Origin of the sequence: Dolichospermum sp. FACHB-1250, from assembly GCF_014696335.1 — a bacterium.
Classification (GTDB): Bacteria; Cyanobacteriota; Cyanobacteriia; order Cyanobacteriales; family Nostocaceae; genus Dolichospermum; species Dolichospermum planctonicum.
In genome coordinates this window covers 1-90,118 of the sequence record NZ_JACJPZ010000011.1, presented here as the reverse complement: position 1 = coordinate 90,118, position 90,118 = coordinate 1, and the positions used below count along the sequence as shown (strand labels likewise).

The following is a 90,118-nucleotide window of genomic DNA, read 5'->3' as shown; positions in this document are numbered from 1 at the left end:
TTCCTCAATATGGGCTGCAACTATTTTTTCTCGGAGATCCACTGAATATGCTTTCATGACAGTATTATCTTTATTATTACTAACTGTACCTCATAACTTCGGAAACTGCTGTAAATTTTTTGTAGAGACGTTGCATAAAACGTCTCTATTTTCAATTGTATTAATCAATAATCATGAAAAACTTTAAATTCAAACCAGGATTTAAATGGTTAACCATCTTCGCAAGTTTAACAAGTGTTTCTCTTGCGGGTTGGTTGATTTTTGCCATATTTACCCAAAGTAAAATTCAAAATATCCCCGTTCGCATAGTAACAGCTACTCAAGACAAAGTAGAAGATAAAATTACTGGAGAAAGTGGCATATTAAAATTAGATAATCAAAGAAATATTAAATCTTCAATCACAGGAACAGTAGAACAAGTATTAGTCAAAATTGGCGACAAAGTTAAAAAAGATCAAATTTTAATCCGTCTGCGAGATACAGAAACACAAATTAAATTACAAGAATTTGCATCTGATTTGAAAGAGAAGAATTTACAACTTGTTGATAAACAATCATCTTTAAAAAGAGCAGAAAGTAAATTATTAGAAACTCAACAAGAATACAGAAATATTCAAAGTACCCATAGAAATGATATTAATAAGAAAAAAGATGAGAAAATCCGGGAAATCCAAAAGCGTAGATTAGAAGTCACCAGAAAAAAACAAGCTTTGACTGCTAAACAAACCGATTTAAAAGAATCAAAAGTTAAATTAGCGGAAAATAAACAACTTTTTGCTAAAGGGTTTATTTCGGAAACTGAATTAAAAGAGCAAGAAAAGAAAGTTATTCAAACTGAAACAGATTTAAGTAATGCTAAAGATGAATTATCTTTGAGTGATTTAGATTTACAACAACAGCGCTTAGAATTACAAAGTTTTTGGCAAGATGTGAGAAATAACAAATCTGAACCTCAACAAAAATTGAAAGAAGCTAAATCTAAAATTGACCAAGCTGTACAAGAATTAAACCAAGCTAAATTAGCACTAAATCAAGTTATGAGAGAAATAGATAAACTCAAAATACAACGTCAAAAGATTGCTGAGGAATTGAGAAAAACAGTAATTACTGCTCCTATTGATGGTGTAATTCTGAATTTACAAGCAAAATTAGGTGATGTAATTGAACCGAAAGGAGATGTTTTAGTTATTGGTGATCCTACTCAACAAATTGTGGAATTAAAGTTATCTCCTTTGGATGCAACTAAGGTTAAAATTAGACAACAAGCTGAAATTAGTATTGTTGGGTTTCAATCACAAAAATTAACTGGTAAGGTTCAACAAATATCTTTATTAGCTGGAGATACCCAAAATAATAATCAAGGTACAGATAATGTCAAAATTACAGCTATTGTGCGTTTAGATCAAGTTAATAAAAATATTGTTCCGGGAACTCCAGTGACAGTTGCTTTAATTATCGCTCAACGTGATAATGTGACAGTTATTCCTAGTGAAGCTATTCAAGAAAATGAATCAGGAACATTTGTTTGGATAAAAGATCAACAAGGTAAGGCTGTTAAAAGAATGATCAAAACTGGATTACAAGGACTAGATAATATTGAAGTTAAATCAGGTTTAAAAGCGGGAGATGAAGTATTAATTCCTTCTTTGGAAACTCCATTAAATGAGGGAGATCATGTTGTCATAAAAATGCAGTAATAATATAATGTTGTAGGGGTTTAGTATTGCTAAACCCTTACCGATAATCAAGAATAAATTTAACATATTTACCCCCATGAACATCAATGATTTATTATCTCTAACATCTAGCTCTTTACGCAGTAATCCCTTGCGCTCATTTTTGAGTAGTTTAGGTGTCTTTATGGGTGTATTTGCTGTGAGTGGAACATTACAAGTAAGTGATATTGGGAAAATATATTTAAAGACACAATTACAAAAAATGGAATCTCCGCAAATTTCTATTCAATCTCCCTATAACTCGGTTACGTCTCAAATAGAAAAATATCAAATCGAAGATTTAGTATGGTTGAAAACAAAATTATCTGGTTGGAAATATATCGCTCCTGTACAAAATGGTGGTAATGATGCTCTTTTTTTGGGAACTCAAAAAATCAATGTGGAAAGTCAAGCAGTAACACCAGATTTTTTACCTATTTCGGGAAGAAAATTAATTGCTGGTCAGTTTTTTACAGTGAATGATTTGCAGCAAACCCGTTCTGTTGTTGTTATAGATCAATTACTCGCACAAAAACTATTTAAAGGTAAAAATTCATTGGGAAAAATGATTTATTTTCAAAATAAGTCTTATTATATTCAAGGTATTATTCAAACTAGAAAAAGTAATACTTGGGGAGAAGAACAAGGATTGATATTAATTCCTTTATCTGTTTATCAATCTCTCAAATCAAGTCCTTTTTTTGATAAAATTACTATTACTCCTAAGAATCCAGAAAATATAGAACAACTCCAAAATCAAGCAACTAGCATTTTAAAGAAAAGATTCCCTAATGTAGATATTTACGCTTCTAGTAATGTTGAAGAGGTAAAAAGTTTAGAAAAAGTCTTAAATGGTGTGACTATTATTCTTTTACTTATTGGAAGTATTGCTTTATTTGTGGGGGGTGTAGGAATTGCTAATATTACTATAGCATCTGTGGTAGAACGTACTTCCGAAATTGGGTTAAGACGCGCTATTGGTGCTACACGAAAAAATATTTTAATTCAGTTTTTACTAGAAGCAACTTTTATTAGTATGACAGGAGGAATACTTGCAATAGTTACTGTACAAGGAATTACGATTATAACTGTGACTCTCTTGAATTTACCCTATCAATTTGGTTATCAAACTCCTTTAGTTTCTCTGAGTTCTGCTATTATGGTAGGGATTATTTCTAGCTTCTTACCTGCTTTAAGAGCTAGTAAATTAGATCCTGTTGAAGCTTTACGCTCTCAATAAGTAAGGTTAAAATAATGTTAGATTTCTTTGTATCAACCCAACCTACTTAATTTTTTTACTATGAATCGTTTTTTATTACCAATATCATCTTTGCTCTTAATTTTCCTATTTCCTAATTTCGGGAAATGTCAAGATATAGCTAATCAACAAAATTTACCAAAATCTAATTCGGATTTACAATTGCTATTAAATAACTCTAGTCAGGAATTACCTTTAAAATTAGCTGATGCTGTTTATTTAGCTTTACAGAATAATCGAGATTTAAAAATAGCTTATCTTCAACGTATTTTAGATCAAAAACAATTAGCTGAAACTGAATCTCAATTTAATCCAACTTTTACACCACAGCTATCTTTAAATTTGAATAATAATCAAACTGGTAGTAATAAAAATAACAATACAACGGCTCTTTTAGGTGCTAATTTTAATTTAAAAGTTCCTACAGGTGGTAATTTAAGTTTAGCATGGCAGGGACAAAATCTTTTATCTCGTACTAGCTCATTAGATACTTCCTCAGATACAAATACTCTAAGTCAAAGTGTCAATCTTAATTTTAGTCAACCTTTATTAAAGGGTTTTGGTACACAATTAAATACTCTGAGTATTCAAAGAGCGAAATTGACAGAAAATGCAAATATTTTAAATATAAAAAATACTACTTCTCAAACAATTACTAATACTATAGTTAGTTATAGAAGTTTATTGTTAGCTCAGGAAAGATTAAAAATTGAACAATTGTCTTTTGCTAATGCTAAAAAAGATTTAGACAGATTACAAGCATTATTTGAATTTGGGAGAATTCCTAAAAATGATCTGGTTGAGCGTCAAGCTGATATTGCTCAACAAGAAGTAAATTTACTGAATACACAATCAAGTTTAGAACAAGCAATTTCTGAATTAACTAAAACTATAGATTTACCCATAACAAAAAAACTAATTGCTATTGAAACTCCTGAACCTCCAAAAAGTTTAAATCTACCAGCTTTTACAGAAATGCTAGAATTAGCTAAAGCTAATAATACTGGTTATCTTGCTGCTGTTAATGCTGTGGAAAATGCTAAATTTGGGATCACAGAAGCTAAAAATCAACAACAATTAGATTTAAAATTAAATGTGAGTTATGGTTTTAATAGTGCTTCTAATACTCAAGATACAAATAATTTAAGTTCGTCTTTAATATTAAATCGTGAATTTGGTAATCTCAGTCAAGATAATGCTGTAGTTAAAAGTGAAATCAGTTTACAAAATGCTAATTATACTCTAGCAAAAACTCAGGATAATTTAAATGAAGAGTTAAAAAATAAAATTCGTAATGTTAAAGATACTTTTAAACAAATTGAATTAGCACAGCAAGCCCGAAAGTTAGCAGCATCAAAAGTGATAAATGCTAAGGAAAGAATGAGATTAAGTAGTAATATTTCGATGACGGATATTATTAACTTTGAAAAAAGTTTAGTTGATGCTCAAAATCAAGAACTTAATGCTATCATTAATCATCTTAATAGTATCACTCAACTAGAACAGTTTTTGGGAATTACTCTGAGTAAATGGGTTAAATAATGCGATTATAGCGTTTCCCAGTCTAATGAAGTACAAACCAATTTATTCCCTGTTCCCTAAAACGAAAAAACTTTGTACCTGACGAGCATGGGAACGGCTATAAACAATTCCTATTCATCATCTTCTATATCTTTTCTAATCTCTTCCAGATGATCATAATAATAAGCCAATGCTGCATGAACCTCCGCTAAAGTAATACGAACATCAATGCCAATAACAACCGTATAGTTAATATTTTCGTTTAAGTTGCTCAACAGAAATTACCTTACCTTCTTTAACATTTTCTTTCGCTTTAGCAAAATCTTCTTTAAATCCTTGAATTTTCAATAACTCTTCAGTAGCATCATTATCTTGTCTATCTGCCAAATACGCCAAAAAATCAACAGCCACTAATAATCTTTCTGGTGACAGTTTATCAACATATTCTTGAACTTGTTGACGAATTTTTACTGTATTCATAAATAATCTTTGCTATTTTCTGAAAATTATAACATACAAAAATGTAGAAATATCTGTCTGAATCAGGATATCCAGGATTTGAGGATTGTCAGGATTTTGTACCTAAATATTAAAAATAGCAACTAATTTCTTCAGAAACAGTCAAGCCGTATAAATAATCCTGTACATCCTTTAATCCTGAGCATCCTGATTCTGACAAATTCCGTGTTTCCTTCCATACTCAGCGAGCATTACCACCCGTCGTGATTGGAAATCTTCTTTAATGTCAGCCGATTTTCCCCCAGAAACACATAAACTAGCGATTGGGTTATTAGTAAACTGTAAAGGTTGAACCCTGACGACATACTCAAAATCAAGGACAAACCAGCCATGACGAAATTCCTAGATACTGCTATTGAAGCCATTGTCGCCCGCGAAATCCTCGACTCACGCGGAAGACCAACCATTGAAGCGGAGGTACATTTATCTAATGGCGCTATCGGACTGGCACAAGTTCCTAGCGGGGCTTCTACGGGGTCATTTGAGGCTCATGAATTGCGTGATGGTGACAAAAGCCGTTATGGGGGTAAAGGCGTACTCAAGGCGGTTCAGAATGCCAATGAGGTACTAGCTCCCAAGTTACTAGGTTTGGATGCTCTCAACCAAGAGGCCCTAGATAAATTGATGATTTCCCTAGATGGTTCACCCAATAAGGCCAATTTGGGAGCAAATGCAATTTTGGGCATTTCCTTGGCTGCTGCAAAGGCTGGTGCGGAGTCTTTAGGTATTCCTCTCTATCGCTATTTAGGTGGACCTTTGGCGAATTTATTACCTGTCCCTTTAATGAATGTGATCAATGGTGGAGCGCACGCAGCTAATAATGTAGACTTTCAAGAGTTTATGATTGTCCCCATTGGCGCTCCTTCTTTTAAGGAAGCTTTGCGTTGGGGAGCGGAAGTATTTGCTACTCTCAGCAAGGTGTTAGATGATCAAGGTTTGCTGACGGGTGTGGGTGATGAAGGTGGTTTTGCACCTAATCTAGAATCTAACCAAGTAGCTTTAGAATTGTTGGTAGCAGCGATTAAACAAGCTGGTTATAAGCCTGGGGAAGAAGTAGCCTTGGCTTTAGATGTGGCTGCAAGTGAATTTTACAAAAACGGCCAGTATGTTTATGATGGTAAACCCCATGCACCAACTGAGTTTATTGATTATTTAGCGGAATTAGTTGATCAATATCCTATTGTATCTATTGAAGATGGTTTACATGAGGAAGATTGGCAAAGTTGGCAATTACTGACTGAGAAATTAGGCTCAAAGGTGCAATTGGTGGGTGATGATTTATTTGTTACCAATGCAACCCGCTTACAAAAGGGTATTGAACAAAAAGCAGGTAATTCGATTTTGATTAAATTGAATCAAATCGGTTCACTCACTGAAACTTTGGAAACCATTGATTTAGCAACTCGCAACGGTTTCCGCTCAGTAATTAGCCATCGGTCTGGGGAAACAGAAGATACAACTATTGCTGATTTAGCTGTAGCTACTCGCGCTGGTCAAATTAAAACCGGTTCTCTGTGTCGCAGTGAACGGGTAGCTAAGTACAATCGCTTGCTCCGTATTGAGCATGAATTAGGCGATCGCGCCATCTATGCTGGTACTATTGGTTTAGGACCAAAATAGGTTACAGGTGACAGGTTACAGGTGACAGGTGACAGTAAAAAAAACGTAAGAGGTTTAATAAATATCTTTCTGTTCCCTGTTCCCTGTTCCCTTGTCAGTTGTCAATTGTCAGTTGTCAATTGTCAGTTGTCAATTGTCAGTTGTCAGTTGTCAGTTGTCAGTTGTAAAACGTGAATTACCAATTACCAATTACCCATTACCCATTACCCATTACCCATTACCCATTACCCATTACCCATTAAGGATAAAACCCAATTTTAGGTAGTCCCAAGGTTTCATCCCAGCCTAGCATCAGGTTCATACATTGAATTGCTTGTCCCGCTTGACCTTTAATCAAGTTATCAATCGCTGACATAACAATCACCCGGCCGGTGCGGCGATCAACTTCTATACCAATGTAGCAGGAATTACTTCCACACGCCCATTTGGTTTGGGGATAAGTACCACTGTTACAGATTTTTACCCAGGGAGAATTGCGATAAAAAGCGTTATAGATGGTAATTAAATCATCACGGACTAAACCGGGATCACGCATGGTAGCATAGACAGTGGCTAAAATCCCCCGCACCATGGGGATTAAATGGGGTGTAAATTGAATTTTAACTTCATGTCCGGCTAATTCGCTACAAATTTGCTCGATTTCTGGGGTGTGGCGGTGTCTAGCAACGTTATAAGCACCCAGGGAGTTATCAGCTTCCGCTAACAGCAGGTTAACTTTGGCTTGTCTTCCGCCCCCAGATGTGCCAGATTTAGCATCAATGATAGCTGTTTCGGGAACTATTAAACCTTGTTTTAACAGAGGAGACAATGCCAGTAAACTGGCTGTAGGATAGCAACCAGGACAGCCGACCAGATTCGCGTCAGCAATGCGCGAGCGGTATAATTCTGGTAGACCATAAACTGCTGTTGCTGCTGTAGTGCGATCGCTTCTTTCCGTACCATACCAAGTAGTATAAGTCTTCAAATCACTAAAGCGATAATCGGCACTCAGATCCAGTACCTTAGAACCTTTTTCTATAAGTTTAGGAGCGATTTGGCAAGCGAGTCCATTGGGTAAAGATAAAAATACCACTTGACAACGACTAGCAATGATGTCCGGTTCTACAGCTTCAATAGGTAATTCTACTATATTACCAAAATGTGGGTAAAGGTCAGCAAAGGATTTACCTGCACTGCTTTCACCACCTAAATAAACTAGTTCTACTTCAGGATGATCCATTAGTAGTCGCACTAGTTGTACTCCGCCATACCCTGACGCGCCAACAATTCCCACTGGTACGCGTCTTAAATTTACCATGATCTTAAATCCTTATCCACTTTTAGTTATCTATTATCAATCATTAGCAGTCAAGCTACTAGCTAATTACTGATGACTTGTTATTGAACTTTCGCTGCATTATATAGCAAAGAGTATCTTTTAGGGTACTTATAATCACAAATATCTTTGATCACTAATCACACTTATAGTGTGTAGATGATTGATAACGATAAATATTATATTTTTGACGTGACAGAAAATTCTCAACTGCAAAAGTTTGGCGAATATATTCGCACAATTAGAAAAACCCAAAATCTTTCCCAAGAACAGTTAGCAGAACTGTCAGGACTACATCGCAATTATATCGGTGGTGTTGAACGTGGTGAAAGAAATATTGCTTTGTTAAATATTATCCGTATTGCTCAGGCTCTGGGAATGTCACCCAGTGAATTATTAAAAGGCTTAGATTAAATGGTATCTCCTTATTTGGGTATTCCGGTTGAAAAATGGGCAGATAAAACTAAAGAACTGATAGAAGAACATCCTCTAGATGCTAATGAAATCTATGAGATTGTTATCAGCGTGTGGGAGGAAATATTTCAGTCTAGTATCACCAGTCGGGGATACAAAATAGGTAGAGATATATTTCCTAGCCCGCAAATTATCGGTTCACTATTGCATGAGTTGATACCATTAGAATTATCTGGTAAATATCCCCAACTATGGCGACGGGAAAAGGATACTACAGAAAAGGATTTAGTTTACATCCCCAATGATAATTTTTCTATTGAAATTAAAACATCTTCTAGTCCTCGCAATATTTTTGGTAATAGGAGTTATGCTCAAAAAAGCACTACTGGTAAAACAAAGAAAAGCAAATCAGGATACTATCTTGTGATTAACTTTGAAAAGATTGAGAATAAAAGACAACAAATAGATAATCTATCATTAGTAAATCCCAAAATCAAACTTGTACGTTTTGGGTGGATAGATCAAGAAGATTGGCAAGGACAGGAATCTGAAACTGGTCAACAAGCCAGCATAAGTCCTGATGTCAAAAAATTTAAATTAATTCAGTTACCTTTACCAAAGTAGTGATAATTGCTCAATTCTACTATTTTTATCTTGCAAAAAAGTTTCAATTCTATTAGCAGCAATATCACAATAATCTTGACGAATTTCAAAACCAATTACTAGACGATTTAAATCTAAAGCTACCATAGCAGTAGTACCTGAACCCAAAAATGGATCTAGGACAATTTCATTTTGATGGGAAGAGGCTGTAATTATTCTTTGAATAACAGCAGAGGGAAACTGTGCAGGGTGTGGTGTCCGTTCTTTTGATGATCTATTTTGTCCAGACGTAACTTTTGGAAATTCCCAAACATCAGTAGGATTTTTCCCTAAAGGATTAACTTTGATTTTTCCGTTCTTTTTTTGATTGGGATATTTGACATTAGGATCACGAATATCGTCAAGATTAAAAGTATAGGCTTCTGGATTTTTCACATACCATAAAAATTTCTCATTTCTAGGGGAAAAAAACTTACTTCCTGCGACACCAGCACCATAATTCCAAACAATTTCCTGGATTAAATAAAAAGGAATTTTATCCCAAAGCAAATAGGAAATAGGAATTGCTTTAGCACGATTTTTAATGGATAAATAACCTAAGTTTAGCCAAAAAGCTCCATCATATAAAGTCAGACGATAAACTTCTGTTATCCATTTTTCACACCAATTTATATAATCATCCAATGGTAATAAATTCTCATATTCTTTACCAATGTTATACGGTGGGCTGGTGACGGTTAGATTAATTGATTGATCTGGTAAAATTGCCATTGCCTCTAAACAATCTAAATTATAAATGAGACAATTACACGATTGAAAGTAGGGTTTACCTAGTAATTTACTGATATCCGTGAATTCCATAGCTTAATCCTCCATGTATATGGTACTCTAAACTGGCTATAGTATAGATGAACTATTTAATTGTCAAGTAACAGTTTGCTAATCCCACAAAAGCTCTAATTCTGAGAAATAAGCTACAATATAGAATCAGAAATTGTTAGAAAAATTTACCTTGGTAGCTGGAAATTTCCTGTGTCACAGCCTCAGACCACTCAAACCTTTAAATTCGATTCTATTGAGTCCGCTTTATCTGATTTTAAAGCGGGTCGTGTCGTCGTTGTCGTAGATGACGAAAATCGAGAAAATGAAGGAGATTTAATTTGCGCCGCCCAATTTGCTACGCCTGATATGATTAACTTTATGGCTGTAGAAGCCAGAGGGTTGATTTGTCTAGCAATGACAGGCGATCGCTTGGATGAATTAGACTTACCATTAATGGTTAGTAAATTAACGGATACTAACCAAACCGCTTTTACCGTTAGTATTGATGCTGCTCCCCATTTAGGCGTAACCACAGGTATTTCCGCCGAAGACCGGGCCCGGACTATCCAAGTTACCCTCAACCCAGCCACAAAACCGGAGGAGTTACGCCGTCCTGGTCATATTTTCCCCCTGCGGGCTAGACCAGGGGGGGTACTGAAACGAGCCGGACATACAGAAGCCGCTGTAGACCTAGCCAGACTAGCGGGACTGTACCCAGCGGGAGTCATTTGTGAAATTCAAAATCCTGATGGTTCGATGGCACGTTTAAACCAGTTAGTGCAATATGCCCAAAATCACCACCTGAAAATTATCAGTATTGCTGATTTAATTAGTTATCGTCTGCAAAATGATCGCCTCATATATCGAGAAATTGTTACCAAACTACCCAGCGAGTTCGGTCAATTTGATATTTACGGCTACCGTCATACAGTAGATAATACAGATCACGTCGCCATTGTCAAGGGAGATCCAGCAAATTTCCAAGATCAACCTGTCATGGTGCGAATGCACTCGGAATGTTTAACCGGTGATGCTTTGGGTTCTTTGCGCTGCGACTGTCGGATGCAGTTACAAGCAGCATTAAAAATGATTGAAAACGCTGGTCAAGGTGTCGTTGTTTACCTGCGTCAAGAGGGACGGGGAATAGGCTTAATTAACAAATTAAAAGCCTACTCTTTACAGGATATGGGATTGGATACAGTAGAAGCAAATGAGCGATTGGGATTCCCCGCTGATTTGCGTGATTATGGCATGGGGGCGCAAATTCTCATGGATTTGGGAATTAAAAAAATACGTCTTATTACCAACAACCCGCGAAAAATTGCTGGACTCAAGGGCTATGGTTTAGAAGTTGTAGACCGTCTTCCGTTGTTAATTGAGTCCAATGATTACAATACCTATTACTTAGCTACCAAAGCTGAGAAATTGGGTCATATGTTGTTGCAAACTTATCTTGTCACAGTAGCGATACATTGGCAAGATGAACCGGAATCAATCACTAAACGCTATGAACGTTTGGAAAAGTTACGGTATTTATCAACCCTTCAACATTTATTATTACAGGAAGAAGCCCGTCCGCTGGGAATCGCTTTGTTTGATCAACCTTCTTTAACAGTGCATTTGGGTTTCGATCAAGCTAATATTGCTGAAGCCAATTGGTATCAACAAAAGTGTCATCCTTACCTGCAAGCAATTTGCTTGATTTTAGATGAAATCGCTACTTTACCCTATATTCTCAAGATGGAATTTCTGATTTCTACTGGTAGTGATCCGCTGAGTAATTTACAAGTACAGTTAGACAGACAAACTTTCTCAGGTGGTGTATTACCGTCATCTTTGAAAGATCACTTGCAGACTCAACACATCTACAGTTTTATTAAGTAAAATATCCTCAAGTTCCAGAGTCGGAAAAACCTTTCCCTTCCTCACCCTCTCCTTTTGGGGAGGGACAAAGGAACTCTTGTCCATATTTTTAAAATAAAATAGTTCTTCCTTATCAATTTCAGTATATCATGTTTTAAATGAGATGTCAATAGTTTTATTACCTTTTTTTGGCAATGCTTTTAAGATGTTAGGAGTTAATGTTTTATTGCTTTGGTATATTGGTTTATAATTAGATCAAAATTAGTTTTGTGAGAGTTTCCTAAAAAATCGTACTAAAAATCGTACTATATTTATTTAACTCAAGCATGAGCTTATTCAGGATTTTAGTAATTTATCAAGTATTTTGACATATTAATCATAAAATACAGTAAGGAATACAGTAAATAAGTAAATAAAGCGGGTGGCGGGAATCGAACCCGCATTATTAGCTTGGAAGGCTAAAGTTTTACCACTAAACTACACCCGCAAATTTCTAACTTAATCACTATAACATGAATTTTCTAAAACTGCAAGCATTTATTGGGAATTTATTGGCTCAATTTTCAGTTGGAGACGAATATATAAATTGCTCAGGTCTGGTTTTGATCCATCTTGATTATAAGCAGCAAGAAACCTCTCTTGTGCAAATATCCGATTAATTGCTTGCTCGTAAATGCTTCTTTCCCCGGAAAGTACCTCCGGCTCAATGGTGATAATTTCTGCTTGTTGAAAGGATCCATTACTATCAATTATTAAACTAGCCAGTATATTTGCTGATTTAATGATTTCGTCGCCAGGAAGTGAAATAAGCTCTAATTCCTTTTCTGTACTTCCTTTGTATTCAGCAAGAACATCTGGTAAACCATCTGCTCGGATTTGTCCTTGTTGTATTAATTCATTCACTTCTTCTTTCTGTACAGGATTAATAGTAGCGATCGCTCCTCCCTGATTTACTGTTGGGGAGGGTTCTGAGTTAGGATTTAAAGGAGGTTCTACTGCGGGAGTTGGGGAATCAGCGGGAATGTCTGAGGGGAGAGCGGTTTCTTTACCTAGTATAACTTCTTGACGACGATTCCAAGGCAGTTCCCGTTCTGGAATTATTGGTGTTGTTTCTGGTGTTACATTGGTAGGATATGATTGTTGTCTAATTAGTGGTTTTAGCACTTCCGGTTTTAGCACTTCCGGTTTTAGCACTTCCGGTTTTAGCACTTCCGGTTTTAGCACTTCCGGTTTTAGCACTTCCGGTTTTAGCACTTCCGGTTTTAGCACTTCCGGTTTTAGCACTTCCGGTTTTAGCACTTCCGGTTTTAGCACTTCCGGTTTTAGCACTTCTGGTTTTAGCACTTCTGGTTTTAGCACTTCTGGTTTTAGCACTTCTGGTTTTAGGACTTCTGGTTTTAGGACTTCCGGTTTTAGGACTTCCGGTTTTAGCACTTCCGGTTTTAGGACTTCCGGTTTTAGGACTTCCGGTTTTTGATTTTTATGCTTTTGTGGTAAATTAATACTAGAACTTATCTCACTATGATCCTGATTGTTGTGTGTAATAGGTAATGATTGTGGTGAAAGTGAAAAAGAAGACTGTTGTTTAACCTTTGGAGTAGTTGATTTTGGTTTAATTATAGGTTTTTGTTCCGAAGAAATCTCCAGGAAGTCAATAGGAACAGAACTTTGATGAGACTGGGGAAACCAAGCTGGAAACTCATCAGTAGAACGTATTAACCAAAATACGAACAAGTGAAGAGACACAGAAGCAGTAGATACAACAATCCACAACCAAGCTGGATCAGTACGTCGTCTAAAATTTTCAGATTTATTTGAATAGTTATCTATAACCGTTGGTATCATTTTAATTTAAAAGTTAGATATAATTAAAATAGCATTTGAGTATAGCTGGCAACAGTTTAAAGTATAAATCAAATTAATCCTTAACTAGCCTTGAAATCCTGGTTTTTTCACCCTCCCCACCCCCAATTAAGCTCAAAAACTGGTAATCTATCTGTCGGACTACCTCAAGTTCGTGTAGCTACATCTGATGATTTGATGAGTATCGCCCAAATTGTTGCTGAAAGCTTTCACTCCCAAAAGGGTTTATGGGGTTGGGCTTTCCCTTTATTTCGTTTGGGCGTTTACGAGGATTTAAGGTATCGTCTCCAGTTTCCCACACACCATCATGTTTGTTTGGTTGCTGTTGATACTACCACTAAAGATCCTGAAATCATGGGAACTATAGAAATGGGTGTGAGAACCAGTAATTCTTGGGCTGGTATCAGCAAATGTTTTCCTTACTTATCTAATTTAGCAGTTCACCCCAATTACCGGAGATTGGGTGTGGCTTCTAGCTTACTAATTCACTGTGAGCAAATTTCCCAAGAATGGGGATTTCAAGACCTATATCTCCATGTCTTGGAAAATAATCATCAAGCTCGTCAGCTTTATTGTAAGTTAGCATATCGGGTGTATAAAGTCGAATCTCTTTGGAACGCGCTTTTACTTAATCGCTCACGGGAGATATTGCTACATAAACATATACATCTACGATAAAGCTGCTTGTATCCGTTCTATTGTGCGACTGTTCTCCGCTGGTGTACCAATGGTGATTCTTAACCCGTTGGGTAGAAGTCTGATTAATGTACCTTGACTTCTAAGCTTTTGGTTGAGATTCGTTAAAACGTGATTTTCTGCGTCCTGATAGCCAGGTTTAACACGCAAGTAAATAAAGTTAGCTCTGCTGGGTGTAATTTCTAAGATTGAGTGTACTGATAAAGCTGTAATTACTTTGGTTCTTTCATTCAGGGTTTGGGGAATTGATTGTAATAAAAGTTGCCGATTTTCCAAAGCCATGAGAGCGGAAGCAATGGAAAAACTCGGAAGATTGTAGGGAAGACGGACTTTTTCTAAAATAGCGATCGCTTGTGGATGTGCGATACAATACCCTACACGCATGGCTGCAAGACGGAACGCTTTAGAAAAAGTACGTAATATTATCCAGTGAGGATGTTGTAATAATTCTGCTGCTAGAGTAGTTTGGCTAAATTCAAAGTAAGCTTCGTCAATGACTACTAAAATCTCTTCTGGTAAACTTTTCAACCATGTTATTTCTGCTGCTGTTAAGCAATTAGCTGTAGGGGAATTGGGGTGGACAACAAAAACGACGCGAATGGGGGGATTTTGGGTTTGTATAATTGCAGATTTTGCGGCTTCTAAATCAGTTTCAAAATTGTGTTGATTTCTCCCAATTGTCACCACAGAAATTCCCAAAGTTTGGGCTAAAATTGCATACATTGAGAAAGTGGGATTAGCGACTAAGATAGAACCTTCTCCTCTTAAACAAGTCGCAATCAATAGGGATCTAATTAATTCATCAGAACCATTACCAACGGAGATATTAGCAGCAGTGAAAGTTGAATTTGCCAGATTTGCTGATTCATTAACATATTCAGATATAGCATTTTTCAGAGATTCATGACCACCATCAGGATAACGATTAGTTTCGATAATTTGTTGATAAATAAAACCTAATTTTTCTTTGATTTCTGGTGGTAGATCTAAAGGACTTTCATTAGTATCTAATCTATCTTGGATATTAACTGGTTCAGTGCTATCACTTCCGGGGTGAGGTTTGTAAGCGTTAAGTTGGGATAAATCAGAGCGAATAAATTTGAGATTTTGCATTGGTAATAGTAAAAAGGTCTTAATTAACTTTTATTGTTCATAATAGTTGACAAAATAGAGAAATTTCTTGCCAGATTTCTTGACTAACATTCCCTAAAGCGTGATCACTATTGAACTCTTTTAATTCTACCCAACTACGGGAATTAGAAAAAGAGCGACTAGCCTGGACAGGGATTACTTTATCATATTTACCATGTAAAATCAAGGTCGGGAGGGGACGTTTTAATAAATCTTCTGAATATTGGTGAGCATCCTTAACAAAGTTATAATGTAGAGGAACTAATTGTTGATAGCCATAATGGTAAATCATCATATATTTTGTTAATTCCCATAATTTTAATCCTGTTCCTAATTTTGGTAACCAATGGGATAAAAAACCGAAAGCTGGTGCTAATAAAATTAGTCGTTTTACTTGTAAATATTCTTGTGCTATGTAAGCAGATATCAAACCTCCTAAACTAGAACCAATGAGGGTGACAGGTTGAGAATCTGGAGGAAGATTAGCAGTAATTTGTTGAATTTGTCGAGTTATAGTTAAATCAGAAAATCCACCTATATTTAAGTCAGGAATAGACATTGATATTTGGAGTTTTGATAATCTTTGTTGAATATCTTGGGCTTTTTTGGATTTAGGACCAGAAGCGAAACCGTGAAGATAGAGATAATTCATAATCAAGGAGTTTTTATGGTATTAATTACAGAATCAATCACAGTATAAACACAGGGAATAGCGATCGCATCTACATCTATTTTTAGGATACCATAATATAGCAATAATATAGTAAGATTAATTAGGGCTTGGTCAATCACTCTAAAAAGAATACCAGATAAAGCCTTTATCCTTTTTTCGTTCCCAACTGACTGCTGTATAATCAAATCCACAGAGGAAACCGCAAAATAAAAGTAAATACACTAAAAATTGAGGTTTTCCGATGAATAAGATAGTAAGTGCTTAACCGTGCTGGTAATTTGGTGATACTATGGTGATACTATCCCTGTGCAGTTTTCTTTAATTTATCCAATTTACTTTTTTTTACAAAAAGTGCTTGACCGTGATGGTAATTTAGTGATACTCTCCGTATAGAGTTTTCTCCAATTTACTTTATATCATCATACATATCATGATGCCAAAAATCAAGCAATTAACAGCCTTACGCAACTCAGCCATTCTAGGCCTTTCCTCAATAGTCCTTTCTGCCGTTAGTCTTCCCGCACAAGCTATTAATCTAGTGCAGAATGGTGATCTAGTTCCCAATCAAACAATACAAAATACGTATTCAAATACACAGCATCGTGTTAACATTTCAAGTGGCACAAATAGTAGTGATATCCCAAACTGGACTTTTACTGCTCCTGGTAACACTACTGATAGCTGGCTGAATGCCTATGCAGTTATAACGCCAACTGGTAACGCCGCCAGTAAAGCCGGCGAAGCGTATGCATTAAACCTTGCAAATGGACAGACTGTTAATTCTCCTACTGGTGGTTCAGGGTGGTTCGTTCAAATGGACGGAGATACAGAACATGGAGCCAGATTGACTCAAACATTAACTGGTCTTACGGCAGGGAAGAACTATCAGGTCAGCTTTTATCAGGCAGCAGCAACTGTTATTGGAGGACCTACATTCAATCAACCCACTTATAACCGCATCGCAGTTTTTTTTGGTAGTGATTTTAACACTTATCAATGGGCGGATCAGATCAACATGGCTGTTAGCCAGAACGTTACACAGTGGCAGAAACAAACCATGACCTTCACCGCTTCCGCTCCCACCCAATATCTTGCTTTCCTCAATGTAGGTGGGCCAGTTGGTCAACCCCCCATGGCACTATTATCAAGTGTTTCACTCGAAGAAGTAACGCCGCCAACGCCTGTTCCTTTTGAAACTGATGCTCTGCCCATTGTTGGTAGTATGATCGCTTTTGGTTTTGGTCTGCGGGCTAAACAAAAACTTGCTCAAAAGAAATTAGTAAACTTTCAATAGTCTAGGACTTACGCGGTATTCCTCTGCTTCTATTTATCCAATTTACTTTTTTTTACAAAAATTGCTTGACCGTGCTGGTAATTTAGTGATACTATTCGTGTGGTGTTTTCTCCAATTTACTTTATATCATCATACATATCATGATGCCAAAAATCAAGCAATTAACAGCCTTAGGCAACTCAGCCATTATAGGCCTTTCCTCAATAGTCCTTTCTGCCGTTAGTCTTCCTGCCCAGGCGATTCAATTAAATAGCTTAACAGGTTTCTGGACAAGTGTTAATGGCGGAGCCAATGTTACCGGTTTGCAGACTAACCAAGTTCGTTGGGGGAATCCTGTGTCAGGAAGTGGACAAAGTGGGTTGGGTTTTGTGGGTTCCGCGCCTCCGTCTGTCTCATTCCCCGTTAATACGAATTTTGTTTTGGGGACATTAACTCATTATAATTTCGTAGTCGCCGGTGGCACTGCGGCAAGTGGGGCTAATTTGGGGATCTCCTTAAATCTTTCTAATGCGGGAGAAACGATTAATCCTCAGTTTAACTATGCTTTCAATATTGATGAAACAGTGAATCAGGGCAACGTTGATGCGTGCGATCCCACTAAACAAATTAGCAGTGTTCCTTGCGATGATGTCATTACCTTTGATAATTCCCAACAGCAGATTTTTATCCTGAATGGGAATCAGTATGAGTTGAAAATCTCAGGATTTAGTAGTAATCCAACCAATTTCTCGCCGATTGCACAATTTACGACGATCGAACGTCAAGAAAATAATGCCTATCTCTTGGGTAAAATTACACCACTAACGCCTGCAACCCCTGTTCCTTTTGAAACCGATGCTCTGCCCATTGTTGGTAGTATGATCGCTTTTGGTTTTGGTCTGCGGGCTAAACAAAAACTTGCTCAAAAGAAATTAGTAAAGTTTGAATAGTTTTGGATTTGCGCGGTATTCCTCTGCTTCTGTGGTAGAACCGCGCTTTTGATTTGGGTTTCATTGCTGATTTAGATATTAGACATCTTGGCAAAAGAATATAAAACCCTTGTACAGTCAAGGGCGATGCCTCTTTTCTGGAGATGTCTATTATTTAGATATAGATATCATTAAAGTCAAAAAAATCAAAAAAATTTGAGAAATGCAACAATGATCACGTTAAATATTTTCCGATTGTGTGTATGGTTGGTATTACTGTCCATCATTTTCATCCCACTGGAAAGACTTACCCCCCAAAACCGACAAAAGGTATTCCGTAAAGAATTTTTGATAGATGTAGGCCATTACTTCCTAAATAGTCTTCTCCCCCCGGCAATGCTTATCTTCCCTATGCAAATCGTTGCCTGGGTAGTTCATCATCTTGAACCGATTGGGCTGTATGGATGGGTGGGAAGTCTGCCCTTTTTATTGCGTTTTGTAATGGCAATAATCGTGGGAGAGTTCGCAGCTTACTGGATTCATCGTTGGTCTCATGAAATTCCCTTTCTGTGGCGTTTCCATTGTATTCATCATAGTGCCAAAGAGATGGACTGGCTTGTTAATACCCGCGCCCATCCCCTGGATATATTCTTTACCAGATTATTTAGTTTACTTCTAGTGTATGTTCTCGGTTTCGCACAGATAACTAGTAAGACAGCCGATTTGGTGCCGATGCTTTATGTCTTTGTTGGTACAATCTGGAGCTTTTTCATTCATGCTAATGTCTGCTGGCGTTTCGGTTTTCTAGAGAAGTGGGTATCAACTCCTGCTTTTCACCATTGGCATCACACTAATGATGATCCGAAATATATAGACAAAAACTACGCCGCCATTTTACCAGTAATGGATATAATTTTCGGTACATTTTACCTACCAAAGAATCGATTACCAAGTCAATATGGTATTGATATGCCCGTTGCACCCAGTTTTAAGGAACAAATTTTGCAACCTTTAACAATATTTAACAATAAGAACTAAGGCATCCTTCAAGTAGCTTAGGACTAGCTCAATTTATTTAATTTAATTTTGATAATATGTTGAAGTTAATAATCGCTTGTAAGCAAGCCTGAGGTTAATATGAAGCGATTGTATTACTTGATTGAACGGTGCGTTACGCTGTCGCTAACGCACCCTACAAAATAGACTACAAATACTATCTCATAGTGACAAATTCCTCTGCTGCGGAGGGGTGAATACCGACGGTAGCATCAAAATCAGCCTTAGTTGCACCCATTTTAACAGCTATAGCTACACCTTGAATAATCTCTGCTGCATTGTCTCCCACCATGTGAGCGCCTAAAATCTTATCAGTTTGATTGTCTACAATTAATTTCATCATGGTTTTTTCTTGCTTACCCGCTAAAGTGTAATACATTGGGCGGAAATTGGTACGATAGATTTTAATATCATCACCATACTTTACCCTAGCTTGAGACTCTGTTAAACCCACCGTAGCGGCTTCTGGAGTGGTAAATACCGCTGTGGCCACGGTTTCATGACTAAATTCCCGACGGTTATCACCAAATTCACTATCAGCAAAAGCGCGTCCTTCACCAATAGCAACCGGAGTTAAATTTAATCTATCCGTAACATCACCGACAGCGAAGATATGAGTTTGACAAGTTTGACTATACTCATTTACGGATATAGCATTGGAAATACTGTATCCTGGTTCTGCTTCTGAACTGGGAACACAGTCAAGTTGAGCATTTTCTAAACCTAGTCCTTCAATATTGGGACTACGACCGGTTGCTACTAAAAATACATCAGCAATAATTGGTTCTTGATTTTCTCCAGATAAGGTTAATTTTAACCCTTCTGTTACTTTTTCTATGGCTGTGACTTCGGTATTTTGAATAATGCGAATACCATGATTTGTCATTCCTTCTTGAATACTGGTGCGGATATCTTGGTCAAAACCATTTAAAATTTGTTCCTTACGAATAATTTGTGTAACTTCTGAACCTAAACCGCGCATAATACAAGCAAATTCACTCCCAATGTAACCAGCACCAATAATAGCGATATGTTTCGGTTGAGTTTTCAAGTGAAAAATCTCATTAGAGGTAATAGCGTGTTCTATACCTGGTATTTCTGGTTTTATAGGACGACCACCTACAGCAATTAGAATTTTATCTGCTGTATATTTTTTACCATTAACTTCAACTGTATGCGGATCTATAAAGGTAGCACGACCAGAAATTAATTTTACACCAGCTTTTTCTAAAAAACTGATGTGTAGTTTTGAAAGTCTGTTAACTTCATTATCTATAGATGTAATAAAATGTTCCCAATCAAATTTTACATCTCCTACTGTCCAACCATAACCTGCTGCTTCTTGAAATTGAGCAGGAAAATGAGAACCATACACCATAAGTTTTTTAGGTACACAACCGCGAATTACACAAGTACCACCAACTAAATCATATTCAGCAATTGCTACTTTTGCACCATAACTAGCTGCGCGTTTAGAAGCAGCTAAACCACCTGAACCAGCACCAATGACAAACAGATCATAATTAAAGCTCATAATTCTCTACCTCTTTTAGCCAAACAATTAACAATGTATCGTAAATTATTAATAATGTATCATAATTTATTAACAATGTATTGTTAGCAATTGACACTGTACTGCAAACAATTGACAATTGAATACTATTAATAATTACTGATTAATCATCATAAACTACTGACTACTAACTAATAACTAATCCAATCACTCCAACTACCAGCGTAAAGTTTAGCGGTAGAAATTCCAGCTATTGCTAAAGAAAGTAGATTTACACAAGCTGTAATACCAGAACCACAATAAACTAAAATTTCTTTAGTTGTATCTATATTTTCCCAGCGTTGAGATTGTTGTAGTTGAGGAAGTATAACACCAGAAGGGTCAGTTACTTCTTGCCAAGGATAATTAACAGCGCCAGGAATATGTCCAGCAATTTTATCAATTGGTTCTTTTTCTCCACGATAACGTTCTCCTTCTCTAGAATCTACCAAAATTACATTTGGACTATTTTGGCAATTTTTAACATAAGCAAAATCTACGACTTGATCTTTTTGTACTTTGGGAATAAATATTCCTTTTTTAGAAATAGGAATGACATTTGTCACTTCATAACCTGCATTTTTCCACCCTGAAAAACCACCATCTAAAACAGCTACTTGTTCATGTCCTAAATACTGTAATAACCACCATAAACGAGAAGCAAAAGCTAAACGAGAATCATCATAAGCTATTACTAAAGTTTTTTGAGAATTTATACCAATTGCTGCTAATTTTTCCGCTAGTTCTGTAGTATTGGGTAAAGGATGTCTTCCTCCATGTTCTTTTACAGGACTAGATAAATCTTGATTTAAATCTAAATAGTGAGCATTGGGGATATGATTAGTATGATACTGCTGTTTTCCTAATTGTGAATCAGTTAAAGAAAACCGACAATCAATAATTATAACATCAGGATTGTGAAGATGATCAAATAGCCATTGTGGAGAAACAGTGAATTGATTTATCATGATCATAGATAATCGGTAATGAGTAATTGACAACTGATTTTTTTGTTGATAAAATGTCAAATTTAGAAGATTTTACACCACAACAAACACAAGATGGTTCTTTTACCTTCTTTTCTAAAGAATTTAACGAAGCCTTTCACAGCCACTATGGAGCAAAACAGGAGAGTTTGCTCAAGTTTGTGATTCCCACTCAATTACCAATATTAGCAAAGACGGGATTTGTGCGATTGTTAGATATTTGTTATGGTTTAGGATATAACACAGCAGCGGCTTTACAGACAATTTGGGAAATAAATCCTCATTGTCATGTAGAAGTGATAGGCTTAGAAATAAATCCCGCAGTCCCCATAGCAGCAATTACCAATCAGTTATTTGATGGTTGGGACGAAAAATATATAAAACATATCAAAGTTTTCAGTCAAATAGCTTTTGAGCATGAAATCAAAATAGATCATCTTCAAGCTACCTTACTCATTGGTGATGCTAGAAGCTTGATTTCACAAGTATATGAATCTGGTTTTCAAGCGGACGCAATTTTTCTTGACCCTTTTTCACCCCCCCAATGTCCGCAATTATGGACTGTGGAATTTATTAAAAAAGTATCAGAGTGTTTAGATAAAAATGGATTAGTTGCTACTTATTCCTGTGCGGGGGCTGTACGGACTGCGTTCTTAACTGCTGGCTTGGTTGTAGGTTCGACTTCACCAGTAGGAAGACGCACCCCAGGGACTATAGCAGGATATCATGAACATGAGGAAAAATCAAGTAAATCATCTTTTTTAGCTCTTTCCCCAGCGGAAGAAGAATATTTACTAACTCGTGCTGCTATTCCTTACCGAGATCCTACTTTAAGGGATTCTGCGGAAGATATACTAAAAAGACGACAAGAAGAAGTACAAGCTTCTTCTCTAGAATCAGCCTCACAATGGCGCAAAAGATGGTTAAAATCGGGAAATCATAAATAATGATCACAGAAAATATTAGTATAAAAAATAGTTGCAGTAATGTGATAATAGTATTGGTAGAACCAGCAGGTCCGTTGAATGTAGGTTCAGTGGCCAGAGTGATGAAAAACTTTGGCTTATCTAAATTAATATTAGTCAATCCTCAATGCGATCGCTCATGTTTTGATGCTACAAAAATGGCAGTTCATGGTCAAGATATTTTAGCATCTGCGGTCATAGTAGACACATTACCACAAGCATTGCAGGGCTGTGTTCGTGCCATTGCTACCATTGGTCGGGACTACAGTGGAGAAATACCTGTAGAAAACCCGCGCACGGCTTTACCTTGGTTATTAGAAACACTAGAAAAGCCCGTAGCTTTGATTTTCGGGAGGGAAGATAGGGGGTTAACCAATGAAGAATTAAATTATGCCCATAAATTAGTGTTCATTCCCACTAGTCCAGAATATCCATCTTTGAATTTAGCGGCTGCGGTTGCCATTTGTTGTTACGAATTGTCACAATCTAGTAGTCTATTCATAGATGATAATAAAAGCACTGTAGAAATTGCTCCCCTAGATGCTATGGAGGCATATTATCAAGAATTGGAATCATTACTGCTGGCTATAGGTTATCTTTATCCCCATACCGCAGCTAGTCGCATGGAAAAATTCCGCCATTTATATAACCGCGCTTACTTACAAACTGGGGAAGTGGGGATGTTGCGGGGGATTTTACGACAGGTAGAATGGGCAATTAATAGGTCAAAATAATGAAAACCTTTATCCGCGACCTGGGTGATTATCAGCCCAGTAATTACCCAAAAAGTACCCAAAAAGATAAATATAGTGTAAAGTAGATACAAAAATGCTACTTAGTCCTAGACGGTAAACTAAGTATCACGGTGCATCAATTAATAATAATAATCTGGGTCGAAGGTGGCAAGGAGTACCTATGTCAGAATCAAGTAACAAACTGATACCTATATCACGGGGGCAGCCAGTACAGCGTCGCCGGCGTAAACGTGCAGTCCCAAAGACAGGACAGAAAAAAAGCGGTCAGCAGCCAGTTTCTAGCCCAAGAGAAGCGGGAAAAGTAACACGTCTAGATAATAATAATATCAGTCCGGCTCTGATTTCAGCTGGGGGGCGAAAACCAGCATCACAGGTGATGGTGTATCCAGGGGTTAAAACCGTAACTACAGTTAAGAAAAATACTCAATTTTCCCAAGGGGGGACTGTGAGGTTAAGGACTGTACCCATAGAAAAGTCAAAAATAGAAAGAAAAGGATCACGCAAGACTAGGTTAAAACCCATGGCCAAAGTCATGTTATATGCCTTGCGCTTTTTGATCGTCGGGGTAGGTATTGGTGCGATTGTTGGTACTTTGTTGTCAGTCCTAGACCCTGCTAGTCGCATTAATTCAGTGGCGGTATTATCTCAAGCTCCAGCAACTCAAAAAGCCCCTGAGTCTGCTAGGACGGGTTTATATATGTCCCAGGAAATTACCCCTTTAAAAAATACTCTGCAAAGCCTCGCTGCGGCTAATTCTGATTTAACACCGGGTGTATTTTTATTAGACTTAGATAATGGTGCTTATGTAGATATTAATGGTAATACGAGTTTTCCGGCCGCTAGTACGATTAAAATCCCGATTTTGATCGCTTTTTTCCAGGATGTAGATGCGGGTAAAATCCGTTTAGATGAAATGTTGACTCTGGAAAAGGAGATGATTGTCGGTGGTTCGGGAAATATGCAATATCAAGCTCCAGGTGGCAAGTACACGGCTCTTGATCTGGCGACAAAAATGATTACAATTAGCGATAACACCGCGACAAATATGCTAGTTGCTAAATTGGGGGGACAGGAGGCTTTAAATGGGCGTTTTCGCAGTTGGGGACTAACAACAACGATGATTCGTAGTCCGCTCCCAGATTTACAAGGGACTAATACCACCAGTGCGCGAGAATTGGGGAATTTAATCTCTATGGTCAATCAAGGTAATGTGGTGACTATGCGATCGCGTGATTCAATGCTTAATATTATGAGCCGTACGGAAAGAGATAATCTTTTACCTGCTGGTTTGGGAAAAGGCGCAAATGCGTACCACAAAACTGGTGATATTGGTACAATGTTAGCAGATGCGGGTTTGATTGATGTCCCGACGGGTAAGCGTTATATTGCGGCTATTATGGTACAACGTCCAAATAATGATCCTCGTGCTGAAAAATTAATTAGTTCTATTTCCAGTTCTGCTTACCAATACTTTAGCCAAGCTACAGTACAACCTAGTAATTTTACTAATAATCAACCTAATCAACCTATTCCTAATTATCAAGTACCGATTCAGCCTGTTCAGCCTGTTCAGCCTTTTATTCAAGCGCCGATGATCAATCCAAACGTACCAAATGGAATGGTTAATAATGTACCTATGGGTACTTATCAAGCCCCGATAATCACTCCCCAATATTATCCACAACAATAAGCAAAAGGAAGAAGATATAGCGATTAGAGGTATAGCGATCCAAAAAAGCTAACTAATGCTAACATTAGCTTTTGAGTTACTGTTAATTAGCCCTGTCTAATGAAGTACACAGTAATTTATTCCCTATTCCCTATTCCCTATTCCCTATTCCCTATTCCCTATTCCCTATTCCCTATTCCCTATTCCCTGTCACCGTGGCGTAGCACCTGTCACCGTGGCGTAGCACCTGTCACCGTGGCGTAGCACCTGTTCCCTGTAACCTGTTCCCTTACAGTTTTTGATATCGCATTCCCGGAAGTTGGGTAACTAAACCCATAAGTTCTAACTGTAATAAAGAACTGGATACTATTGCAGCATTCATTCCTGTTTTTTGAATGATAAAATCAAAAGATAAAGCATCAATGGCTAAAATATTTATTATCTGTTGTAATTCCGGTGCTAAGTTAGGTATAGGAGGAGATTTAACTAGAGGTGTTTCTATTTCTATATCTATTTGGGGAATTGCTCCCAACATGATTAATAACTCATTAAGTTCATGATTAATTAAACCCGCACCTTGACTAATTAATTTTAAACAACCCTGTGATGGTTGCTCATCAATTCTTCCCGGTAACGCATAAACATCTCGACTAAATTCATTAGCATAGGTAGCTGTAATTAAAGCACCAGATTTTAGCGGCGCTTCCATAACTAATACCGCACGACTCAAACCAGCAATAATTCGATTTCGACGGGGAAAATGGGTGCGGTTCGGTGGCGTTTTTGCGGGATATTCACTAATTACTATCCCAGATTTCAAAATCTGTTGATATAAATCTCGATTTTTATGGGGATAAATAACATCTACACCTGTTCCCATAACTGCTATTGTTCTTCCTCCCGCTTTCAATGCTGCTGAATGACTTTCGGTGTCTATTCCCTCGGCCATACCGGAAACAACGGTAAAACCATTTTTTGCTAATGCGGTACTAATTTGACGAGTCCATTTAATTCCGTATTCTGTGGGTTGACGAGTTCCCACAATTCCTACCAGGGGTTTTTGTCCTAAATTTTCCTGTAAATCAATTTCACCTCGATAATACAACAGCGGGGGTGGAGTAGGAATTTCTCGCAATAGTTGGGGATATTCTGGGTCTGCTGGTGTCCAAAACAGGGGGTTTATTTGTTGGTGTTGGGTAAGTAGTTGTTCGGGGTTTAAACGGAATCTTTGTTGAACAACTTTTTCTAAGGTCTGAATTCCAAAACCTTCGACTTTTCGCAATTCTCCAGGACTGGCTTTCCAAGCTGTTTCTAAATTACTAAAGTGCTGTTGTAATCTTTGTATTAGTATTGGACCAATACCAGGAATTTGTGACCAAGCTAACCAGTATTTACGTTCTTCTATACTTGACATTTTTGCATATTTAACCTTTGCTAAGTCCTACAAATTATCTAAAGCAGGAAAACGAACCACTCCAGGCACAGAGGACACGGAGGAATAAAAGTCTAAATTCATACTAATTAGGGTGATTCTAAATCGCGGCTACACAGATAAAACCTACCTGCGTGGGTTGGAAAGGCTTGATTTTCTGTTAGTCTGTGCAAGGTGGATCTGGTTTGTGTAGTAGTGTATTATATTCGCTAAAAAGTTTTCAAACATCCTCTAAGATATTTTTTGTGGGTGGTTGACTGTTTTTTTATTGGGAAGTCTTTAAATGTTGCTTTTTTAAATAATCAAATACTGATTTATCTCCAATGTCGGGAGGAATAGGTTGAATGATTTTCCGCACTGCAAAAATTAAAAAGCAAATTGTCCAAGTTGCTAATAAAATCTGTTCGGTTTGGGTGGATAAAATTCTTGTTAAATGTCCTAATAATAATATGGGAACTATGGGAGTTAAGATTTTAGTTTCTAAACGATTAAAGCAAAAACCTTCTTTAAAATAAATTCCTGTTAAAGCTGCAAAGGTGAAACCAATACCTAATATGGTCAATGGTTGATTATAAACGGTAATTGCAAAGGCTTGACTATCACTATGGGCGAAAATTAAGGCGGAAATGCTACCAATTATCCAGAAAATTTGCAAAATTTGGTGCAAAAATTTCATATAAATATGAATGGTTAATAAACTAATACCAAGTGCCAGACTAAAACAGGTGTAAATAGGTGTAATGGCTTGAATTACAGCGGGTTGGGGAGAAATTAAAACTAAACTACTACCCAGGGCAAAACACAATGCTGCTATCATTAATCCTGTACGATACATTATCACACTTTGGCGATCGCTCTGAGTAATTATAAATTCCCCAAATTGTCCTTGATATATTTCCGGTGATAATATTGTTTGTGTGGTCATATTCTTTAATTGTCTAGTCGTTTGGTTTTATATCCCCAACTTTTTTAATAAGTCGGGGTCCGATTTTGATTTGATTTGATTTGATTTAATGTCTCTTCCCAGCACCTAAATATAATTCTCCCACTTTTGGATCATGTAATAATTCTCTACCAGGTCCTGAGATAGCGTCTTTTCCTGATTCTAACACATAACCTCGGTCTGCCATTTCTAAGGCTTTACGGGCATTTTGCTCTACTAAAACTATAGCAGTTCCCGATCGGTTAATTTCCTTAATTTGCTCAAATACCTGATTTACCAAAATGGGAGATAATGCGGCTGAGGGTTCATCTAAGAGTAGTAAACTAGGTTCTAACATTAATGCTTTCCCCATGGCTAACATTTGTCTTTCTCCTCCAGAAAGAGTCCCCGCTCGTTGACGCAAGCGATCGCTCAATCTCGGAAACATATTGTATATTTTATCTTTAAGGGGTTTTAATGGCGTATTCCTGACAAAAGCCCCCATTTCTAAATTTTCATCTACGGTTAATGATGGAAAAACATTCGCAATTTGCGGAACATAGGACATACCTTTTTCTACAATTTGATTAGATTTTAAACCTACCAAATTCTGATTTTTAAAGGTAATTTTTCCGGTATGGGGTGTTAATAGTCCAAAAATAGTTTTTATTAATGTTGATTTACCCGCACCATTGGGACCAATTACTGTTACCAATTCCCCATTGGTAACGTGGAAGTTGATACCTTGTAAAATGTCTACATCTTTAATATATCCTGCGTGGACATTTTCTACTTTTAATAAATAATTATTCGTCATTTGTTAGTTGTTATTTGTCGGTTGTTATTTGTTAGTTGTCAGTTGTCGGTTATCAGTTGTTTTTCTTTTACCACTGACCACTGACCACTGACCCATGACTATTTTGGGGTTTTTTGCAATTCTGGTCTTTCTTCTGCCAAAATCGCATTTTCTACCGGACAAACTTGGAGACAGATGCCACAATCAATACAAGTAGCAAAATCAATCCAGTACCAATCTGTGCCTTTGACGTTTTTCCCTGGACCTTCATGAATACAAGCTACTGGACAAGCACTTACGCAGTCAGCAACACCTTCACAAACGTCTGTAACAATACTATGTGGCATTTTTCCGATTCCTCCTCTTTTTTGTCCGTTATTCTTGACTTAGGATCCTGCTTCGATGGTATGAGAACCATCAGCTTTAATCCAAGCAATTTTGGTAATGGAGCGATCGCTTGCATATTGACGAATCGCGCTTACATCTCTTCCGCCTAAGTCTATTTCTACTCTCAATAACTCAGTATTGTCACGCATTTTTTGCGCATAATCAAAAGCCGCAGCTTCAGCGCCAGGAGTTTCTGGAACTACCAACCAATGACTAGCGGGGATATTTTGGGGTAATTGCTGATTAAATGAGAGAATTTGGTATAAATCATCAATACTCAGTTCAAAGCCGATACCGGGAATACTTTCACCTTGGGGATGATATAAACCTAGTAATTGGTCATAACGACCACCTCTTCCTAAAACCTGTGCTTGAGATTTTGTATCACTCACTACTTCAAATACAATGCCTGTGTAGTAGTCAATGGTTTGAATTAGGCTCAAATCAAGGATTAATGGGAATTTACCCTCTAGTAATTCTACCAGAGACTTGAGATTATTTATTGCTTCGTCCTGGTCTGGTTCTAGATCTAGACTACTGACTTTTTCTAAAACCTCTTGACTATCACCCCGCAAATCTAACATGATTTTAGCCCGCTGGTGTAGTTCTTCGCTCAAAGGCAAGGTATCAAGAGTTACATAATCCAAATGAGCGATCGCAGTACGGACTTGATTTCTAATTTCCGGGGGAAAAGCATTAAACAGGGAGCGAGTAATTCCCGCTTCCCCCAGAATTAACCGCCACCCTTGTAAATCCAATGCTGTGAAACAATCTGCTACTAATAGCAATACTTCCGCATTAGCTAATAATCCTCCCGCTCCCAGTAACTCCACCCCAGCTTGATAATACTCTTGCTGACGATTATGGCGGCCTTCCCAATTACGACGAAACACATTAGCATTGTAATAGAGTCGCTGGGGGTAGGTCGCATTTGTCATGCGAGTTACCACTGTCCGGGCGATAGATGCCGTCAATTCTGGACGCAATCCCAATTCTTCATTTTGACCATTTTGGAGTTGAATCACCATCTGACGCTGAATTGCTTCACCGGCCATCAAGGTATCCATTCTTTCCAGGGTTGAGGTGATAATCCTGTGATATCCCCAACGCTGAAATACTTGTTCTAATCTATCTTCAATCCAGCGTTTTTGCGCTACATCTAAAGGTAATAGATCCCTGGCTCCCGCTGCTGGTTGATACACCATTATTTTTTCTTCCCACCAAACAAACCGCCAAACAAACCGCCATTTCCAGACTTATCTGGTTGCTTCTCTTCATTTTTGGAAGAGTAATTCACTGGAGAATCACTATTTATCTTTCCTAAAGCCTGATCTACTTTGGGTTTCCATTTCCAAGCGATATTATCCTTGGGATTGAACTTCAGAGCGTTATCACAGTGAATTTTTGCCATTTTCAGTTGATTTTGCTTTAAATATACCATTGCTATCAAGCCATGGCAATGACTATTTCGCTGCTCTAATTTTAAGGCATCCTGTAATTTTACTGCGGCTTGGGACAATTAGTTTGTTTCTAGTAAATTTTCAGCGCGACGCAGGTATTTTTCTGTTAAGGATTCTTCTGTTAATGGTCAAGTGGGAGTTGAGGATAATTTTTGACTAAGTATATATATTTAATCAACCCCACCCCTAACCCCTCCCCCCAAGCGAGGTGGGGGCTATGATTTACTTTGTTTAAGTGGATAACGCCATGTTGATAGGAAATCATAGCAGAAATTTTTTATTTAGTGAACATAATTGAGTCAAATTGGCGTGTATTTTTCGGCAATATTTAGTTCTAAATTTGGTAATTAAGTTTGCAGAAAATGAGAATGAATTATCTAATCACTCCTCGATATTCTATGAACAAGCGAGGGGGAAAACGGCAACCGAGCAGTAAACAACCCCCAGCGATAATTCAAATCAAGGAGAATTCAGTCATGTCTACTTTATTTACCGCAGTATCTGTTGAACAACAAGAAATCGTAGCTGGTGGTGGTAGTGCTTTACTTAATGAAACTTTCATAAGCGCTCTCAGAAATGTACAAACAGGATATAGTATTTCAAACTTGAATGGTAGCCAAACTGGAAGTCAACAAGCTGTTGAAAAAATCAATTCTGCTGGTCGTCAAATTGGACTAGCTGATTTTCCAACAGTTATCTTACCAGCACAATTGTTCAACCAAGTAATGTAAGTAAGTTAACGAAACAAATTAAGCAGGTAGTCAGAAATATACTTGAGTTCTGATCTTTTCTACCTGCTGCAAAGAAGTGGTAAAAGAGAATAAAAATCTAGGATCATTTAATAGTATTTAATGATCGTTGAGATTTTACTCATGGCACTTCTCGTAACAAATTGGAGAAAGATTTATGTATCACAAAAAATGATACATAAATCTTATTTTTTAGAAGCAAGAGGTTTTACCATGTCTGATCATATAGAAATAGAAAACTCCGACCTGTTCATAAATTTATCAGAAAAAGAACAAGAGTCTATATCCGGGGGTGGGTCATCATCTTCACCCTTGGAAAGGTTTGATATATTTTACCAAAATATAAATATATCTACTAGGGGAATGAGTGAAATGAATGTTTCTCAAGGAAACTCTAGCGGATATGTGAGAAATGAAACTGAATATCAATTTTCTCAAACAACCTTTATTTTATCTTCATTATTTGGTAGAGGTGGTGGCCGTCGTCGCAATAGAAGCAGAAAAGGTAATAGCTTTTTAGCGAGTATATTTAATCTTTTCTAGCACAAAAATAAAACCAGGATCAGATAATTTTATATTCTACTATTCGGATTATATTTACCAGTGTTTACTACCAATTCAATAGAAATAAAAATAATATATTTTGATTCTTTTCTATGGTTATTTATTTATGAAACTCCAATTTGTTAAACAACATAGTGAAGAAGATTGTGCAGCAGCTTGTTTAGCTACAATATCCAAATATTATGGTCGTAATTTTACCCTCAGCCGCATTCGGGAAGTTGTTGGAACTGGACAATTTGGAACTACTTTATTAGGGTTAAGACGAGGTGCAGAAAGCCTGGGTTTTAAAGTTAATCCAGTCAAAACATCATCGGAAATAATTAATCGAATGAATGAAGCTCCCTTACCAGCAATTATTCACTGGAAAGGAAATCATTGGGTTGTTTTATACGGTAAAAAAGGCAAAAATTTTGTCATTGCAGATCCCGGAGTTGGGGTTCGTTATCTTTCTAAAAAAGATTTAATTGATGGTTGGAAAGATTGGTTAATTCTCTTGCTAGAACCAGATCCTATTCGCTTTTTTGAACAAGAAAGTGATAAAACTGGTGGCTTTTGGCGTTTCTTTCGACGAGTTTGGATTTATCGGGCCATTTTAGTCCAAGTTATACCTTTAAATTTGATCTTGGGTTTGTTATCTTTAGCTTCTCCTTTTTTATTACAAATTCTTACTGATGATGTGTTAGTTAGAGGTGACACAAAATTACTAACTACTGTAGCGATTTCCGTAGTAGTTATGAATTTTGTTTCTAATAGCCTTTCCTTTGTCCAATCTAACTTAATTGCTAACTTTGCTCAACGCTTACAATTAGGGCTAGTTTTAGATTTTGGTAGACAAATTTTGCGTTTACCTTTAAGTTATTACGAAGCTCGACGCAGTGGTGAAATAGTTAGTAGATTGCAAGATATTGAACAAATTAATCAATTAGTGGCTCAATTGGTTGTTACCTTACCCAGCCGATTTTTTATTGCCTTGATTTCTCTAAGTATCATGATTTTTTATAGCTGGAAATTAACCGGAATAGCGTTATTAATCTCCGTATTAATGACATTATCAACTATTATTTTTCAGCCAACTTTACAACAAAAGACTCGTGAACTTTTAGTTCAAGAAGCGGAAACTCAAGGGGTTTTAGTCGAAACTTTTAAAGGAGCATTAACTCTCAAAACAACTACCTCAGCACCCCAATTTTTAGATGAATTAGAAAGCCGTTTTATTCGTCTAGCTAATCTCATGTTTCGCACTATCCAAATTGGCATCATTAATAATACTTTTTCTGGTTTTATCTCTGCTATTGGTGGTGTTATTTTACTTTGGTTCGGTGGCTATTTAGTAATTAATCCCGCTGAAAATCTCAGTATTGGTAAATTACTAGCATTTAACTCTATGAATGGGAATTTTTTGGGTTTAATTGGTACAGTTATCGGCTTTGTTGAAGAATTTACTCGTGCGAAAACTGCAACCCAACGTTTAACAGAAGTTATTGATGCTACTCCAGAAAATGAAGATTATGGCAAAAAACCTGTTGTAAAAATTCCCGAAAATGTTGATATTTATTGTAAAAATTTGAAGTTTCACTATGCAGGAAGAATTGACTTTTTAGAAGGTTTTTCTTTAACAATTCCTGGTGGTCAAGTTGTGGCTTTAATTGGTAAATCTGGATGCGGTAAAAGTACCTTAGCTAAATTAATAGCTGGATTATATCCTCTGCAATCTGGTAATATCCAAATTGGAATTTATAACCTTCAAGACCTTTCTTTAGAATGTCTGCGTCAACAAGTGGTTCTTGTTCCCCAGGATGCTCATTTTTGGAGTCGTTCTATTATTGATAATTTTCGATTAGGAGCGCCTCATGTTAGCTTTGAACAGATTGTTCAAGCCTGTAAAATTTCTGGTGCTGATGAATTTATCAATAAGTTACCGGAGACATATCAAACTATTTTAGGAGAATTTGGTGCTAATATTTCTGGTGGACAAAGACAAAGATTAGCCATAGCTAGAGCCATTGTTACAGACCCACCAATTTTGATTTTAGATGAATCTACTGGGGGACTTGATCCAGTTAGTGAAGCCCAAGTTTTAGACCAATTATTTAAACATCGTCGAGGGAAAACAACTATTTTAATTACTCACAGACCTAAAGTAATTAATCGGGCTGACTGGATTGTTTTGATAGATCAAGGTAGGTTGAAATTAGAAGGTTCTTTAGAGGATTTACGCAATAAACCAGGAGATCATTTAGATTTTCTAATTCCTTAATTTCCCTTGTATTTACCTCTTATAAAGGGGGGAAAACCATCTGGTACTTCTGATAGGAATCCTATATATCATTCATTATTTAGATAACTATGCTTTACACTGATAATCAAGAATTTAATTCTGTAATTGGAAATGATAATTCACTTCCACCTATAAGTAGTTGGACATCCCTAGCAGGTTTATTTCTGATTGGGACTGTTATTACTGGTATTTATTTATCTTCATGGGTGAAATATAATGTTACTGTCAAAGCTAATGCTATTGTTCGTCCCATAGGTGAAACTCGTGTAGTGCAATCAAAGGTAGAAGGGACTATTAAAACTATCTTAGTCAAAGAAAATCAAATTGTTAAACAAGGAGATGTAATCGCCATTTTAGATACTGAACAATTGCTAATTAAAAAAAGTCAATTAGAAGAAAATATCAACCAGAATAAATTACAAATTTTACAAATTTATGCTCAAAACCGGACTTTAAATAATCAAATCATGGCTGAAAAAAAAGTCATACAAAGGGTTATTATTGCTGCTCAGGAGGATTTATTAAAAAATCAAAGGGAATATGAAGAGCGAAAGGTTAATACTGAAGGTGAATTAATAACAGCCCAGCTAAATATTCAAAAACAATTAGTAGATTTACAAAAGGCTGAAGCTGACTTAGAATTTGCAAAGGTGGATCGTGATCGCTATCAACAGTTGGCAGAAATGGGGGTAATTGGTAACCGAGAATTTGAGCAAAAACAGCTAGTTGTTCAACAAACAACCTTAACACTGGAAACTGCAAAAAAAGCTGTTGATATCGCTAATATAAAAGTTAAATTAAATAAAGCTGCAATTAATCCAACTACGGCAATGATGAATATGGCACAAGAACGTATTGCTCAAGAAACTGCTAAAGGTGAAGCAAATATAGCTGCTCTAAATAAAGAAAGGGTAGGCTTAATTCAGCGTTTGGTTGAAATACAAACTCAAATAAAACAATTACAAAAAGAACTTCAACAGCTAGAAAATCAGCGAAAAAATAGCACTATTGTTGCTACTAACGATGGGATTATTTTGAAACTAAATTTACGAAATTCTGGACAAGTTGTTCGCGCTGGTGAATCTATTACTGAGATTGTACCTGATGATCGTAATTCTTTAGTAATTAAAGCTCTGATTCCTAGCTCAGAAATTAATAAAATTACTGTTGGTCAAAAAGCACAACTTCGTGTTGATGCTTGTCCATATCCTGATTATGGAACTGCTAAGGGCGTTGTTAAAACGATTTCTCCTGATGCAATTACACCTCTAAGCAAAGATACAAATACTGCAATTTCTCCTGGTGCTAACTACTTTGAAGCTACAATTCAACCCGAAAAAAGTTCATTTGGAAATAATGATCGTCAGTGTTTTCTTCAGTCGGGAATGAATGGTACGGCCGATATTATTTCTAGGGAAGAAACAGTATTACAATTTATGTTAAGAAAAGCCAGATTGATTGCTGATTTGTGATTAGCTAACCAAAAAGTAGCGACATTCCATCAAACCTCTCTACAAGGGTTATAAAAAACATACAGCAAATTTTAGGTTTATGAAGTACCACAAATATCTCACCCTAACTTTTCCTTTTCCTAAGAGTGAATAATCTCCCCCCCTTTACAAACAGGGTAATTTCTAATTTAACTAAGTCATAATCATGATCAAGTTTATGACATCTGAGCCAAGAATTAAGCAAGCATTACAGTGGTGGTTTTATAGGGAATTTCTCAAACTATTTCTAGAATCTGAAAAAGTCCGTGATGATTTATTACAAGAATCTTTTACAATCCGACGTAATTTAGATTTATTAGTTATGGATAAACTAAGTTTATCAGTGACAGAAATTCAAGCACATATCAAAAAAATTGATAACCTTCATCATTCTTTAGTACAATTGAGCGATCGCTTATGTCCGATATCTATTCAAGATAGCTTACCTTTATGTATTGAGTGTTTACTAGAACCTTGGATTAACTCCTATCCCCATCTAGATTTTCAGGTTAATATGCCAATTTACTGGAGAATTGAAGAACCTGAATCTAGTTGGATAATTTTAAGGGTTTTAGAAGAATTACTCAGAATAACTTTACCAGAAACAGGAATTTTACTCCCCATTTATATTCATGTAACTCTCAAAGAAATAGGAAGTATAGCACTATTGGCTGTAAAAATTTCCTATCCTGATCTGTCTACTTTGATTTTTTATTCCCATTTACCAGAATTAGAATATCTTTACGATATCTTTAAATTATTAATATCAGGTAAATGCTCATTTTTTCACAAGCATCTGATGTCAACTTGGCACTTTTATTGGTAACTAATTTGGCGTGAATAATTGTCACAGGACTTACGCAACTGGCAAAACAGATCACTAGTGAAGGAAGCCAAGTGGTCATTTAAATCAGACCAAATACATCTAAACATCTGGACGCTTTAGTTGCACCAATTAGATAAACCAATTAGATAAACCAATTAAATAAACCAATTAAATAAAAAAGTATCCCCTCTTCGGAAGAGACGCTGTAAACAACGTCTCCCTACACTTGATTGTTATTTTCTATTTACTTGCTTGTTCCGTTAACTTAGTTAGCACATCATTAGAACGTTCTACAAAGGATTTCATCCCCTCTGCATTAAAACCTTTTTGAGACATTAATGCTAAATCATAAACGTGCTGACAAATTATGGTCACTAATTGACTCGTATGGGATACACCATCACCATGAATAATAGTACCCTGATTAAGATTAATCAAGTTTTGAATTAACGGGTGGGCAGTATTTACTAGCAAAATATGTTCTTCGGGAAATTCAGTGGTTTGCTGCTGCATCATAGCGGTCATTTCCCGCATCCGACGCAGAAATTCCGGTAATAATACCATTGCTGGTGGTGTTCCTTGGGGGTCATCGGATTTCAGTGACTCAGTGCGGATGTTCAATTTTGGCTTATTCAGTGCCTTCTCAAATAGTTCTTTAATCACTTCTCCTTTCGTCTTGTTGGTGGTGGGATCAACAATTTCACCAGTTTTGTCCTCTAGAAGGGTATTATCTAAATCCGAGTCCACCCGTGTAAATTTAACATCCCGATATTCTTGTTCGAGGAAGTTAATAAAGTGGGTATCAATAAAGGAGTCCATAAATAGGACTTCTAAACCCTGATTTTTGTGCAGTTCAATATAAGTATATTGACCTGCTTCATCTGTGCTGTAAAATACTTTATTTTCATGACGTTCTTTATTCCGTTCCAAGTATTCTTTCAGGGTTATATATGGTAAATTAATACTATTAGCTGAGGTGGCATCTTGCCAAGCATCATCTTCAGCGGTTTGAACTTCAACCGCTGCTGCGGCTTCTAATTTAGCCGTAGTGCGGAAAACAATGATATCTTCTACCTGTTTTTTGAATTTATCATCATTGAGAACACCGAACTTGACAAATGTTCCCAAATCTTTCCAGATTTTTATGTATTGTTCCCTGTCATCGCGGTATAATTCCTTTAGTCTATCGCCAACTTTTTTGGCAATATAATCTCCTATTCTCTTAATAGTGCGATCGCCTTGTAATGCACTTCGAGAAACATTTAAAGGAATATCAGTGCTATCAATTACACCTCGCATTGGCATTAAAAATTGGGGAATAATTTCCTCACAATTATCACTGACAAACACCTGATTACAGAATAACTTAATTTGTCCCTTGGTAACATCTACATCAGGGCGCATTTTCGGAAAGTAGAGAATACCATTAATTACAAAGGGATAATCTGTATTTAAATGTACCCATAGCAAGGGTTCTTCCTGAAAAGGATACAAATAGCGGTAAAATTCTAAATAGTCTTCTTTAGTAAGACTACTAGGAGAATCACGCCATGCAGCTTTTTGTTTATTTAAAGTTTCCCCATCCATTTTAATGGGAACCGGCATAAAATCACAATAGGTCTTGACAAGATTCCTAATTCGTGCTGGTTCTAAAAATTCCTCTTCTTCCCCTTCCAAGGTGAGAATAATTGTAGTTCCGTGACTGGTACGTTGGGACTCATCTAAAATAAACTTAGGAGAACCATCACAAGTCCAACGAACTGCTTGTGCGCCTTCTTTGTATGAAAGAGTATCAATTTGTACTTGTTTGGCAACCATAAAAGAAGAGTAGAAACCCAAACCGAAATGACCGATAATCGGTTGGTCTGCTTTTCCTTCATACTTGTGAATAAATTCCTCAGCACTAGAGAAAGCGACTTGGTTAATATATTTTTTTACTTCCTCTGCTGTCATTCCAATCCCATTATCAGTAATGGAGAGAGTTTTGTTGTCTTTATCAATGCTAATGGTAATTTCTGGTTCACCAATTTCACCATTATATTCACCAGCGCGGGACACCATATTTAACTTTTGGATAGCGTCTACCCCGTTAGATACCAGTTCCCGCAAGAAGATTTGATGGTCTGAGTAGAGAGACTTCTTGATAATTGGGAAAATATTCTCAGTATGAATACTGATGTTACCTTGTTCTAGCATAGTTATTCGTCGGTTTTACTTGCAGATATAGATTCTGAAAATCAATTTTCGGTGATTTTATCTTTTTTGGGGTAAGGAATACCTCTTATTTATAATTCGGATTACACTACCATGATCATGATTATTGAATATCTTCGATAATTATGCCGATAATAAGTATATTCAAATATTTTTAGTCAAGATTTTATGAACCCTATAACCTTAACTACTGCTATGACTACTATATTTCTCACGGGAGCGTTACAGAAACTGGGTGAAAATTTTAGTGATGTTTTAATGCAAAAGGTTCGTGACATTATTAGTAGATGGGAACCAACAAGCCAAATTTGTTCCGAATTGGGACAAGAGCAATTATTTTTTCACTCTCTGATTTTTGTGGTATAAACTCAATTGGGAATACTACAAACCTCCGCTTTTTATCATAAACAAGCTGGGTTGATTGTCACCAAGTTTGTTGACGAATACGAGTTTTAAATGATATGTCTAATTGCAACTGGAAATTTTTAAGATCAATTATATCTTGGCAAAGTTTATTGACTGTAATTATTAGTCATAGCTTATTGATTCTTAACTTAGAAGCCCAAGCAGCCAACGCTTCTCTTCCCCACCAGAGAATAAGCCAAAGGGACGAGCCTCCCCGGAGGGATAGGACAGCCCTACCCATTGCTCAAAAGAGAGAAGATTGTCGGGTATCATCAAAAGCAGCCCAACAAAAAGATAAATTACGTTTATTAGCTCTTGCAAACAATAAAGAGGCGAAAAGGGACTATCAAAAACTACTAAAACAGCATACAGAAGAATTACAAGAATGCCGCAGTCGAACTTGGCCAGAGACTCAAGCTATTTGGTTACGTTTATATCCTTGTGATATCCAACCAGGAGCAATTGATCAAATTATGGATCGAATTGTTAACCAAGGCTACAACCAAGTTTATTTAGAAGTATTTTATGATGGACAGGTACTATTACCAGCAGCAACAAACCCGACAGTTTGGCCAGCAGTAGTTCGGATTCGTGGTGCAGAAAAAGTAGATTTATTAGCCGTAGCCATCAAAAAAGCGCAACAAAGGGGGTTAAAAGTATATGCTTGGATGTTTACCAATAACTTTGGTTATACCTATGCTCAACGTCCAGATAGACAAAATGCGATCGCCCGTAATGGCAAAAATCAAACCAGTTTATCCGTAGTAGAGGACGGATCTCAAGTCTTTATTGATCCCTACAATCCCCAGGCTAGAAGCGATTATTACCGAATGGTGCAGCAGGTGATCCGCCGTCGTCCTGATGGTATTCTCTTAGACTATGTACGCTATCCCCGCCAGTCTGGTGCGGATTCCATTGTTACCAAAGTTCAGGACTTATGGCTATTTACCCCCGCCACCCAAGAATTTTTATTTCGCCGCGCCCAAAATTCCAAAGGGCGGGAATTAATTCGCCGGTTTCTCACTAAGGGATATATTAGCAGCGGCGATATAGCGGAAGTTGATCAACGCTACCCGCAAGAAGATGAACCAATGTGGGAAGGGCGTATTCCTGCGAAAAAACAAAAATCTCTGACTTCTTCAGGGGAAAAACAGCGCATTTTGCAATTAGATTTGTGGTTACTCACCGTTGCTCATGCTATGCAAGGGATCTTAGATTTTGTCGCTTTAGCAAGTTATCCCGCCAAACAACAAGGTATACCCGCCGGAGTAGTCTTTTTTCCCGAAGGAAATCAAGCTTTAGGACAAGGGTATGATTCCCGGTTGCAACCTTGGGATAAATTCCCTAGCACCTTAGAATGGCATCCCATGTCCTACGCAACTTGCGGTGATGCTAGTTGTATTGTAGCGCAAGTAAAACAGGTTTTAGCGCTGAGTAAACCAGGTACAAAAGTTATTCCCGCTTTGGCTGGTCAGTGGGGGGGATCAATTAATAATCGTCCATCCTTGGAAGCGCAAATGCAAGCACTATACCAATTATCTCCTCAAATTAAGAGTGTGAGCCATTTTGCTTATTCTTGGCAATATCCTGAACATGATAGTGAACGGAAATCTTGTAATTTTCGCTAAATTTCCCTAGATATTGTATTCTAGGAGAATTTTGTTATCTGCGGGATCTAGATAGAGGACTTAAGCAAATGTCATATTAAATATCTAGAAATATCTAGGGTGCGTCAAACTGGGTAAATACTATCAACAAACAGATGAATCACAAAACTACATTACTAACTTTTGCGCCTGTGACTATCACATTTTTTTCTGTCACACTCGGAACAGTCATTGCACAGACAAAACTCACCAGTCAAGCCAAAGTAACTGTCAATAGTATGGGTCCAGTAAAAATAGGGATGAATCTTCCTGAAGCTGCTGCTGCGGCTAATACTCGTTTATCTGTTAGCTATGCTGGAAGTGATAGTTGTTACTATCTACAAACGGAAGGAGAACTCAAAGGTGTGTCATTTATGGTGACAAAAGATGATGTTAAGAGTCGTCTCCAATATGTTACCAGCGATGTTATTGCCAGAGTAGATGTAAATAATCCCAAAATAACTACTGTTTCTGGTGCAAAAATTGGTGATACAGAAGCGCGAATTAAATCACTTTACCCTGGACAAATTAAAGTTACACCCCATAAATATACAAAGGGATATTATTTAACTTTTATTCCCAAAAATAAAGCCGAACAAAACTATCGCATTGTTTTTGAAACTGATGGTCAGCGTGTAACTAGGTATAGAGCGGGTAAACTACCAGAAGTGGAATATGTAGAGGGATGCAGTTAAGTTGATTTTTAGTAAAATAGACAATTCTATTATGTCATCTCCAGCAATTACCACTGTAATTAAGAGGATTTACAGGATTTTTTATGAATATTTATCTGAGAATATTTCAGGTTTTAAAGATGAGTTTTTTCTTCATCTTGATATGGCTACGCCACGCTACGCTATCAGACAGTAGACAGTAGCGTGTGTTAGCAAAGCGTAACGCACCAAAATTTATTAAATTTAATCTCATGAATTAATGTGAGTTACGTTTATGGGACAATTATTCATGTAGATATTAGAGATGAAAAAATTTGGATTCAGAGAGATTGTACAATCCCTTGGTTCTCTCGCCTTGAGAACAGCAGAAACTAAAATATTAGTATCAATAATAACCTTCATTCTCCACTCTGATAAGCATTTTCAGGATGTTTCCCCGCATAGTGGAATATGTTGAGGGATGCAGTTAAGTTTATATTTAGTAAAATAGACTGGTAAGGTTTAAAAGGAAATTAGATTATGTCATCTCCAGCAATTACCACCGTAGTTAAAATGATGGAATCTTTATCTGAAGATGTACAAGACAGAATTGCAGAACATCTGAGAGAATATTTGGCAGATTTGCAAGATGAACTTAAATGGGATAATTCATTTAAGAAAACTCAAGAAAAATTGATTGCATCTGCTCAACGTGCTAAAAGAGAGATTGCGGAAGGACTTGCAAAACCAATGGACTATGACAAGTTATAAATTCAGGATTTATATCTGGCTTCAGAAAAGACTAGATTTGGTGTATATACCATTAGAGGTTATCAACACCTATGAAGTCAGCAACCCTTCCTTCTTTTTGGGATGAATATCAGTCTCTTGACAAGCAAGTTAGACAGAGTGCGAGAAAAGCTTATCGGTTATGGAGAGAAAATCCTTTTTATCCGTCTTTGCATTTCAAATGTATAAATAACCAGGAAAATATTTGGTCTGTCAGGATAAATCTCAATTATCGAGCAATTGGGGTTTTGGATGGTGATACAGTTACATGGTTTTGGATTGGTAGTCATGACGATTATGAAAATTTCTTTTCATAATCAGAATCAGGATACTCAGGATTTTCTGTGAATAATTATCTAGGGATATTTCAGGTTTTAAAGATGAGTTTTTTCTTCATCCTAAAAATGCTTAATTGTCTGAATCAGGATACCCAGGATTAGAGGATTTACAGGATTTTTTATGAATATTTATCTGGGAATATTCCAGGTTTTAAAGATGAGTTTTTTCTTCATCTTGATATGGCTACGCCACGCTACGCTATCAGACAGTAGACAGTAGCGTGTGTTAGCAAAGCGTAACGCACTAAAATTAATTAAATTTAATCTCATGAATTAATGTGAGTTACGTTTATGGGACAATTATTCATGTAGATATTAGAGATGGAAAAATTTGGATTCAGAGAGATTTTACTGAGGAAGGGGTAGCTAGTGAGTTGGTAGAATTGGGAGTACCAAACGGATATTGTTTTAGGTTTTAAGCCACCTTATATGAGACAGTTTACTGATTTTGTATCTATCATCATACTTTTGAAAATATTATAGATATTGTTGTAAATAGTCTATATAATCTTGGCATCTATCCATACAAGGACTTCTTAAGTATTGATAGTCATATTCATATTCTATAAAAAGTGGATATGTTTCTATATCTTCTATATCTTCTAACCCAGATATGTTTAAATATTCTACATACCTCTCTAAATCCTTCTCTAAATCCCCCTTTTCTAATTCTAAATTCTTAATATAGGCATCTTTTTGAGCAATCTGCTTTTGCAATTCATTCGGATAAATATTATTGTTGTTACTTATCTCATTTAATCGTGATTCTTTATCATTAAGATTTATTTCTAGCTGTTTAATTCTTTGAATATTTTGATTATTTTCAATTTCTAACTTTTGGATATCATTATCTTTTTGAGCAATCTGGAATTGTATATTTTCTAGATAACTATGATTATTACTAACTTCAAATGTATTCCGTTACAATTCTAAATCTCTTATTTTCTCAGTGAGAGATTGAATTTGCCCTTCTAATTGTTGAACGCGATTATTCAAATTAATTTTTTCTTGTGTAAGTAATTTACAATTAGATTGCTGGGTAATAATATTGGCTTCTAATAACGAGATATTTTGTAAATTTCCAGCTTTTTCTATTTCTAAAGTTTGAATATAAGCATCTTTCTGAATTATTAAAGATTGCAGATTATTTGATTCATGTTGAATCGGCTCTAACTCAATATTATGATCTGATTTAGACTGTAGTAACTGGTTTTTATTATTTCTAAATAATAATCTTATAATTAAGATTATCGCTATTAAAATGCTAATGATATACAGCAAGTAGCTTTGAGTGAGGTACACATTATGCGGGCAAGACTTGTACTGAGATTGGTCGAAGTATGCCCGCCCACAAAAGTTTTATCATTAATATCTGTACTTCATAATACCGGAAACTGCCGTATATCATACAAATACCTCTTTAATCACTAATTAGGTAAAGTTAACTTTGTAAAGATGTGTAAAAATAAGTAACCATTATTGAAGTTCATGAAGAATCATAAACTATTCGCTATCAGTAGGACTGACATAGCTTATTTAAGCTTGTTTACTCAATATATCATAATATATGATACTTCTTTTAGTTTGCGTCTTTGCGCGAAACAAAAAATATTCATAACCCGGCGAATATAATTCGCGTCTGCACAGACAAAACCCGCCGAGTTCAAAAATCTTGCTTTTAGTCCACTCAGGTGGACTTAGTTTGTATAGCCGCGTTCGCGTAGCGTGCTGGAAGCATCTTTCTAATTGCCAGGGCTTCTCAATTATTCATTGAAACAAAGACTCCAAATCTCGATAACCACTAACTACACGGACAATTTCAATTCCACCATTAATAACTCGATAAAGAATCACGTAACCATCTAAAGGAACACCCCGCAAATCAAACCTAATATTTTCATAGCTACGCCCCATATTAGGGAAATTAGCTAAATACTGACACCTCTTTTCAAACTCATCAACAAAACGCTCTCCAGCATCAATATTTCTAGTAACAAAATAATCAATAATTTCTGATAAATCACGACTAGCTTCTGGAGAAATCATAAGTATTTTCATCCTTATCTCTCTCTCGCTTGACGCAACTTATCCCGCAATTGTGAAATCACAACTTCCCCATTAATACCTTCACCTCTATCTAATTGTTCAATAGCAACATCCACCTTTTCCCGTGTTTCTTCCACCCAATTCTGATAACCCTTATCCCACTCCAAAAGCAATTTTAACGCCTTACTAATTACATCTTCAGGATTTGTATATCTACCTGTGGCAATTTGCGCTTGAATAATTTGCTCTAATTCCGGTTTAATTTGGATATTCATAATTTTACCTTTTTATACTAATTGCTCAAAATCTGGAAGAGAAAAACCTTTCCACTTTCAACATTAAATAATCAGCACTCACTCGTAGAGATTTCAACAATAACCTATCAGATTCACTTAATTGATTATTTTGATTTTTTTCTAATAGTTGAAAATGTAATTCTTGCTGACTTTGGTGGAATTTGACTTTGAGCAATATTTAATAATTCCTCAATTGTTAACTCTTGCATAGCTATTAATTCTCCTTATAATTTCAGATGTGCATACTTTTGGTAATGAATAATATTTCAGATTTTATTGATTTTCAAGAGATTCAGATTGAGAATTGGTTTGTTTAGATTATAAATATTTTTTGTCTGAATCAGGATGCCCAGGATTAGAGGATTAATAGGATTTTATATGAATATTTATCTGGAAATATTCCAGATTTTAAAGATTAGTTTTTTTCTTCATCCTGTACATCCTTAAATCCTGGATATCCTGATTCAGACAGTAGGGTGTCATTAACTCCGTGTCCTCTGCGCCTGGAGTGGTTCGTTAAAAACAATCCAGGGGCGGACAAACCGCCCCCATTAAAATCAGGTAACACCAAAAACAATCACCAAGCCCAAAACAGCCCCAAAAACGATCAAGGCATAGAATTGAACCCGACCATTTTCCAAGTATTTCAAACCTTCACCACTGACAAGAGTAAAGAAACCCGTGAGATTAACAGCACCGTCAACAACGCGGAAATCAACTTCCATCACTTGTCTAGCCACACGACGCAAACCGAGAACAAAAACACGATGATAAATATCATCAAAGTACCATTTATTCAAGGATAAATCATAGAGTGGTTGAATTTTAGAAGCGATCGCACTAGGATCAATTTTGCGAGCCAAATACATCAGCACTGCTAAAGTAATCCCAATCACAGAAACCGCCACAGAACTACCAGCCATCACATAAAATTCATGGGGGTCAAATTCCGCAGCCTTTTCCAGAACTTCGGCTAAAGTTTCGCTAGGGGGAAAGATAAACTGCTCAAAATAATTGGCATAGGGAGTACCCACCAAACCAATTAACATAGAAGGAATAGCCAAAACCACCAAAGGTAAACTCATAGTCCAAGGAGACTCATGGGGAGAATGGCTGTGTCCGTGGGAGTCATGGGAATGACTATCTAATTCTCCCTTTTTCATCGCCCCAGGACCGAAATTAGGAGCTAATTCTGCTGTACCTGATTTTTGTGCCAAAGCAGCAGCGGCATTTTTGAGTTTTACCTTGATTTTCTCATCATTACCCCGGAATTTACCTTCAAATGTTGAGAAATACATTCTAAACATATAAAAAGCTGTAATTCCTGCTGTCACCCAACCAATAAACCACAGGAAGGGGTTAGCAGCAAAGGCCGCGCCCAAAATTTCATCTTTTGACCAAAAACCGGCAAAGGGAGGAATCCCTGCAATGGCCAGGCAGCCAATCAAAAATGTGAAACCCGTCACGGGCATATATTTCCGCAGTCCGCCCATTAAGCGCATATCTTGCGCTAGTACGGGGTCATGACCAACAACTGCTTCCATACCATGAATTACCGAACCAGAACCCAAGAATAGCATCGCTTTAAAATAAGCGTGAGTCATCAGGTGGAATAAACCGGCGCTATAAGCACCCACACCCATGGCCATCACCATGTAACCGAGTTGGGAAATGGTGGAATAAGCCAAACCCTTTTTAATGTCATTTTGGGTAATGGCGATAGTTGCCCCTAAAAACGCCGTCAATGCGCCAGTAAAAGCAATTACGTTCATTGCTGCTGGCACATTTTCAAATACTGGATACATCCGGGCAATGAGGAATACACCCGCTGCTACCATTGTCGCTGCATGGATGAGGGCAGAAATGGGAGTAGGACCTTCCATTGCGTCTGGTAGCCAGACATGGAGTGGGAATTGGGCCGATTTAGCAACAGGTCCAAGGAAGACTAAAATCGCCAACACAATGGCGAGGAAATTGCTAATAGAGCCAGTTTCTACTAGGTTTGATAGGCGATCGCCCATGACCATAAAATCAAAGCTTCCTGTCGCCCAGAACAGCCCCAAAATGCCTAATAATAAGCCGAAGTCACCGACCCGGTTTGTAACAAATGCTTTTTGGCAGGCCTCTGCTGCGGCTTTGCGGTCATACCAAAAGCCCACTAGGAGGTAGGAACACATCCCCACCAATTCCCAGAAAATGTAAACTTGTACCAGGTTGGGGCTGACCACCAAACCTAACATGGAAGAGCCAAATAAGCTGAGATAGGCATAAAACCGCACATAACCGGGGTCATGAGCCATGTAGCCATCGGTGTAAATCATCACCAAAACTGCTACTGTGGTGACAATTACCAGCATTAAGGCTGTAAGGTGGTCAATAGTGTAGCCCATAGTCAGGTGAAAATTTCCTGCTGCTGCCCATTCCAGGGTGCGGAGGTAAGGTGCATGGCCTTGAATTTGACTCCACAGCAAGGCCGACGACAGAACCATAGAAGCTCCCATAAGGGAGATAATGACTACAGCATTTAATTGTCGCAGGCGGTTTGTCACCTGATTGATCGAGATTAGCCCTAGACCGACTAGCATTGCTCCCAAGAGAGGTAATACTGGAATCAGCCAGGCATACTGATAGATTAATTCCATCACTAACGCCTACTTTTAGAATTCTGTACAAACAAAGGGTGAGTTAACTGAAGAATCAGAACTGTTAGTAATTGTGACATAGACCCTTGAGGATAAAATACCCCACCTGATACCCTTTGAGTGGGGTGTTAAGCATGGTTTTAGATTTGGGACTCACCAAGCACCAAATCAATTAAAATAGCTTACTGAGCCTACTGTAATGCTTACGCCTCTAAAATAGCCTAACAGTCAGCCTTGGGGCTATAAAATTTCTAAAAACTTCTGCTTTTTGTCTTTTGTCACTTACTTTTTAATTGCACTTAATTGTACATCGTTGTATTTTAATTCGGCTGTTTTTATGCCAGTGTCAGTTTTATTAGTGATTTTGTAAGTAAGTTGAATTGCTTCTAAGGCTTGACGTAAATCGTCTCTACCACAAAAACCTTCTAAGCGTTGCTTGACTATTCCTTTTTCAATTAGCAGTAAAGTCGGTAGGGATTTGAGGCGATAGGTATTAGACAACTTGAAATTTTGATCAGCGTTGACTCCGGCCAACTTAATTTCATCACCACATTGGGTTTGAAATTGCAATAAAAGCGGGTGAATAACGCGACATAGAGCGCACCAGGGCGCTTCAAAATAAACTAAAACGGGAACTGGAGATGCCAAAACTTCTTGATTAAATGTCCGTTCACTGACCGAAAACACCATGATGCCTCTTGGAATATAAGGTTTTTATATGAAAACAAAAACAATGGTCAGTAGCAGCAATTGGTAAGTCATTAAAAGAACATCTGATTTTTAGATTTTTCTGTGAACAAATAAACCACCGTGAATGTCGCGCTGGCTGTTCTCAATGTTCAAATCCTGATTGCTATTGACTACTACTGCCTTATAAGACTTTGACAATGCTGATAGCGTATATTGCTGTAGTTCATACATTGCTGTTTATTTCCCGTTTTTACCAAGGTAGAAAGCTACTTATTGTTTACGGGGATAAATTCTGCCTGAGACTGAGGAACAAATCCTTTTTTCCACCTTAGTGAAAAACAGTCTCATGATAGATGCTGAAATTTATCCTACATTGTTTTGGTAGCAAGTGATGATCACAAAATTTTATTAAATTTATATTTTTTGTTAATCTTGGGGATCAGACGAAACTACCACATTATCCTACTTGTTGCCACGAATAACAAGGGGTGAGACCACCATAATAAACCAGTAAAAATGGCAACTCCTAAATAAGCAGGACGCAGAAATTCCTGCCAGTTTAAAGATTGACGGCCATCAATAATTGCTTGAAAGGGAATAATAGAAGTCCGCTGCTTGAGAAGTGCAAAAGCTTCTCCATAGCGTTGACTTAAACGCCGATCTCCATGCCATACTCCAAAAAGGTGATGTAGTATCAGACCTATTGAAGTAACAAGAGTGAAGCTAGTACCTAACCAGAGAGTATGGGCTACACACCAAATTACCTGTCCCACCATTTGCGGGTGACGGGTAATACGGATAATCCCGGTTTCATAAAGATGAACTTGGGGCTTTTGAATAGCGGCAATTTCTAGTAAATTGAAGGTAGCCGGATATAAAAACAAAAAAGATACAGCAGATAATATCCAAACTAATGTTCCTACCCCCGGAATACCTTGCACCTGCCAAAGTTGCCATCCATCATAACGATGATTAAAAAAGTAAACAATTAATAGCACGGCTAAGGGTAAGCTGATTAATGCGAATAAAATGCGATAAAGCCGCGGTCCAATGTATTTTTCAGCCCAAGGACGCATAGCAGCACCTCCACTATGGGCAATTGCAAAAACTAATTGTAACCCCAGTATGACAAAATGACTGGGAGTAAACCAAGAATTGGGCATGATAGATAAAACTCAATTTAAGATTCTCAAAAACGAAAGAAGTTACTATTTATGGGTAAACATTGGGTAAACATCTTGAATTTTAACAGATTATACACGACAGGATTTCTGTCAATATGTTGTGGTAAGTGTTTTAGTTAGTTCTTTAAATTTAACTATTGCCTAAATTATGACTAGTCGCAAAGCTACTCACCCCGATTTATTTTTCCAGCTACTCATACATCCAAATTTCTGGGTTAAGCCTTATGTCTGACCTTCCTTTTACATTAGATCAGTTACGTATTCTCAAAGCTATCGCCCAAGAAGGGAGTTTTAAACGGGCTGCTGATAGTCTTTATGTCTCCCAACCGGCTGTCAGTTTGCAAGTTCAAAACCTGGAAAGGCAATTGGATGTTCCCATATTTGACAGGGGAGGCCGTCGCGCTCAATTAACAGAGGCGGGACATCTACTCCTGAGTTATGGGGAAAAAATCCTCAGTTTATGTCAGGAAACCTGCCGCGCTATTGAGGACTTGCAAAATCTTCAAGGTGGTACATTAATTGTCGGCGCGTCCCAAACCACTGGTACTTATCTTTTACCGAAAATGATCGGCTTATTCCGACAAAAGTATCCAGATGTGGCTGTGCAATTGCACGTCCATTCTACCAGACGCACCGCTTGGAGTGTTGCCAATGGCCAGATTGATCTGGCGATCATTGGTGGGGAAATTCCCGCTGAATTGGGGGAGTCTTTAAAAACTATTCCTTATGCTGAGGATGAATTGGCACTCATTTTACCCACGTCCCATCCCTTTGCTAAATTAGAAACAATCCAAAAAGAAGACCTATATAAACTACAATTCATTGCTCTCGACTCCCAATCAACCATCCGCAAAGTTATTGACCAGGTGCTGGCACGTTGTAATATTGACACCAGGCGGTTTAAGTTGGAAATGGAACTTAATTCCATAGAAGCGATTAAAAATGCCGTCCAGTCTGGCTTAGGTGCTGCCTTTGTCTCTACTTCTGCCATTGCTAAAGAATTACAAATGGGTGTTCTCCATCATGCACCAATCCAGGACGTTGTAGTCAAGCGTACACTTTGGTTAATATTTAACCCTAGCCGTTATAGATCCAAAGCAGCAGAGGCTTTTAGTCAGGAGATATTACCTGAATTTGCTAACCCAGTTTGGATTCAGGATATGTTAAAGTTAACACAAATGGATCTAGTCGTAAATACATTAGACCTAGCGGCACCAAACCCTACTGATGGCAGTTAAAAGATTCCAGTATCATTAGATTAATTGCTAATGACTACTGGACTAAATCGGACTTAATTTATTAATTTGATACTGCATAAATACCTAAATTACAGTAATTATCCAGTTTAAATGCGTAACAGCTTAATCACCACTGACTAAAGATAATATGCAAGTCCACTGCACTCGTCCCCACTGTCAACGTCCCGAAAATCACTTTACTGATTTAGATGATATTCACACCTTAAAAACAGTACAACAGAAATATTGTATTACCTGCGGTATGCCGCTGATTTTACGTGACCGATATTTGCCAATTAAACTTTTGGGTCAGGGGGGTTTTGGTGCGGCTTTTTTAGCAATTGACCGCGATACTCCCAGTTTGCGTCAATGTGTGATTAAACAATTTCAGCCCAGCATTAATTTAACAGAAGAAGCCTTAGAAAAAGCCAAAATTCTCTTTGCACAAGAAGCAGAAGTTTTAGAAGCAATAGGTAATGAACATCCGCAAATACCTAATTTATTTGCTTTTTTTACGATTACAGTTCCTAGTTTACAAAGCTTACAAATAAATAAACCGCAGCAGTTTTTTTATTTAGTTCAGCAATATATTCATGGACAAACTTTAGAGGAAGAATTAATTCAACAGGGTAATTTTTCTGAACAAAAAGTTATGGAAATACTCAAAGAAATTCTCCCAGTTCTCCAGTTTATTCATGACAGAAATATTATCCATAGAGATATTAAACCTTCCAATATTATGCGTTGTCGTGATGGTAAGCTCTTTTTGCTAGATTTCGGTGCAGTTAAATTAATTGCTAATGCGTCCCCTAGTTCTACAGGCATTTATTCTTTAGGATTTGCACCTCCAGAACAAATGAACAGTAGTCAAGTATTTCCATCTACGGATTTGTATGCCTTAGCTGTTACTCTATTAACGTTACTGACAGGTCAAGAAAGGAGTAAGCTATTTAACGCTTATACAAATCAATGGCAATGGCGGGCGCAAATCACCCTGAAACCGCGACTGGCAGATATTTTAGATAAAATGCTCCTACCTGCTGCTAGTGAGCGTTTTCAGTCAGCACAGGCGGTGCTAGAGGCTCTTTTTCCTCCTTCGGTTGCACCAACAACATCATCACAATTCCCAACTCAACCACCTCACCCACAACCAATTCAGCCTCAAGTATCAAATCAACCAACTTTTACTATTTGGGAATTATTATCTGGGGCTGCTTTTAGTGGGTTTGAAGGGGCATTAATTGCGATCGCTTTTTTCAGTTTATCCAAAAATATTATCATCACTTTTCTAATTTCTATTGTGATTTTGAGTGGTTTAATTTTCGCTCAAACTAGACGCTGGCTGGAAAAATTTGATTTGCTAATTATCCCCGCAATCAGTTTGACAATTATATTTTTTATCCCTTATTTACGAGGTGATATTGGCATTGAGCAAATAATTATTTTAGCTGTGGCTGCGGCGTTAATTTCAATGATATCAACAACCTTATTTAAGCTCATTTATAAACTATTATCTTCCCTGCTTTAGAAAAAATATCCTTAACCCCAAAACCACAAACTTATGTCTCCCAAAAAAGAAACTCTTCCCCTGCTTCTATATTTGATTGCTACCATTAGTTTAATGTTGGTTGGTTCATCGTTTATCATTTTTATAATTAGTTCCGAGATAACATCTACTTCTCCCAGTTCAGTAACTAGTTGCAACGTCTCTAATCTTCCCCAAGGGATTTTTAGTTATGGTGGTAGTACCACCTGGGCTACTCTTCGTAAAGACGTAGATTCTGTACTACAAAAAATTTGTCCTCAGTTTGTTTTACGTTACATACAACCACTTTTTAAAGACCCAGGTTCGGGAACTGGGATTCAAATGTTGATAGATAATCAACTAGCTTTTATTCAATCTTCCCGCTCCATTAAATTAGAAGAAACCAGCCAAGCGCAACAAAAAGGATTCAGGTTAAAAGAAATTATCGTAGCAATTGATGCTATTGCGATCGCAGTTAATCATAACTTAAATATCCCCGGATTAACCACTGCCCAGATTAAAGATATTTACACTGGTAAAGTTACTAACTGGCAAAAATTAGGTGGTGCAAATTTACCTATTATTCCCTTATCCCGCAGTCAAGAAGCTGGTGGTACAGTGGATTTTTTTATTGAATATGTTCTTAATAAAGATAAATTTGGTAACAATGTTAATTACATTCCTACAACCACAGAAGCCCTGAGAAAAATAGCCAATACTCCGGGGGGAATTTATTACGGTTCCGCTCCTGAAATCGTCCCGCAATGTACCATTAAATCCCTACCAATTGGACGAACAAACGGGCAATTTGTCACACCTTATCAACAACCAGAAATAGCTCAGTCTCAATGTCTAAATCAGCGTAACCAGTTGAACACTGAGAATTTTCGCAATGGAAATTACCCAATCACCCGCAACTTATTTGTGATTATCAAACAAAATGGTCAATCAGATCAACAAGCTGGAGAAGCTTATGCAAATTGGTTATTAACATCTCAAGGTCAAGAACTGATTGAAAAAGCTGGGTTTGTAAAAATCAAATGACCTTTATACCCGACCCTAAATCTTGTGGTGCGGGCATCTTGCCCGCTATAATTATCCAAATCTTGCCGGCTATAATTATCCAAATCTTGCCCGCTATAATTATCCAAATCTTGCCGGCTATAATTATCCAAATCTTGCCCGCTATAATTATCCAAATTTAATACAGTTTAAATACAGTCCAGTTGACCACCATCAGAAAAAACTTATGAAATGGAAAGGCAAAATACTCCCTATTATTTTCATACCCCTACTTTTGGGGTTTGGTTATTGGTGTTTTTTCATTATTGTTACTAATCCGAAATCCTCTGATAATTTAGCAATAAATAGTGAAAATAAGCTGAATTCTCATCAATGGAAAGACCGAAATCAATCAATTGCACAACGAATTAGTTTTGGAGAAAAAATTTTAATTTCTGATGATATTTTACCAGACAAAAAAGATGCTGCTAAGGCTATTTTTGATAAAAATTATCAGCAAGCAATCACTAATTTAACATCATCTCTAAAAATCAAACCCAATGACCCAGAGGCACTGATTTATCTGCATAATGCCCGCATTGGTTCTGGTAAAAGCTATACCCTTGTTGTCTCTACACCTATTGGTAATGACCCGAATACGGCATTAGAAATATTGCGTGGTGTTGCACAAGCTCAAAATGAAATTAATACTGCTGGGGGAGTAAAGGGAGTACCGTTAAAAGTAGGTATAGCTAATGATGACGATGATCAGAAAATATGTCAACAGGTAGCCGCAGCTTTGGTAGAAAACCCCGAAGTTTTAGGAGTAATTGGACATTATAGCAGTGACGCAACATTGGCCGCCGGGAAGGTTTATGATGATGGAAAACTAGTAGCTATTTCCCCTACTAGTAGTTCTGTAAAAATTTCCAATTTTAGTCCCTACGTTTTTCGCACATTAACTAGTGATTTTGTCGCGGCCAGAGCTTTAGCTAATTATATGGTGAAAACTTTGGGGAAAAAAAATGCAGCAGTTTTTTATAATGCTCAAAGCAACTACAGTCAGTCATTAAAATCTGAGTTTGTTTCCTCTGTTTCTTTGGAGGGTGGAGAAATATCAGGTGAGTTTGATTTATCTAAGGCTGATTTTAGCCCTTCATCTAGCATCGAGAAAGCATTTAAACAAGGTGCGGAAGTTTTAATGTTAGCTCCTAATGGTGAAACCCTAGATAAAGCATTACAAGTAGTGCAAGTAAATCGAAAACGTCTGATTTTACTCGGTGGTGATGATGTTTATAGCCTCAAAACTTTAGAAATTGCCACAGAGCAAGCATTAGCCATGGTAGTGGCCGTTCCTTGGCATATTCATGGCAATCCTAATTCCCCATTTCCAGCCCAATCTAGAAAGTTATGGGGTAGTGATGTAAATTGGCGTACAGCAACCGCTTATGATGCTACAAAAGCCTTTATCGCTGCGTTAGCAACTAATCCCAGTCGTTCTGCAATTCAAAAAACACTACTTTCATCAGACTTTTCCACCAGTGGTGCTGCCGGTTCCATTCGTTTTTTACCGTCGGGAGATCGAAATACCCCAGTCCAACTAGTGAAAATTGTCCGTGGTAATCGCTCTCGGACTGGGTACGACTTTGAGCCGGTGCTGGAAAAATAGAAACACTGGGGGAAAAACCCATTATCAGCTATTGAGCATTTCAACTCTATAGGAATATTTTTGTTATTTAAACTCAATACTTGGCCAATTTTTAACTGATCAATGTTACCAATCTGCGGTGAAAATGAGGAGCAGGCTCAGGAACTAATTACCCAAAGTTGGTTTATCAAAATCCACTGATACCTGCTATTGGTGTGTCCGAGAGTGGCAAGCTCTCAGGTAACATTGATCAAGCTGCTCTTTCGAGATTTGAACTACCCATTATTAGCTGGTCTATTGATAGCATCTGCGGGTAGGCAAATTAAATTATCCCCTTGGGCCAGAATTAAGCCGCGTTGACGTAATTTACCCATTAAACGAGTGACAGTTACACGGGTTGAACCAATGGCGCTGCCAATTTGGGCATGAGTGAGGGGGAAGGGTAAGCAATAACCACGAATTACATCAGGATCAGTTTCGCTCATGGAAGGCTCGCCATATTCCTCAATCAGTAAGGTGAGAAATCCTAAGAGACGGTCAATTGTACGTCTTTGTCCTAAAGCACTTAACCAGAGTAACTTGCGCTGATGCTGATATCTAAAAGCATCCATAACTTCACGACGGAAGTGAGGCCAGTTGTCTAGATCATGCCAGTACATCCACAGTACCGCAGTTTGGTCAACGTGGGCAAAGGACTGGAGTGTAAATGGGGACTGGGCAACAATTTCAAAGGGTTGTCCTGCCCCTACAAAGCCCAAGAAGGCTTCTTCTGGAGTTCTGTTAATTCTTCTGGATGTTAACTGACTAGCGGTAGCACCCACTTGGGCAGTTCCTACCATGCGGATAGCACCCCTTTGCACTAAATAGAGCAAACCAGGTCTGGCTGGAATGCGCTCATCTTTACTGAAGGTGCGGCAGCGGTAGTGTTCTTGGGCCCAGTCAAGAATACGTTGCCAAGTTAAGAAGGGACGTGAAGCTTCGGAAAAGGAAGATTGAGATTGCATAAGTAACACAGAGCGTTTGGCTAAAAAACAAAGACGTGATCAGAACAGTGCAAGGAGTGTCTTTGTGTGAACGGGGTAGAGTTAACGCTTAATAGCGCTAGTCTTCCAATAAGATAGAAAGCAATTTAGCTCTCTATTTTTTCTTATACTTCCTACTGTACAACGAGGGTACTAAACTTTACCCATCTTTTATACATTAATTCATCAAATTTTATCCTACTCTTATTTTTATGTACATAGAGTAAACTTCTATCTGAAGGTAGATGGAACAGGATAAAATGATGCACCTCATAAATTTTTTACAAGGAATACGTGTATCCTCAACTACTTTTTAGTAAAAATCAAGCTATTAAGCAGCTAATAAGCGGTTATCTGGCCTCTTGCTTCAGTGTTTTTACCAATGATAGGGGAATTACAGGCATAGAAAGTAGAAAAGTTCCTCTCTATCAAGGAGGATATAATCAAAAAATTCTATATATCTCTGGCGTGGCCATGGGGATATCAAAATCTCAGAATTTACCCGCGATGGAAATTGCTCAGGCTATGGCTGGGCATTTATCCAGAAATAGTGATAGTTTATTTAGCGTTAAGGTAATTCCTCCTGGTTGGATTTATTTAGAACTCATTGACTCTACCTTAGCAGCTTGGTTACAAAATTTGATAGTTTTTCCAGAAAATGAAGACTTGATAAATAATTTTCTGAATTACCAATTACCAGTCACTAATCATCAATCACAAATTTCATTACATTCATTAACAATTTTTAAAATTCAATACGCCCATTCCCGCTGTTGTTCTTTATTACGATTAGCAGAGAAAGATGGATTAATTGCACTTGATAGAATAGGTACTAAAAGTTATTTTTCTGTGAAACCGATACCTTTACTTAATGGTGATCAAAAACTTCTGCTTAATCACGTTGATGAGATGTTACTGATGCACCAATTAGTAAAATTAGTAGATGATTTAGTTTGTAGTCATAGTAGTTCTCTGAACTGGGAAACAGCCGCTGGGAAGTTGAGTCAAGCTTTTGAGAAGTTCTGGGGTAGTTGTCGTATTTGGGGAGAAGTAAAAATTCAGACTCCAGAATTAGCCCAAGCTAGGTTAGGACTATTGGTAGCAACTCAGTTGGTTTTTAGATCCGTGTTAGAAGACAAGTTGGGGGTAGTTGCACCGATAGAACTCTAATTTATATTTACAAAAACTTCTCGAAAATCTATTGACAAAATACATATCTTTAACTACAATGTTAATCGTGTGAGGAGCGAACCAAAAAGGACACCGAGACGAAACACGGCCAGTCGTCGGTGTCTTTTTTGTGTTTATCCTTTCTAAGAAAGCAAGAATTTTTCTATTGCTATTGCTGCACCGTCTAATTCTATACTAGGTGCTACCCAATTAGCGATCGCTTGCACTTCTGGCGGTGCGTTACCCATGGCCACACTAATACCGGCATAACTGAGCATTTCTACATCATTGAAATTATCACCGATAGTCATGACATGATGACTTTCTAAACCTAGCATTTCTTCCGCTAGATAACGGACAGCATTACCTTTATTAACATGAGTATTCGCAGCTTCTAGAAAAGTGGGGACGGATGTTGTCATATACAAATCTGTGGGTTTGTATCTAAGGCGTAAATCAGCTAAAAGTTGTTGAGTTAAATTTGCGTCCTCAGACAAAGCTAGTATCTTAGTGGGTTCATGATCTAATAATTGACCTAAATCACCGACGGGAATAGCAGTTACACCACAACGCTGTTGATAATTATCTGTTTCTTTGGTGATTTCTCGCACATAAAGTTGGTCATTAATGTAAAAATGGACCGAAAGGAGCGATCGCAAATCCGGCTGTTCAAAGTATTCTAGTAGTTGTTGGGTAATTTCCCTAGATACAGGTAAATGACGGTGAATTTGGTCATTACCCGGATCTTGAATCCAAGCACCTTGATAGGCTATTAATGGCAGTGTAGAGCCAATTTCCCGGTGAAATCGCAAAGCTGAACAATACATCCTGCCAGTAGCGATAGCGACCTTAATTCCTTTAGCTTGTACCGCAGCAATAACTTCTTTGACGGTAACGCTGAGAGTATTAGAATGTCCGGTAATTGTCCCATCTATGTCTAGAACTAATAGTTTAATATCATTTACTCCAGCAGATGCTTTGTACATAAATTTAAGTCTTTAGCAATAATTTCAATGAAAACAGAAAACCAAACTGTACCCCGTCGTATTTTACCCATAATTGCTCAATGGTACGGAAGTTATCACAAAATTTAACAGCATAATTAAAACTTATATAAATCCAATAATACTTTTAATATTCATAACTTAGGAAAATTCAACTTTAGATTTTCTTAACAATTAATTGAGAATTATTTTTATTTAGCAACGAGCTTGCAATACTTTCGGCGATTTGCTAGAATTATTGAGAATTTCATAATTGGGCTAATATTGTCAATTTTGCACCCTGCTGAAAAGATGATCTGTAAAAGTCTTTATTTATAGTCGTTTCAGAGATCAATTTTGAAAAAAATACAAAACTTTACAAATTAGCAGTGGTTTAAAAGAGTAAATTGGGGAAAAATTATTCAGCAAATAATGTACTTTGACCATTAGAACAAATATACTATTGACAAATAGAGTAACTTATGGTATGTAAAGAGTTTTTCGTAAGCGTAACGCACCATATTATTAAACTCTATAATTAGATACGTAGGGTGTGTTAGCGACAGCGTAACGCACCATATTATCCATTTATAATTAGATACGTAGGATGTGTTAGCGACTAGTAACGCACCATATTATCAAATCGTTTAAATTGTCTAATGTGCCGTTATTAATAATTGAATCTTGATCATATCGCATCAATCACAGGATAATTTGATGATGTAGAGACGTTTCATGAAACATCTCTACAACGTCCTTCATCTACATGATACCAGAAACTACACTAAAGTAGTAGTAAAGTTACTGATTTCTAAAGTACCAGTTAAACCTGTCACCTCAATGATGGCATCCGTAGTGGCACTAAATCCTGCGGTAGCGTCATTAATAGCGACAAAAGTACGACTACCAAAGGTAAATTGAGCCGCAGAGTTAGCTGCAAACACAGTATTAGTTAACCTAGCGGTAATGCCTGCTGTATCAAGTGTTGCCACAGGTGTGGTAACATTATTGAACCCGCTGCGGGCAGTGGTAACGAGGAATAAATCATTGCCAGTAGTAGCATTGAAGTCGGTAATGACATCAAAGATACCCAAGGCGGAATTAGCTAAAGTGCGGTAGTCAAAACGGTCTACTCCCAGCCTTCCAGTTAGAGTATCTTTTCCCAGCCCTCCGGTGAGGATGTCATTACCCGCACCACCATCAAGGGTGTTATTAGCACCGTTACCAGTGATGACATTATTAGCAGCGTTACCAGTACCGTTAATCGCACCTGTTCCTGTTAATGTCAGGTTTTCAACGTTAGCAGCCAAAATAGTGTAAGTAACACTAGATTGAATGGTGTCTGTACCCTCGTTGGCATTTTCGGTAATGGTGTCAGTGGTGCTATCTACAATGTAGATATCATTACCTGTACCACCAATTAGGGTATCGTTACCAGAACCACCGTCAAGGATGTTATTACCAGCATTACCTGTGATGACGTTATTATCTGCGTTACCAGTACCATTAATTGCTGTTGTTCCTGTCAGGGTCAGGTTTTCAACGTTGGTAGCAAGAGTGTAAGTAACACTAGATTGAATGGTATCTATACCTTCGTTGGCATTTTCGGTAATAGTATCAATGGTACTATTTATAATGTAAATATCATCACCTATACCACCAATTAGGGTATCTGTACCCGCACCACCATCAAGGATGTTATTAGCAGTGTTACCTGTGATGACGTTATTAGCTGCGTTACCAGTACCGTTAATTGCTGCTGTTCCTGTCAGTGTCAGATTTTCGACGTTGGTAGCAAGAGTCAAAGTGACACTAGATTGAATAGTATCTGTACCACCGCTGGCAAGTTCTGTAATGGTATCAGTGATGCTATCAACAACGTAAATATCATCACCTAAACCACCAATTAAGGTATCATTGCCAGAACCACCATCAAGGATGTTATTAGCAGCATTACCTCTGATGACGTTATTAGCAGCGTTACCAGTACCATTAATTGCTGTTGTTCCTGTCAGGGTCAGGTTTTCAACGTTGGTAGCAAGAGTGTAAGTAACACTAGATTGAATTGTATCTGTACCCTCTTCCAGATACTCCGTAATGATGTCATTGGTATTATCAACAACGTAGTTATCATTACCTAAACCACCAATCAGCGTATCAATACCACCGCTACCGTCAAAGACATTATTGAGTTCGTTACCTGTGATGACGTTATTGAGTTCGTTACCAGTTCCGTTGGTGGCCGTTCCGGTCAGGGTCAGGTTTTCAATATTTCCAGACAAAGCATAGTTTATGCTAGTGTAAACCGTATCCATGCCTTCGTTGGCATTTTCAGTAATGATGTCATTGGTATTATCAACAACGTAGTTATCATCACCTAAACCACCAATTAAGGTATCTATACCACCGCTACCATCAAGGACATTATTGAGTTCGTTACCTGTGATGATGTTATTGAGTTCGTTACCAGTTCCGTTGGTGGCCGTTCCGGTCAGGGTCAGGTTTTCGATATTTTCAGACAAAGCATAGTCAATGATAGTGTAAACTATATCTATACCTGCGGCGACATCTTCGGTAATGCTGTCATTGCTATCATCAACATAGTAAACATCATCCCCTAAACCACCAATTAAGGTATCTGTACCTGCACTACCATCAAGGGTGTTATTACCAGCGTTACCTGTGATGACGTTATTATCTCCGTTACCAGTACCGTTAATTGCTGTTGTTCCGGTCAGGGTCAGGTTTTCGACGTTGGTAGCAAGAGTGTAAGTAACACTAGATTGAATAGTATCTATACCTTCGTTGGCATTTTCGGTAATGATTTCAGTGGCGCTATCAACAATATAGATATCATCACCTAAACCACCAATTAAGGTATCATTGCCAGCACCACCATCAAGGATGTTATTAGCAGTGTTACCTGTGATGACGTTATTAGCTGCGTTACCAGTACCGTTAATTGCTGTTGTTCCGGTCAGGGTCAGGTTTTCGAAGTTGGTAGCAAGAGTGTAAGTAACACTAGATTGAATAGTATCTATACCTTCGTTGGCATTTTCGGTAATGGTATCAGTGGTGCTATCAACAATATAGATATCATCACCTAAACCACCAATTAAGGTATCATTGCCAGCACCACCATCAAGGATGTTATTAGCAGTGTTACCTGTGATGACGTTATTAGCAGCGTTACCAGTACCGTTAATTGCTGCTGTTCCTGTCAGTGTCAGATTTTCGACGTTGGTAGCAAGAGTCAAAGTGACACTAGATTGAGTAGTATCTGTACCACCGCTGGCAAGTTCTGTAATGGTGTCAGTGGTGCTATCTACAATGTAGATATCATTACCTGTACCACCAATTAGGGCATCGTTACCAGCACCACCATCAAGGGTATCGTTACCAGCCGCACCATTGAGGGTATTATTAGCACTGTTACCTGTAATGACGTTATTAGCTGCGTTACCAGTACCGTTAATTACTGCTGTTCCTGTTAGGGTCAGGTTTTCGATGTTCGTCCTGGCAGCAATAGAGTAGGTGACACTGGATTGAATAGTATCTATACCCTCGTTGGCATTTTCGGTAATGATGTCAGTGGTGCTATCAATAATGTAGATATCATCACCTGTACCACCAATTAGGGCATCTGTACCAGCACCACCATCAAGGGTATCGTTACCAGCCGCAGCATTGAGGGTATTATTAGCACTGTTACCTGTAATGACGTTATTAGCTGCGTTACCAGTACCGTTAATTACTGCTGTTCCTGTTAGGGTCAGGTTTTCGATGTTCGTCCTGGCAGCAATAGAGTAGGTGACACTGGATTGAATAGTATCTATACCCTCGTTGGCATTTTCGGTAATGATGTCAGTGGTGCTATCAATAATGTAGATATCATCACCTGTACCACCAATTAGGGTATCTGTACCTGCACCACCATCAAGGGTATCGTTACCAGCACCACCATTGAGGGTATTATTAGCACTGTTACCCATAATGACGTTATTGAGTTCGTTACCCGTACCGTTAATGGCTGTTGTTCCTGTCAGAGTTAGGTTTTCAACGTTGGTAGCAAGAGTTAAGGTGACACTAGATTGAATGGTATCTGTACCCTCGTTGGCATTTTCGGTAATGATGTCAGTGATGCTGTCAACAATGTAGATATCATCACCTATACCACCAATTAGGGCATCATTACCAGCACCACCAAATATGGTATTATTACCAGCGTTACCAGTAATGACGTTATTGAGTTCGTTACCTGTACCGTTAATTGCTGCTGTTCCCGTTAGAGTTAGATTTTCAACGTTGGTAGCAAGAGTCAAAGTGACACTAGATTGAATAGTATCTGTACCCTCATTGACATTTTCGGTAATGATGTCAGTGGTGCTATCAACAATGTAGATATCATCACCTAAACCACCAATTAAGGTATCTGTACCAGCACCACCATTGAGGGTGTCATTACCAGCACCACCGTTGAGGGTATTATTAGCAATGTTACCTGTAATGACGTTATTGAGTTCGTTACCAATACCGTTAATTACTGCTGTTCCCGTTAAGGTCAGATTTTCGACGTTGGTAGCAAGAGTTAAGGTGACACTAGATTGAATAGTATCTGTACCCTCGTTGACATTTTCGGTAATGGTGTCAGTGGTGCTATCTACAATGTAAATATCATCACCTGTACCACCAATTAGGGTATCTGTACCTGCACCACCATCAAGGGTATCATTACCCGCACCACCGTTGAGGGTGTCATTACCAGCACCACCACTGAGGGTGTTATTACTATCATCACCATTGATGATGCTCTCCAGGGTTTCAATTGAGATAGACCAACCACCGGCAACATTTCCCACATCACCACCGAGATCATCGAATATGTAGAGCCGCCACTCACCGTTGGGGTTAGTACCGTTAAAGACAGAAAAGTCTGCATTGTGAGATCCACCGGGGGCAGGAGAGGGAAAAGAGTCAGAGTCACCAACATTAGTTGGCCGATAAGTACCACTGCTAATGCCTGCTTCAGAAGTGGCAGTGGCATCAAAAGTCAAAGTAACGTTGACTAAACCGCTACTGCCCCCTACATCAGACATCAGGATGCTGTTCGCGCCCGTTGGACTTACTAAAAGCACATCAATGTCACCCGAATAAGTATGGTTGAGGTTGGTCAGGGTGACTGTTAGCTTAGTCAAATTACCACTTGTTCCGGAAACATTGATAATTGAAGGATAAGGATTACTTGTCCCGTAGTTTGGAATAGAGATGAAGTTAGTGTTACTGAAAGTTGAAGTTGGCATGGAGATAAACCTGTGTATTGTGAATGGTTATTTTCTGAAAATTATCATACCTGCGACATAGTTTTGTACTGACTTTGTACTGACTTTGTAATCGCTTGGATAGCAATAGGATTTAAATATCTATCTAAAGATAGATGACAAATCAGCCTTTCTTGCTCGGCTTGATTGTTGATAGTGACAAGATTTCCCCCTAAACTCTGTGCCTGTGCTTGAGCTTGTTGCCATGCTACAGCGGTAGTGAGGCGATAAATAGACCCGTTATACTCGTATAAATTTACCATGACTATGTATTAATTCAGTAGTTTATTTCCTTTACCGTACCATCCCTACTACTGACTTGAATATCTATCTTTAGATAGATTTTTATTGATTTAAAATTTGTTATCATAGAGGTGACGAGGAAGAACTATCATCAATTTTCTGTTGTTCTGCGGTCAACTTTCTTATTCCCGTGCCTGAATGGCATGAGAAATGCTATATAATAGTTTTCTGATTTGGTTAAGCAGCAGTTGACTTTTAATTCTCCAATTATCAACAAGCCCACATTCATCCTCATAGATGGACATTCTCTGGCTTTTCGTTCCTACTTCGCTTTTGCTAAAGGTAAAGATGGAGGACTGCGCACAAAAGCGGGTATTCCTACCAGTGTTTGTTTTGGTTTTTTTAAATCTTTATTAGAGGTTCTAAACACAGAACAACCGCAGGCCTTAGCGGTAGCCTTTGATTTGGCTTTACCTACCTTCCGTCATGAAGCAGAGGATACATATAAAGCTGGACGGGCAGAAACACCAGCAGACTTTATTCCCGATTTAGAAAATCTTTATGAGTTACTGCAAGGCTTAAATTTACCTATACTTACTGCACCGGGTTATGAAGCGGATGATGTATTGGGAACATTAGCAGAAAAAGCCGCAGCCGCAGGATATCGAGTGAAGATACTTTCCGGGGATAGGGATTTATTTCAATTAATTGATGCTGATAAAGAAATTACCATTTTAAATTTTACTCCAGAAGCATTAAAACGTTCTACAAATAGTATTAGGGAATTTAGGGCTGAAGAAGTCAAAGAGAAATTAGGGGTATTACCTACACAAATTGTTGATTTTAAAGCTCTATGTGGTGATAAATCAGATAATATTCCAGGAGTGAAAGGAATTGGTGAAAAAACAGCAGTACAATTACTAAATACTTATAATTCCCTTGAGGAAATTTACGCCGCTTTAGATAATATTAAAGGTGCAACTCAGAAAAAACTAGCTGCTGGTAAAGAAGACGCAGAAAAATCTCGCTATTTAGCTAAAATAGTCTGTAATGTTCCTTTAGAAATTAACTTAGAAGATTGTCTATTAACTGGTTTTGACCATAACCGACTTATCCCGATTTTAGAGAAATTAGAATTTAAGAAGTTTTTAGATCAAATTCATGATTTACAGCAAAAATTTGGGGGACAGGAAAAATTTGCAGGAAAAGTTGAAATTTTAGAAAACCAGGTATCTGAAGTCATAGAAACCGATGATGATATCTGGTTTTTTGGTGCTGAAGATACAGTAAAAGCCAAAAAACAAACATCTGCAAATATTCAACCGCGCATTATTGATACAGAAGCTAAATTAATGGAATTGGTAGAAATTTTAAGAAAATTTACTAATCCAGAAATACCCGTTACTTGGGATACAGAAACTACCGCATTAGAACCACGAGATGCAGATTTAGTGGGAATTGGTTGTTGCTGGGGAAGAGAAGTAAATGAACTCGCTTATATTCCTATTGGTCATAAAATTGGGAATAACTTAAATCGAGATTTAGTATTAGCAACACTGCGGCCGATTTTAGAAAGTCCTGATTATCCTAAAGCTTTACAAAATGCTAAATTTGATCGTTTGATTCTGCGGTGTCAGGGACAAGGAATTGAACTAGCTGGGGTGGTATTTGATACGATGTTAGCGAGTTATGTAATTAATCCAGATAGTAGTCATAATTTAACTGACTTATCTTGGCGATATTTAGGATTAACTGCGACCAGTTATGGAGATCTAGTTCCCAAAGGGAAAACTATCGCTGATATGAGTATTTCTGCTGTTGCTGATTATTGTGGTATGGATGTTTATTCTACATTTAAATTAGTCCCAAAATTAAAAGAAAAATTAATAGAAACTCCAGCTTTATATCAACTTTTTAAGCAAGTTGAACAACCATTAGAAGCAGTTTTAGCAGAAGTTGAATATACAGGAGTTAGGATTAATTCAGCCTATCTCCAAGAACTTTCACAGCAATTAGAGACAGAATTAGCAAAGTTAGAAATTACAGCTATTGAAATTGCAGGAGAAAAATTTAATTTAGGTTCTCCCAAACAATTAAGTCAGATTCTATTTGAGAAATTAGGTTTAAGTACCAAATATTCTCGCAAGATTCAAACTGGTTATTCTACCGACGCAGCAACTTTAGAAAAACTCCAAGAAGTTGATAATACGGGATTTGTAAAAGCGATAATTGAATATCGAACATTAGCAAAATTAAAGTCTACCTATGTAGATGCTTTACCAGCTTTAGTTCATCCTCAAAGCCAAAGATTACATACTGATTTTAATCAAACTGCAACTTCCACGGGTAGATTATCTTCTTCTCATCCAAACTTACAAAATATCCCCATTCGCACTGCTTTTAGTAGACAAATTAGAAAAGCATTTTTACCGGAATCAGGTTGGTTAATGGTAGCTGCTGATTATTCCCAAATTGAGTTAAGAATTTTAGCTCATTTGAGTCAAGAACCTGTACTAATTCAAGCATATCAGCAAAATGAAGATATTCATACTGTAACAGCAAAATTAGTATTTGAGAAAGAAAATATTTCCGCAGATGAAAGACGTTTTGCGAAGACGATTAATTTTGGTGTAATTTATGGCATGGGAGCGCAAAAATTTGCCCGCGAAACCGGAATAAATCAAGTAGATGCAAAATTATTTATTGAGAGATTTAATCAAAGATATGGTCATGTTTTTGCGTATTTAGATAAAGTTAAAAAAGAAGCCGTTGCTTATGGTTATGTAGAAACAATTCTAGGGAGAAGACGTTATTTTGAATTTACTAATAATAGTTTGCAACAGTTAAAAGGCAGTAAATTAGAAGATATTAATTTACAAAAATTAAAGAATTTAGATCCATACAATGCTGGGTTACTGCGTGCTGCTGCTAACGCACCAATTCAAGGTTCTAGTGCGGATATTATCAAAATAGCAATGGTGCAATTACATGAGGTTTTAAAAAAATATCAGGCCCGGATGTTGTTGCAAGTTCATGATGAATTAGTTTTTGAAATTCCTCCCCAAGAATGGGAAGAATTGCGACCACAAATTAAGTCGGTCATGGAAAATGCTGTTTCTTTATCTGTTCCCTTGGTTGTTGATATTCATGCTGGGGATAATTGGATGGAAACGAAGTAAAATATTCTAATACGGGGTCATCTAAAAGGTATATTTTTGATATAAGTAGGTGAACGGAAAAAAACCGACATAAGTAACGAAAAGTAAAGTTGCCCAAAACCTGTTCCCTGTTCCCTATTCCCTGTTCCCTGTTCCTTTATCATAACGACAATTTTTAACGCCAACCTACTTAGCTGGGAGTATTCCCAGGAACATTTACCACCCCTAACTGTCAAAAAAGACTGTTGAGTAAAAAAATGGAGATTGCCAATTTAATTAAATCAACCTAACAATGAAGCGGAAATCGCCAAAAAGCTGTTAATTAATAACTAGTGACTTTTTGCCAAACATGATTTTAATTGCAGATTGATTGTGATGAATATAGCTAATTTTCCGTGGCTGACGACGATTATTTTATTCCCCATAGCCGCATCACTACTACTTCCTATCATCCCAGATAAAGACGGCAAAACGGTGCGCTGGTATTCCCTGATTGTGGGGCTGATAGATTTTGTACTGATTGTCTGCGCTTTTTATACTGGGTACGATTTCTCTAATCCCAATTTGCAATTGGTAGAGAGTTATCCCTGGGTGCCGCAATTGGGGTTAAATTGGTCTGTAGGGGCTGATGGCTTGTCTATGCCTCTAATTCTCTTAACGGGATTTATTACCACCCTGGCGATTTTAGCAGCTTGGCCTGTGACACTCAAGCCAAAATTATTTTTCTTTTTGATTTTGGCTATGTATGGCGGTCAAATTGCTGTTTTCGCAGTCCAGGATATGCTGTTATTCTTCCTGGTCTGGGAATTGGAACTTGTACCAATATACTTCTTGCTGTCAATTTGGGGAGGTAAAAAGCGCCAATACGCAGCAACTAAATTTATTCTATACACTGCTGGTGGGTCTCTGTTTATTTTGTTGTCTTCCTTGACAATGGGATTTTATGGTGATACAGTCACCTTCGATATGTCCGCGATCGCGTTGAAAGATTTTAGCTTAAATTTACAACTTCTACTATACGCTGGCTTTCTCATTGCCTACGCTGTGAAGTTGCCCATCATTCCCCTGCATACTTGGCTACCAGATGCCCATGGTGAGGCTACAGCACCAGTACATATGCTACTTGCGGGTATTTTGCTAAAAATGGGTGGTTATGCCCTAATTCGCATGAATGCCCAAATGCTACCTGATGCTCATGCTTATGTTGCACCGGCTTTAGTGGTTTTAGGAGTAGTAAATATCATCTATGCTGCTTTAACGTCCTTTGCTCAAAGGAACTTAAAACGGAAAATTGCCTACTCTTCAATTTCCCACATGGGTTTTGTTCTCATTGGTATTGCCTCTTTTACCGATTTGGGTTTGAGTGGGGCAGTTCTACAAATGGTTTCTCACGGCTTAATTGGGGCAAGTTTGTTCTTTTTAGTCGGTGCAACTTATGATCGTACACATACTTTAATGTTAGATGAAATGGGTGGTGTGGGTAAAAGAATGCGGAAGATTTTCGCTATGTTTACCACCTGTTCCATGGCATCTTTAGCATTACCAGGAATGAGCGGTTTTGTAGCGGAATTAATGGTATTTGTGGGCTTCGCAACTAGCGATGCTTATAACCCAACATTCAAAGTTATTGTCATTTTCTTGATGGCTGTTGGTGTAATTTTAACACCAATTTATCTACTTTCAATGTTGCGCGAAATTTTCTACGGACAAGAAAACGAGGAGTTAGTTTCTCACCAAGCTTTAATAGATGCTGAACCCCGCGAGGTCTTTATCATTGCTTGTTTGTTGATTCCTATTATTGGTATTGGTTTCTATCCCAAGTTGTTAACTCAAATGTACGACGCTACAACTGTACAATTGACAGCTAGATTACGTGATTCTGTTCCTACTTTGACAGCAGAAAAAGCTGTGCAAAATGTTTCTTTGATTGCGCCGATAATTGGTAATTAATTTGTAATTACAGCTATAATTTACAATTAGGGTGGGTTTGATACCTGCCCTTTTTTTTGTTTCCTAGGAAGTCCCAAAGGAGTAGAAACCCAAAGATTTTTGTTGTGTCCGATCTGATGCCATAAACATAACTTACAATTAACACAGAAGAGCGATATTTATCAGCGATATTTATACAGCAAGTAGCTTTGAGTGAGGTACAACTTATGCGGGCAAGATGCCCGCACCACAAGAGTTTTATCATTAATATCTGTAATTGATAATACCAGTAACTGCTGTAATATACGGCGATTTTGCTAGTAAATGAACCACTTTTTTTGTTTTGCACAATCTCTCTTAGACATACCGAATCGTAGGCGCAAAGGAAGAAGTTAGTCAAAGTGTGATTTAAATCGATGAAAAACTTCTGTAATTAACCTATACTAATCAAAATTTTTTACTTATGCTTTGTTCGCTGCTTAATTTGAGTTGCACAGAAATTGTTAAATAGGGTTTTTGGCGGCCAGTTTTCTACCGTAGTTAATAGCAATTAAACCTGTAACATTCATAAACAAGCTGTAAATGGCCGCAGGTACTGCCATATCAGGATTATTGAGTAAACCGGCAGTAATGGCGATCGCTAGTGTGCCATTTTGAATCCCAACTTCAATGGCAATGCAGATTTGCTGATTTTGCTAGAAATGTGATTATATTTGAGGATACCCCACCTGGACACAATGCAATGATCATTAATCCCATGGCGATCGCTGGTTCCATGGGTACAATTTTAGCAATAATAAAGCCAATAATAGGTAAAAAAATCAACTGACTAATTAAGCCAATGGCCACAGCTTTAGGATATTTTGTTACTCGCAGGAAATCTTCTGGTAGTAAAGATAATCCCATACCTAGCATAATGATAGCTAAAGCTAGAGGTAAAATAACGGCGGTTAAAAAGCTTGCTTGCATAATTAATTTTGTCGAAATTACAACCAAGCATCATATTAGACTATTTATCCAGACATTGATCTTCTCATGGTTTGTTTAAGTCCTGTTCTCAGATACTCAGAAGAGCGGGAAGTGTCAAAAACTTCATCATCATTACGTTTTCATCAGTAATAGCATTAATAGCTTCATCGGCTACTAAATTTTTTTTACGGTTTAGATTTAAGCGGTTAAGAGTCCGTGATCAGCTTGATACACTTACCTCTATTCCTTTACTCTCTTTGATTATTTCCTGAATTTCTCGCAAGTATATATCACTTTTCTCTGTGACTATTTTCTTTAACAATTCTTGATTCTCACTTAGAATTTTCGAGCGCCTATCTCCTCCTTGAGGCTTGGCAGTTATTTCCGATGTCTCTCGATATCGACGCAAAAAGTCACGGATGAAAGATAAACTAACTTTGAATCGTTCCGCCAATTCTCTTTGTGTACCTTCTTTATTTTCCCAGGCACTTAATATCTTTTGTCGTAGGTCTATTGAATATGGGGCTATTTCTCAATAATCTTCTTTTTTACATCTTTATAATTTTACCATTCTTGTGGCGGGTTTGATCTTAAATTGCTGTAAATGAAGGTTTTATGTTTTAGGTTACTCAAAACGACGGGAAGGAAGAAATAAAAGATCAAAAAATTTGGCGCGGGCTGACAAAGAAATGGTATAATTGCCGGAAATTGTTTATGCAGAAACGAACCGAATCTATCCTACGGGTAAGTCATTGGTTAGCATAATCATAATTACATACTATTTAGCGCGTTATTCAATGCTTGTACTTACTAAATTTGGAGCAACTGGGATTTTCAATCATAGTTTAGTTCTTTAAATTTAACTTGATTTAAAAAAACAGGATCTTTTGCTTTAAGACTTGATAAAGTGTCCTTGTGAAAAACCTTGTGAAAAACCTTTTGGTAAGAAAATATGCAATAGACAATTAACGTCCAACTTAAAAGCCAGACAGGAACTTTATAAATAAATATGTTTTTTGCTATTAAAATAGTATAAAAAACATGGCATTGGTGATCAAAGTATAGGTTAACAAGGGAGAAAATATGAGAATTTTAGTGACGGGTGGTGCGGGGTTTATTGGTTCTCATCTAATTGACCGATTAATGAATGATGGTCATGAAGTCATTTGTTTGGATAATTTCTATACAGGAAAGAAACATAATCTCCTTCAATGGTTAGATAACCCTAATTTTGAACTGATCCGTCATGATGTCACCGAACCAATTCGCTTAGAAGTTGATCAAGTTTATCATCTGGCTTGTCCCGCTTCTCCAGTGCATTATCAGTACAACCCGATTAAAACTGTGAAAACTAATGTTATTGGAACACTCAATATGTTAGGTTTAGCTAAACGGGTGAAAGCCAGATTCTTATTAGCTTCCACCAGTGAAGTGTACGGAGATCCAGAAGTTCATCCCCAAACGGAAGATTATCGAGGTAGTGTCAATCCCATTGGTATTCGTTCATGTTATGACGAAGGGAAAAGAATGGCGGAAACCTTAGCATTTGATTATCACAGAGAGAATAAAGTTGATATTCGCGTCGCCAGAATATTTAATACCTATGGACCGAGAATGCTGGAAAATGATGGGCGAGTAGTCAGCAATTTTGTCGCCCAAGCATTACGAGGGATTCCTTTAACTGTTTATGGTGAAGGTCAACAAACTCGCAGTTTTTGCTATGTTTCTGACTTAGTAAATGGATTAATGCGATTAATGAATGGTGAACATACAGGACCTATAAATCTGGGTAATCCTGATGAATACACGATTTTAGAATTAGCTCAAGCTGTGCAAAACTTGATTAATCCAGATGCAGAAATTAAATTTGAACCCCTACCTGCTGATGATCCCCGTCGTCGTCGTCCCGATATTACGAAAGCACAAACTTTATTAAATTGGGAACCTACTATTCCCCTCCAAGATGGGTTAAAGCTAATGATCGAAGATTTCCGTCAACGGTTTCAACAGGTTTAGTAGTGCTAAATTCCCTTGATTGACTTGATTCACTGACAATTTTAAAAAACAAGGATTTCAAAAATGCGTGTTTGCGTAATTGGTACTGGCTATGTAGGTTTAGTTACGGGTGCTTGTTTAGCTCACATTGGTCATGATGTCATCTGTATAGATAACAACGAAGAAAAAGTAAAATTAATGAAGTCTGGCCAGTCGCCAATTTTCGAGCCAGGACTCTCGGAAATTATGCAATCTGCCATTAATAGTGGTAATATTCAATTCTCTAGTGATCTCGCGGCTGGGGTTGATCATGGGGAAATTCTGTTTATCGCTGTGGGAACTCCTCCTTTACCTAATGGTGAAAGTGATACTCGCTATGTAGAGGCTGTGGCTCGTGGTATTGGCGAAAATCTCAATGGTGGTTATAAGGTAATTGTCAATAAATCCACTGTCCCCATTGGTTCTGGTGACTGGGTAAGAATGATTGTTTTAGACGGGATTGCGGAAAGACAAAAAACATTTGTGGCATCTGTTGATACAATTGGAGACAGTAAATTTTCTGGAGTTGCTAATGATTTTGATGTGGTGAGTAATCCAGAGTTTCTACGGGAAGGTTCGGCAGTTTATGATACTTTTAATCCTGATCGGATTGTCTTAGGTGGAAATAGTGAACAAGCCACCGGCATGATGAAAGAATTATACGCCCCCATTGTAGAGCGCAAATTTGCCGCTGATCAATCTTTACCTCCTGTTCCCGTTCTGGTGACAGATTTAAGTTCCGCAGAAATGATCAAATACGCGGCTAATGCCTTTTTAGCCACTAAGATTAGTTTTATTAACGAAGTCGCTAATATTTGCGATCGCGTGGGTGCGGATGTTACCCAAGTAGCAAAAGGCATAGGTTTAGATTCCCGCATTGGTAGTAAGTTCTTACAAGCTGGTATTGGTTGGGGTGGTTCATGCTTTCCTAAAGATGTTTCCGCCCTCATTCACACCGCTGGTGATTATGGCTATGAAGCCCAACTGATGAAAGCTGCTGTCAGTGTCAACGAGCGCCAACGCTTAATTGCTTTAGAAAAACTGCAACAAGCTTTAAAAATCCTCAAAGGTAAAACTGTGGGCTTACTCGGTTTAACCTTTAAACCAGATACGGATGATTTACGGGACGCACCTGCATTAATCCTCATTGAACAACTTAACCGATTGGGAGCTAAAGTTAAGGCTTATGACCCCATTATCTCCCAAACAGGAATGCGTCATGGTCTTTCCGGTGTATTAGTAGAAACCGATTCAGAAAGACTAGCAGATGGCTGTGATGCTTTGGTACTTGTCACTGAATGGCAACAGTTCAGCACTTTAGACTATGGGAAGATGGCAAAATTGATGAATCACGCAGTGATGATTGATGGTCGTAATTTCCTTGATCCCCAAACCATGATCCGGGCTGGATTTCAGTATGTGGGTGTAGGTAGGTAAAAAAGGCAGCAGGGGGGAATTTTCTGATTTTCTCCTGACTTTTCCTCTAAAAATTAAATCGCCGCCCAGTGGAATCTGGACGGCGTTGATTTTTTTCAATTTTAAGAATTGTTAAGAACTGCGCGGAATTCGTTCAATTTCTGCATAACCACTAAAAATCAATCTTTGGCCTTCTGTTTCTAAACGATTTAGTCGCATTTTTACCCCATCTAAATCAAAGCGATCTAAATCAACCATATTATCCAAAATTTCTACCAATGCCACACTTAAAGTCTGGGAAATTTCCCGTTGTGCTTCTGGAACTCCCTCAAGTTCAATCTTAGGGTCTTTGAAAGAAACCCGCCTTCTTCTTTCAATCCCAATACCAACGGTCATACTTAGGGGTATGAGTTCACCATTTTTTAAGTCGGCTGTGGCTACTAAATGTAAACGATTTTCAGGTAATAGCTTGATTTGAACTTCGGTAAAGGAAACCGGTTCACCAGCAGATATTTCCATCAGAGTTGGTTCAGAAAGGTTCAGCAGCCGCTTTTTCACCAGTTCTGACTCAAAAGCCCGATTAATACCTATTTCTGATAAAATCACCTGGGCTACCGCTTGGGTGGGTTGTTTGAGATTGAGTTTACCACTTAAAACCGAGCCGAAGTCAATGGCTACCGCGTCGGTTTCAAAGGACATTTCCTCTACTGCGAAGTCTTTACGAATTACCAAGCCACGACCGTTCATTTTAAAGCTGTCAATGCTGCCTTGCAACAGTTTGCTGGAGGGGTAGCAGCGCACAAAGACTTCTACCGACTCGCTTTGGGTAAACAGGTGGCGAATCGTTTGGCTGGCGACTGTGTTGAGCATTCGCTCTCCCCAATCGGTGCTTTTGGGATCTGTTAAACCAGTGAGTCCGCCGAACATTAGGTTTTAGTCTCTAGAAGTTCTTTATATTTTTGTAACAAATTGTGAAGAATTATGCAAGCGATCCCTTGATTTAATCTACTAATGACTTAGAACAGGATAACTGATGGTTCTTATTTGGTTAATATCTTATTAATTTCACTATATATGTTAATAACACAGGTGTTGATATAATCAGTTATGTAATGTACATAAAAAACCATGAAGGCCACTGAAACCAACTTCCTCAAATTTCTAGAGGGTAAACATCAATTTATTATACTCATCTACCGATGAAGAGTTTCATAGACAATTCGTAATTAAAGACATTTACAACTTCCGTAGTTATAAGTATCTATTGCGTAAACTGGAAAATCATGGGCGGAAAGAGTTGGTAAATATACAGGAATATCAGGTTGAACATATAATGCCACCAAATCCCCATTTATCTCTAGAATGGCAGGAAGATTTAGGAAAGAAATGGCCAGAAATTCAAGCCAAGTATCTGCACAATATTGGTAATTTAACTTTAACCAGATATAATGCTAAATTGAGAGATCGCTCATTTATAGATAAGCGAGATGAAAAGGATGGTAGATTTGCAGATAGTCCTCTACATTTAAATAGAGGCCCACAGCATCTGAAACAATGGAATGAAACAGAAATCAAAAACCAAGCAGCATCATTAGCAGAAATTGCTGTTAAAGTTCGGACTTTTCCATCTGTAAAATAAGTTTAAATAACTAACATCAACATTTAGCTGCGTTGGGTTGATAATCCGGGATCACTTGATATTATATTACCTTTTCTCCCTATTTCCTATTCCCTATTGCTTTTCGTTGAGTCTGATAAATGTGAATTTGGTCTACTAAACCCGCAATACCAGGAATATCATAACCATAAAGCCGAAAACCCTTACCCACAGAATTAGTTAAAACTTCTGAACCTTTACCTTGATAATACACAGGAACTGGACGATTCCCATGATTTCCCCAACCATATTTAATCTGGGGATTAGAACCCCAAAAATGACCCGCTTTTATAGAATCGGATTCAGCGGTTAAAGTTTCTGCACCTTTTTCTTTGAGTAATTCAGAAAAATTAGGATTTAAAGTGAGATAATGATCATGGTCAGCAGTGACAATCAGTAGATTATTTTCCCAACCACCATTATTTTTAATCCAGTCAATTGTCGTTTTCACAGCTTTGTCAAAATCCAACACTGTCCCAATCATATTATCTATATTATCATCATGGGCAGCCCAATCAATATCACCACCTTCTACCATTAACCAAAATCCATCTTGATCTTTCGATAAAACTGCTAAAGCAGCTTTAGTTAAATCATTCAGTGTGGGATTTTCATTAATTTCCTTCGCAATAAAAGATTTATCAGTTTCTCCAACCAGTAAAGGCCGAACTGTATCCGGGTTTTTTCCTTGAGAACTAAACAGGGAAAAAATACTCAAACCCGTATTACTATAATCTCCATTGGCCGTACTTACAGGCAGATTTCCCTCTTGTCCCCTAGCTCCATATAATCCTAACAGGCGATCGCCCATATTTGGATCTAATTTAGCCGCAGTCAGTGCTAATTTTTCAGCCGCATCTTTTCCCCGTTCTAAAAATGTGTAATGATAACGGTTTTGATTGGGGTTCTTACTCAACTCTGTATAAGTCGTTTTTGTGATATATTCAAATTTAGTCGGAGGTTCTACACCCGTAGGTAAAGGTTGACTATTAGCACCCGTAAGCGGATGACCACCACCTAAAATTACCGTTGGTTGATATATACGAAGTTCCTGCTGGAGAATATTATCTAAGGTCGGGTAATCACCATCATATTTATTCCGACGATTAACATTAGCTGCTGCTGCTCCCGGTGTAGCATGATCTACAGGAACAGAGGTAACAATTCCCGTAGATTTACCATAATTAGCCGCAGTTTTCAGAATAGTTTCTAAGGGTTTTTCCAAAATATCAACGGAAATAGCGTTATTATAGCTTTTTACTCCCGTGTACAAAGTAGTTGCTGTATTGGCCGAATCAGGATAACTATACTTAATATATTCGGGATCATTACCAGGTGTCCAAGGATTTATTCCCCCCCGTTGGGGATCATAACCCACCAAATTACCTACCGCATTGGGATGAAGATTTTTTTCTCCCCCAGATGGTGTATTTCCGGGATTAAATTTGGGTTGGAATTTAAACCCTGGTAAAATGGGACTAGCGCCTGTAATCGGATTAGAACCAGATAATGCGGAATTATTTGTGCTGAAAACCCCATTACCAGGGGCAATAGTAGTACCATAGGTGGTAGCGAGAGCATAATTATCCAGAGTTTGAAAACTTAGTCCTTCCCCCCGACCAGAATTGTAATTATATCCTTGCGCTATAGCCCCAGCACGAGCCATTTCCCAGCCCATACCGTCCCCAATCATCAGGATCACGTTTTTAGTTTTTGTGACAGGTGTAGCCGCCTGAGAATTGTTAATCAGGGTGATTAATATACCAGCTACAATGATCAATGCTACAGATAATAAACGGCGTTTATATCGAACTTGTGAACTAGATTTGATGACCATCGGTGAAATGCCTGCTATAAAATTGCTCTATGATGAGAGAATATTAAAAAATGCAATCAAAACTTTAGATTTACTTATCATGGCGAAAATTCAGTTTGCTAGAGGTATTGAGGAAACAGTAGTTCCAGATGTCCGCTTGACAAGAGCAAAGGTAGGTGATAGTAGTACAGCAACATTTACCTTCACAAATCCTGATATCTTGGCACAAGACGGTAAAATCGAACCTACTGGACTTTATTTAATTGACGAAGAAGGGGAAATCAAGATTAGTGCAGTTCAGGGTAAATTTGTCAACGGTAAACCAGAATCTTTAGAAGCAGTTTATGTTATGCAGTCTAAAGAAGAATGGGATCGGTTTATGCGGTTTATGAATCGTTATGCTGAAGAAAATGGACTAGGATTAAGCAAGTCTTAATTGTCAATTGTCAATTGTCAATTGTCATTAGTTGTCAATTGTCAATTGTCAATTGTCAATTGTCAATTGTCAATTGTCATTGGCTAAAGAGTAAAACACTTATGGAATTTCCACCACACGCAAGCTACAAAGAAATTTCTGTGAATTGTGCAGTTATTACCGTCAGTGATACCCGTTCCCCAGCTACAGATAAAAGTGGTCAATTAATTAAAGAACTACTTTTAGCTGACCATCACATTGTCGGATTGTATCAGATTATCAAAGATGAGTCAAGAGAAATTACAGCCCAGATGGAAGTTTTGGCTGAATATCCTTGTATCAGCGCTGTAATTTTTAATGGGGGAACGGGAATTGCTCCCAGAGACACCACTTATGATACCTTAGAAAAGTTATTAGAAAAAACTTTACCAGGATTTGGGGAATTATTTCGGTTTTTAAGTTATCAAGAAATTGGTTCACGGGCTATGGCTTCCCGCGCTGTTGCTGGTGTTTATCAAGGTAAAATCATCTTTTCTCTTCCTGGTTCTAGTAATGCTGTGCGACTGGCTATGGAAAAGTTGATCTTACCGGAATTGGTGCATTTGGTCAAACAGGTAAATGTTTAGAACAGGGAATAGGGAAACCCCAACTCCGCACCCCGCACTCCACCAAAAAACTTGTTCAGTAAACTCTGAAATGAACTTTTAAAACATATTCGTACTCCCCTTGACTTGTGAACGATTTTTCAGATAAAATCACACAGCATATAAACTTAGTTACTCAATACGTATTTAAAATTCAGATCAAATTTGTATTTTGTATGAAACAACTTCAAACAAGACTTACCCTGATTATATTTAGTATTTTCTTGGCAGGGTGGATTATTTGTGGGTGGTCAATTTGGTCACTAGAGTACAATGGTGCTAAAAAAGATGTTATCCGTACGGCCACATTGCTTTTAGATACAGCAGAGGTTGTTAGAGATTACACATTAACTAAAATTCAAACTCAATTTGCTCTGCTTACGCAAGATAAATCACCTCAGGATGTATCAAATTCAGCGGATAAAAATCAAGAATTACCTGATTTTAATAGAGTCACTGTTCCCTCCTATGCTGCTCAACAGATTTTGAATCAACTAGGGGAAAGGAAGGAAAACAAAGGGTATAGCTATAGAGAAAGTGCCATTAATCCAACAAACCGCAAAGATTTAGCGGTAGGGTGGGAGGTTGAAATAATTGAATATTTTGCCAAAAATCCTAATATCAAGGAAAAAATAGGTGAGCGACTGGATTTAATAAGCGGTCAAAAAACGCTTTATATGGCCAAACCAATTCAGATTACTAATTCCAGTTGTTTAGTTTGCCATGGTAAACCGGAAAATGCTCCTCTTTCTCTGATCAAAACCTATGGTAGTGAGAATGGTTTTGGCTGGAAGCTAAATGAAATTGTCGGCACAAGGATTATTTCAGTCCCCACAGTCGTTCAATATCACGAGGCTCAGGAGTCTGTTGGGTCCTATTTATTAGCGATCGCCAGCGTGTTTTTAGTAGCATACACCACAGTCCTTCTGATTATACAGAAATGGATTACCAAGCCTCTAGATACCATTACTCACCTACTGGAAGAAATTAGTCTGCATCAGTTAGAGAAGTCTCAACTCCCAGAAGATAAATCCAATTCATTAAACCCACTGAACAGAGCAATTAATCGTCTTTTAATCAGTCTCAATAAAGCCTTAGAAGCACCTAAAAAATAAATTTACATAGGTTACATTGTCCAACATGATTAACTGATTTTAAATCAGCCCTTGTTAAAGTTATTATTGGTGATTGTGGAGTCTATATGAAAAATTTTCTAGTTCTTTTCCAAGTTGCATTGACTGGATGTCTGTTATTTGCTTATGTTGTTGTTTTAAACAACCCCCAACAAGTTTTTCCCATAGTCTTATACGGCTTGAAAATTGCTGTATTGATCAGCATTAGCATGGTTATTGTTAATGCCGTTTCTTTCTTATTAATCAATTTTTGGTTAACTCGTAAAAAAAGAACGCGTCCATCAAGGTTATTGAAATTAATAATCTCAGTTTTCCTGTATCTGATCTGCATTTTTATTATTCTGCGTATTCTCGGTCAGGAAACGACAATGTTTTTCACTACTTCTGCTTTATTTACGGCAATTGTTGGTTTTGCAATGCAAGAACCTCTAGGAAATTTCCTTTCTGGCGTTTTTCTTCAGATTAACCAACCGTTTCAAATTGGCGATCAGATTCAATTTCAATTTCGGGGATCAAAAGAAGTTGTTGTAGAAGGAGTTGTGGAATCAATAGATTGGAATTCAACAGATATCCGTCTCAACTCTGGTGAAATTACTTACATTCCTAATGGGTTGATCGCTAAAGAATTGGTTAAGATGATCGACTCTGGTTCAGTCTGTCGAACAGTGGATTTTACAATTTCTGCCAAAGTTCCGCCGAATCAGGTGATGGATACTGCGTGTAAGGCAGTAATCAACCAACCTCTGCCAAACATTAATCTTGACAAACCCGTGTTTGTCAGAATGTGGTCTTATGGGCTAGAGGAAGTGAACTATAAATTGTTTTACTATCCCAAAAACTATAGTGAAGCCGAAAACCATACAGATCCAGAAATTCGCTGTCGGATTTGGTACACTCTGAGTCGTACTAGCATGGGAAGTGAGTATCAGTCCACCGAGAATGAACGTCTGTTGCAACTTGTTAGCAACATTGAATTTTTTAGAAATTTAACTGTCGAGGCTCAAAGCCTTCTGGTAGAACATTCTAAAACTTTGCTGTTTGATGCGGACGAATTGCTTGATTATCAACATCTTTTGTCCCCAGCAATGTTCCTGGTGGTAAGGGGTTGTGTGGCCATAGAACAAAAATTAGTCCCGAATTTAGAAACAGTTACCTTTAAACCCGTTAGTCGTCAACCTCAGAATCATAACCAGTCTAGCTACGCTCTCAAACCAATAGTAATTGAGCAAGTTGCCTCTGCGTTAGCTAAGTACATTGGTCCTGTTGCCTTCTCCCTGACCTACCAAACAGCTAAAGAAGTATCATCCCTTTATTGGCTGTATGCAAGTTTAGCTGCTGAGATTGAGAATATAGACCAGAGGCAGGAATTTCTCGGCTACCAACCAGATGCTCCGACAGAAAAATTCCTGATAGGAGATTTCTTTGGAGAGATGAATCTTTTCTTGGGAGAACCATTACCATCCATGAAAATTATCACAGTTGAAGATACGGAGATTCTTGCCCTTACCCCTGCCGCAGTTGCAAATGCCCTTCATCATGACGGGATCTCTATCAATACAATGAGCCAATATATTGCTCAATATCACCACAATTACTTAAGTGGAACACTACAGGAAGTTTCCTCCAGGATTTTAAATCAGAATGGGATTTCAGAGCAAATGCAGGAACACTTGGAACCCTATTTTCGCCGTTTATTAAACCCATTAGTAACAAGTTAAAGAAAAATTGGTTTTGTCAATTCCCTACGGTCTAGTTATAAAACTCTTATTTGATTTTTGAACCTTGAGTTGTAGTAGGCTTTACTTGTTACAGCAGCTTAGTGATTAGACGTAAGTAGCAAATATTTTGTTTCTATCTGGCAAAATATCCAAATAGTCCTACTTACGTCCCGGACAGAACCCTCAATCTCAAAATAAAAACAACTGCCAAATTTGGAGGTTTTGAATTTGTTTTCCTGGTTTTCCTGAAAAATCTGATGATTAAATCTGGTTATTTTATGCTGATAATACAAACAAAAGCGAGAACAGCAGCAATCATATAAAAAACTGCCACTACTTGTAATTCTGACCAACCAGTTAATTCTAAATGATGATGTAAAGGAGCCATTTTAAATAATCGCTTACCCTTACCGTCTGGTCCTTTGGTCGCTTTATAATAACTGACTTGAGCCATTACAGAAAGGGTTTCTACAAAGAAAATCCCACTCAGGATAAACAGTGCTACTAAAGAATTTGTCACAAGTGCGACAGCGGCTAAAGCCCCACCCAGGGCTAAAGAACCAGTATCACCCATGAAAACACTAGCTGGGTTGCGGTTATAGGCTAGAAATCCTAAGCAGCTACCACTGACAGCAGCACAAAAAACCATCAAGTCGGGAGCAGTTGGAGCAATGATCACACCTAATGCAAAAATAGCGATCGCTACTGTTCCGGCTGCTAAACCATCCACACCATCTGTTAAATTAGTAGCATTGCTCTCCGCGACTAAGACAAAACCCGCTAGAGGCCAAAACAATAGTCCTAAAGGTAAAGATAAACCCGCCCAAGGCAAATGGATATTAGTTATGCTAAAATCACCTTTAAGCATCAGCCAGAAACAAAACAGCGCCCCAAAGATAACTTGTAAAGCCAACTTCGTCTTAGGAGATATGCCTTTATTTGATTTACGTCGCAAAATTTGCCAGTCGTCTAACCAGCCAATTAAACCGTAACTCAGAGTTAACGCACAAACCGCAACTACATCTTGAGAAAAGTTAGATAGTATACAAGCAACTACCACAGCTACAGGTATAAAAAATATACCCCCCATCGTGGGAGTTCCTGCCTTTTTTAAATGTGCTTGAGGTCCATCTTCCCGGATAATTTGCCCGGTTTTTAGTGCTTGTAAAATAGGTATTACCCTCTGGCCAAGCACACCCACAATTAGAGCAGACAAGAAAAGAGGCAAGGTTAAGGAGGTAGGATACCAGGGATTCCTCTGCCCCACCCAATCCAAAATCAAGGAAGTTGTAGTTAGTAACATTGTTAGCATTGAGGCTAACCTAATTCCCGAAAAATTCAAACCTTGGTTAGGAGATAATTTAGCGTCCACAAAAAAAATCCTTCACTCCACACTTAAAAAACCTAAATCAAACAATATTGCCAATATTTTGATTTTGGGTCGCTAGTTCCCAAAATACTCACACCTAATCTTCCTCGATAGTTATATCATCGTCGTCATCGTAATCAATATCACCAATTCCGTCGTCTGCGATCAGAAAATCGGATATTACTTCTACATCTTCGCGGGAGTCTGTTTCATGGACTTCACGGGCTATCAGTCGGCCACTTAGTCGCAACCAGTCCAACATTGAGGATTCCTGTTTGACGGGAATAACCGCTGCTCGTTGGTTTCTGGGCGCTTCACGGAGGGGAGAATCTAACATATCAACAAACACACCTAAGGGTTTATTTAACTAGACATTAACAGTCTATCATTTGATACGAGTTATTTTATCCTTCATTCAACTCTTTAATTGCTTGATCCGAATTAAACAAAATTTTTATCCTTTCGGTGGGGTTATTCACTTAATTACGGAATAGTAGCTAAAAAGTCCAGATTTTAGAGTTGTATCTTTATAAATAGAGGATATTTATATCTCCTTGATACTGTTTAATTATGTATACTCTTGAGGTAAAAACAATGATAGGCAAGTCAAATCTCATAGATGTAATTGCGGGAACAAATCGCGGTTTATTAGTCAATGCAGCACAACAACAAGCTATTTTAGCAGCGATCGCTAACTTAGAAGATTTTAATCCTACACCACATCCCCTAGCAGCTAGTAATTTACTAGAAGGCAACTGGCGACTACTATACACCACAAGCAAGGCTTTATTAAACATAGATCGTCTGCCATTTTTTCAACTCGGTCAGATTTACCAATGTATTCGGGTAGAAACTAACAGTGTTTATAACATAGCTGAAATTTATGGTATTCCTGCCTTAGAGGGATTAGTCAGCGTTGTTGCTAAATTTGTACCAGTATCACAATCTCGTCTACAGGTTAAATTCCAGCGTTCTATCATTGGTTTACAGCGTTTAATTGGCTATACAACACCAGGAAACTTTATCCAACAAATTGAATCTGGACATTTTCAAAATAAACTAGCTTTTGATTTTCCCATTCAAAGTCAACAACAACAAGGTTGGTTAGATATCACTTATCTAGATGATGATCTCCGTATTGCCAGGGGGAACGAAGGTAGCGTTTTTGTATTAAGTAAGACATAAAACATTTTGCCAGAAGTGTTCGCCAATGAACTTACCCTATTATGCCTACTATGTCAAGAGGTTATTGACCAGATTAACAACTCATTACCCATCAAAACCGACCAATTTGACAAATAACTTAACAAAACCCAAGGACACGCCTCTGTTGTTGTAGAGTGAGAACAATCAGCCCTAATTTACGGCATTCATTCTTCAAAAGGGAAGATACATCATGGTTCAACGTGGTTCTAAAGTCCGTATTCTCCGTCCTGAGTCCTACTGGTTTCAGGAAGTTGGTACAGTCGCTTCTATTGAAAAAAGCGCCATCAAATACCCTGTAATTGTCAGATTTGACAAAGTTAACTACTCTGATGTTAGTACTAACAACTTTGCTGTAGATGAATTAATCGAAGTAGCACCACCCGCTGCTAAAGCAAAGTAAACAGCCAACCGACAGGGATTTGATTAAAAGTAGCCTACGCTAACAATTAATCATATCACCAGGACTTACGCAGAGTGTCAATGATAGTCTTCATGGTGTGGCCATAAACCCCATTCTCGCGGTAATTCATCAATTAATTACCGCTACTCTCTTTGTGTTTTGCGTAAGTCCTGATTTGACTAGATTTTGGGCAGATGTTATCACTCAAATCTAGTGAAATCTTTTATCTATTAAATACTGAATTATACATTTTTTTTAAAATATTATTGACTTTCATGCCTGAATTGCCCGAAGTTGAAACAGTCTGCCGAGGTTTAAATCAATTCACCCTGAATCGAGAAATTACGGGTGGAAATGTCTTGCTAGAACGCACTATCGCCTATCCATTTCCTGCTAATGAGTTTATTGATAAAATTAAAGGCACTAACATAACTACCTGGCATCGTCGAGGCAAATATCTTATCGCTCAACTTAGTCCCCATTCTTTCTTAGGTGTTCATTTGCGAATGACTGGTCAATTATTATGGGTAGAGCAAAATCAACCTTTACATAAACATACCAGAGTCCGCTTATTTTTGGGCGAAAGTCATGAATTGCGCTTTGTTGACCAGCGCACTTTCGGGAAAATGTGGTATGTTCCTGATCAGATGGCTGTAGAAAGCATTATTACAGGTTTAGCCAAATTAGCTCTTGACCCCTTTGACCCAGAATTTACAGCAGAGTATTTTGCCAGTAAATTAAAAAAATCCCGTCGTCCTATTAAAACCGGATTATTAGATCAGTCGGTGGTGGCAGGATTAGGTAATATTTATGCTGATGAAGCTTTATTTAAAAGTGGTATTTTACCGACAACCCTTGGTATAGAATTACAAATTCCCCAAATTGAACTGTTGCGAATTGCCATTATTGAGGTTTTATCAGCTAGTATTGCTGTAGGAGGGACGACTTTTAGTAATTTTCTCAGCGTTCAAGGCGTTAACGGTAATTATGGCGGTGCAGCTTGGGTTTATAATCGGGCTGGCAAACCTTGTAAAATTTGTAGTAACATCATAGAGCGAATTAAATTAGGTGGTCGTTCTAGCCATTTTTGTTCTCATTGTCAAAAATAATCATGTTTTGCACCAAGACCCAAAGACTTCCCCAAAATTTGCAAATAAATAAAAAATAAAACCGCGAAAAAAGAGAATTAGGGGGTTGACAATGCCTTTGAAATCTGTTATGGTATAGTAGACGAGGAAGAACTACGATATTATAATTTAATATATAATAATATATAATAACTTGCCGCCCAGCGGTTGACTTGAAAATCAGCGGTTATTTGTTTTAGTGAAAGAAATTAGCCTTGGGTTAAAGTTACAAGATAAAATTTGCAGTGAAGGCGTTTATTTTGGAACGAAGGTAACTTATGGCTGTGAAAAAAGGGAATATGGTTCGCGCTATTCGGGAAAAGTTGGAAAATAGTCTGGAAGCTAAAGCTAGTGATTCCCGCTTTCCTAGTTATTTATTTGAGACTCAAGGGGAAGTTGTTGATATCAAGAGTGACTATGCTTTGGTTAAGTTTGGACGAGTACCAACGCCAAATATTTGGTTAAAATTAGAACAGTTGGAAGAGTTCGTTTAATCACTCTCAAGTCCCCTCCAGATCCCCGACTTCTTCAAGAGGTCGGGGATATAATTACGTATATTTGCGGTTTATTTTTGTTTTCATAATTTTCAGCGATATGTGACGAATATTGAGAAAATTAACGATATTTTAGCTGTGGTTGCATAAAAAACACAATCCTTATTATAATAATTCAGTCATTTAACACACATCATCATGAGTTCAAAGAATAAGGATTTACAGGGGAGTTACGCTAAAACTCGCTTACTGCTTGCATTGTGGGAATTAGGAGCAAATGAACAGAAGGTAGCTAAGGGTAAATTAGGCAAGCGGGTGGTGTCTAAGGGTCAGAAAATAACCGACTATCAAGGTATTTTAGAGGATTTGCAAGAGCAGGGAGCTATTACTATCCTTAAAAAAGGATCAGCAATTAGTTATACTCTGAATTCACCAATAGGTTTAGATGTGTTAGGTGCTGGTTTGCGTAGTGATGAGTTTGAGTTTGAATCAGGTAAGACTATAGGAACTTGGGTAGCTAATGCGTTATTGCGGTGGTTTCGTCAGTTTGGTGTGGTTGTAAACAAGACCGTCGTATTAGATAATGGGGTTAAGGTTGAGGTAATTGGTTCTTATGAAGAGTTTAAATCTGTTGCTTTGGCTGTTTATGACAAATTGAATAAGGATTACAACCTAGATGATTTAGTACCTATTTATCGCATTAGAAGAGCAATAGGTGAACAAGTTAGTCGTGAAAAATTCAATCAATGGCTCGTAGAAATGCAAGCTGATGATATTTTGCAGCTAATTGCCGGAGAAATAGCAGACTTTACCTCTGATAAACGCGAAGATTCGATTTCCATAGCAGGTACACAACTACGTTCTTACGCTAAACGCTTGATTTAATCAAATTATCCCCTTATCCCCACAGTTTTTAGTCCCTCGCACCAGACAAAATTACCATGACAAATAGCCCTCTTTCTTCTATGGAGTCCATTAACGCCGCCATTAACAGTCATAATCCATTTACTAACGCTGGGATTGTTAAAGAACAAGATGTTTGGGGAAAAGGAGTCCCGGACGTACCCACATTAAACGCTCATGCTTCTAATCAAGTTTTTAAAGCCATTCAATTTGTTCGTAACAGTAAATCTAGTCAAGATAAAGTGACTTCAATTGCTATTACTGCACAACAGGGAGTTGGGAAAACCCATCTTTTGAGTCGTATTCGTCATGAACTAGAAAAAGTGGGCGGTGCTTTATTTGTTTATGCTGGTGTTAATAACTATACAGATTTGAATTTAGTTAAATATCAATTTCAGCAAACTTTAGCAGATAGTCTGAGTAAAACTGGTAGCCAAGAAGTCATGCAATGGCAAGAAGTAGCCGCAGCAATGGCCAACGAAGGTAGAGAAAATACTGTCAGTCCAGCAGTGTTAGTCAAAAGATTTGACATAGCTTGTGAAAAAAATAAAAACTTAATGAATAATCTGCAAAAACAGGTTATTAAAAATAAACCCAATACAGACCCCTATATTCTTAGGGCTATTCTGTGGACACTTTCAGAAACTCAAGCTCCTTATGCGATTAAATGGCTATCTGGTGAAGAATTAGCTCAAGCAAATGCTGATGAATTGGGATTACCTAATTCTAGTAAAACTAATCAAGATCGGGAAGCTGAGGCTCTCAAAAATATTCAACAAATTTTGAATTTAGTGGGTTTTTATAACTCAATTGTTATTTGTTTTGATGAAATAGATGTTAAAAACAACTCTACTGATGATGGTTTACCTACAGAAAGTGTAATTGCTAATTTTGTGAAAATTCTCCATGATACTTTGGTAAATTCAGACCTGAGCCAGGGTGTGGTGATTCTCACAGTAATGCTACCAGAAACATGGAGAGATAAAGTAAATTCTTTGCCCGGAGGTACACCTGATAGAATTTCCAAATTTACACAACGTAAACCGCTAGACTTAAAATATATTAGCGGTGATTCCATGGTGGAATTAGTGACTATTTGGCTACAGGATTATTACAATGCAAAGGATTTAATTCCTCCTGATCCACTTTACCCATTTACAGAAACCGAACTGAAAGAATATGGAAAGATAAATAAACCAAGTGTTAGGGAAGCTTTGCGGTGGTGTGCAGATAACTTTAAGATTGAAACCGAGCCACTTCCAGATGATCCATTTACAAGATTTGAACTGGCATTTACAAGGGAAGGTGAGGTAAAGTTTGAGGAATATATAGAAGATAGTTCTCGCATTGCTGAAGCCCTATATTTTGGCTTTAATACTTTAAAGGAAAAAACTCTAGAAGAGGTAATGATTGTCGAAATTACAAACGATGTTCAACCTAAAAGAAAAAATAACAATTTTATCAACTTCAAAATTATTGGCAATGAAAATGGTAAACAAGTAAAAATTGGTGTAGCAGTTGTTCAAGATTCTCAATCTACATTAAATGCGTGTTTAAAACGATTGAATGACTATCATACTTTTGATTTAACCCGTGGTTGTTTAGTCCGTTCTGAATCCAAAATAAAACAAATGAAAAAAACGGCAGCAACATTTAGTTTACTTGAGGAATTGATTAAATACAAGGGGGGAGAAAATGTAGATTTAATAGAAGATCAAATTCGTCCACTTATAGCCATATTAGCTATTTATCAAAAGCGGCAAAATTATCAATTAACAGAAGAACAAATTTTTGATATTATCTCTAAGAATAATATTACCTTTGATAATCTGTTATTAAGAGAAATTTTAAGTGATCCATCTGGTGAAATGCCTGAATTTGATGATGGTCTGGGCGGATTATTTGATGATAAAAATGATAATATTTCAGAAGTTGATGATGAAGGTGGTTTAAATGATTTATTGGGTTAATTATGAATAAATCTGTTTCAATTTATAACGCTTTATGTTTACCTGCTCCTGATGTTGATGCTTTAATACAAGGGCGAATTATTGCCGCGATTCCTCGGACATTGCTAGATTTTGGTAAAACATTCGCTCTCTATCCTGTAGAGATATCTACAGCAGAAATTAATAAATATTACCATCCAAATTTTTTACCCATTGCTAAAACTGCATGGGAAAAATTTCATACCCCCGGTATTTTATTACAACCTGAACAACTGAGTTTAATACCAACTCAAAAACAGTTACAACTACCGTTATCGGAAAGTAAAGTTTTAATTAAAGCATGGGCTAAATGTGAACTTTGTCAAATGCCAGATCAAACAAAACCATTAGATATTTTATCTCAATTAACCATCTGGAAACCAGAAAAATTTAAGGAAATATTACAAAAACATCCGCATTTTTTCCTAGCTTATTTGCGGGTTTATCATTTAGATAAACCTGATGAAATTTCAGCCATTCCTAATATTCAAGATAAATTAGGTAAATTTGTCAGTTTACCTAATATTTCCGCTTCTGAAGCTAAACCTGTATTAAATGATCAGGTATTTATTCAACGCAAACAACAATTAGAAAATCTAGAACCTCCTTTACATCCTGAACTGGAAGAATTACAAACTGCATTATCACAAATAGCCAATAATAACCCAGCAGCACAAGAATTAGAAAATGAAATCAAAGTATTTTTAGGTTGGAGTAATGCACCAATTATAAATATCATAGATGCTGATTTAGCTTGGATAAAAACCATTGCAGCATTAGGAGATAGAAGTATAGAATTAGAAGAGAAAAAAAATAATTATCAAGCGGGTACAGACTTTGAAAATATCTCTCGTCAAAGTTTAGAATTTTTAGGATTTAATGTAGAAAATGCTTATAAAGGAGGTGCGGGAGGTTTAGATTTATATTGTTCTCAACCCTATCCTTTAATGTGTGAATGTAAAGCAGGTAAAAGTATTCCTAGTGGTACGGTTCAGGAATTAATTAAACTTGGTGGAATGCACTTAGGTACACAACAATTTATCAACTCTGCAAAATTGGTAATAGGTCCAGGTAACGCTACCTCATATACTCAGAAATCAGCGCAACAATGGAAAGTCAGTATTATTAAAGCCATGACATTACAAAAATTAGTAGAACTCAAAGCCAAATATCCAGGTGCGATAAATTTACTTGAATTAAAACAATACTTAGAACCAGGACAAATTGATGATAAAATTAACGAATATATTGCTAAAATAGAAAAAGAGATAAAATTGCGATCGCATATTATCCAACTCGTCAAAAGACATCTAGAAAAAACAGGTGCTAAAGATGCTCAAGTTGGTAATCTTTGTATAGCATATCTTTATGATCATCCACCACAAAACCTAGAAGATAGAGAATTATATGATATTCTCATAGAACTATCATCACCATTAACAGGATATTTGGGAAGAATTAAAGAAGATGATTGGAAAAAAGATCGCTTTTATTATCTCCGGGATTTACCAATTAATTAAAAATAACTAATTCTCCGTATTTCCCCACGTACACTCATCAGAATTTTACCGAGGTAATTTTCCCCTGTACCATCAGCACCACAGCCCCAAAAATAGTCTATAGGTGAATCCTCTATTAAGATATTATCACCTGTTAATAACAATATCTCCCTAATATCAGCATGAGTCATAAACTTTTGTAGTACCCCAACCCGCATAACTTGAGTTTTTACCAATTCCCAATCTAGACGCAGACAACGAGAATCACAACGCCCTAAAGCAGCAGCTTGTTCAGGAGTAGCAGCAGCGTGAATTAAAGGTATAATTGGAGCATCTGGACTACCAACAAACTTTTGTGCTTGATAATAATGTTCAACAGTTGGCCAGTAAGTACCTTCGATATTAATACCGTGAGCGGAAAAATTAGAAAAACAGCCATAGGGGTCGGAAACCTTATAAAAGTAAATAGTCATGGGAAAAATTCTCTTTTATACTAAATTAGCAAAATTAGCCATGATCAAAATAAATAATCGGAAATAATAGGTATAGATACTGGGAATTTTCAATATTTAATAAAAATCAAATAATAATCAGAATATTTTTCTCAACTACCCAAATTTTTAAAGAAGTCGGACATCTCCAACCTACCAGCTATAATACAGCAGTTTCCGATATTATGAAGTACAGATATTAATAATAAACTCTTGTGGTGCGGGCATCTTGCCCGCACAAGGTGTACCTCACTCAAAGCTACTTGCTGTATATAGAAACAGTGCTATAAAAACATCTAAACCAAATTTTGAATTAGCAATAAATAGTCGTAATTATTTTATAACTTACCTACAAGTTAAGGAATAATCAACCATAAAGAAACTTTCACCGCAACTGTTCCCCAAGGATAGAATTTGATTCCGTCAAATAAGACGACATTGAAGATATTGAATTTATTGGTCAATCTTTTCGCATTTCCTGTTAATACAGCAGTTTCCGAAGTTATGAGGTACAGTTAGTAATAATAAAGATAATACTGTCATGAAAGCATATTCAGTGGATCTCCGAGAAAAAATAGTTGCAGCCCATATTGAGGAA

Annotated in this window: 80 protein-coding genes, 1 tRNA gene and 2 pseudogenes; 47 read left to right on the top strand and 36 right to left on the bottom strand. The window is 37.4% G+C overall.

Annotated features, from left to right (window positions below; all coding sequences use genetic code 11):
• Positions 1-173: 173 nt before the first annotated feature.
• The 3 genes from H6F39_RS05955 (at position 174) to H6F39_RS05945 (ending at position 4,515) form a co-directional block, all read left to right on the top strand.
• Entirely contained in the window at positions 174-1,697 is a 1,524-nt protein-coding gene (locus tag H6F39_RS05955) for an efflux RND transporter periplasmic adaptor subunit (RefSeq protein WP_190396382.1), read from the top strand.
• 76 nt (positions 1,698-1,773) lie between these two features.
• Complete coding sequence (locus H6F39_RS05950) at positions 1,774-2,955, top strand: ABC transporter permease (RefSeq protein ID WP_190396381.1); 1,182 nt, start codon at positions 1,774-1,776, stop codon at positions 2,953-2,955.
• Between the two features lie 60 nt (positions 2,956-3,015).
• A complete protein-coding gene (locus tag H6F39_RS05945) occupies positions 3,016-4,515 on the top strand; it encodes a TolC family protein (RefSeq protein WP_190396380.1) in 1,500 nt (499 codons plus the stop codon).
• Positions 4,516-4,625: 110 nt separating this feature from the next.
• On the opposite strand, the gene H6F39_RS05940 is transcribed toward H6F39_RS05945, so the two are convergent.
• Together H6F39_RS05940 and H6F39_RS05935 are read right to left on the bottom strand one after the other, a co-directional pair.
• Positions 4,626-4,769: a hypothetical protein gene (locus H6F39_RS05940; RefSeq protein WP_190396384.1), complete on the bottom strand. Its 144-nt coding sequence runs from the start codon at positions 4,767-4,769 to the stop codon at positions 4,626-4,628.
• Positions 4,744-4,974, bottom strand: a complete 231-nt coding sequence (locus tag H6F39_RS05935; RefSeq protein WP_190396379.1) for a hypothetical protein — start codon at positions 4,972-4,974, stop codon at positions 4,744-4,746. The genes H6F39_RS05940 and H6F39_RS05935 overlap by 26 nt, the downstream gene beginning before the upstream one ends.
• A 369-nt stretch (positions 4,975-5,343) precedes the next feature.
• Between H6F39_RS05935 and eno the strand changes: the two genes are divergently transcribed.
• The gene (gene eno, locus H6F39_RS05930) at positions 5,344-6,633 is read left to right on the top strand and encodes a phosphopyruvate hydratase (protein ID WP_190396378.1); all 1,290 of its coding nucleotides are present in this window, start codon (positions 5,344-5,346) and stop codon (positions 6,631-6,633) included.
• A gap of 238 nt (positions 6,634-6,871) precedes the next feature.
• Here the strand turns inward: eno and argC are convergent, their stop codons facing one another.
• Positions 6,872-7,930: an N-acetyl-gamma-glutamyl-phosphate reductase gene (gene argC / locus H6F39_RS05925; RefSeq protein WP_137907925.1), complete on the bottom strand. Its 1,059-nt coding sequence runs from the start codon at positions 7,928-7,930 to the stop codon at positions 6,872-6,874.
• A 177-nt stretch (positions 7,931-8,107) separates the two neighbouring features.
• Here argC and H6F39_RS05920 point away from each other — a divergent pair, with 177 nt between their 5' ends.
• Together H6F39_RS05920 and H6F39_RS05915 are read left to right on the top strand one after the other, a co-directional pair.
• Positions 8,108-8,362, top strand: coding sequence for a helix-turn-helix domain-containing protein (locus H6F39_RS05920; RefSeq protein ID WP_190396377.1), 255 nt, complete (start codon positions 8,108-8,110; stop codon positions 8,360-8,362).
• Positions 8,363-8,986 (top strand): ScaI family restriction endonuclease, encoded by a 624-nt coding sequence (locus tag H6F39_RS05915; RefSeq protein WP_028089644.1) that lies wholly within the window; start codon positions 8,363-8,365, stop codon positions 8,984-8,986.
• Here H6F39_RS05915 and H6F39_RS05910 read toward each other — a convergent pair.
• Positions 8,975-9,826 (bottom strand): site-specific DNA-methyltransferase, encoded by an 852-nt coding sequence (locus H6F39_RS05910; RefSeq protein ID WP_190396376.1) that lies wholly within the window; start codon positions 9,824-9,826, stop codon positions 8,975-8,977. The two genes, H6F39_RS05915 and H6F39_RS05910, sit on opposite strands and share 12 nt — an antisense overlap.
• A 171-nt stretch (positions 9,827-9,997) precedes the next feature.
• On the opposite strand from H6F39_RS05910, the gene ribBA reads away from it, so the two are divergent.
• Positions 9,998-11,671 carry a bifunctional 3,4-dihydroxy-2-butanone-4-phosphate synthase/GTP cyclohydrolase II gene (ribBA, locus tag H6F39_RS05905; protein ID WP_137908530.1) on the top strand — a complete coding sequence of 558 codons (1,674 nt, stop codon included), beginning with the start codon at positions 9,998-10,000 and terminating at the stop codon, positions 11,669-11,671.
• A 395-nt stretch (positions 11,672-12,066) separates the two neighbouring features.
• On the opposite strand, the gene H6F39_RS05900 is transcribed toward ribBA, so the two are convergent.
• Positions 12,067-12,137, bottom strand: a tRNA-Gly gene (locus H6F39_RS05900).
• 50 nt (positions 12,138-12,187) lie between these two features.
• Positions 12,188-13,495, bottom strand: coding sequence for a hypothetical protein (locus H6F39_RS05895; RefSeq protein WP_190396375.1), 1,308 nt, complete (start codon positions 13,493-13,495; stop codon positions 12,188-12,190).
• 90 nt (positions 13,496-13,585) lie between these two features.
• On the opposite strand from H6F39_RS05895, the gene H6F39_RS05890 reads away from it, so the two are divergent.
• Positions 13,586-14,191 (top strand): GNAT family N-acetyltransferase, encoded by a 606-nt coding sequence (locus H6F39_RS05890; RefSeq protein ID WP_228036606.1) that lies wholly within the window; start codon positions 13,586-13,588, stop codon positions 14,189-14,191.
• Here H6F39_RS05890 and H6F39_RS05885 read toward each other — a convergent pair.
• Genes H6F39_RS05885 through H6F39_RS05875 form a run of 3 tightly spaced genes read right to left on the bottom strand, consistent with a single transcriptional unit; the run spans position 14,183 to position 16,204 of the window.
• Positions 14,183-15,322 carry a histidinol-phosphate transaminase gene (locus tag H6F39_RS05885; protein ID WP_190371539.1) on the bottom strand — a complete coding sequence of 380 codons (1,140 nt, stop codon included), beginning with the start codon at positions 15,320-15,322 and terminating at the stop codon, positions 14,183-14,185. The genes H6F39_RS05890 and H6F39_RS05885 overlap by 9 nt on opposite strands.
• Before the next feature lie 37 nt (positions 15,323-15,359).
• On the bottom strand, positions 15,360-15,992 hold the full coding sequence (locus tag H6F39_RS05880; RefSeq protein ID WP_190371540.1) for a YqiA/YcfP family alpha/beta fold hydrolase: 633 nt from the start codon (positions 15,990-15,992) through the stop codon (positions 15,360-15,362).
• A 2-nt stretch (positions 15,993-15,994) separates the two neighbouring features.
• Positions 15,995-16,204: a hypothetical protein gene (locus H6F39_RS05875; RefSeq protein ID WP_190396374.1), complete on the bottom strand. Its 210-nt coding sequence runs from the start codon at positions 16,202-16,204 to the stop codon at positions 15,995-15,997.
• Positions 16,205-16,443: 239 nt separating this feature from the next.
• Here H6F39_RS05875 and H6F39_RS05870 point away from each other — a divergent pair, with 239 nt between their 5' ends.
• The 3 genes from H6F39_RS05870 (at position 16,444) to H6F39_RS05860 (ending at position 19,253) form a co-directional block, all read left to right on the top strand.
• Entirely contained in the window at positions 16,444-17,307 is an 864-nt protein-coding gene (locus H6F39_RS05870) for a hypothetical protein (RefSeq protein ID WP_190396373.1), read from the top strand.
• A gap of 140 nt (positions 17,308-17,447) precedes the next feature.
• Positions 17,448-18,236, top strand: coding sequence for a THxN family PEP-CTERM protein (locus H6F39_RS05865; RefSeq protein WP_190396372.1), 789 nt, complete (start codon positions 17,448-17,450; stop codon positions 18,234-18,236).
• Positions 18,237-18,626: 390 nt separating this feature from the next.
• On the top strand, positions 18,627-19,253 hold the full coding sequence (locus H6F39_RS05860) for a sterol desaturase family protein (protein ID WP_199290868.1): 627 nt from the start codon (positions 18,627-18,629) through the stop codon (positions 19,251-19,253).
• 175 nt (positions 19,254-19,428) lie between these two features.
• Here H6F39_RS05860 and gor read toward each other — a convergent pair whose 3' ends face one another.
• Both gor and H6F39_RS05850 read right to left on the bottom strand, forming a co-directional pair.
• On the bottom strand, positions 19,429-20,805 hold the full coding sequence (gor, locus tag H6F39_RS05855; protein WP_190396371.1) for a glutathione-disulfide reductase: 1,377 nt from the start codon (positions 20,803-20,805) through the stop codon (positions 19,429-19,431).
• Between the two features lie 170 nt (positions 20,806-20,975).
• Positions 20,976-21,791: a sulfurtransferase gene (locus H6F39_RS05850; RefSeq protein WP_190396370.1), complete on the bottom strand. Its 816-nt coding sequence runs from the start codon at positions 21,789-21,791 to the stop codon at positions 20,976-20,978.
• Between the two features lie 53 nt (positions 21,792-21,844).
• On the opposite strand from H6F39_RS05850, the gene H6F39_RS05845 reads away from it, so the two are divergent.
• The 3 genes from H6F39_RS05845 to H6F39_RS05835 all read left to right on the top strand — a co-directional run bounded on the left by H6F39_RS05845 (position 21,845) and on the right by H6F39_RS05835 (position 25,219).
• Positions 21,845-22,756: a tRNA (5-methylaminomethyl-2-thiouridine)(34)-methyltransferase MnmD gene (locus H6F39_RS05845; RefSeq protein WP_137908540.1), complete on the top strand. Its 912-nt coding sequence runs from the start codon at positions 21,845-21,847 to the stop codon at positions 22,754-22,756.
• Positions 22,756-23,508 carry an RNA methyltransferase gene (locus H6F39_RS05840; protein WP_190396369.1) on the top strand — a complete coding sequence of 251 codons (753 nt, stop codon included), beginning with the start codon at positions 22,756-22,758 and terminating at the stop codon, positions 23,506-23,508. Before H6F39_RS05845 ends, H6F39_RS05840 begins: the two co-directional genes overlap by 1 nt.
• A 181-nt stretch (positions 23,509-23,689) precedes the next feature.
• Positions 23,690-25,219: a serine hydrolase gene (locus tag H6F39_RS05835; RefSeq protein ID WP_137908542.1), complete on the top strand. Its 1,530-nt coding sequence runs from the start codon at positions 23,690-23,692 to the stop codon at positions 25,217-25,219.
• A 268-nt stretch (positions 25,220-25,487) separates the two neighbouring features.
• Here H6F39_RS05835 and dprA read toward each other — a convergent pair whose 3' ends face one another.
• The 6 genes from dprA to H6F39_RS05805 form a co-directional block, all read right to left on the bottom strand.
• Positions 25,488-26,612: a DNA-processing protein DprA gene (gene dprA, locus H6F39_RS05830; protein WP_137908544.1), complete on the bottom strand. Its 1,125-nt coding sequence runs from the start codon at positions 26,610-26,612 to the stop codon at positions 25,488-25,490.
• 283 nt (positions 26,613-26,895) lie between these two features.
• Complete coding sequence (locus H6F39_RS05825; RefSeq protein ID WP_137908545.1) at positions 26,896-27,555, bottom strand: DUF2301 domain-containing membrane protein; 660 nt, start codon at positions 27,553-27,555, stop codon at positions 26,896-26,898.
• A gap of 85 nt (positions 27,556-27,640) precedes the next feature.
• Positions 27,641-28,369: an ABC transporter ATP-binding protein gene (locus H6F39_RS05820; protein WP_137908546.1), complete on the bottom strand. Its 729-nt coding sequence runs from the start codon at positions 28,367-28,369 to the stop codon at positions 27,641-27,643.
• Positions 28,370-28,467: 98 nt separating this feature from the next.
• Positions 28,468-28,695, bottom strand: a complete 228-nt coding sequence (locus H6F39_RS05815) for a ferredoxin family protein (RefSeq protein WP_028082953.1) — start codon at positions 28,693-28,695, stop codon at positions 28,468-28,470.
• 39 nt (positions 28,696-28,734) lie between these two features.
• Positions 28,735-29,940 carry an ATP phosphoribosyltransferase regulatory subunit gene (locus H6F39_RS05810; RefSeq protein WP_190371546.1) on the bottom strand — a complete coding sequence of 402 codons (1,206 nt, stop codon included), beginning with the start codon at positions 29,938-29,940 and terminating at the stop codon, positions 28,735-28,737.
• Positions 29,940-30,254 carry a hypothetical protein gene (locus H6F39_RS05805; RefSeq protein ID WP_190371547.1) on the bottom strand — a complete coding sequence of 105 codons (315 nt, stop codon included), beginning with the start codon at positions 30,252-30,254 and terminating at the stop codon, positions 29,940-29,942. Before H6F39_RS05805 ends, H6F39_RS05810 begins: the two co-directional genes overlap by 1 nt.
• A gap of 417 nt (positions 30,255-30,671) precedes the next feature.
• Here H6F39_RS05805 and H6F39_RS05800 point away from each other — a divergent pair, with 417 nt between their 5' ends.
• From H6F39_RS05800 to H6F39_RS05780, 5 genes are all read left to right on the top strand, one after another.
• The gene (locus H6F39_RS05800) at positions 30,672-30,926 is read left to right on the top strand and encodes a CTB family bacteriocin (RefSeq protein WP_137908549.1); all 255 of its coding nucleotides are present in this window, start codon (positions 30,672-30,674) and stop codon (positions 30,924-30,926) included.
• Between the two features lie 141 nt (positions 30,927-31,067).
• Positions 31,068-31,487: a hypothetical protein gene (locus H6F39_RS05795; RefSeq protein WP_137908550.1), complete on the top strand. Its 420-nt coding sequence runs from the start codon at positions 31,068-31,070 to the stop codon at positions 31,485-31,487.
• A 127-nt stretch (positions 31,488-31,614) separates the two neighbouring features.
• Positions 31,615-33,765, top strand: a complete 2,151-nt coding sequence (locus H6F39_RS05790) for a peptidase domain-containing ABC transporter (RefSeq protein WP_137908551.1) — start codon at positions 31,615-31,617, stop codon at positions 33,763-33,765.
• An 89-nt stretch (positions 33,766-33,854) separates the two neighbouring features.
• The gene (locus H6F39_RS05785; RefSeq protein WP_190371548.1) at positions 33,855-35,258 is read left to right on the top strand and encodes an HlyD family secretion protein; all 1,404 of its coding nucleotides are present in this window, start codon (positions 33,855-33,857) and stop codon (positions 35,256-35,258) included.
• Between the two features lie 196 nt (positions 35,259-35,454).
• A complete protein-coding gene (locus tag H6F39_RS05780) occupies positions 35,455-36,102 on the top strand; it encodes a hypothetical protein (protein WP_190371572.1) in 648 nt (215 codons plus the stop codon).
• Between the two features lie 240 nt (positions 36,103-36,342).
• Here H6F39_RS05780 and htpG read toward each other — a convergent pair whose 3' ends face one another.
• A complete protein-coding gene (htpG, locus tag H6F39_RS05775; RefSeq protein ID WP_190396368.1) occupies positions 36,343-38,298 on the bottom strand; it encodes a molecular chaperone HtpG in 1,956 nt (651 codons plus the stop codon).
• A 186-nt stretch (positions 38,299-38,484) separates the two neighbouring features.
• Between htpG and H6F39_RS05770 the strand changes: the two genes are divergently transcribed.
• From H6F39_RS05770 to H6F39_RS05740, 7 genes and pseudogenes are all read left to right on the top strand, one after another.
• A complete protein-coding gene (locus H6F39_RS05770; protein WP_137908555.1) occupies positions 38,485-38,682 on the top strand; it encodes a hypothetical protein in 198 nt (65 codons plus the stop codon).
• Positions 38,683-38,777: 95 nt separating this feature from the next.
• Positions 38,778-40,349 carry a family 10 glycosylhydrolase gene (locus H6F39_RS05765; protein WP_190396367.1) on the top strand — a complete coding sequence of 524 codons (1,572 nt, stop codon included), beginning with the start codon at positions 38,778-38,780 and terminating at the stop codon, positions 40,347-40,349.
• Positions 40,350-40,483: 134 nt separating this feature from the next.
• Positions 40,484-41,062: a hypothetical protein gene (locus H6F39_RS05760; RefSeq protein WP_137908556.1), complete on the top strand. Its 579-nt coding sequence runs from the start codon at positions 40,484-40,486 to the stop codon at positions 41,060-41,062.
• Between the two features lie 240 nt (positions 41,063-41,302).
• A complete protein-coding gene (locus tag H6F39_RS21100) occupies positions 41,303-41,416 on the top strand; it encodes an element excision factor XisI family protein (protein WP_168358610.1) in 114 nt (37 codons plus the stop codon).
• 144 nt (positions 41,417-41,560) lie between these two features.
• The gene (locus H6F39_RS05750; protein ID WP_137908557.1) at positions 41,561-41,791 is read left to right on the top strand and encodes a hypothetical protein; all 231 of its coding nucleotides are present in this window, start codon (positions 41,561-41,563) and stop codon (positions 41,789-41,791) included.
• 71 nt (positions 41,792-41,862) lie between these two features.
• Positions 41,863-42,126, top strand: coding sequence for a type II toxin-antitoxin system RelE/ParE family toxin (locus tag H6F39_RS05745; RefSeq protein WP_137908558.1), 264 nt, complete (start codon positions 41,863-41,865; stop codon positions 42,124-42,126).
• 308 nt (positions 42,127-42,434) lie between these two features.
• Positions 42,435-42,630, top strand: a pseudogene (locus H6F39_RS05740) (element excision factor XisI family protein); the annotation flags it as partial.
• Here the strand turns inward: H6F39_RS05740 and H6F39_RS05735 are convergent.
• From H6F39_RS05735 to H6F39_RS05705, 7 genes are all read right to left on the bottom strand, one after another.
• Complete coding sequence (locus H6F39_RS05735; protein ID WP_190396366.1) at positions 42,625-42,864, bottom strand: hypothetical protein; 240 nt, start codon at positions 42,862-42,864, stop codon at positions 42,625-42,627. The pseudogene H6F39_RS05740 and the gene H6F39_RS05735 sit on opposite strands and share 6 nt — an antisense overlap.
• A gap of 204 nt (positions 42,865-43,068) precedes the next feature.
• Positions 43,069-43,449 (bottom strand): hypothetical protein, encoded by a 381-nt coding sequence (locus tag H6F39_RS05730; protein WP_190396365.1) that lies wholly within the window; start codon positions 43,447-43,449, stop codon positions 43,069-43,071.
• 465 nt (positions 43,450-43,914) lie between these two features.
• Complete coding sequence (locus H6F39_RS05725; protein WP_137908560.1) at positions 43,915-44,205, bottom strand: type II toxin-antitoxin system RelE/ParE family toxin; 291 nt, start codon at positions 44,203-44,205, stop codon at positions 43,915-43,917.
• A 2-nt stretch (positions 44,206-44,207) separates the two neighbouring features.
• Positions 44,208-44,468, bottom strand: coding sequence for a type II toxin-antitoxin system ParD family antitoxin (locus H6F39_RS05720; RefSeq protein WP_137908561.1), 261 nt, complete (start codon positions 44,466-44,468; stop codon positions 44,208-44,210).
• A gap of 578 nt (positions 44,469-45,046) precedes the next feature.
• On the bottom strand, positions 45,047-47,131 hold the full coding sequence (locus tag H6F39_RS05715) for an NAD(P)H-quinone oxidoreductase subunit 5 (RefSeq protein ID WP_190396364.1): 2,085 nt from the start codon (positions 47,129-47,131) through the stop codon (positions 45,047-45,049).
• A gap of 282 nt (positions 47,132-47,413) precedes the next feature.
• Positions 47,414-47,821 (bottom strand): co-chaperone YbbN, encoded by a 408-nt coding sequence (locus tag H6F39_RS05710; RefSeq protein WP_137908563.1) that lies wholly within the window; start codon positions 47,819-47,821, stop codon positions 47,414-47,416.
• Between the two features lie 449 nt (positions 47,822-48,270).
• The gene (locus H6F39_RS05705) at positions 48,271-48,987 is read right to left on the bottom strand and encodes an NnrU family protein (RefSeq protein WP_190371573.1); all 717 of its coding nucleotides are present in this window, start codon (positions 48,985-48,987) and stop codon (positions 48,271-48,273) included.
• Positions 48,988-49,229: 242 nt separating this feature from the next.
• On the opposite strand from H6F39_RS05705, the gene H6F39_RS05700 reads away from it, so the two are divergent.
• The 4 genes from H6F39_RS05700 to H6F39_RS05685 all read left to right on the top strand — a co-directional run bounded on the left by H6F39_RS05700 (position 49,230) and on the right by H6F39_RS05685 (position 54,439).
• Positions 49,230-50,243 (top strand): LysR family transcriptional regulator, encoded by a 1,014-nt coding sequence (locus tag H6F39_RS05700; protein WP_137908565.1) that lies wholly within the window; start codon positions 49,230-49,232, stop codon positions 50,241-50,243.
• Positions 50,244-50,391: 148 nt separating this feature from the next.
• The gene (locus H6F39_RS05695; protein WP_137908566.1) at positions 50,392-51,771 is read left to right on the top strand and encodes a serine/threonine-protein kinase; all 1,380 of its coding nucleotides are present in this window, start codon (positions 50,392-50,394) and stop codon (positions 51,769-51,771) included.
• Between the two features lie 33 nt (positions 51,772-51,804).
• Positions 51,805-52,812, top strand: coding sequence for a PstS family phosphate ABC transporter substrate-binding protein (locus H6F39_RS05690; RefSeq protein WP_190396363.1), 1,008 nt, complete (start codon positions 51,805-51,807; stop codon positions 52,810-52,812).
• Between the two features lie 205 nt (positions 52,813-53,017).
• Complete coding sequence (locus H6F39_RS05685) at positions 53,018-54,439, top strand: ABC transporter substrate-binding protein (protein WP_137908568.1); 1,422 nt, start codon at positions 53,018-53,020, stop codon at positions 54,437-54,439.
• A 254-nt stretch (positions 54,440-54,693) separates the two neighbouring features.
• On the opposite strand, the gene H6F39_RS05680 is transcribed toward H6F39_RS05685, so the two are convergent.
• Entirely contained in the window at positions 54,694-55,422 is a 729-nt protein-coding gene (locus H6F39_RS05680; RefSeq protein ID WP_028082691.1) for a Crp/Fnr family transcriptional regulator, read from the bottom strand.
• Between the two features lie 312 nt (positions 55,423-55,734).
• On the opposite strand from H6F39_RS05680, the gene H6F39_RS05675 reads away from it, so the two are divergent.
• Complete coding sequence (locus H6F39_RS05675) at positions 55,735-56,610, top strand: DALR anticodon-binding domain-containing protein (protein ID WP_137908569.1); 876 nt, start codon at positions 55,735-55,737, stop codon at positions 56,608-56,610.
• Between the two features lie 143 nt (positions 56,611-56,753).
• Here the strand turns inward: H6F39_RS05675 and H6F39_RS05670 are convergent, their stop codons facing one another.
• From H6F39_RS05670 to H6F39_RS05660, 3 genes are all read right to left on the bottom strand, one after another.
• The gene (locus H6F39_RS05670) at positions 56,754-57,596 is read right to left on the bottom strand and encodes a Cof-type HAD-IIB family hydrolase (protein ID WP_190396362.1); all 843 of its coding nucleotides are present in this window, start codon (positions 57,594-57,596) and stop codon (positions 56,754-56,756) included.
• A gap of 776 nt (positions 57,597-58,372) precedes the next feature.
• On the bottom strand, positions 58,373-62,893 hold the full coding sequence (locus H6F39_RS20575) for a calcium-binding protein (protein ID WP_190396361.1): 4,521 nt from the start codon (positions 62,891-62,893) through the stop codon (positions 58,373-58,375).
• A 44-nt stretch (positions 62,894-62,937) separates the two neighbouring features.
• Positions 62,938-63,174, bottom strand: a complete 237-nt coding sequence (locus H6F39_RS05660; RefSeq protein ID WP_190371557.1) for a hypothetical protein — start codon at positions 63,172-63,174, stop codon at positions 62,938-62,940.
• A gap of 228 nt (positions 63,175-63,402) precedes the next feature.
• Here H6F39_RS05660 and polA point away from each other — a divergent pair, with 228 nt between their 5' ends.
• Positions 63,403-66,333 carry a DNA polymerase I gene (gene polA / locus H6F39_RS05655; RefSeq protein WP_190396360.1) on the top strand — a complete coding sequence of 977 codons (2,931 nt, stop codon included), beginning with the start codon at positions 63,403-63,405 and terminating at the stop codon, positions 66,331-66,333.
• A 360-nt stretch (positions 66,334-66,693) separates the two neighbouring features.
• A complete protein-coding gene (locus tag H6F39_RS05650; RefSeq protein WP_190371574.1) occupies positions 66,694-68,262 on the top strand; it encodes an NAD(P)H-quinone oxidoreductase subunit 4 in 1,569 nt (522 codons plus the stop codon).
• 482 nt (positions 68,263-68,744) lie between these two features.
• Here H6F39_RS05650 and H6F39_RS05645 read toward each other — a convergent pair.
• Together H6F39_RS05645 and H6F39_RS05640 are read right to left on the bottom strand one after the other, a co-directional pair.
• Positions 68,745-69,210: pseudogene (locus H6F39_RS05645) on the bottom strand (bile acid:sodium symporter family protein).
• Positions 69,211-69,430: 220 nt separating this feature from the next.
• The gene (locus H6F39_RS05640; protein WP_370539367.1) at positions 69,431-69,706 is read right to left on the bottom strand and encodes a transposase; all 276 of its coding nucleotides are present in this window, start codon (positions 69,704-69,706) and stop codon (positions 69,431-69,433) included.
• 587 nt (positions 69,707-70,293) lie between these two features.
• Between H6F39_RS05640 and H6F39_RS05635 the strand changes: the two genes are divergently transcribed.
• A complete protein-coding gene (locus H6F39_RS05635; protein ID WP_137909275.1) occupies positions 70,294-71,226 on the top strand; it encodes a UDP-glucuronic acid decarboxylase family protein in 933 nt (310 codons plus the stop codon).
• Positions 71,227-71,289: 63 nt separating this feature from the next.
• Entirely contained in the window at positions 71,290-72,681 is a 1,392-nt protein-coding gene (locus H6F39_RS05630) for a UDP-glucose/GDP-mannose dehydrogenase family protein (protein ID WP_190396359.1), read from the top strand.
• A gap of 111 nt (positions 72,682-72,792) precedes the next feature.
• Here H6F39_RS05630 and H6F39_RS05625 read toward each other — a convergent pair whose 3' ends face one another.
• The gene (locus H6F39_RS05625; RefSeq protein WP_137909277.1) at positions 72,793-73,587 is read right to left on the bottom strand and encodes a DUF2993 domain-containing protein; all 795 of its coding nucleotides are present in this window, start codon (positions 73,585-73,587) and stop codon (positions 72,793-72,795) included.
• 247 nt (positions 73,588-73,834) lie between these two features.
• On the opposite strand from H6F39_RS05625, the gene H6F39_RS05620 reads away from it, so the two are divergent.
• Complete coding sequence (locus H6F39_RS05620; RefSeq protein ID WP_190396383.1) at positions 73,835-74,299, top strand: DUF1524 domain-containing protein; 465 nt, start codon at positions 73,835-73,837, stop codon at positions 74,297-74,299.
• A gap of 79 nt (positions 74,300-74,378) precedes the next feature.
• Here H6F39_RS05620 and H6F39_RS05615 read toward each other — a convergent pair whose 3' ends face one another.
• On the bottom strand, positions 74,379-76,154 hold the full coding sequence (locus H6F39_RS05615; protein ID WP_137909279.1) for an alkaline phosphatase: 1,776 nt from the start codon (positions 76,152-76,154) through the stop codon (positions 74,379-74,381).
• 79 nt (positions 76,155-76,233) lie between these two features.
• Between H6F39_RS05615 and psb28 the strand changes: the two genes are divergently transcribed.
• The 4 genes from psb28 (at position 76,234) to H6F39_RS05595 (ending at position 80,043) form a co-directional block, all read left to right on the top strand.
• Complete coding sequence (gene psb28, locus H6F39_RS05610; RefSeq protein WP_137909290.1) at positions 76,234-76,569, top strand: photosystem II reaction center protein Psb28; 336 nt, start codon at positions 76,234-76,236, stop codon at positions 76,567-76,569.
• A 101-nt stretch (positions 76,570-76,670) separates the two neighbouring features.
• Positions 76,671-77,174: a molybdenum cofactor biosynthesis protein B gene (locus H6F39_RS05605; protein ID WP_137909280.1), complete on the top strand. Its 504-nt coding sequence runs from the start codon at positions 76,671-76,673 to the stop codon at positions 77,172-77,174.
• A 194-nt stretch (positions 77,175-77,368) separates the two neighbouring features.
• Positions 77,369-78,307, top strand: a complete 939-nt coding sequence (locus H6F39_RS05600; RefSeq protein ID WP_190396358.1) for a DUF3365 domain-containing protein — start codon at positions 77,369-77,371, stop codon at positions 78,305-78,307.
• 86 nt (positions 78,308-78,393) lie between these two features.
• A complete protein-coding gene (locus H6F39_RS05595; RefSeq protein WP_190396357.1) occupies positions 78,394-80,043 on the top strand; it encodes a mechanosensitive ion channel domain-containing protein in 1,650 nt (549 codons plus the stop codon).
• Positions 80,044-80,314: 271 nt separating this feature from the next.
• On the opposite strand, the gene mraY is transcribed toward H6F39_RS05595, so the two are convergent.
• Positions 80,315-81,415, bottom strand: a complete 1,101-nt coding sequence (gene mraY / locus H6F39_RS05590; protein WP_190371561.1) for a phospho-N-acetylmuramoyl-pentapeptide-transferase — start codon at positions 81,413-81,415, stop codon at positions 80,315-80,317.
• Positions 81,416-81,509: 94 nt separating this feature from the next.
• A complete protein-coding gene (locus tag H6F39_RS05585; RefSeq protein ID WP_028082645.1) occupies positions 81,510-81,749 on the bottom strand; it encodes a DUF3134 domain-containing protein in 240 nt (79 codons plus the stop codon).
• Between the two features lie 257 nt (positions 81,750-82,006).
• Here H6F39_RS05585 and H6F39_RS05580 point away from each other — a divergent pair, with 257 nt between their 5' ends.
• From H6F39_RS05580 to H6F39_RS05550, 7 genes are all read left to right on the top strand, one after another.
• Positions 82,007-82,597: a PAP/fibrillin family protein gene (locus H6F39_RS05580; RefSeq protein ID WP_190396356.1), complete on the top strand. Its 591-nt coding sequence runs from the start codon at positions 82,007-82,009 to the stop codon at positions 82,595-82,597.
• Positions 82,598-82,808: 211 nt separating this feature from the next.
• On the top strand, positions 82,809-83,018 hold the full coding sequence (locus H6F39_RS05575) for a photosystem I reaction center subunit IV (RefSeq protein WP_137909285.1): 210 nt from the start codon (positions 82,809-82,811) through the stop codon (positions 83,016-83,018).
• Between the two features lie 275 nt (positions 83,019-83,293).
• Positions 83,294-84,127, top strand: a complete 834-nt coding sequence (locus tag H6F39_RS05570) for a DNA-formamidopyrimidine glycosylase (RefSeq protein WP_137909286.1) — start codon at positions 83,294-83,296, stop codon at positions 84,125-84,127.
• Between the two features lie 296 nt (positions 84,128-84,423).
• Complete coding sequence (locus H6F39_RS05565) at positions 84,424-84,639, top strand: NAD(P)H-quinone oxidoreductase subunit O (protein WP_190396355.1); 216 nt, start codon at positions 84,424-84,426, stop codon at positions 84,637-84,639.
• A gap of 198 nt (positions 84,640-84,837) precedes the next feature.
• Positions 84,838-85,524: a hypothetical protein gene (locus H6F39_RS05560; protein ID WP_190396354.1), complete on the top strand. Its 687-nt coding sequence runs from the start codon at positions 84,838-84,840 to the stop codon at positions 85,522-85,524.
• A gap of 56 nt (positions 85,525-85,580) precedes the next feature.
• Positions 85,581-87,512, top strand: coding sequence for a P-loop NTPase fold protein (locus tag H6F39_RS05555; protein ID WP_190396353.1), 1,932 nt, complete (start codon positions 85,581-85,583; stop codon positions 87,510-87,512).
• A 2-nt stretch (positions 87,513-87,514) separates the two neighbouring features.
• Entirely contained in the window at positions 87,515-89,050 is a 1,536-nt protein-coding gene (locus H6F39_RS05550; RefSeq protein WP_190396352.1) for a DUF1802 family protein, read from the top strand.
• Here the strand turns inward: H6F39_RS05550 and H6F39_RS05545 are convergent.
• A complete protein-coding gene (locus tag H6F39_RS05545; RefSeq protein WP_190371564.1) occupies positions 89,047-89,502 on the bottom strand; it encodes an NADAR family protein in 456 nt (151 codons plus the stop codon). The two genes, H6F39_RS05550 and H6F39_RS05545, sit on opposite strands and share 4 nt — an antisense overlap.
• Positions 89,503-90,118: the final 616 nt, after the last annotated feature.

Coding starts and splice junctions, on each gene's coding strand:
- H6F39_RS05955 (WP_190396382.1), top strand. CDS start 174: ATGAAAAACTTTAAATTCAAACCAGGATTTAAATGGTTAACCATCTTC.
- H6F39_RS05950 (WP_190396381.1), top strand. CDS start 1,774: ATGAACATCAATGATTTATTATCTCTAACATCTAGCTCTTTACGCAGT.
- H6F39_RS05945 (WP_190396380.1), top strand. CDS start 3,016: ATGAATCGTTTTTTATTACCAATATCATCTTTGCTCTTAATTTTCCTA.
- H6F39_RS05935 (WP_190396379.1), bottom strand. CDS start 4,974: ATGAATACAGTAAAAATTCGTCAACAAGTTCAAGAATATGTTGATAAA.
- eno (WP_190396378.1), top strand. CDS start 5,344: ATGACGAAATTCCTAGATACTGCTATTGAAGCCATTGTCGCCCGCGAA.
- argC (WP_137907925.1), bottom strand. CDS start 7,930: ATGGTAAATTTAAGACGCGTACCAGTGGGAATTGTTGGCGCGTCAGGG.
- H6F39_RS05920 (WP_190396377.1), top strand. CDS start 8,108: ATGATTGATAACGATAAATATTATATTTTTGACGTGACAGAAAATTCT.
- H6F39_RS05915 (WP_028089644.1), top strand. CDS start 8,363: ATGGTATCTCCTTATTTGGGTATTCCGGTTGAAAAATGGGCAGATAAA.
- H6F39_RS05910 (WP_190396376.1), bottom strand. CDS start 9,826: ATGGAATTCACGGATATCAGTAAATTACTAGGTAAACCCTACTTTCAA.
- H6F39_RS05895 (WP_190396375.1), bottom strand. CDS start 13,495: ATGATACCAACGGTTATAGATAACTATTCAAATAAATCTGAAAATTTT.
- H6F39_RS05885 (WP_190371539.1), bottom strand. CDS start 15,322: ATGCAAAATCTCAAATTTATTCGCTCTGATTTATCCCAACTTAACGCT.
- H6F39_RS05880 (WP_190371540.1), bottom strand. CDS start 15,992: ATGAATTATCTCTATCTTCACGGTTTCGCTTCTGGTCCTAAATCCAAA.
- H6F39_RS05870 (WP_190396373.1), top strand. CDS start 16,444: ATGATGCCAAAAATCAAGCAATTAACAGCCTTACGCAACTCAGCCATT.
- H6F39_RS05865 (WP_190396372.1), top strand. CDS start 17,448: ATGATGCCAAAAATCAAGCAATTAACAGCCTTAGGCAACTCAGCCATT.
- H6F39_RS05860 (WP_199290868.1), top strand. CDS start 18,627: ATGCAAATCGTTGCCTGGGTAGTTCATCATCTTGAACCGATTGGGCTG.
- gor (WP_190396371.1), bottom strand. CDS start 20,805: ATGAGCTTTAATTATGATCTGTTTGTCATTGGTGCTGGTTCAGGTGGT.
- H6F39_RS05850 (WP_190396370.1), bottom strand. CDS start 21,791: ATGATAAATCAATTCACTGTTTCTCCACAATGGCTATTTGATCATCTT.
- H6F39_RS05845 (WP_137908540.1), top strand. CDS start 21,845: ATGTCAAATTTAGAAGATTTTACACCACAACAAACACAAGATGGTTCT.
- H6F39_RS05840 (WP_190396369.1), top strand. CDS start 22,756: ATGATCACAGAAAATATTAGTATAAAAAATAGTTGCAGTAATGTGATA.
- H6F39_RS05835 (WP_137908542.1), top strand. CDS start 23,690: ATGTCAGAATCAAGTAACAAACTGATACCTATATCACGGGGGCAGCCA.
- dprA (WP_137908544.1), bottom strand. CDS start 26,612: ATGTCAAGTATAGAAGAACGTAAATACTGGTTAGCTTGGTCACAAATT.
- H6F39_RS05825 (WP_137908545.1), bottom strand. CDS start 27,555: ATGACCACACAAACAATATTATCACCGGAAATATATCAAGGACAATTT.
- H6F39_RS05820 (WP_137908546.1), bottom strand. CDS start 28,369: ATGACGAATAATTATTTATTAAAAGTAGAAAATGTCCACGCAGGATAT.
- H6F39_RS05815 (WP_028082953.1), bottom strand. CDS start 28,695: ATGCCACATAGTATTGTTACAGACGTTTGTGAAGGTGTTGCTGACTGC.
- H6F39_RS05810 (WP_190371546.1), bottom strand. CDS start 29,940: ATGGTGTATCAACCAGCAGCGGGAGCCAGGGATCTATTACCTTTAGAT.
- H6F39_RS05800 (WP_137908549.1), top strand. CDS start 30,672: ATGTCTACTTTATTTACCGCAGTATCTGTTGAACAACAAGAAATCGTA.
- H6F39_RS05795 (WP_137908550.1), top strand. CDS start 31,068: ATGGCACTTCTCGTAACAAATTGGAGAAAGATTTATGTATCACAAAAA.
- H6F39_RS05790 (WP_137908551.1), top strand. CDS start 31,615: ATGAAACTCCAATTTGTTAAACAACATAGTGAAGAAGATTGTGCAGCA.
- H6F39_RS05785 (WP_190371548.1), top strand. CDS start 33,855: ATGCTTTACACTGATAATCAAGAATTTAATTCTGTAATTGGAAATGAT.
- H6F39_RS05780 (WP_190371572.1), top strand. CDS start 35,455: ATGACATCTGAGCCAAGAATTAAGCAAGCATTACAGTGGTGGTTTTAT.
- htpG (WP_190396368.1), bottom strand. CDS start 38,298: ATGCTAGAACAAGGTAACATCAGTATTCATACTGAGAATATTTTCCCA.
- H6F39_RS05770 (WP_137908555.1), top strand. CDS start 38,485: ATGAACCCTATAACCTTAACTACTGCTATGACTACTATATTTCTCACG.
- H6F39_RS05765 (WP_190396367.1), top strand. CDS start 38,778: ATGTCTAATTGCAACTGGAAATTTTTAAGATCAATTATATCTTGGCAA.
- H6F39_RS05760 (WP_137908556.1), top strand. CDS start 40,484: ATGAATCACAAAACTACATTACTAACTTTTGCGCCTGTGACTATCACA.
- H6F39_RS05750 (WP_137908557.1), top strand. CDS start 41,561: ATGTCATCTCCAGCAATTACCACCGTAGTTAAAATGATGGAATCTTTA.
- H6F39_RS05745 (WP_137908558.1), top strand. CDS start 41,863: ATGAAGTCAGCAACCCTTCCTTCTTTTTGGGATGAATATCAGTCTCTT.
- H6F39_RS05725 (WP_137908560.1), bottom strand. CDS start 44,205: ATGAAAATACTTATGATTTCTCCAGAAGCTAGTCGTGATTTATCAGAA.
- H6F39_RS05720 (WP_137908561.1), bottom strand. CDS start 44,468: ATGAATATCCAAATTAAACCGGAATTAGAGCAAATTATTCAAGCGCAA.
- H6F39_RS05715 (WP_190396364.1), bottom strand. CDS start 47,131: ATGGAATTAATCTATCAGTATGCCTGGCTGATTCCAGTATTACCTCTC.
- H6F39_RS05710 (WP_137908563.1), bottom strand. CDS start 47,821: ATGGTGTTTTCGGTCAGTGAACGGACATTTAATCAAGAAGTTTTGGCA.
- H6F39_RS05700 (WP_137908565.1), top strand. CDS start 49,230: ATGTCTGACCTTCCTTTTACATTAGATCAGTTACGTATTCTCAAAGCT.
- H6F39_RS05695 (WP_137908566.1), top strand. CDS start 50,392: ATGCAAGTCCACTGCACTCGTCCCCACTGTCAACGTCCCGAAAATCAC.
- H6F39_RS05690 (WP_190396363.1), top strand. CDS start 51,805: ATGTCTCCCAAAAAAGAAACTCTTCCCCTGCTTCTATATTTGATTGCT.
- H6F39_RS05685 (WP_137908568.1), top strand. CDS start 53,018: ATGAAATGGAAAGGCAAAATACTCCCTATTATTTTCATACCCCTACTT.
- H6F39_RS05680 (WP_028082691.1), bottom strand. CDS start 55,422: ATGCAATCTCAATCTTCCTTTTCCGAAGCTTCACGTCCCTTCTTAACT.
- H6F39_RS05670 (WP_190396362.1), bottom strand. CDS start 57,596: ATGTACAAAGCATCTGCTGGAGTAAATGATATTAAACTATTAGTTCTA.
- H6F39_RS20575 (WP_190396361.1), bottom strand. CDS start 62,893: ATGCCAACTTCAACTTTCAGTAACACTAACTTCATCTCTATTCCAAAC.
- H6F39_RS05660 (WP_190371557.1), bottom strand. CDS start 63,174: ATGGTAAATTTATACGAGTATAACGGGTCTATTTATCGCCTCACTACC.
- H6F39_RS05635 (WP_137909275.1), top strand. CDS start 70,294: ATGAGAATTTTAGTGACGGGTGGTGCGGGGTTTATTGGTTCTCATCTA.
- H6F39_RS05630 (WP_190396359.1), top strand. CDS start 71,290: ATGCGTGTTTGCGTAATTGGTACTGGCTATGTAGGTTTAGTTACGGGT.
- H6F39_RS05625 (WP_137909277.1), bottom strand. CDS start 73,587: ATGTTCGGCGGACTCACTGGTTTAACAGATCCCAAAAGCACCGATTGG.
- H6F39_RS05615 (WP_137909279.1), bottom strand. CDS start 76,154: ATGGTCATCAAATCTAGTTCACAAGTTCGATATAAACGCCGTTTATTA.
- psb28 (WP_137909290.1), top strand. CDS start 76,234: ATGGCGAAAATTCAGTTTGCTAGAGGTATTGAGGAAACAGTAGTTCCA.
- H6F39_RS05605 (WP_137909280.1), top strand. CDS start 76,671: ATGGAATTTCCACCACACGCAAGCTACAAAGAAATTTCTGTGAATTGT.
- H6F39_RS05600 (WP_190396358.1), top strand. CDS start 77,369: ATGAAACAACTTCAAACAAGACTTACCCTGATTATATTTAGTATTTTC.
- H6F39_RS05595 (WP_190396357.1), top strand. CDS start 78,394: ATGAAAAATTTTCTAGTTCTTTTCCAAGTTGCATTGACTGGATGTCTG.
- H6F39_RS05585 (WP_028082645.1), bottom strand. CDS start 81,749: ATGTTAGATTCTCCCCTCCGTGAAGCGCCCAGAAACCAACGAGCAGCG.
- H6F39_RS05580 (WP_190396356.1), top strand. CDS start 82,007: ATGATAGGCAAGTCAAATCTCATAGATGTAATTGCGGGAACAAATCGC.
- H6F39_RS05575 (WP_137909285.1), top strand. CDS start 82,809: ATGGTTCAACGTGGTTCTAAAGTCCGTATTCTCCGTCCTGAGTCCTAC.
- H6F39_RS05570 (WP_137909286.1), top strand. CDS start 83,294: ATGCCTGAATTGCCCGAAGTTGAAACAGTCTGCCGAGGTTTAAATCAA.
- H6F39_RS05565 (WP_190396355.1), top strand. CDS start 84,424: ATGGCTGTGAAAAAAGGGAATATGGTTCGCGCTATTCGGGAAAAGTTG.
- H6F39_RS05560 (WP_190396354.1), top strand. CDS start 84,838: ATGAGTTCAAAGAATAAGGATTTACAGGGGAGTTACGCTAAAACTCGC.
- H6F39_RS05555 (WP_190396353.1), top strand. CDS start 85,581: ATGACAAATAGCCCTCTTTCTTCTATGGAGTCCATTAACGCCGCCATT.
- H6F39_RS05550 (WP_190396352.1), top strand. CDS start 87,515: ATGAATAAATCTGTTTCAATTTATAACGCTTTATGTTTACCTGCTCCT.
- H6F39_RS05545 (WP_190371564.1), bottom strand. CDS start 89,502: ATGACTATTTACTTTTATAAGGTTTCCGACCCCTATGGCTGTTTTTCT.